Origin of the sequence: Phycicoccus sp. Root101, from assembly GCF_001426245.1 — a bacterium.
Lineage (GTDB): Bacteria > Actinomycetota > Actinomycetes > Actinomycetales > Dermatophilaceae > Pedococcus.
In genome coordinates, this window is record NZ_LMCM01000005.1 from 340,409 (window position 1) to 455,751 (window position 115,343).

Consider the following 115,343-nt stretch of genomic DNA (forward strand, 5'->3'; position numbering starts at 1 on the left):
CGACGACGCATCACCCACGCTGGTGACCCAGTTCGTGCCCTACGTCGGGTTCCTGCTCCTCGGCCACGCCCTCGGGCCGGTGGTGCTGCGCGGTCGGGCCCTCGTCCTCACCGCGCTCGGGACGGCCGCCCTCTGCGCAGAGCTGGTCCTGCAGGCTGCCGTGGTCGGTGACCCGGGGTCCGACGTGGGGACGCCGACCGGTGCCGGGGCGGTCCTCGCCGCCGTCTCACCGCTCACCTACCAGGGCGCCGTCCTGGCCCTCGCTGCCGTCGGGGTGTTCGTCGTCGTCCGCAGCGTGGCCCACCCGTCGTCGGCCCTCGCTGCCCCCGCGCTCGCGCGGCGGATGCGGCGGCTGGGCGACCTCACGTTCGGGGTGTTCGCGTGCCACCTGCTCGTCCTCGCCGCCGTGGTCCGGCTGCCGGGCGTCGACCTCGTCGACGGCGCCGAGTCGGTGCCGGGTGTCGTGGCGCTGGTCGGCGTGGTCGTCGTCCTGGCGTTCGCGGTGACCGCGGTCCTCGCCCGGCTCCCCGGGCTGCGCCGCGTCGTCTGACGGCCGTTCCGAGACCGTGGGGTGGGGCGTCGGCGGGACGGGCCCCGTGGGCACTAGCGTGGTGCGGTGTGAGCAGCCGCGCGCCCCGCAGCTACCCGTACACCCCTGATGTCGGCGACCTCCCGCTGCTGCGCGGTGAGGCGTGGAGCGGCTGGGTCGTCACCCGGACCGTCGTGGGGGCCGCGCTGTGGCTCGTCCTCGGCGCCCTCGCGTCGGCGGTCCTGGCCCTCGTCGGCCTGTGGCAGCCGTGGGTCGCCCTGCCGGTCCTGGCCGTCCTGGGCGCAGTGGCCTCCCGGCTCGCCGGTCGGGTGCCGGTCCGCCCGCTCCCCGTGTGGTCGGCGATCGCCCTGGTCCTGCTCGCGGTCGGGTCGACCGTGTGGGCGGGCACCACGCACTCCGAACAGGTCCTGCCCCGCCGGGACTCCGGCTCCTACCTGCAGTCGGCCATCGAGCTCGCGAGCGGCCACACCCGGCCGATCAGCATCTCGGCCGACTCCGTGGGTGGTCCGGACGTGCTGGCCATCGACGGGGTCACCCTCGCCAGCCCGGCCTTCTTCGCCACCGGGACGCCCCAGGACCCCACGATCCAGCCGCAGTTCCCGCCCGGCACCGCGGCCTGGTACTCGGTGGCCTGGTGGGTCGGGGGAGCCGCGGCGACGTTCTGGGCCCCTGCCGTCCTGTGGGGCCTGGCGGTCCTGTCGATCGGCCTGCTCGGGTCGCTGCTCACCGGGCCCCGGTGGGGTCCGCTCGCCGCGCTCGGCACCGCCCTGGTCTTCCCGCTCGTCCACGTCGCCCGCTCGACCTACTCCGAACCCGTCGCGCTGCCGGTCCTCGCCGCCGGGCTGGTCGCCCTCGTCATGGCCGCCCGCCACGCGACCGTGGCCCAGGAGGTCGGAGCCAGGGCCGGAGCGCTCGCGGCCGGCATCCTGCTCGGTGGTGCCATCGTCATCCGGGTCGACGCGCTGCGTGAGGTGATCCTCGTCGTCCCGGTGGTGGCGCTGGCCCTCGTGCAACGGCGGGCCCACGCCAAGATCCTCGGTGTCACCACCGGTGTCTCGGCGGCCGTGGCGCTCGGCCTGACCTGGCTCACGTCGAGCGAGTACCTCGGCAGCATCGCCGGCTCGCTCCTTCCGCTCGCGGCCCTCGGGGTCGTGGTCCTCGTCGCCTCCGCGGTCGTCGTCGCCGGTGCCCGCCGGGGCTGGTCGCTCGGGACGCTGGTCCGGGCGTGGCTGCCCCGACTGCTGGCCAGCGGCTTCGTCCTCCTCGGGGTGTTCCTCGCCTCCCGGCCGCTCTGGCAGGTCGTGCGGCAGTCCGCGGCGGACTCCGGCGCCCGCGTCGTCGCCGGGCTGCAGTCCCGCCAGGGCCTACCTGTCGACGGCGGCCGCACGTACGACGAGCAGTCCCTCGTGTGGATGGCCTGGTGGGTCGGGCCCGTGGCCCTCGTCCTGGCCCTGGTCGCGGTCGCGGTGCTCGCCCACCGCGCGGCGTCGGCGTGGGTCGACGGCCGTGACCTCCCGGCGTGGGTGGGGCCGGGCGTCGTCGCGGTCGGCTCGACCCTCCTCACCCTCTACCGGCCGGGCATCACGCCTGACCACCCGTGGGCCGACCGCCGCCTCGTCATCGCGCTGCCCACCGTCGTGATCCTCGTCGCCGCCTGTGCGGCCGTGGCCTCCCGGTGGTCGACGAGGCGCCTGCCGTATGCCGTGAACGTCGCCGTGAGCATCGCGGCCGCCGCAGCGCTCCTCGTCCCCACGGCCCTGGCGACCAGGCCGCACCTCGACGAGCGCGTCGAGCGCGGCGAGCTCGCTGCCGTCGACTCGGTCTGCGGACAGCTGCGTGCCGGCGACGTGGTGCTCATGGCCGATGCGCGGGCGGCGAACGAGTGGCCGCAGGTGGTGCGCGGCTACTGCGGGGTCGCCGCGCTGTCGACCACGACGGCCCTGCGCCAGGACCCGGCGCGCATGGCACGGGCGGTCACGCAGATCACCAAGGCGGTGGACGCCCGAGGCGGCAGGCTCGTGCTGCTCGCCGCCGACTCGACCAAGGCCCTGACCGACCTCGGGCTGGACACGGCCGTGGTGGGGGCGGACACGACGGTGCAGGAGGACGCGCGCCTGCTCGAACGACGACCCGACGGGCTCGTCCCCCTGCCGGTCCAGGTCTGGCTCGGCACGCCGAAACCGTAGCTCTCGCAACGGGGGCCGCGCTCACGACATACGAAGGGGCCCGGTGGTCGATGCCACCGGGCCCCTTCGTGGTGCACGGTCGTCAGCGCTGGTCGGCGCTCCGGAAGGTGGGCGCGGTGTGGCCCGGACGGGCCTCGGTGGCCCGGGCGACCTGGTCGGCGCGGCTGGCGGCCTTCGCGCCGGCGACGGCGGCCGGGACGGCGGCGAGCGGGTTGTCGACGGACGGCACGTCCAGGCCCCACAGGACGGTCTGCGCGCCCGCGTTGGCGCCGACCTGCGTCCGGACGGCGTCGCTGACCACACCGGCGCCGCCGAAGACCGCGACGTCGTCGGTGGCCGGGCGCAGGGCCAGGCTGACCGTGTTGACCGTCGCCGGGACGGCCTTCGGGCTCACCAGCAGCAGGGGCTGGTGGTAGGCGCTCATCGAGGCGCCGCCGGTGACGGCGTCGGGGAACGACATCCCGTTGGCGTAGCCGACACGCGTCGCGGCGGGGAACCACCGCTGGGCGACGAGGGCGCTCGTGGCGAACCGGTCCGTGCCGCTGATCTTCTCGCCGGCCCGCGAACCGAAGGTGCCGACGGCCTTGGCGGCAGCGCCGCCGATGGCGTGGGCCTTCTTGATCGCCGCGCGGCCGTTGACGTAGGTCTTGACGGACGCGGGGGTGGTGCCGCCGTTGGTGAGCAGGACCGGGGCGAAGAACAGGGAGGCCGCCGGACCCGCGGACAGCGCGTCGGGGAAGTTCATGCCGTCGGCGAGGAAGACCGCGTCGCGGGTGAGGAAGCCCTCCGACCCGGCGAAGCCGAGGTCGAGCTCCTTGGCCACCCGCACGCTCGTGGTGAACCGGTCGGTGCCGGAGAGCCGGGAGACGGTGAACCCGTTGGACGCCAGGGTCGTCTGCACGGCCTTCGAGATCACCCCGGTGCCACCGACGATGTAGACGAACCGGTCGGCCTTGGCCGGCATCAGGCGCTTGAGCTCCGCGAGGACGCGCGGGTCGAGCTTGGCCGCGGGGTTGATCAGCAGCGGCGAGTCCGAGGCGCCCGCGAGGGGGCCCGCGACGAGCGCGTCGGGGAACGACTCCGAGCTGGCGATGATGGCGCCGCTCGACCCCTCGGGCCAGCCGTCCTTGCTCACGGCGATGCCGGTGGCGACGCGGTCGGCGCCGCCGAGGCGGGTGGTGCTGGCCGGGACGGTCAGGGGGCGCCACGAGGGGCTCTCGAAGTGCGCGGCGACCGCGGTCCCGGGCAGGTTCGCGCTGTCGACCACGACCGACTCGGCGCCACCGGCGAACGTGTTGCCGGTCTTGTCGACGATCTTCAGGGTGCTCGAGGCGCAGTCCGTGGAGGAGGCGACGAAGGCGAGCGAGCGGCCGCTGGGGGAGAAGGACGGACGGTGTCCGGCGCAGGTCGCGCCGAGCGAGGCCACCTGCACCGGGCCGGCAGCGCCCTCGACGACGTACAGGGCGTCGCCGTCGGCACCGGTGCCGATGAAGGCCAGGGTGCCGTCGTTGCTGACGACCGGGTCGTGGGCGTCGAGGTCGCTGAAGCCGAGCGGGGCCGGGTCGTTCAGCGGGGAGTTCCACATCGCGTTGCCGCTGCGCGGGAAGTCGGCGTCGACGGTGGCGAGGTCGCGCTTGCCCGTGCCGGCGTCCCGCACCGTGACGACGAGGGACAGGCCGTCCGGGGTGGGCGCGCTCACGCCGGGGTCCTCGGTGAGCGACTTGGTGAGGGCCTCGGTGCGGGTGCTGACCAGCCAGGCCGCGCGGTTGGTGAACGTGCTGCCGTTCTGGGTCGTGCTGGTCAGCGAGTCACCGAACGGCGACCACTGCCCGGACGTGGGGCGGCTGACCGCCCGCACGTTCTCGAGGGTGGGGTCGGACAGGTTGCTGATGTCGAACCCACCGGACGGCACGCGGGCGAGCAGGTCGCCACCGGGCGCCCAGGCCAGGTCCTTGGCTGCGTACATCGTGGAGTACTGCACCGGGCTCCCGTCGCGCTTGAAGCTCATCGCCTGCGTCGAGGACGGGTCGTCGTTGTTGATCCGCGCGACGGTGATCTCGCCGTCGGCGTCGGTCGTCGGGATCCACTCCACGTTGTAGAGGGACGGGTCCCAGCCCTGGCCGGGTGCTGCCGAGGCCGGCGCCGCGGCACCCAGGGCGGCGGCGGTGGCGAGCAGGGCGGTGCCGACGCCGAAGGCCACCGTGCGGCGGGCGGAGGCGGGCGAGGAGGTGGGTGTCTTCATGCGCTGGATCTTTTCCCCTGGGAGCGAAGTGGCCGATCGACCGGAGCGAGGGTAACTCGCGGAATTACGACATTTCGGCCCGTTGCGCGAACACGCAGGGCCGTTCGCGCAGACGTGCCCGAACGGCTGAGGTGACCGGGTGCGGGACGCCCGTCGCGGCGCCGGCTCAGTCGAGGAGCTGCCAGGTCGACCCGACGCCGTCCGGCCCGGTCAGGCGACCGGTAGAGAGGCCCTCGCGGATCCGTCGTCGCACGAGCGGGACCTCGGCGGGCGAGGCGTCGAACGCCACCGTGACGACGTGCTCGTCCCCGTCGGGCTCGACCGAGGAGTGGTGCGGCCAGCGGCAGTCGCCGTCGTGCTCCCAGTGGCCGCAGAGCGCGACGGTCACGGCGCCACCGAGGGCGGCGGGGTCCCCCGTGAGGTCGCGCACGCGCCATACCTGCTCGTGCGCGAAGCCGACCACGGTCTCGACCTAGCGCTTCGCGAAGGCGTCGCTCGCGTGGCGCCGCACCGCGGCATACGTGCCCCTGTCGGCGGCCACGATGATCCCTGGCGTGAGCACCGTCGGTGCGTATGGCGTCCCGTCGGCGTGCCCGACGTAGCCGCCGGCCTCGGTGACCATCAGCCCGCCGGGGGCGTGGTCCCAGGGGCTGTTGCGGGCGTACAGGATGTAGTCGGCGGCACCTTCCATGAGGCGCGGGTAGTCGACCCCGCAGCAGACCCACGAACCGACCAGCGCGGGCAGGGCGCCGAGCGAGTGCCCGCGCAGCGGCCAGATCGAGGTGACGCCGCGCGGGGGCACGCCGTCGGCGACGGGTTCGCGGGTGACGCGCTCGCCGTTGCGGAAGACGCCGGCACCCTTCTCGGCGACCCAGGCGACCTCGTGCTCGGGCTGCCAGATCCAGGCACGGACGGTCTCGCCGTGCCGGACCTCGCTCACCATGACGGCGTGGTCGGGGGAGCCGTGGACGAAGTTCTTGGTGCCGTCGACCGGGTCCACCGTGAAGGCGTGCTCGGCCTGCACGTAGCGGTCGAGGGTGCTCGGGTCGGTCGAGGTGCGTTCCTCGCCGAGGATGAACGCCCCCGGGAAGGCCGCCTCGAGCTCGCGCGTGAGGATCGCCTCGGACTCCTGGTCGGCGATCGTGACGAGGTCGCCGGGGTTCTTCTCCATGACCTCGCCCTCGGCGAGCGACCTGAACCGCGGCGTGATGACCTCCGCCGCGACGGACTTCATGAGGTCCAGCACCTGTCCTGTGTCCACGACCCCACCGTTCCACACGTCAGCCCCCAGCGGTGCACCCGGTCCAGCCCCGCCCCCGCCCGCCTACCTGTCCCGCCCCCACCAGCCCCGCCCCCACCAGCCCCGCCCCCACCAGCCCCGCCCCCCATCCGCGAGTTTGAAGCGTCACCGACGCCCTGGCGTCACCCGCGCTTCAAACTCGCCGGGAGGGGGGCGATCACGCCGCCACTGAACCGGGCCTGTGGACAAACCTCCGGAGCCGGGGACGAGCCCGCGCATCATGGGCCGGTGGCGGTCGACTGGGCAGGGCTGCGGCGGTGCGCGAACCGCCAGCACGACCTCCTCACCCTCGCCCAGTGCCGGGCCGCCGGGCTCGGTGACCGCGCGGTGCAGTGGCGGGTGCGCTCGGGACGCTGGGTGCGCCTGCACCCCCGCGTCTACCTCACCAGGCCGGGCCGTTCGGAGTGGATCGTGACCGCTTCGGCCCGCCTGCTGTCCCTGCAGCGGGACCCGGTCGTCGGTGACGTCGCCTTCTGCGGTCGATCGGCGGCCCACCTCTGGGGCGTGCGACCCCAGCCGCCACCGCGACTCGACCTCGTGGTGCCGTACACCCGATGTCCCCGACCGATCGCAGACGTGGCCGTGCGCCGGTCGATGAGATGGGCTGACCTCATCGACGACCGGGCCTGGCCGTGGCGGACGACCCTCCCGGCGACCGTTCTCGACGTCGCTGCCGACGGTTCGCCGACCGACTGCCTGGCGACCGTGGCACGCGCCGTCCAGCAGCAGCGAGTCTCTGTCGCCGAGCTCCGCCAGGAGCTGGCTCGACGACCCGGGCACAGGCACGGTGCCGTTCTGAGGCCCGCCCTGGCGGATGTCGCGGACGGCGCGCAGAGCGGGGCCGAGGTGCTCTACCTGCGGGATGTCGAGCGGGCCCACGGACTGCCTCGGTCGGTGTCGCAGTCACCGTCGGACGCTGGGCGGCGACGGTGGCACGACCACGAGTACACGGCATACCGGCTCATCGTCGAGGTGGACGGCCGCCTCGGGCACGAGCAGTGGGCCGACCGGGTGCGGGACGGGAGGCGCGACCGGCTCCTACTCGGGTCGGACCGGGCCACCACGCGGGTGTTCTGGGCGGACGTGGCCGTGACACCGTGCCGGACCGCGCACGACATCGCGGCGATCCTCACCGCACGAGGGTGGGCGGGTCGGGTCCGGCCATGCCGCCGCCCCGGGTGCGGGCTCGGACACGGCCGAGTTTGAAGCGGCGGCCCCGCCATGACGGCGGTGACGCTTCAAACTCGCGCAGGGGAGTGGGACGGAGCGGGACGGAGCCGGGCGAGGGGTATGGCGCGGCGCGAGGTGGCGTCGCGGCGCACCTGGGCGTGCGGGCGGCGACCGGCGGGTAGGCTCGGCGCCGAGATGAGCGAGCACACCAGCACCGGTCCAGCAGTCCCCGTCGCAGCCCCCGAGACCGAGATGATCCCGACCTCCCAGCCGGCCGCGACGCCGGCCGCGCAGGCACCGGCCCAGCCGGCCGCGGTCCCGGCCCAGCCGGCGCCCCACGTGGCGGGACCCGTGACCACGACGGACGGGCAGCTGTCGGTGCACCCGGCCGACGCGGCCTACCTGCCGAGCACGGCTGGCACGCCGCAGAGCGCCCGCGACGCGGACAAGCCGTACGTCACGATCGTGCTGCCGTGCTTCAACGAGGCCGCGCACGTGCTGCAGGAGATCGACCGGATCACGGTGGCGATGAACTCCAGCGAGTTCACCTACGAGCTGCTCTGCATCGACGACGCCTCCACCGACGACACCCTCGAGGTGCTGCACCAGGCGGCGCGCGACTACGCCAACATCCGGGTCATGCCGTTCCGCCGCAACGGTGGCAGCGGCACGGCCCGCCGGATCGGCACGCAGCAGGCCCACGGCGAGATCGTCGTGTGGACCGATGCCGACATGACCTACGAGAACGAGCGCATCCCCGAGCTGGTCCGGATCCTGCGCGACGACCCGTCCTACGACCAGGTCGTCGGCGCCCGCACCACCGAGGAGGGCACCCACAAGTGGGCGCGCGTCCCGGCGAAGTGGCTGATCCGCAAGATCGCCGAGAAGCTCTCCAACCAGACCATCCCCGACCTCAACTCGGGTCTGCGGGCCTTCCGCCGCGAGGTCTCCCTGCCGTACCTGCGCCTGCTGCCGCCCGGCTTCAGCTGCGTCACGACGATCACGCTGGCGTTCCTGTCCAACCAGCACGACATCAAGTACGTCCCGACGAGCTACGCCAAGCGCGCCGGCGTCAGCAAGTTCCACTTCGTCCGCGACGCCTACCGCTACATCCTCCAGGTGCTGCGCATGGTCATGTACTTCGACCCGCTCAAGGTGCTCATGCCCCCGGCCCTGTGGCTGGTCGTCATCGGCGTCGTCAAGGCCCTGGTCGACATGGTCCGCCACCCGTTCTACTTCCCGGCCAGCACGGTGCTGCTCATCGTCAGCGGGATCATGATCGGTTCGCTGGCGCTGCTGTCCGACCTCGTCGTGCGCTCGCGCACGGGCGTGTGAGCGCGCTGCGGTATGCCGCGTGGCCGGCTCGGGTGAGCCGGTCGACCGTCGCGGGGGGACCGCTCCGGTGACGCCGATCGCCGCTCTCAAGGTCGCCGTCGTCGGGCCCACGCACCCCTACAAGGGTGGCGTCGCCGCCCACACGACGAGCCTCGCGCACGAGCTCGCCGAGGCCGGCCACGACGTCACGCTGGTGTCGTGGTCGCACCTGTACCCCTCGAAGCTGTACCCCGGTGAGCAGGCCGTCCCGGGTGGGGCGCCCGACGTCGAGCCGTTCCCGCGGACGGTCCGTGCCCTGAGCTGGGCCCGGCCGGACACCTGGGTGCGGACCGGCCGCCGGCTGCGCGGGTTCGACGTGGTCGTCGTGGTGCACGTCATCCCCGCGGTCGTCCCCGCCCACCTGGCCCTGCTGCGTGCGGCAGGGGCCGGACGTCGTGGCGTCGGCGCCGCCCTGACGGCCGGGCGGGGGTCCGGAAGCCCGCGCACCGTGGTCATCGCCCACAACGTGCTGCCGCACGAGTCGCACCTCGGCGACCGCGAGCTCATGCAGCAGCTGTTCGAGCGCGTCGACGCGGTCCTCGTGCACAGCGACGAGCAGGCCCGGCTCGCGTACGAGCTGCACGCCCCCCGCGTCTCGGTGACCGACCTTCCCCCGCACCTCCCGGGCGGCGCCCCGGTCGAGCGGCCCGCCCACGAGGGCGCGCCCCGCCTGCTGGCCCTGGGGATGGTCCGCGACTACAAGGGTGTCGACCTGCTCATGGAGGCCTTGGCCAAGGTGCCCGGCCCGACGCTCACCGTGGCCGGTGAGATGTGGGGCAGCAGCGGCGAACGCGTCAGGGAGCTCGCCCGCGACCCGCGGCTGCGCGGCCGGGTCGAGGTCCACGGCGGCTACGTGCCGGCCGACCGGCTGGCCCCCCTGCTCGCGTCCCACGACGTCCTCGCGCTGACCTACCGCAGCGCCACCGCCTCCCAGAACGCCCTGCTCGGCCGCCACCACGGCCTCGCCGTGCTCGCCTCCGACGTGGGGACGTTCGGGTCGCAGGTGCGCGACGGCGTCGACGGGCTGCTCGTGCCGCCCGGGGACGAGGACGCCCTCGTCAAGGCCCTCGAGCGGCTGTCCGAACCCGGGTACGCCGACGAGCTCCGCGCCCGGGTCCGCCCGCCGGACCTCTCCGGGCCGTGGGCCAACTACCTCGGCACGCTCGAGGCGCTCGCCGCCGTCGAGCCGGCCACGCTGCCCGACGAACCCGACGAGGTCGTCCCCGACGTGGGCACCGCCCCGAACCCGCCGGCGGGCAGCGGCCCGGCTGCGGTCGTCGGCCACCTACGGCACCGCGTCACCTCGGCGGTCCGGGGCCTGGTGGCGGCCTCCCGCCCCGAGGTCGAGCTGGGCCGCGGTGACCTGCCGGAGTGGATCCGGGCGTCCGACATCCTCGCCGACGGCCACGACGCCGACGAGGCCAAGGCCTTCGCCAAGCGGCTGGGCCTGCCGCGGTGCGGTGACTCCATCGCCGCCTGGGCCGCGCTCGGCGCCCTCGCCGCGATCGTGCGGGTGCGTGACGACGGTCGTCGCAGCGCGGTGATCGTCGACGAGTCGGGCACCCGGTCGCCGCTGTCGCGCTGGGCCCGGTCCATCGGGTTCGCGCCCGTCGAGCTCGAGCTCACCGGCCACCGGTCGAGCGTCGAGGTGCTCGACGTCGACACCGCCTCGCTCGACGTCATCGTGCGCCTGCACCCCGGCGGCTGCGACGCCGACGACATCGACGAGGCGATGAGCCAGGCGAGCTGGGCGCTGAAGTCCGGCGGCCTGCTCTGCGTCACGCTGCCCATCGGGCCGTCCAGCGCGGAGGGCGCGCTCGGCCCGGCCGACGTGCGCGGCGTGCTGGCGCGGTCGCACGACCTCGGGTTCGTGCTCGTCGGTGACCTCGACGGCGACATCACCGGCCGGATGCGCGAGGCGTCCGGCACGTCGACGCGCACCGACACGGCATACGGGCTGCTGCGCCTGACGTTGCGGCGGCGCTGATGACGCGCGCCAAGGTCTTCACCGGGCTGCGCATCGCGCTGGCCCTGCTCGTCCTCGTCGCGGTCGGTGTCGCCGTCGCGCGCAACTGGGCCGAGGTGTCCGAGGACATCGACAACATCGACGCCGGCTCCTTCGCGCTGGCCGCGTTCCTCGTCTGCCTGCCACCGGTGCTGACCATGCTGGGCTGGCGGGTGCTGCTGGCCGACCTCGGGACGAAGCTGCACGTCGCCCCGTCCGGTGGCGTGTTCTTCGTCGGTCAGCTCGGCAAGTACCTGCCGGGCGCCGTCTGGAGCATCGTCGTGCAGGCCGAGATGGGCGTGAGGCTGCACATCCCGCGCCGCCGCTCGGCGGTCGTCGCCTTCGTCACGGTCGCGCTGGCTGCCATCTGCGGGCTCATCGTCGGGATGCCCGCGGTGCCGCTGCTCATCACGGGTGGCAACGCCTCGACCACGGGCTGGGTGGCCCTGCTCATGGTGCCGCTGCTCAGCCTCGTGCTGTGGCCCCGCCTGCTCAACTGGCTCATCGCGACCGTCCTGCGGGTCCTGCGCCGCGAACCCCTCGAACACGAGCTCTCGGGTCGCGCGGTCCTGGTCTCGAGCGGCTTGTTCATCCTTGCGTGGCTCTGCTCGGGACTGCACGCCTTCGTCCTGGCGCGGGCGACGGGCGTGACGTACGACGGCTCGCTGCTGGCGCTCGCGACCATCTCGGGCTTCGCCCTCGCGTCCTCGCTGGCGATGTTCAGCGTGGTCCTGCCCGCAGGCGTCGGCGTGCGCGAAGGGCTGCTCGTCCTGATGCTCGCGCCGATCACCTCGACCTCGGCCGCTACGGCCGTGGTGGTGCTGTCGCGGTTCCTCACCGTCATGGCCGACGTGCTGTTCGCCCTGGGTGGTTGGCTCTACGCCCGCTCCCACCACCTCATCACCACCCGCGACGAGCGCGAGCCGGACCACGCCACCGTCGACGGTCCGACCGGAGGATAGATTGCCGCAATGACGACTCCAGACGAGGCGAGCCCGGGACAGGTTGCCGCTCCGCCCGGGGGACCGTTGCTCGCCGTCGCCAAGCGCGGCGCGGAGCGCGTGCTCTGGGGGCGGGTCGCCCTCCAGCGCCGGGCCGAGGCACGCCGCGGGTATGCCGCGAACCGGCCCGTCCCCACCTCGGTCGCCCCCACGGCCGTCCTGCGCACCCGGGCGGACTGGGAGCGCGCGGTGGCCGAGGGGCGCCGCCTGCGCCTGCCGCTGCACCGCGACCAGCCGAAGAACTGGGATGGGCTCGGCGCCGTCGGTGCCGTGCTGTCACTGGCTGATGACGGCAGCCGCACGGCCCGCGTCATGGATGCCGGGAGCGCGCGCTACTCGCCCGTCCTGCCGTGGCTACGGCTCTACGGCCTGGGGTCCGCCGAGGGGTCGCTCATCGGCATCAACCTCGAGTTCGGCGACGAGGTCCGGCGCGACGGCGTGGTCTTCCGGCACGGTGACGTGACCGCGACCGGCCTGGGTGACGGCTCGCTCGACGCCATCACCTGCATGTCGGTCATCGAGCACGGGGTCCCGCTCGAGGGGTTCCTGCGCGAGAGCGCCCGGGTGCTGCGCCCGGGCGGGGTCCTCTGCGTCTCCACCGACTACGACCAGGAGCCGCCGGACACCACGGGGCGGATCGCCTACGGCAGCGAGGTGAAGATCTTCTCGCCGGAGGACATCCGTGAGCTGGTCGCCGCGGCCGACCAGGTCGGCCTCGAGCTCGTCGGCGACCTGTCGACGTCGGACGCCCTGTCGCACGAGGAGCGCCCGGTGCACTGGGACCGCGTCGGCCTCGACTACACGTTCATCCTGCTCACCTTCCGCCGCCGCTGACCGGCGCGAGCCCGGACGACAGACAGGTGTGCCGCCCGCGGGGAGCGGGCGGCACACCTGTCGTCGCGTGGGGGAGGGGCGGTCCTACTGGGCGCCCGGCTCCTGGGTGTCGCTGGCCGGGTACTTCTTGACGAAGTCGACCACGGCCTGGCCGGAGAGGTCGCCGCACAGCTGGCGGTGACCCGCGTCCTTGGCCCAGTGCACGAGGGCGTACGGCTTGCCCGCGGGGAACGCGCCACGGCTGGCGTCCCACTCGACGACCTTGAACTTCCCGGAGGAGTCGCTGAGCTTGTTGCCCTGGTCGGCGACGTCCTTGAGCAGGGTGGTGTCCTTCACCTTGCTGCCGTCGTACCAGAGCACGGTGTAGCCGTGCTCGAGGTTGTGGACCAGGGTCTCGAGCGCGGGACGGTCGGCGGCGGTGTAGAAGTCGCGGCCGCTGACGTCCGGGGCCACGAAGTGCGGGCCGTGGCTCGGGGGGATCGTGTCGTACTTCACCGAGGTCTCGTCCGGCTTGTTCGTGCCGGGCCCGACGTGCTCGCCGGTGCCACCACCGGAGTCGGTCGTGGGCGCGTCACAGCTGGCCGCGGCGACGCTGACGCCGAGGTTGGGGAGCTGCTTGGACTTGGCGTCGTTGATCGCGTAGAAGACCACGCCGCCCAGGCCCACGAGCAGCACCACGAGGCCGGCCCCGATGCCTGCCTTGACCTTGCGCTCCTTGGCCTTCTGCTGGTTCTGGATCTCGGCCAGTCGGGCCTTGCGGTCCTGGCTCGCACGCTTGTTGCTCACGGGTTCCTCGGTGGCTCGGGGTCGGGTCGCGCAGAGTCTACGTGGCCCACCTGCGGTCGTTGTCACCCCAACGCGCGACACTTGCCGCATGTCCCCGACGGTCGAACGCACCCGTGTGTGGCGTCCCGACCGTCCGGTCTCCGTGGGCCTGGTCATCTCGATCCTGCGCCGCGGCGGGGGCGACCCGACGTTCCAGCCCGACCGCGGGCAGGGCTGGTGGCTGGGCCTGCCCACGCCCCAGGGGGCCGCGACGCTGCGGCTGGTGCAGCGTTCCGACGACGGTGAGGTCACGGCGTCGGCCTGGGGCCCGGGCGCCGACTGGGCGCTGGCCCAGGTGCCGGCGCTGCTCGGCGCGGGGGACGACGAGACCGGCTTCGTGGCCCACCACCCGCAGGTGGCCCGGGCGCACCGCCGGTATGCCGCGTGGCACGTCCCGCGGTCGGGCCTGGTCCTGCACGCGCTCGTCCCCGCGGTGATCGAGCAGAAGGTCACCGGGCAGGAGGCGTTCGGCGGGTACCGCGCCCTCGTGCACCGCTTCGGGTCGCGCGCGCCCGGGCCGGGTGAGGCCCGCAAGCTGTGGGTCGCCCCGGACGCCGCGACGTGGGCGGCGGTGCCCTCGTGGGAGTGGTTGCGGGCCTCGGTCGACGGGGCCAGGTCCGGGACGGCGGTCCGGGCGGCGAAGGCCGCCGGGCGGCTCGAGGAGTGCGCGTCGATGACGACGGCGGACGCGCGGGCACGGCTGCGCGCCATACCCGGCATCGGGGTCTGGACGTCCTCGGAGGTGGCCCAGCGCGCCCTCGGTGACGCCGATGCGGTGAGCTTCGGCGACTACCACGTGGCCAAGAACATCACCTGGGCGCTGCTCGGCGAGGCCAGGGACGACGACGTCCTGGCCGAGCTGCTCGAGCCCTACCGCGGCCACCGCTACCGCGTGCAGCGGCTGCTCGAGCTCGACGGCCACTTCCGTCCCCGGCGCGGCCCACGGATGTCGCCCCGCACCCACCTGCCCACCGGCCGCGGCTGAGGGCGGTCAGGTGCGGGCAGCCAGCGACATCGGTTCGTTGACGACCCGGGCGAGGAGGTGGGCGAGGTCGTCGGGCGACACCGCCTCGACCGGCACCGCCAGGACGAGGTGGTGTCGCGGCTTGACGACCAGGACGTCACCGACCTGCACCACGCGGCTGAGTGCCTCGTACGTGTAGGAGTAGGCCGCCTCGCCCACGGCGAAGGTCACGGTGTCGGCGGTGATCCGCGACCCGATGACGGTGCCGGGCGGGCTCTGCGTCGCAACCGTGTGGCGCACCTTGCGACGCAACGTCAGGTACCACGACACCCACGTCGTCGGCGCAGCCATGACGATGACGAGTCCCGTCGCGGCCAGCGTCGAGTGCTGCTGCACCGGGGTGAGGCCCGGGACGGACACGACGAGCGCCACCCCGAGTGCCGCCACGACGGTCAGCCAGGTGAGGGCGATGTTGCGCCAGACCCGGGGGTCGCGCGAGGCGTACTCGACCAGGGCGCGGGCCTCGCGGTGGGGCAGGTCCGGGCCGGCGACCACGCTCACGGTGCGACCCGACGGTGGGGGGACGACGGACCCGGTGCCGACGGGCCCGGGGGCTGCGACGCCGGGCGGGGGAGGGAGCTCGCCGCCGGGGCGGCGCTCGCGCCTCACCCGCGTGCGGGAGGGCGGTCCCGGGCGGTCAGCACCACGCTGTCGCCCGTCGCCTCCGGTGGGACCACCACGTCGACGCCTTCGCCCCACAGGGCGACCTGGAGCCGCGAGGTGACGACCCCGAGCTCGTACGGCGTCGCGGCCGAGACGCGCAGCTCGATCGTCTGCGTGCCACCGCCGCCCTCGTGCGCACCACCCACATCCACCCCCGCAGTCTCGCACTCCCGCAGGGCGACGGCCACTGCGCGGGTGACCCTGTCGGTGACGGGTTCCGGTGCGACAGAGGGGATCCCGACGTCCTGCGCGGACTGACCACCGGGAGGGACGCCGAGGGCCGAGCGCACGGACTCCGCCTGCCCCAGCCCGAACCAGTCGCCGGCACCGGTGCGGACGAGCGTCCGGGCGCCGGGCCCGGCGTCGGCGGTCGCCCAGGGGGTCCCGCGCACGACTGCTGCGGGGACGGCGTCGGCCTTTCCCTTGACGAGGTCGGCGGCGGCCGCCAGCTCGTCGGCGACGGCGCGGGCGGTCACGGACAGCGGGCGGCCGTCGGCGTCGACCCCGCCGCGGAGGTCGTCGAGCACCGCGACGCCGCTCGCGCCGAGGGCGAAGTCGGTCTGGCCGCTGCGCCACGGACGGCCGGCGGTGTCACTGAGGACCACGCCGAGCCGGGTGAGGCCGGTCGCCGCCAGCAGGGCCTCGCGCAGCCGGAACGCCTCGGCGTCGGGGTCCGCGGGCAGGAGCAGCACGTCCTCACGGTCGCCGGTGTTGGAGGCGTCGACGCCGGCCGCTGCCATGACCGGGCCCGCCACCGCCTCGACCACCGAGGTGAGGCGGTCGCCCGAGCGCCGCTCCGCCACCGTGCGCACGGTCTGGGCGGCGATCGCCACGGACCGGTCGCGGCCGTCGGCCCAGAGGCCCAGGGCCTTCGACACGATCTTGCTCGAGACGACCAGGACGTCACCGTCGACCAGGTCGCTGCCGTTCGCCCGCGCCGCACCGAGCAGGAGGGCGGCGAGGTCGTCGTCGGCCACGACCTCGGGGAGGCCGGTCAGCGGCAGGATGACCAGGGCCGTCACGGTCACGCCTTCGCGAGCTCGAGCGCGAGGTCGAGGGCCGCGCCCGCGAGGTCGGCGGCGGCGTCCTGGTCGGTCATGAGCAACGGCCGTCCTCGGACCGCGGCCCGGCCAAGTCGCACCTCGGCCTCGTCCTCGGAGGCGACGAGCCACCCGTCGAGGAAGTCCTCGTACAGGCCTGCCACGGCCGAGGGAGTGCACTCCACCCCGATGGCTGCGAGGCAGGCGTCCGCGTGGCCGCGTACCGGCACACCGCCGACCAGCGGCGACACCCCGACGACGGGAGCGGCGCTGCCACGCAACGCATCCCGCACCCCCGGCACACCGAGGATGATGCCGATCGACACCACCGGGTTGCTCGGGGGCAGGAGCACGACGTCCGCCTGGCGGATCGCGTCGAGGACACCGGGAGCAGCCGTGGCGCGGTCCATGCCGACGGCCACGAAGCGTTCCGCCGGGATCGACGCCTGGTGCCGCACCCACCACTCCTGGAAGTGGATCGCCCGCTGCCCCTCCTCGTCCTCCACGACGACGTGGGTCTCGACGGGCGAGTCGGTCATGGGCAGCAGTCGGATCCGCTGGTCGGGAAGGCCCCACCGCTCGGCCAGCCGGGTGGTGACCTCCGAGAGGGACACGCCCTGTCCCAGCCACTGCGAGCGCGCGACGTGGGTGCCGAAGTCCAGGTCCCCGAGGGCGAACCACTGGGGCTCCACCCCGTAGGCCGCGAGCTCGCCCTGGAGACGGTGGCTCTCGTCCGCGCGTCCCCATCCCTGGCCCTCGTGGATGCCGCCGCCGAGGGTGTAGAGCAACGTGTCGAGGTCGGGGCAGACCCGCAGGCCGAACAGCGTGATGTCGTCGCCGGTGTTGCCGATGACGGTCAGCTCCGTGTCGGCGAGGTCGGGGGTCCGGTCAAGGTGGGTCCGGAGGCCGCGCAGGAAACGGGCACCTCCGACGCCACCGGCGAGTGCCGTGATGCGCATGCCCGGCAGTCTTCCAGCAGGTCGTCCGCGCCCGCGCGGCAGGCCGTCCGGTCGCCGGTGGGGTGGACCGGACGACATGCAGGCCTTCACCCCGGTGGCGCCGGTGCAAAGAGGTACCGGTTCCGCCCAGTCCGGGAGCAGCGGCTCCTGACCTCCAGGCGACGCACACGGGGCCCACAGGAACTGCACATCTGCACCGGACCACTCCCGTAGGCGGCGCACAGCAACGGCACAGCGAGCGCCACCACGGTGGAACCACCACCCACCAGAAGGGACCCACCCCATGAGCGAGCCCCGCAGCCCCCTGAGCCTGGCCCGTCGCTGGACGGCCGGCGCCCTCCTCGCCACGACGCTCGGTGCCGGCGCGGTCGGGGTGCACCTCGCGACCGACCGGGGGACGACCACCGCCAGCTCGGCCGGCACGAGCACCGACTCGACCGGTGCGAGCACCGACTCGGGAAGCTCGTCCAGCTCGTCCAGCTCGACCAGCACCGACTCCGGCTCGTCGAGCTTCGGCTCCGTCGCCGGGGTCGCCTCGGGTTCGGGTTCGTCGCAGACCAGCACGAGCGGGTCCTGATGAACACCCACAGCGGCCGCGTCGCGCAGAACGTGTTCACCGCCTCCGCGTCCTTCGACGCGATCGGCACCCACCACCACCTCATCGTGACCCGGCCCGAGACGCTCGGTGCCGCCATCGCGATCGCCCGCGACCACCTGGGCGACCTCGACGCGGCGGTCTCCCGCTTCCGGCCGGACTCGGAGGTCAGCAGCCTGGCCCGTCGCCGCGACGGGGCGCACGCCCACGTGTCGCCCGTCTTCGCGGCCAGCCTGGCCGCTGCCCTGCGCACCGCGCGGCTCACCGACGGGCTGGTCGACCCGACCGTGGGGGCGGCCGTGATCGCGTCCGGGTACGACGCCGACCTCGCCGAGGTGCGCGCCCGCTCCTCGCGTCCGCCCCGCCTCGGTGGGGCGCGGTCCCGCACGCGCGACGCCCGCGCGGCCGTCGCCGTCCCGGGGTGGCGCAGCGTGGAGCTCGACCAGGGGATGCGCCGGGTGCGCGTTCCCGCCGGCACCGTCCTCGACCTCGGGGCGAGCGCCAAGGCGCAGGCCGCCGACACCATCGCCACGCTGCTGGCCGCGCGACTCGAGGGAGGGTTCCTCGTCAACCTCGGGGGTGACCTCGCCGTCTCCGGTGAGCTGCCGCAGGACGGCTGGCAGGTCGGCGTCGAGGGCACCGGGGGCGAGGTGCGCCAGGTCGTCGCCAGCCACGGGCAGGCGCTGGCCACCTCGTCGACCGGTCGACGCACCTGGACCCAGGACGGCGAACCGCGCCACCACATCGTCGACCCCAGGACCGGGTTCACCGCACCGGTCGTGTGGGAGCAGGTCACCTGCGCCGGGGCCAGTGCCCTCGAGGCCAACGCCGCCTCCACCGCGGCGATCGTCCTCGGGGCCGAGGCGCCCGCGTGGCTGGCGGCCCGCGGCATACCGGCGCGGCTGGACCCCGCCGACGGCGGACCGGTCGTCACCACCCCCGGCTGGCCCGAGCCGGGCACCCGCCACCGGAGCGCGGCATGAACGAGCTCCTGTGGTTCGTCTCCCGGGCGACCGGCACCGCGAGCATCGTCCTGCTCACCGCGGTCCTCGTCCTGGGTGCCCTCACCGCCGGTCGGCGCAGCCGGGCGGTCAGCCAGACCGTCGTCGTCGGCCTGCACCGGTCGCTGGCCCTGGGCACCTCGGCGTTCCTGCTGGCCCACATCGCGACCGCGATCGTCGAGACCTACGTCAGCATCGACTGGATCTCCGCGGTGGTGCCGTTCACGTCGGGGTACGAACCCCTGTGGGTCGGGCTCGGGACGCTCGCGTTCGACATCGTCCTCGCGGTGGTCGCGACCTCCCTGCCGCGTCACCGGCTGTCCAGGCGGGTGTGGAGGGCCGTGCACCTCACGGCGTTCGCGCTCTGGCCGATGGCCCTCGTCCACGGCTACGCCATGGGCACCGCCAACGAGCCCCTGCTGCGCCTCGTCCCCGTCGCATGCGCCCTCGTCGGAGGTGCCGCCCTCGTCTGGCGGGCCCTGGCCGGCCACGCCGACCAGACCCGCCGCCGAGCCGTCCTCACCCAGGAGTGGTCATGAACCTCGTCGACGTCCTCGAGCAGTCCGGCCTCACCGGCCGCGGTGGCGCAGCCTTCAGCACCGCCACCAAGGTGCGCGCCGCCCACGAGCACGGAGCCGGCCTCCTCGTCAACGCCTGCGACGGTGAGATCGGTGCCGTCAAGGACGCCTTCGTCGTCGAGCACCACCTCCCCGAGCTCGTCCGCGGTGCGACGCTCGTGGCCGGCACCAGGGTGCGGTACGCCGCCCACCGCGGCTCCGCGACGGAGGCACGGCTGCGTGCCGCCGGGCTCGACGTGCTGGCTGCACCAGCGCGGTACGTGTCCTCGGAGGAAACGTCGTTGATCTCGCTGGCCCAAGGTGGGCTGGCGCGACCGATGACCAAGCGCCAGCCGTTCGTCCGCGGGGGGTCCGACAGCGCGGGCCGACGGATCACCCCGACGGTCGTGCTCAACGCCGAGACCGTGTGGCGGATCGCCCAGGTCGTCGAGCGGCCGGACGGGGCGCAGTGGTTCCGCGGTCACGGGTTGCCCGACGAGCCCGGCCCGCGCCTGGTCGCGATCGGCGGCGCGGTCCCGCGACCGGGCGTCGTCGAGACCGCCGCCGGGGTGCCGCTGGCCGCGTTGCTCGGCGCGGCCGGTGCCGATCCGGGCCGAACCGGTCCCGTCATCGTCGGCGGCCTCGGCGGCACCGTGCTGCGACCCGACGAGGCAGCAAGGGTGACGTGGTCACGGGCCGGGCTCGCGCCCCTGGGCGGCGCGCCGGGCCCGGGTGTCGTCCACGTGCTGGACGCGCAGGCCTGCCCCGTGGACGCGCTCGCCGCGTGGTTCGACCACGCCGCGGGTGAGAGCGCGGGTCAGTGCGGGCCCTGCATGTTCGGCCTCCCTGCCATCGCCTCGGACTGGCACGACCTGGCCGACGGAGTCCGGGCGGGCGGCAGCGGCAGCGTCAGCAGCCGTGGAGCCCGCGCCAGGTTGGCCCGCCGCGCCGAGTCGGTGCGGGGGAGGGGGGCCTGCCGGTTCCCCGACGGGGTGGCCGGGTTGGCCTCCTCCGCCCTGCGAGCCCTGTCCGACCACCTCGACGACCATGCCCGGGGCCAGTGCGTCCCGGGCCGCACCCCCAGGAGCAGCCATGAGCACGCGCTCGCGCACTGACCGCCCGACCCTGCGCGTGGACCGGGTCGCCTGCACCGGCCACGGGGTCTGCGCCACCCTCTTGCCCGGCAGCATCCGGCTCGACGAGTGGGGGTACCCGGTGGTTCTCACCGCCGCCGAGGACGGGGTGGACGACGGGGACGAGGCGAGGGCTGCCGCGGTGCGGTGGTGCCCGGCCCTGGCGCTCTACGCCGACCGGTCGAGCTGACCTACGTCACGTGGTGGAGAGTGGACCCAGGCTCGTGCTGGGCCGGGCGTCGGTCACGATCCGTCGGCGAATCCGGGACGACCACGCCCTATCAAGGTTCACCAGTTCGGGCAAATATCAGACTTCCGCTTGACGAACCACGTATGACACGCGTGTAATTCCATTGTTGTCATCGGGTCGGTGGCAGCAACGGCACCGGGTCGAGGAGGAAGCCGTGCACGAACTTCAGTTGGTCGCCCTGGACGGCGGCGACGACACAGAGATGTCCTGGCAGGAGCGGTCGCTCTGCGCCCAGACGGATCCCGAGGCGTTCTTCCCCGAGAAGGGCGGCTCCACCCGCGAGGCCAAGAAGGTCTGCGTCGGGTGCGAGGTGCGTTCGGAGTGCCTCGAGTACGCCCTGTCCAACGACGAGCGCTTCGGCATCTGGGGCGGACTGTCGGAGCGTGAGCGTCGCAAGCTCAAGAAGCGTGCGGTCTAGTCGCCCCGGTGGCGACATCCCCGTGACGCACTCATGACGCTTGCCCCGCCGCACCGCATGACCGAGGTCGACGCCGGTCAGGCGGTGGCGGTGTCGACCGTCACCGCGGTGCTCGTCCTCCGAGGCCCGGCCTCGGCCCTGCCGCAGACCCTCGACTCCCTCGCCCGCCAGTCCCGCCGGCCGGACCGGTTGGTCGTGGTCGACCCCGGCGTGGACGGTGGCATCGTCGAGGCGGTCCGCAGCCACGCCGAGCTGGCGGCGGCGATCCCCGACACGTCCTTCGTCACGGTCCCGGCGAGCTCTTCGGTCGCCCGGGCCGTCCACGTCGCCCTGGCTGCGCAGGCCACGCCCGAGGCCACGCCCGACGCCGAGTCCCACGCCGAGTCCCACATCGGGTCCCACATCGGGTCCGGCACCGGGTCGGAGGCTGATTCCCCTGCGGTGCAGGAGAGCTCGTCGACCGAGCACCTGTGGGTGCTGACCTGCGACAGCGCTGCCGCGCCGATGACGCTGGCCCGGCTGCTCGACGCCGTGCGCCGCTCCCCGTCCGTGGGCATCGCCGGCCCCAAGCTCCTCGACTGGACCCTGCCCGGCGCCCTGCGGTCGGTCGGGCTCCAGCTGACCCGTAGCGGGCGCATCATCCCGTCGCCCGTCGTGGGCGAGCCCGACCAGGGCCAGTACGACCGGCGCACCGACGTCCTGGCCGTCCCGGCCACCGGGATGCTCGTCGAGCGTGGGCTGTACGAGCGCCTCGCCGGCCCCGACCGGGCCTTCGGCGGCTTCGGCGCCGACATCGACTTCTCCTGGCGCGCGCACCAGAGCGGCCGGCGCGTGGTCGTCGTGCCCCGGGCCACCCTGCGCACCGGTGCTCCCGACCGGGTCGCTGCCGACGACGGTGTTGGCGCCGGCGCCGACGCCCACGGCCTGACGGAGGGCATCTTCGGGGCCCCGCTGCTGCTCGGTGACGAGTCGGTCGCCGCTACGGACGCCGATGCCCAGCGAGGGACGCCAGGCCCTGCCTCCGCTGCGGACAGCCCGAACCGGCAGCGCCGCCAGGCCCGCCGCGTCGCCCTGGCCCGCTGCGCCTGGTGGGCGCTGCCGCTGCTGACGGTGTGGATCGCCGTGTCGAGCCTGGTCGCGGCCCTGGCGCTCCTGGTCGCCAAGCGGCCCCGAGCGGCCTGGGCCGAGCTGTCCGACCTCGGCGCGGTGCTCACGCCGTGGCGCGTCCTGGGCGCCCGCTGGCGCTCGCGCGGCACCCGGACCGTGCGCCGTCGCGACCTCAAGGGCCTGTTCGTCACCCAGTCGACCGTGCTGCGGCACACCGGTGACCTCGTGCACGACCAGGTCGCCTTCGACGACGGCCGCCTCGTCCCGACCGCCTCCGAGCTCGTCGAGCCCGGCCCGGTCGCCGACGAGGTGCAGGACCTCAACATCCTCGGCTCGACGTGGGCGTCCCGGTTCGCCCGCAACCCCGGCCTGCTCGCGGTCCTCCTCGTCACCGTCACCTCGCTCGCGGCGACCCGCAGCATGGGTGGGAGCGTCGTCGACCGCCTGTCCCAGGGCGTCGTCGGCGGTGAGCTGCTCGGCGGCAGGGCCACGGCCGGCGCCACCTGGCACGCGTGGCTCGACGGCTGGCACGGCGCCGGGCTCGGCTCGTCGGGCGAGCAGGGCCCCCACCTCGTGGTCCTGGCCGGCCTGGCCTGGCTGGTCACCCACGTCCCCGTCCTGGGCGCCCCCGACAGCCCCCTCGGCTCTGCCGTCGCCGTCCTGGTGACGCTGGCCATGCCGCTGGCCACCTTCACGGCCTACCTCGCCGGCCGCGTCGTCACCCGGTCGGCCTGGCCGCGGGGACTGGCCGCGCTGGCCTGGGGCAGCACCGCGGTCCTCACCACGGCCGTGGCGGCGGGGCGACTGGGTGCGGTCGTGGCCGCCGTGCTCCTCCCGCTCGTGGTCGCCGGGTTCGTGCTGGCTGCCCGCCGAGGTGGGTCGGCCACGGTGACGGCCGCCACCGTGCTCGCCACCGCAGTCCTCGGTGCCTTCGTGCCGGCCTACCTGCCGCTCGCCGCCCTCGTCGCCGTCCTCGTCGTGGTGCTCGGCCACGGACTGGCCCGACTCCGGGGCCTGGCGCTGCTGGTCGGCCCCGTCGTGCTGCTCGGCCCGTGGGTCCAGACCCTCGTCGACCAGCCCCACCTCTTCCTCACCGGTCCCGGACTCTCGGTCTGGGGCGCGGGTCAGGCGCTGCCCTGGCAGCTGGCGTTGCTGCACCCGGGTGGCCCCGCCTCCTACCCCGTCCTCGTCTCGGCTCCCATCGTCCTGGCCGGTGTCCTCGGGCTGGTGCGCGGTGGCGCCGGCCGCGGCTGGGCCGCGACGGCCCTCGCCGCCCTGGGCCTGGTGGGCCTCGCGTATGCCGTCCTCGCACCGCGGTTGGTCCTCGGCACCGTCCCGGCCGGTGACCCCGGTGCCGGGAGGGTGGTGACCGCCTGGTCTGGCACCGGGCTGTCGCTGCTCGCCCTGGCCCTCCTCGCGGCCGCGCTGCTCGGCACCCAGGGACTGGCGGTGCGCCACTCGACCGGTGGCTGGGTCGCCCTCCTGCGCTGGCCGATCGCCGCCTCGGTCATCGTGGCCGTCGTCTCCGCGGTGGGCTGGACCACGTGGCACACCCTCGGCGACACCCTGGGCACCTGGACCGACCCACGACCGGCTGTGGCCATTGACCAGGCGGAGAGCGGCATCGGCAACCGCATGCTGCTGCTCGAGCCGGAGACGTCCGGACTCGCCTACTCCCTCCTCGGGCGCGAACCCGGTGCCGTCGCCCGGGTGCTGCCCGCCACGTCGCAGGGACGGCCCGACCCGGCAGCCCTGACCGGGGCCGTGAGCCACCTCTTCGAGACCGGTGCCGGCCCGGACGAGCTCGACCCGTCGCGGGACCTGTCCGACCTGGCCGTCGGCTTCGTGGGACTGCGCACCGACGGCGACGACCCCAGGGTCCGGGTGCTCGACGGCACCGCCGGCCTCAGCCGCCTCGGCGAGCACGACGGTGTGCTGTTCTGGCGCGTCCTGCCCGGTGGCGGCGACGCACGCGATGACGCCGTGGCACCGTCCCGGGTCCGGATCGTGACGGCGGGTGCCCAGCAGGCGCTGCCGCTCGACGGCGACCACGGCCGCCTCGTGGCCCGGGCGGTCGTGCCGCCGAAGGCCACCCTCGTCCTCGCCGAGCCCGCCGAGTGGCTCCGCCACGCCCGGGTGAGCGTGGACGGTGCCGCCGTGGCACCCGAGGGCGACACGGCGGCATACCGGCTCCCGGCTGGCTCGCACACGATCACGGTGCAGGTGCTGCCCGCCTCCCCGCTCTGGCGCTGGGTGCAGGGCGCGGCCCTGCTGCTCGTCGTGTTCCTCGCCATCCCGTTCGGCACGCGCGCCTCGAGGAGGCGGAAGTGAACCCCCTCGTCGGCGGCGTCGCCCGCGCCACCCTCGCCGCGGCGGCAGGGGTGGGCATCGTCCTCGGCGCCGTGCACGTCCAGGGGGCCCTGGCCGTCGGACCGGCGCCGGGCACCCCCGCCGCCGCCCGCACGGCGACCGATGCCGTCCGGGGCTCCGCGCTGGTGTGCCCCGGCCCCGAGCTCGAGGGGGTTCCCGGTCTCGACGACGTGCCCGTGACGCCGCGGGTCGCCGCGGCCTCGGCACCGTTGCGGACGCTGACGGGGACGACCCCCTCCGCCACCCCCGGCGCGGTCGGCCTCACCCGGCTGCCCGGTGCCGGACTGGGCGGTCCCGTCACGGAACGCGCCACGAACGCCACGGCAGACCTCCCCCCCACGACCGGCGCCCTCGTCTCGGGCAGCCAGTCGCTGGCGCCGGGGCTGGCCGCAGCCCAGTCCTGGCTGCTGCCGACCGGCGACCACCGGGCCCTCGTCTCGGCAGCGTGCACCCCGGCCACCGCCGAGGCGTGGCTGCTGGCGGGAGGCGCCGCCCCCGGCCGCCAGGAACGCCTCGTGCTCACCAACCCCGGCGGCAACCCCGTCACGGTCGACGTGACCCTGCACGGTCCCGACGGCGTCGTCGCGGCCTCACAGGGCAAGGGCATCGTCGTCCCGGCCCGAGGTCGCACCGCGTTCCTGCTCGACTCCATCTCCGGTGACGTCACGACCCCCGTGGTGCACGTCGTCGCCGACGGCGGCGTGGTCTCGGCCGTGGTCAACGACCTCTGGCTCGACGGAACGCGCTCCGCTGGCTCCGACGACGCGCTCCCCGCCGCGGAACCCTCGCGCGACCAGGTCGTTCCGGCCGTCTCCATCGACGGGTCGGCGGTGCTGCGGGTGGCGGTGCCCGGTGACTCCGAGGCCGTCGTCCAGGCGCGGGTCCTCACGCCGCAGGGTCCCCGTGCCCTGCCGACCGGGGGTGTCACCCGGATCGACGGGGGACAGGTCCGGGACATCGACCTCAGCAAGCTGCCCAAGGGTGCCGTCGCCCTCCAGGTCCGTGCCGACGTCCCGGTGGTCGCGGGGGCGATGGTCACCCGTGGCACGGCCCCGGCACCCACCGACCTCGCGTGGTCGACCTCGACACCGCCCCTGACCGGCGTGGCGGGGATGCCGCTGGTCGACCCGGCAGGCAGCACCAAGCCCCTGGCCCGCCTGCTGGCCCTCACCGCCACCGGTGCCTCGGCCGGCGTCGAGGTCGTCACGGTGGACCCGCAGGGCGTCCAGAAGTCGGTGCGCCTCGACGTCCCCGAGGACGCCACCACGGCCGTCGCCGTCACCGGCGCGCGTTCGGTGTGGGTGCACCGCACCTCGGGCACCGGCGAGCTGCGCGCCGGGGTCGTGTCCACCCTGACCGACGCCGTCGGCACCCTGGTGACGACGACGCCGTTGCGCGACACCGCTTTGCGCACGACCACGGTCGGGCTGCGCGAGGTCCTGCGCTAGACCCGGTGACGGATCCCGACGGCAGGCCAACCCGCACTGCCGGAACCGCCTAGTCGGACTCGCCGTCGCCGTAGCGGGGGTCGAGGTCACCGGGCTGCAGGCCGAAGAGGGCGGCCACCTGCTCCACCACGACGTCGCCGATGATCGCGGTGAGCTCGCGCTGGTCCTGCGCCCTGGCCTCGACCGGTCGGCGGTAGATCACGATGCGGGCCGGTTGACGTCCGTGTGCCGGGAAGACCCGGCCGAGGGCGACGCCATCGCGCTCCCACGGTGCCGGCTCGGTGGTGGGGACGTCCTCGACGGCGAACTCGACCTCGTGGAACCGCGGACCGAGCCGCGCCTCGAGCCGGGCCGCGCTGTCCAGGACCAGGTCGTCGAACCGCTCACGCCGCGACACCATCGACGGCACCGACGGCCAAGCGAGCGGCCCACGCACGCCCCGGCCGTGGCGGTCCCGTCGAGGACCCCCGGGACGGGCCGCGGGGGAGCCGGACGAAGTCACGTGCCCACCCTACGGCGTGCCGGGCAGGCACCCGTCGGGCGCTGACATAGAGTCCCCCCGTGAGTCTGTCCAGAAGGTGTTCCCGCACCGCGTGCCCGAAGGCCGCCATCGCGACACTCACCTACGTCTATGCCGACCAGACCGCCGTGGTCGGCCCCCTGGCGACGTATGCCGAGCCGCACACCTACGACCTGTGCCGGGACCACGCCGAGGGGCTCACCGCGCCCCGTGGCTGGGAGATCGTGCGGCTGTCGGGGGAGTACGTCGAGCCGGAGCCGTCCCACGACGACCTGCTGGCCCTGGCCAACGCCGTGCGCGAGGCGGGCCGACCGCGCCTCGGGGAGCAGCCGCAGGCGCGCGCTGCCGGTCACGGCGCGGCCCACCCCACCGTCCGTGCCTCCGACGAGGACGCCTCCGGCGCCGTCGAGACCGGTCGGCGAGGGCACCTGCGCGTCCTGCGCGACCTCTGACGACTCGGGGCGACCCCTGAACGATCCCTAGCCGAAGCGGGAGGCTGCGTACAGGCCTCGGTCAATGGCTCGGGACCAGTCTGCACCGAGCCGCAGTGGTGAGCCCACTTAGCTCGGCGATGGCTGGACAGACGGTCGGGTCGTTCGTGACGACGAGGCGGTTGGGTGCCTCGAGCGCCGCGACTGCGACGCGAGCCAGCCCGGGGGAATCGTCTCCCCTCACGGTGCCTAGCTGCCCGTCGTCGACGTCCGCGGAACCGGAACGCGACGAGGTGAGGGTGTGGAACCACTGGCTGCTCAGAGCCGGTTGCCGGGTTGCGTCGAACCAGACGACGGACGTGTTCTGGGCATCTGCGGGGGAGGTAGCGAGCGCGGCACGCAACAACGGTGTGGTCGCGGGTGATCCATCCGCAGCCTGTGTCAGAGCCTTGTACGTCTGGCCGGCCAGGGTGAGGGACGGTGTTCCCGCCCAGAAGCCGAGCCCGAGGGCGTTGACGACGAGGAGGAGCGTTGCGGTGAGCAGGAGCCGAGGACGGTTGAGGGTCCCGCCCGGCGTGACAAGTCCCTGCAGTGACGCGCAGACCGACGGGAGGGCGACGACGAGGACCACCAGAGCGCTGCCAAGTCCGAGCTTCCAGAAGTAGTAGGAGAGCACGCCGGATGTGGCCACCTGGTACGAGCCGAGGGCGAACGCGCTGGCGAGCGCCGTGACACCTGCCGCAACGAGCTCACGGCAGTAGGGGTCATGCCTGTTCGAGGACGCGGACCACCAGCAGAACAGCACCACCATCAGAGGCGCCCCCAGGATGGCGATGATGGACAGGTTGACCACCTCGCCGGTCGCCACGAGCTGTCCCGGGACAGACGCGGCGGTGGGACCCACGAGGGCCAGTCCGGTCCGGACCACTAGGGCTGTAGTGACCAGGACGACGGCCAGCTGGATGAGGGGCCACCTGATGGATCTCCGCGCGATCCTCCAGAGCAGCCTCGCCGAACCGACGAAGGCGAGCGGGAGCAGCAGAGGCCACTGGGATACGAGCAGGATGGTTGCCCCCCACAGGAAGACCAGCGAGGGGGATCGTTCGACGTCTTCGACACGACAGAGGAGGAAGACCGCAGCCGTGGCCGCGCAGGCGAGGAGAAAGCTCAGGTGGCCCTGAGCCAAGTTCGTGGACCCGGGGAAGCCGATGACGAAACCGGCGACTCCGAGGGCGGCGAACGTCTTCACGAACCCTTTCCCGGAGCCGAGTGGATGCAGACAGGCAGCCGTGAGGCCCCCCGACAGCAGCACGAGGACCAGCGACTGCAGCTGCACGTAGTGGATGAGCTCCGCGCCCACGGAGTCTGAGCCTTCTCCCCAGATGTACCCGGCAAGGGTGGCCAGCATCCCGTGGAACAGCTGGGGATAGTGAGCGGCGTACTGGGCGCTTTCGTGCCCCAACAGCTGGGCCACGGGCGGCGCGACGCCATTTTGCCGCTGCGTGAGGAACATCGAGAGGTGGGCGGCGTGGTCCCACCCTGAGACGCCCCGGACGTTGTTCAGCATGGCGAAGGCGCGGTCTGCGGAGCCCGGGTGCGCCATGGGCAGCGTGATCGCCCCGCCCAGCACTGCGGCGAGACCGATGAGGAGGTCGCCGCGAGACGCTGTCGGAACGAGGTGCCGCCAGCCTTCGCGTGCGGCGGCCCAAGCAGCCAGTCCAACCGTCAGTGCGACGAGGATGGCAACGCGGCTGATCGGCCGCCCCGGCGCCGGTACCCATGACAGCAGTGCGCATGCTCCGGCGGTGGCGAAGATGTTGATGGCCAGCCGCCGATCGAGGTGGGGCGCCGTCGGGAGCACCAGCCAAGCGAGCAAGAGCGGCAGCAACGACACGAACCCGTGGCCGGACAGGAGCTGCATGAGCGCGAAAGCCCCGAGGGCAGACAGTGCAGCCATGAGGAAGGAGGTGCGCCTCGGACGTCTCGTGCCGGGCTGCGCCTCAGTCGCCACGCCTGCCGGGCGCTTCACCGCAGTCGTCATCGACGAGGGTGGGTGTGAGGGTCCCGACGGGTCATGCGCAGCGCTCCTGGGTTGTGCGACGTCACGACGAGGGTACGAGCCCAGGGCGCGGCACCGAGTGATTTGAGTGGAATCAGGACGGTGACCTTCGAAGAAGTATCCGAATGGGTGATCGCGTCGAGCAGGACGGGCGCGTCCTGCGCGACCTCTGACCCCGCTAGGGTTTCGGGCGTGCCCACCCCGCAGCTCGCCGACTTCGTCAAGGCCTACGACGTCCGGGGTCTGGTCCCCGACCAGCTCAACGTCGACGTCGCTTGGGCCCTCGGTGCGGCCTTCGCCCGGGTGGTCGTCCAGGCGGAGGGAGCGACAGGGGTCGTCATCGGCCACGACATGCGGCCGTCGTCACCGGAGCTGTCGCGCGCCTTCGCCGCCGGGGTGACCGCGCACGGCCTCGACGCCACCCTGATCGGGCTGTGCAGCACCGACGGCCTCTACTACGCCAGCGGCGCGCTCGACCTGCCCGGGGCGATGTTCACCGCGAGCCACAACCCGGCCCAGTACAACGGCATCAAGCTCTGCCGCTCCGGGGCCCGCCCCGTCGGGCAGGACTCGGGTCTGGCCGACGTCCGTGACCTCGCGCAGGAGCTGCTCGACACGGGCATGAGCGCGGGGCCGTCCGGCTCGACCCCCGGCACGGTCGTCGAGCGCGACCTGCTCGGCGACTACGCCGTGTTCCTGCGCGGGCTGGTCGACCTGTCCGGCGGACGTCCCCTCAAGGTCGTCGTCGACGCGGGGAACGGCATGGGCGGCCACACGGTCCCGGCCGTCCTCGGCACCGGCGCCGGTCTGCCCGAGCTGCCCCTCGAGGTCGTCCCGCTCTACTTCGAGCTCGACGGCACCTTCCCCAACCACGAGGCGAACCCCCTCGAGCCGGAGAACCTGCGCGACCTGCAGGCCGCGGTCGTCGAGCACGGCGCCGACATCGGGCTGGCCTTCGACGGTGACGCCGACCGCTGCTTCGTCATCGACGAGCGCGGCGAACCCGTCAGCCCCAGCGCCGTCACCGCCCTCGTCGCCACCCGGGAGATCGCCCGCGAGGTGGCCGCCGGGTCGAAGGCCGGCGACGTCGCCGTCGTCTACAACGTCATCTCGTCGGCCGGGGTCCCCGAGATCATCTCCGAGCAGGGAGCCCGCGGCGTCCGTACCCGTGTCGGCCACTCCTTCATCAAGGGCGAGATGGCGCGCGCGGACGCGGTCTTCGGCGGAGAGCACAGCGCGCACTACTACTTCCGCGACTTCTGGTTCGCCGACACCGGCATGCTCGCGGCGATGCACGTGCTGGCCGCCCTCGGCGAGCAGGACGAGCCGCTGAGCCGGCTCACCGCGGCCTACAGCCGGTATGCCGCCTCGGGCGAGATCAACTCGACCGTCACCGACGCGGCGGCCGCGACCGAGGTCGTCCGCGCGTGGGCGGCCAGGCAGGGCGTGGAGGTGGACGAGCTCGACGGGCTGACCGTGACGCACGCCGGGACCGGGGACGCCGACGACCGCATGTGGTGGTTGAACCTGCGCGCGTCCAACACCGAACCGCTGCTGCGGCTCAACGTCGAGGCGGCTGATGTGGCCACCATGGAACGGGTGCGGGACGATGTCCTCGCCCTGGTGAGAGGAGAAGGCTGATGGCCGAGCAGACCACTGGAGCCCAGATCGAGCCGTGGCTGCGCGAGATCCTGCGCTGCCCCGCCTGTCGTTCGGAGCTGGCGGACGCCACCGGGGAGACGGGCCAGGAGCTGCACTGCACCAACGCCGAGTGCGGCCTGCAGTACCGCATCGACGACGGCGTGCCGGTGCTGCTGGTCGACGAAGCCCGCAAGCCGGCCTGAGCCGAAGGCGGCGTCCGATGGCTCCCTACCTCGACGAGGCCCGCATCGACGACGAGGGTGCCATCGCGGCCCTCGACAGCCACCAGACGCTGCGTGGCCTCGCGACGGCGGGCGCGCAGGTGCGCGAGGCCATCGACCTGTCCACCGAGGGCGGCATCGACCGGGTCGCCGGTGGCGAGCGGCCACGATCGGTGCTGGTCGCGTCGCTCGGGGGTTCGGCGGTGGTCTGCGACGTCCTCGACCTGCTGGCCGAGCCCGGTTCGCCGGTGCCGGTGAGCGTGCGGCGCAACGTGCCACTGCCCGGTTGGGTCGGGCCGCTGGACCTCGTCATCGCGGTGTCGCAGTCGGGGCGGGCCGCGGGACCGCTGGCCCTCGCCGCCGAGGCCGCACGCCGCGGTGCGTCCCTGCTCACCGTGGGCTCCTCGGACTCGCCGCTCGCGGACGTGGCCGCGCAGGCACGCGGGGTGCACATCGACATCGGCCGCGGGCGCGCGACGTCGCGGACCGCCCTCTGGTCGCTGCTGGCCCCGGTCCTCCTCGCTGCGGGCCGGCTCGGGATCGTCGACGCGGGGGAGCGGGTGCTGCTCGAGGTGGCCGACCGGCTCGACGAGGTGGCCGAGGCGTGCCGCCCGTCGTCCGAGTCGTTCGTCAACCCCGCCAAGGTGCTCGCCACCGACCTCGCCGAGGGCGTACCCGTCGTCCTGGGCGACGGTCCCCTCAACGGCGTCGCCGCCAAGCGCGCCGCCTCGATGCTGGCCCGCACGGCGCGGATCCCTGCCATCCACGGCGAGCTCCCCGACGATGCCGCGCAGATCGTGGCGTGCTTCGACGGACCGTTCACCACCGCGTATGGCGCGTCCGCGGCGGCGCGCAGCGGGTCGGGGTTCGCCTCCGACGGCGGTTCGAACATCTTCACCGACCCGTTCCTCGACGGGCCCGCCTCCCCGCGGCTCGGACTGCTCATGCTGCGTGACGCCGACCCCGACCCCATGACCCGGGAGGCAGCTGAGTCGGCAGCCCTGGCCGACGCGGTCACGGAGGCGGCCCGTGAGGCCGGCGCCCGTGTCAGCGAGGTCGCCGCCCAGCCGGGGCACCCGCTCACCCGGCTCGCCGGGCAGCTGGCGACGACCGACTTCGCCGCGACCTACCTGGCCCTCGGCCTCGGCCTGGACCCGGCTGTCTCGCCCCACGTCACCGACCTGCGCCGCCGCACCGGCCACTGAACGCGTGGGGGCGGCCCGAGCACCTAGGGTCGTGCCCGTGCGCCCCTCACCTGTTCGCGTGACCGCCCTCGCGGCGGGTGGGGCCCTGCTGCTCGTGCTGCTCTGGATCCGCTGGGTGGACCCGGCGACGTGGACCCTGGCGGACGTCGCGGTGTACGTGCGCGGCGGCCACGCGCTGCTCGACGGCGCGGACCTGTATGCCGTGCGCGACCAGGTGCTGCCGTTCACGTACCCCCCGTTCGCGGCGGTCCTGTTCGTCCCCCTGGCGGTCCTCGGGACCGGCGGGGCCGGAGTGGTCGTGTCCGTGCTGTCGCTGCTCGCCCTCCTCGTCGTGGTCGCCGTGAGCGTCGGCGCGGTCGGCCCCGGTCCGCAGCCCCGGCTGTCGTCGCCGCCCGTGCTCGTGGGGGGTCTGCTCCTCCTAGCCGCCCTGACCACGGAAGCCGTGCAGCGGACCCTCATCCTCGGGCAGGTCAACCTGGTGCTGGCGGCCCTCGTCGCGGTGGACCTGCTCGTCGTCCCCCGACGCCGGCGAGGGGTGCTGCTGGGCCTGGCCATCGCCGTGAAGCTCACCCCGGCCGTCTTCCTCGGCTACCTCCTCCTGCGGCGCGAGTGGTCCGCCCTGGCCCGGGTCGCGGCGACGGTGGTCGCGACCGTCGTCGTCGGGTTCATCGTCGCACCCTCGGCGTCCGCGACCTTCTGGTCCGGTGGGGCGAGCGACCTCGGGCGGTTCGGTGACGAGGCGGCCGGCTACGGCAACCAGTCGCTCGGTGCCGCGCTCGACCGGTTCGCCCTAGGCGTGCCGGATGTCGTCTGGCTGGCGCTCGTGGTGCTGGTGGTCGTCCTGGCCGCGGCCGCCACCTGGCGGACCCTCGGCCGCCACGACCACCTCGCCGCCGTCACGGCGCTGGCCGTCGGGGGCCTGCTCGTCTCGCCGATCTCCTGGACGCACCACTGGGTGTGGGTGGTTCCGGTGATGGTCGTCCTGCTGGTGCGGCGCTGGTGGCTGGGACTGGCCGTGACCTTCGCCGTGATGTACCTGCCCCCGATGGTGCTCGTCGCGCAGGCGCACCTCGACGTGGGTGCGGCCCAGCCCGTCGTCGACGCGACCTGGACCATCCTGGGGATCGGCTACCTGGCCGCCCTGGCCCGGTGGCCGGGATCAGGCGTCGCGCGCCGGGACCGCGAGGTCCAGGACCGTGGCACCGGGGAGGGACGCGAGGTCCCGGGCGTCGAGCAGGATCTTGCTGCCGCGGATCCCGCTGCCGATGACCACCTCGCCCGCGGCGACCACCGCTGAGTCGACCAGGACCGGCCAGTCCGACGGCAGGCCGATCGGGGTGATGCCCCCGAACTCCATCCCGGTCAGCTCCACGGCGTCGTCGTGCGGCGCGAAGCTGATCTTGCGCACGTCAAGGTGGCGCCGCACGGCGCCGTTGACATCGGCCCGCGCCGACGCGAGCACCATCACCGCGGCATACCGGATCTCCCCGGCGCGCTTGCCGGCCACGACGACGCAGTTGGCGGAGTGCTCCAGCCCCACGTCGTAGGCCTCGCAGAACGCGGCTGTGTCGGCCAGCGTCGCGTCGATCGGCGCGACCTTCGCACTGGGCGCGTGCCCGAGCGCGTCGACGACCGCGGGCGCCAACAGCTCGGTATGGCGCGCGGCCGGCTCCCACGTCAGGTTTCCACTCGCTGAGGTCACCGTCGCAGGCTACCGGCGGTTACAAGCGCGCCGCCGGAGAGCTCACCGCGCGTTCTGGTTGTCCTGGATGTCGAGCACCATGGCGTGGATCAGCATGTGGAACCCGCTGAGCAGGGGAGCGATGGCCAGGACGACGGTGCCCGCGCTCGCCGTCGCCGGGCCGAGCGTGTGCACGACCGTCCAGGCGCTCACTGCCAGGCCGAACCCGGTCAGGGCGAGTCCACCGAAGAGCATGAGGGCGACCGCCGAGAACGACTGCAGGACGTACTTCCACCAGATCCGGGTCCAGAAGCCCCTCGCGAGGTGGGAGAGGGCTCGAGGCGCCTGCTTGCGCAGGTTGATGCCCGAGACCTCGGTGCCGTACTTCGCGGGGATCGCGACGTCGACCGCGGGCACCCGCAGGATGTTGAGGTGGATCAGGAGGTCGTTCTCGAACTCGTAGCGCCGCGACACGTGCCGCATGTCGAGGCGCTGCAACGCCTCGCGGCTGATGGCGGTGTAGCCGTTGAGGGGGTCGAAGAGGTTCCAGTAGCCGGAAGCGGCCTTGGTGAGGAACGACAGGGCGAGGTTCCCCACGACGCGGTGACGCGGCATGCCGTCGAAGGAGCCGCGGCCGTAGAACCGGTTGCCCTTGGTGAACTGCGCCTGCCGGGAGGCGATGGGGTCCAGCAGTGCGGGGAGGTAGTCGGGGTCCATCTGCGCGTCGCCGGCCATCACCACCGAGACGTCGGCGTCGAGGGCGAGGGCCGTCTCGTGCCCGGTGAGGACGGCGCCGCCGACGCCCTGGTTCTCGAGGAGCCGGATGACCTGGCAGCGGGAGTCGCCGACGGCCTTGGCGGCCTCGGCGGTGTCGTCGCTGCTCGCGTCGTCGACGACGATGATGTGGTCGACGAGCTCCGGCATCGTGCGGACCGTCTGGCCGATGAGGAGGTGCTCGTTGTGCGCCGGTACGACCACGGCGACGGTGAGTCCTCGGTACATGGGTCCTCCAGATTGGCAGTACTGCGAATCTAGGGTCCGGGTCGACGGGGTGGAACAGCCGCGGACCACATGCAGACGTTCACCCTGCTCGGCCCTGACCGAACGGACGATGGTGCGCGGTCGTGCTGCTCGGTACCCCTAGCCGCGCAGCAGCAGGACGTAGCCGGCGTCCCGACCGGAGACGCTCCAGCCACGTGAGTGCAGAGCCGTCGCGAGCCCGGAGCGCTCCTCCACGAGGGCTGCTGCCGGGTGGACGGAGTCGAACGGGTCCTCCCACCCCGGGCGCGCGTCGATCACGGTGAGGTAGTCGCGCGCCTTGACCGGTCCGTAGAGCTCGGCTCGGGTGTCGGAGGTGTGGGCGAGGTCGGGGTGGCTCCACATCAGCCAACCCCCGAGCAGGTCGCTGTTCCACACGACGGTGCCGGCCGGCAGCGACGAGAGCGTCGTGTCGAGTGCGGCCGGAACCTTCTGGGGGTCGGACGGACCGCCGACGGCGAGGATCGCGGCGAGCGCGATGCTGAGCACGGCGGCGCCGGCCACCACCGCGGCCTCCGACCGCGTCGTCGCGGTGCGTGGACGGCGCATGGCGGTGTCGAGGGCCTGCGCGGCGAGCGGGGCGAGGATGATCGCGCCGATGGCCACGGTGCGCATCGAGCTGGCACCCCAGCCGACCCCGACCAGCCACAGCAGCAGCTGGACCCGGTCGGGGCGCCGGCGGGCGACCCACCACAGGAGGGGCACGGCGAGGGCCAGCCCGAGGGTGACCACGACCGACGGGCTGGTGAGCGTGGGCAGCCGCCACTCGAGGATGTACGGGCTGACCGCCCGCACCGTCGCAAAGCTCTCGTACAACCTCGGACCGAGCGGAGTGATCGCGGTGACGAGAGCTCCGGCGGCGACGACGGACCCCAAGCGGATCAGGTGTCGGCGCGACACCCTGCGGTCCAGGGCCAGTCCGACGACCACCGCCGCACCGACGGTGACCCCGGCCACCCAGGTGCCGTGGCAGCACGCCCACAGCCACATGACCGCCACCAGCCACCAGCGGGTCCGTCCGTCCCCTGCGGTGCGCAGCCAGGCGAGCAGGACGACACCGAGCAGGAGGAAGCCGACGAGCTGCGGCCTGGGGCTCAGGCTGTCGGCCGTGCCGAGCACTGCGGCGCTGGCCACGAAGGCGGCGGCCAGCGGCCCGGCGACGGAGCGGCACGCGACGAAGATGACGAGGCAGACCCCGACGCGGGCCACGTGGGTGACCCAGCTGACGGCGGCGAGGCCGCCGAGGTGGTTCGCCAGCGCCATACCGAGCTCGGGGAGCCACTGGTTGAGCACCCAGGGTTCGACCGTGAAGCGGGAGAGCGGGTCCGGGCCCGCGAACTGGTGGGAGTCCCACAGGTGGTCGCCGGCGAGGACGTGCCACAGGGTGTCGGGGTCGGAGATGCCCGAACCGGCATGGCGGGCCAGGCCCAGCAGGAGGAGGCCGAACGCCACCAAGGGAGCCCACCGCACCACCCAGGAGGGTCGCTGGACGTCGAGCCCGGTGTCATGAATTGCCGTCTGCGGGCCGGCGCCGCTCACGGTCGGTTCGCCGCGCCCTGCACGCGATCCCGCACGCGCGCGGCCAGGGGAGCGGGCTGGTCTCGCTGGAGCCGGTCCCGCTGGATGCGTGGGATGGCGGCCAGGACGACCCAGCAGGCGATGCTCGTCACCGGTGTGGCCACGACCATCGCGACGGGCAGCAGCCACCGGCGCTCAGTCAGCGCTCCTGCGACGACGAGCGCGAGGGCCAGGGGGAGGCGGACGACGAGGGGCAGGGAGAACGCCGACCCCAGGCCGTGGCCTGCCCCGCCGGCGTTGTCGGTCAGGAAGGTCAGCCACTGCGACCAGAGCTCGGGGGAGATGGCGTACGACACCGCCACCACGAGCGCCGTGGCGCCGACGCTCACGCCCAGCTGGCGCCACTCACGACGAACCGCGAACCACACGGGGCCCAGCGCCGGAGTCACCTTCGTCAGGGCCGGGATCGCCCACAACCACGGGTGCCTCAGGCCCCAGAGGGTGCAGAGGGCCAGGAGCCAGAAGATGTTGCCCGACAACGTCTCCGCCAGGCCGATCAGCCAGAGGGGGATGGCCCAGAAGGCCCCGAGTGGACGCAGGAGCCAGGCCAGGGCAGCAGCGGGAGCCGCGACCGTGACGGCGCAGGCCACCGGCCACGGCAGCTGGGCCAGGGGCCAGAAGGCTTGGGCGAACGCCGGGCTGTACAGGTAGGCGTCGACGGTGTTGGGGGCCGCGTCATACATCGGTCCGTGCCAGGCCAGCCAGTAGGCGTGGGAGTCCCAACCCAGACCGAGGCGGCGCACCAGCTCGACGCAGAGGTTCACGGTGAGGGCGGCGACGAGCCAGACGGGGACGGCAACCAGGCACCTCACGAGCAAGGCGCGCAGTCGGGTGCTGTCCGAGGTCACCGCAGGATTATCGCGGTACAGGCGTGGCAGGAGGGATCCACGGCCCCACATCTGTCCGAAGGGACCACCGGGTCCGGGTCGGCGGGTCCGGGTTGGCGGGTCGCCTCGCGGTCGCGCTCAGTGCCCGGCGGCCGACCCGCCCCGACTCCGGTGGACGGCCTGGACGACCGCGACGACGACCGCTCCGACGACCAGGCCCAGGATCGCCGACCCCACCGTGTTGGTGAGCCAGCCCAGGACGCCCCCGAGGGCGCCGGTGGCGTCGTGCACCGCTTCCTCCGCATGGTGCACCCACCCGTATGGCGCGTGGAGACCGAGCTCGTCGAGGCCGACCAGGAGGATGTGGCCACCGACCCAGATCATGGCGGCGACACCAACCACCGACAGGGTCGACAGCAACGGTGGCATGGCGCGGACGAGACCGTTCCCGAAGCTCCGACCGGCGCTTGACCCCGACCGGGACAGGTGCAGCCCGACGTCGTCCATCTTCACGATCAGGGCCACGACGCCGTACACGAGCACGGTGATGGCTAGGGCGACCACGACGAGGATGACCGCGCGACTGACGAACGGCTCCGACTTCACCTCGTTGAGCGAGATCACCATGATCTCGCCGGACAGGATGAAGTCGGTGCGGATCGCGCTGCTGGTGATCTGCTTCTCGTCCGCGACCCGCTCCTCACCGGAGTGGACGCCGGCCTCGTCGTGGTGGGCGAGGCGTTCCCAGATCTTCTCGACGCCCTCGAAGCAGAGGTAGGTGCCACCGACCATGAGGAGCGGGGTGAGAGCCCAGGGAAGGAACTGGCTGAGCAGCAACGCCGCGGGGAGGATGAAGAGGAGCTTGTTCCGCAGGGAGCCGATCGCGATCGTCCTGATGACGGGCAGCTCCCGCTTCGGGTCGATGCCCTCGACGTAGCGAGGAGTGACCGCCGTGTCGTCGACGATCACGCCCGCCGCCTTGGCGCTGGCACGACCAGCGGCGGCACCGACGTCGTCGATCGACGCGGCAGCGGCCTTGGCCAGGACGGCGACGTCGTCGAGGAGGGCGAAGAGTCCGCCGGCCATCAGCGACTCACGGTCAGGAGGGATGCGGACAGGAGCATGGGTGCGGCCATGGATCAAGCCTAGGTGAGCGCCGGCTGACCTCCTGGCCCCGTCATCGAGTGGTCCCTCGCCGTCCGGCTGATGTCCGCTGGAGCGAGGCCGCGTCGGCATAGGATGCGCCGGTGAAGCGGGGGGCAGGCCAAGGAGCCGCGCGTCCCGCCCTGATCGAGTGAGGAGCTCATGAGCCACCCGGAGCAACTGGCGTTCTTCAGGCTGTGCGCCGATGCCAACAGGGACCTGACGGCATCAGCGAACGTGCTGGAGATCGGCTCCTACGACGTGAACGGGTCAGTGCGCGCCATGTTCTCCACGGCGGGTCAGTACTGCGGGGTCGACCTCGTCGACGGCCCGGGGGTGGACAGGATCGGTTACGGGCACGAGGTGGATGATCTCGATGGCAGCTGGGACATCGCGTTGTCCGCAGAGTGCTTCGAGCACGATCCTCACTGGCGGGCGACGCTGGCCAACATGGTTCGCCTGACCCGCCCCGGGGGGCTGGTGGTCGTGTCCTGCGCCTCGACAGGTCGAGTCGAGCACGGGACCCGACGCACTACCGTCATCGACTCTCCCGGCACCCAGTTCGAGGGGCTCGACTACTACTGCAACGTGACGGCTGCGCAGGTGTCCGCCCTTCCCGTCGACGAGTGGTTCTCGGCGCACCAGCTCGTCTACAACGCCACGTCGTTCGATCTCTATCTGGTGGGTGTTCGCGCCGGGACGAGCCACGCTGACCAGGCCCAAGCCTCCCTGCCCGCACTCTCGAGCCTCCACGGTCTCACCAGGATCATGACCCCCCAGCAGCGGTTGGTTCGACTGCCGTTGCGGATCCTCAGTCGAGTCCTACGACGACAGTCCGCCTACCAGAGGGTCGCAATTCCCTACTGGCTGACCGTCATCGGAACGTTTCGGAGCATCGACCGCGTCACTGCGGCGGTGCGTCGTCTGACGTCTGCTTCCCACCCACGATGAGCCGCCCCTCCACACGCGCGTTGCGGAGTGTGGCCGGATACGGGTGGGTCGTCGTCCTTGTCGCCGGCACAGGCCTCGTCCAGGTCGTGACCCTGGTCAGGGTGCTGGGAGCAGCGACGTGGGGAGGTGTCGCGTTCGCCCAGTCCGCATCTGCCCTGGCTTCGGCACTGGTGTCCCTGGGCTGGGTGACGGTGGGCCCATCACTCATCGCCATGGGGGACCCGCCGACTCGCTCCGTGCTCTTCGCCCAGAGCCTGGTGACGCGCACATACGCCTTCGTGATCGTCGCGCCGGTCCTGATCGCCATCGTCCTGCTGTGGGCGCCCGACAACGGCAGGGAGCTCGCCCTGCTCGCCGTGGCGAGCCTCGTTCCCGTGATGGGTGCGTCTTGGTACTTCGTCGGGCAGTCCGCTCCGAACCGGCTCTTCCTCCTGGACGCGGTACCCCAGGTGGCGGGCGTCCTCGCCGGACTGCTCGTGGTGGCTCACGCAGGAGTCGTGGGGTACGCGCTGTGCGTCCTGGGGGGCAATGTGGTCGCGGTGCTGTTGGGGATCGGTGCCGTTGGCCGGGACGGACCGATCAGTCTCGGCCCCCGCGCGTGGGGTTGGCGGGCAGCAGCGTCATACGTGGGTCGGAACAGGAACGGACTGGCCGCGTCGTGGGCTGGGAGCGCCAACAGCTACCTGCCGATGTTGATGGTCGGCAGGTGGGCGGCGTCGGGCCTGCCGCCCTTCGCCATGTCGGACCGGTTGTTCCGGTATGCCCTCACTGCCTTCGGCCCTGTGGTCCAGTTCCTTCAGGGATGGGTGCCCAGGGAGGCCGTGCTCGTGTACCGGCGGTCGCGCCAGGCGCTGATCGGTGCCATGGCAGTGGGAACCATCGCGGGCGGCGTCATCGTGTTCCTCGGCGCGCGTCTTGCCGATGTCCTGTCGGGAGGGCGGGTGGCCCTGGACAGCACACTGCTCGTGCCGTTCGGGGTGGCTGCGGGGGTGCTCGTCGTGGGACAGGTGACGGCCTTGGTGGTCCTGATGCCACTCGGGATGTCCCGGGTCCTTGCCGGCAGCACCTTGACCGGGACTGCCGTGTTGGTCGCCGTGGCGGTCGTGTTCGGGCGAAACCACGGTGCCGTGGGCATCGCGTGGTCGATGGCGGCGGCCGAGATCGTTGCGGTCTCGTGGCAGGTCGTCGCTGTCCTTCAGAGGGTCAACCGTCAGGCGGTGCAGGTCAGATGAGACACCACGCCGCTGGCGCCATCGCGATGGCGGCCTACAAGCCCGACCCCGAGCTCTTCACGGTGCAGCTCCGGTCGATCCAGGCACAGGAGTGGAGCGACTTCCAGTGCGTGATCTCCTGCGACTCGGACGCGGACGCCATCGAGTCGCTGAAGCACTCCGCAGTGGGAGGCGATTCACGGTTCTCGGTCCACGGCGACGGCCGTCGTCGGGGCTTCTACCTGAACTTCGAGCGGGCACTGGAGTTGGTCCCACGGGAAGCGGCTTGGGTTGCTCTCGCTGACCAGGACGATCGCTGGTACCCGCACAAGCTCTCGCGGCTCGTGCCCGAGCTCGGCGTGGCGAATCTTGCCGCCGGTCAGGCCCGGGTCGTGCGTCACCCCGATGGTGCCGTTCTCCTGGACAAGACCCCTCGACGAGAGGTGGCCTTCGATGACCTCATCGTGCAGAACCAGGTGACCGGCGCACAATCGGTGTTTCGTCGGGACTTGCTGGACCTGGCCCTGCCGTTTCCCCGAGTCGATGCAGTCACTGCGGTGCACGACCACTGGCTGGCCATCTGCGCCTCGGTGGTCGGGAGCATCAGGATCGTGGACGAGGTGGTGCAGGACTACGTCCAGCACGGGCGGAACGTCATCGGCGAGGTGTCGGCGCAGCCCATGGACATTCCTGGTGCATTCAGACGTATCCGCGAACTGGCCCTCGAGTACGAAGGTGGTGCATCACCTCTCGACATGGCGAGGGTGTGCAATCGGCTTGCCTTCGGTTGGCGTCGGGCCATGCTGACCACCGTCAGCGAACGGCTGGGTGAGGTTCCCACCAGCGCCCAGGGCGCCTGGCTCGCCCTCGGCCCTGACCATGCCAACGCAGACGCCGCCCGATTCCTCACCGCACGACTGAGGTCGCCGAACGTCGATCGTGGGACGGTGTTCACCTTCCTGCCGGGGGTGCCGTTGGAAGTCCGTCGGCGTACCCGGTCGGAGCGTTGATCAGACCCGCTGCAATCCGGTCAGGCGCCAATAGCCTGCGAGCAGCGAGTTCAGGAATGCCATGGCGGCGGGGGCGGAGGTGACTTCCTGGTGGATGCGTGAGTCCAGGTGGCTCGCCACCAGCTCCCACGAACCTCCCTGCGCCTGGATCCGCTGGCGACGGGCCCGGATCGCTGTGGCGTTGCGCACCAACCAGACCCATGACCGCAGCTTCGGTCCAGCCCACCCCTGCGCGACCGCCATGACGAGCAACAGCGGCTCGGTGACCAGGAGCGCCGGTAGCACCCGCCGCAGAAGGGGCGTGGGGTAGGAGGTGAGAACGGTGACCAGCCGGTTTCGCTCCAGCAGGAACATCTTGTCCGGGTTCTTGGCAAAGGTGTAGGCGTGCTCGGCAACCGCCGTGGGGGTGAAGACGACGCGGAGCCCCGCGAGCCAGCACCGCAGGCTGAGGTCCGCGTCCTCGTGGTAGAGGAAGTAGGACCGGTCGAGCCCGCCGAGCTGCTCCCAGACCGTGCGACGGACCGCGAAGAACGCGCCGCTGATCGAGGCCACGTCGCGGGGCGCCTGGTGGCGCGACGAGGGCTCCCCGAAACCTCCGGCCCAGCTGATACCCAGGAAGTGCACCGGGTTCCCGGCGGCGTTGACGACGGCGGGGTCGTCGGCCATCACGACCAGGCCGGTCGCGAGGCCGACCCCCGGGTCATGGACCGCGGACCTAATCGCGTCGAGCGCTCCGGGACCGATGACGGCGTCCGAGTTGACGAAGACCAGCACGTCACCGGCGGTGGCGTCCGCGCCGAGGTGACACCCGTCCGCGAAGCCGCCGTTGCCCGGGGCGGTCACGAGCCGGACGCCGGTGAGGTCGGGGAGGGCGGTGACGCCGTTGTCCACGAGGACCACGTCATCGCCTTCGGCCAGCTCCCCGCGGATGGCGGCCAGGCAGGCGGGCAGGTCCGGTTCGTCGCCGTAACCGACGACGACGACACTGAGGGTGCTCACGTCGCGCGGACCGACTCCGCCCTCGGCGAGTCAGACGCAGCGGCCGAGGCGTCGCGCCGGGACAGCTGGTCGACAGCCGTCTTGAGCAGGGCCACCTCCTCGGCGAGGACGCGGGTGCGCTCCTGCAGCCGCCCCGCCTCGGAGCTCAGCTGCATGATCATCACGAGCATCACCAGCACGCCGAGGAACAGCAGCAGGTTGAACGGGACGGTGACGCCCAGAGCCGTTGCGGCGCGACCGAGGAGGTTCGGGAAGAGCGCCAGGGTTGCAGCGCCGGTGCCGAGGACGACCCACACGAGGGCGTACCTGCCGCGCAGGTACCGGCGGCGCACCATCTCGACGATGACGAGGACGATGAGGAGGCCGCCGGCGACTCCCAGCCAGTAGGCGTCGTGGGTCACTGAGCGCCGTCCGGGGCGAGGGACCAGTCGCGGACGAGACCGAGGACCACGACGACGCAGGCGCGCGCGAGGTCGATCGTCGACCCGAGGATGCCGCGGCTCGGGTGGCCGCCGAGGCGGGGGAGCATGGCCACGGGCACCTGCGAGACCGTGAGCCCCGCCTTGTGCGCGATGACGAGGGTCTCGAGCGTGTCGCCGAGGTACTCCGCCGGGTAGTGCTGGGCGTACACGCGGATGGCGGCCGGCCCCGCAGCGCGGAACCCGGAGGTCGAGTCGTTGAGGCGCACGCCGAGGATCCACGTCATGACCTGCGCGAGCACCTGCATGGCCCACTGGCGAGGACCCCGGACGACGTAGTCGCCACTGCCGGCGAAGCGCGCGCCGATGACGACGTCGGACGTCGCCAGCCCGTTCAGCAGGACCGGGATGTAGGCGGCGTCGTGCTGTCCGTCGCCATCCACCTGGACGACCGCGTCGTAACCGTTGCGGGCGGCATACCGGAAGCCGGTCCTCATCGCCCCGCCGACGCCCAGGTTGAAGGGGAGCTTCGCGACCATCGCGCCCGCAGCCCGTGCCGTCGCCGCAGTCTCGTCCCTGGACCCGTCGTCGACGACGAGGAGGTCGGCGAAGGGGGCGTTCCGGCGGACATCGGCCACGACACCGGCGATGGCGGCGGCCTCGTTGTACGCGGGGACGACGACGAGCACTCGTGTGCCTCGAGGTGTCCCCGTGTGCATCGCCGGTCCCATCGCCGTGGCTGACTTCCGCGCCCGCGTATGAGGCGTGCTTGACACAGTGCCAGCAGGGGCCGTGCAGGGGGAGAGGTGGACGGTGGTTCTGGCCGAACGGCTGAGGTACTGCGGCCGAACGGCACCAACCGTGACAAGTCGGACACGGCGAGCGAACGGATCACGCCTCGGTCGTGGGTCTGCCCGAGCGGCAGGACGAGGCGAGCGGGACCGCGGGCCCACGGATACGCTGACGGCCATGTCAGCCGAGGGTGGAACCACAGCGATCCTTGCGGCCCTGGCCGCCAACGTGGGGATCGCCGTCACGAAGTTCGTCGCGTTCCTGCTCTCGGGTTCGAGCTCGATGCTCGCCGAGTCCGTGCACTCCCTCGCCGACTCCGGCAACCAGGGCCTGCTGCTGTTCGGCGGGAAGAAGTCCAAGCGGGATGCGACCCCCGAGCACCCGTTCGGGTTCGGGCGCGAGCGCTACGTCTACGGTTTCATCGTCAGCATCGTGCTCTTCAGCCTCGGCGGGTTGTTCGCGCTGTACGAGGCGTACCACAAGTACCACGAGAGCCGGCTGCACGGCGGGGCGATCACCAGCTGGCAGTGGCTGCCCATCGCGGTGCTCCTGGCCTCGATCGTCATGGAGGGCTTCTCGTTCCGCACCGCGGTCGGGGAGAGCAACCAGTCGCGCGGCAGCCGGTCGTGGAGGGAGTTCATCCGGTCGGCCAAGGCTCCCGAGCTCCCAGTGGTGCTGCTCGAGGACTTCGCGGCCCTCATCGGTCTGGTCTTCGCCCTCATCGGCGTCTCGCTCACGCTCATCACGGGCAGCGGCATCTGGGACGCCTTCGGCACCGGTGCCATCGGCCTGCTGCTGGTGACCGTGGCCATCGTGCTGGCGATCGAGATGAAGTCGCTGCTCATCGGGGAGTCAGCGAGCCCCCGGGCCCGCCGACGCATCGAGGACGCGCTCGCGTCCACCGACGGCATCGAGCGGGTCATCCACGCCAAGACCCTGCACCTCGGGCCCGAGGAGCTGCTCGTCGCCGCGAAGCTGGCGGTCTCTCCCGGGTCGGACGCGGCGGCCATCGCGGACGCCATCAACCGCGCCGAGGCAGCCGTCCGGGCCACCGAGCCCGACATGACCCTGGTGATCTACCTCGAGCCGGACATCGACCTCGGTGAGTCAGCGGTGCCGCCCGAGGGCGCCACCGCGGTGCCGCCCGAAGGCGCCACCCCTGCCACCCCGGCCGCCGCCGGCTGATCCGCGAAGGGTTCTCAGCCCGGGGCGTTGCCCTCAGGCATGCCGTCCTCGTCGGTGCCGGCCGGCACGTCCTCGGCGTCGGGGTCGACCTGGTAGTCGCTCTTGATCGCGTCCCAGGCCTCGAGCTTGTCCTCGTCGAGGTCGAGCTCGACCTTCTCCTCGGTGGCGGACGTCGAGGTGGGGGAACCGGTCTCGGCTGCGTCGGTCGTCGTCCCATCCGTGGCGGTCTCGTCCACCTGGGCGTCGGCGACCTCTCCGGGGACGTGGGTGCTCGGCTCGGTCATGGTGTGCCTCTCGCCTGGGTCGGGTGTGGGTCCTTCCTACTGCACGCCATACGGACTCGCACCCGCACGACCTGCCGGGAGGGGCTCCACGCCCCGGACAGGGGGCAGCGCCGGCCACGAAGCCATGGCCGCCCCAGCTCGTGCGGCGGCGCTCGCGGGGGAGTGGTGCGGGCGCAGCGCGTCGGGGACGTCGATGCTCAGCTCGGCACCGCCCTCCCTGGAGGTGCCGGCCACGAGCCACCCGCTGCGGACGCGGGCCAGGGCGTGCACCATGGCCAGGCCCAGACCGGTCTGGGAGTACTCGTCGCGGAACTCGTCGTCGAGCAGGGCCGCCCCGACGGCGGTGGCGGGTCGTTCGCGCCAGCCGTTGATGGTCTCGATCTGCGCCGGGCTCAGGCCCGGGCCCGAGTCGGCCACCCCGAACTGCACCCGCCCGGCGGAGCGGCGGGCGAAGAGGCGGATCGTGGCCTCGGGCCCGGTGTAGCGCAACGCGTTCTCGACCATGGTGTCCAGCACGGCGCGCAGCCGTTCGGGGGCGAGCACCAGCTGGCCGACGTCGCTGTCGAGCTGCCAGTTGCGGTCGGCGATGGTCGACCACCGGACGAGGACCTCCCTCATCGCGTCGTCGAGGTCCACCACCTCGCGGGTGGTCCCGCCCTCGAGCGAGATCGCCCGGACCAGCCGGTCGCACACCCGCTCCAAGCGACGCAGCTCGTCGTCGACGACGACGAGGTCGGCCAGGCGGTCGGAGCGGTACTCGCTGGCGTTGAGCAGGCCGAGGTAGCCCCGGGCGATGGTCAAGGGGGTCCGCAGCTCGTGCGAGGTGATCCGCGTCAGGCGCTCGCGGCTCGCGCTGAGGGCGCGCTCCTTCTCGGCCATCTCCCACACCTGCACCAGGGCCCGCTGCCTGCGCTGGATGTTGTGCATGACCATCCACATGAGGATCGCCAGCAACGGCAGCTCGGTGGTCTCGATCCAGTTGATCTCGCTGCGCATCGCGCTGAGGATGAACTGCACGGTGCTGATCAGCCAGAACAGTCCCAGCGTCGGCAGCGTCAGGCGCTGCTCACCTAGCCCCAGCCCGTACAGGGTCACGAACACGACGAGTGCGATGTGGAACGGGAGCGTCTCGAAGCCGAGGTAGAGCGGCATCGCGCAGATGCTGGCGACCGCGGTCGCCAGCCAGGTGCCCATTAGCAGACGCGGGTGGGCAGGCTCAAACGTTGGGGATGCAGTATCCGACACCACGCACCGTCTCTATCGGGGGATGGGGGGACAGCTTGGAACGAAGCCGGCCGATGCAGACCTCGACGAGGTTGCTGCCGGGATCGAAGTCGAGCCCCCACACGTCGTTGAGGAGCTCCTCGCGGGTGCAGACGTCGCCGGCCCGCCGCATGAGGTGGGCGAGCAGCGCGGACTCCCGCTCGCTGAGGACGACCCGGCGGTCGTCGCGCTCGACGATGCGCCGGTTGGTGTCCAGGCGCAGGCCCGGGGTGCCCAGGAACCGGTGGTCGCTGCCGGTCCGGACGTCGGAGGCACCCAGGTGCCGGTTGATCCGGGCGAGCAGCTCGATGAGGACGAACGGCTTCCCGACCACGTCGACCGCACCCTTGTTGAGCGCCTGCACCCGCGCCGACACGTCGTGCATCCCGGTGAGGACGATCACCGGCGGCGGCGAGGGGAGGTCGGGGAGCCGGTCGAGGACCCCCAGCCCGTTCGTGCGCGGCAGGACGAGGTCGAGCAGCATGAGGTCGAAGTCCTGGGCCCGCAGCTGCGTCAACGCCGAGTCGCCGTCAGGCACGCCCACGACCCGGTGACCGACGTCGGACAGGGCGCGCGACAGCAGGACGCGGATCCTCTCCTCGTCGTCCACCACCAGGATCGTGCTCACCCAGGTCCCCTGCTTCCTCGTCGTGCCCTGCCGTGCAATGCACCCCTGCCTGAGGATGACGCACGTCGGGGCATTGGAAATCATGCGTGTGGATGAGATCCGAACGTCTCCTGAGGGAGCAGATGCCGCTCTCTGACGGGTTCCTGACGACTTCATGACAGGTCGATGACGGCGATGTGTCGGGTCCTTGATGCCCTGATGACGACATCCTGAGGCGGATGTGACTCACGGCTGAAACTCCAGTGACCGCAATCTGTTTCGGTCGTGACGAAGTCGTGAGGGTTCGCCGGTCGTCGGGTGCAAACGGTCAGCGGCGGCGGAGTCTGTCCCTCGGGGGCGGTGTTCCCCACCGGTGGGGCGACCAGCTCGACCGGCTCGCTCGTTGGAGGTCCTCATGCGCACACGCACCCGCACCGTCGTGGTCGCCCTGCTGGCGATGGTGGCCGGCATCCCGGCAGCCGCACTGCCCGTCGTCGCGCACGCGGCGCCGGCTGCAGTTCCTGCCGCGGCGACGCCCGGAAGCATCACGCTCGCGGTGGCGAGCGCGCGGACCGTCCGGCCGCAGGCCGGCTTCGTCCACGAGGGTGATGCCGTCACGGCATACAAGTGGATCGTCAACGAGGACGCGACGGGCAATCCCGGCACCGCCACCGCCCCGCTCACCGACCAGTGCCTGCCCAGCAGGGCGACCGGCGGGTCGACCAACCCGAACTACGCCGACACCTGCCCCTGGCCGAGCACGCGCAGGACGAGCGGGTTCGCGCCGATCGTGGCCCAGGGCGACGAGAGCGACCTGAACCGCACCAAGGCCCTCGAGGGGCTGCCGCCCGGCAAGTACCTCATCTCGGTGACCGCCAAGGACTTCAAGATCGACGGTGCGCACTTCACCGTCACGCCGGGCGGGACCCAGCAGGTCTCGGTGGCCATGAACCCGACCCCGCTGCCGCTCAGCACCATCAAGATCCAGGTCTTCGAGGACAACGCCCCCGTCGACGGCACCTACGAGGTCGGCGCCGAGCAGGGCCGGGCCGGCTTCACCGCCAACCTCACCGACGTCTTCGGTCCCGTCTCCGTCGACTACTACGGCAACGCCCTCTGCACGGTCTACAAGCACCGCACCGCGAACGTCGCCAGCCCGATCCTCTTCGACGCGGACGACCGCCCGATCGTCGACACCACCCGCAGCACGGGCAAGTGCGTGAGCGACGCCTCCGGCGTCATCACCATCCCCAACCTCGGACCCAACCGGTATGCCGCGCTGGTCACCCCGCCGGCGCCGGTCGCCGGACAGACGTACCAGTGGGTGCAGACGACCACGCTCGAGGGCGCGCACGACCACGACATCTGGATCCAGGAGGGCTCCACCGGTCTGGACACCGAGATCGTCAAGGGCGCCGAGCCCGTGCCGGCGGTGCAGTTCGGCTTCGTCCGGACCAAGGCGCTCCCCTCCGGGACCAGGGCACCCAAGGGCGAGGTCAAGGGCAGCGTCGTCGCCGGTCTGCCCTACGTCGGCGGCCAGGGAGGGCAGGTCATCCCCGAGACCGGGTTCGCCGGGGCGAAGGTGGGCGGCCCGATCAAGAGCCCGTGGGTGGCCCTGTCCGACCTCGGTGCGGGCGACGCCGCGGTCTACGTCGGCCGTGGCGCGACGAACGGTTCCTTCGACATCAAGAACGTGCCCGACGGCGCCTACCAGCTGACCCTCTGGGACGACGACCAGGACTACATCCTGTGGAGCTTCAACGTCACGGTCGTGGGCGGCAACGTCGTCGACGTCGGGCAGAAGATGCTCGTGGGCTGGTTCACCCACATCTACGGCTCGGTCTTCATCGACAGCAACGGCGACGGGGTCCGTGACCCGGGGGAGCGTGGCGTCCCGGGCTTCGGCCTCACCCTGCGCGAGCGCGACAACTCCCTGATGGACCAGTACACCAACACGGTCTCGACCAACACCGAGGGCAGCTACGACATCCGCGAGGGCTACCCCCTGAGCAAGTGGCTGGTCCTCGAGGCGTTCAACACGCGGTACCGCACCACCGGCGTGACCTGGCAGGCCGAGAACGAGACCGAGCCGACCACCCAGCTCGGTGGCCTGGTCGACCTCAGCGTCCTGCCCGTCATCGGCCTCGGTGGCCGCGTCGACTGGGGTGTGGAGCCGGTCCCCGGCGCGGAGAACGGCGGCATCGCCGGCACGGTCACCTACGACGTCACCCGCAACGAGCTCGACCCCGCGGACGCCGCCACCGAGGGCTACCAGCCCGGCATCCCCGGCATCGACGTGCACCTCTACGCGAGCAAGCCCTGCACGGCGACCACCGACGAGGACAAGGCCAACACCTGCCGCCAGGGCAAGGAGATCGTCCCCCTCAAGGTGACCGGTCCCGACGGCACCCTGGTGGACAACCCCGACCCGCAGCGCGGGGCCCTCGCCCGCGGGCCGGAGCTCGCGGACTCGACCACCACGGAGGAGTACGCCCCGCCGCGCGGCTGCACGGCGCGCAAGTACAACGGCGCCGAGCTGACCGACCAGCAGGCCCTGCCGGAGTCGGGTGCCGCCCCGAACCGGATGTGCGTCGAGGCCCCGATGATGGGTTTCACGGCCGGTCCGAGCGACTCGACCGAGGGCGACGGGGCCCAGACCGTCAACGGCAACTACGGCTTCTCCGAGTCCAACCTCAACCTCTTCCCGGTGGGTGACGACCGCAACCCGGCGCCCGACCACGACCTTCCGCTGTACGCGAACCTCAAGGACGCCGGGTACGACCCGCAGCCCCTGACGGCCAGCGACTACATCGTCGGCGTCGACATCCCCGACAACCCGGTCGGCGGCAAGCCGATGTACAAGGTCACGTCCGAGGAGGACATCAACGTCTTCACCGGCGACACCTACCTGCCGCAGGAGAACTACCCCCCGGCCACCCCGGCCATCGCCGCGGACCCCGGCGACCCGCCGGCACCCGAGGTCACCCCTCCCAGCCAGGACCCGTCCCAGACCGGCGGCATCGTGTCCGGCTGCGCCGGACCCCTGCACAAGGTGAACGTGACCGACGAGGACTTCCTCGCCGGGGGCGGCAGCCCGTTCCAGGGACAGGACCGGCCCTCCTGCCAGGACAAGCTCGTCACGGTCCGGGCCGGCCAGACCACGGCACCGACGTTCAGCCTCTTCACCGACGTGCCGATCCCGACCCACTTCTGGGGCCTGACGATCAACGACCTGGGGCTGTCCCTCGACAAGCGCAGCGCGAACTACGGTGAGGCGCAGGGGCTTCCGTACGTGCCCGTCGGCCTCTACGACTACGCGGGACGGCTGGCCTACACGGCCCACACCGACTTCAACGGCATGTACGAGGCGCTCATGCCCTCGACGGGCACCTACAACTGCCCCGTCCCGGCCGGTCCGTGCCCGAACATGTACCGGTTCACCGGCAACGACCCGGGTGTGCCCGGCGCGCTCAACACGGACTACAACCCGCGGTTCAGGACGATCTCCGCCACCTTCCAGGGCTGGCCCGGCCTCTACACGGTCACCGACACGGCGCCGACCCAGGTGGCGGCGACGGTGCTGACCCCCGACACGACGGTGGCCAACAACACCGTGTGCGACGTGGACCCCGTGACCCCCCAGCTGTTCGCGGTCGACAAGGTGTACGTCCGGCTCACCGACAGCAACGCCCAGCGGCTGGTCACCATCCGTGGACGCGGGTTCGGTGCCAGCCAGGGTGCAGGCTCGGTGCGCCTCGGGTCCGCCAACGCGAACGTCATCTCGTGGTCCGACGAGGTGATCACGATCCGCGTCGGGGCCAACGCCGCCGCGGGCGCGCAGCAGCTCGACATCACCGCGTCCAACGGCCAGCACGCGACCAACAGCCTGACCCTGCACGTCCTCGACGCCGTCGGCGCCGCGGGGACGACGCAGAACAACCCCCGCATCGCAGAGGTCGCACCCAGCGGTGCCAACACCTACCGCACGATCCAGGCCGCGCTCGAGGCCGCCCGCCCGACGAACGCGACGCCCTACTGGCTCGTCGTCGTCCGACCCGGAGCCGCGACCGCGGTCAACCCCCGCGGCGAGTACTCCGAGAACCTCATCGTGCACAACCGGGTCCAGGTCCAGGGCTTCGGTCCCGGTGGCTTCGCCGCCAACGGCAGCTGGGTGCCCGGCACCATCGTCGACGGCTCGAGCTTCAGCGCGGACCAGGACAGCGGTACGGCCTGGATCGCCCTGCTCAACAGCCTGTCGTACGCAGGCGCCCGAGCGGTTCCTGACGGCGCGGTGTTCACGGTGCTCTCGCCGAGCAGCAACGCGGTGCCCACCGCCTACCCGCTCATGATCGACGGGTTCCAGGTCACCGGGGGCATCCAGGTGGACCAGCCCACGAACGTCAACGTCATCACGGGCGGGGTCAGCACCCCGTACGGCGCCACCGGGGCGCTCATCGCCCAGGGCGGTGGCATCTACGCCCACAACGCCGTGATGGGCCTGAGGGTGACGAACAACGTCATCGTCGGCAACGGCGGTTCGTACGGCGGCGGCATCCGGATCGGGACGCCCTACGCGGGCAACAGCCGGAACTACGGACCGGTCATCTCGCACAACCAGATCCGGGACAACGGCGGCACCAATCTCGCCGGCGGCATCGGCCTCTTCGAGGGCAGCGACGGCTACTCGGTCGACCACAACGCCATCTGCGGCAACCACTCGTCGGAGTACGGCGGTGGGGTCTCGGCCTACGGCTACCAGGCGCACCCCGCGGCGACCAGCGCGGGCTACGGCCCGGGCGGATCGGTGGACCACAACACCATCTGGTTCAACAGCTCCTACGACGAGGGCGGCGGCGTGATGATCGCCGGCGAGCTCCCTGCGGACCCGAACACGCTGTCCGAGGGCACGGGGCCGGTGAAGATCGACTCGAACCAGATCCGGGCCAACCTCGCCAACGACGACGGCGGCGGGATCAGGCTGCTGCAGACCTCGGGGTCGCACATCTCGCAGTCCTCCCCGGAGACCATCTCCATCACCAACAACACCATCGCCAACAACGTCTCGGCCCACGAGGGTGGGGGCATCGCCCTCGACGACGCGGCCTTCGTCGAGGTGGTCGACAACACGGTGGTGAAGAACCTGACGACCGCCACGGCCATCACGAGCGACGGGACCCCGGCCGCGGCCGGTCTGTCGACGGCGAGCTTCAGCGACCCGCTCCTCAAGCGGCTGCGGAACACGAACCAGTTCCCCAGTGCACCGGGAGTGGCTGCAGCCGGGTTCGCCAAGCCGACCCTCCTCGACGACCTGTTCTGGGACAACCGGGCCGGGAGCTACGTGGGCGGCTGGGTCCGAGGCATCGGGGGCACGCTCCCCGACGGCACGACGAACGACACCAACAACTGGGACATGGGCGTCATGGACCTGCCGGGAGCGCAGCTCCACCCGGTCAACTCGGTCCTGCAGACCACCACGGGCACCGACGGCGGGGCCAGCACCAGGGTGAGTGCCAACCCGCAGCTGCGGTCGCCGTACGACCTCACGGTGGACGTGCTCGCCGCACGGGCCTACCCCGCCTTCCGGCAGGCAGCCATCGTCACGACGAAGCTCCCGCTGACGCTGCTGGGTGACTACCACCTGGCGAACGGCTCGGTGGCGATCGGTGCCGGGGTCGCCAGCACCGCCGGCCCGCTGCCCGGCACCACCGTCGTGGCTCCGGGCACGGACATCGACGGTCGCAACCGGCCGACGAACCCCGGCAGAAGGTACGACGCCGGTTCGGCGCAGTTCGCCCCCTGAGACACCGGTGCGGGCCTCACCCCCTCACTTGGGGCCCGCACCGGCCACCACCCGAAGCACCACTCACCCGCACCACCACTCACCACCGCAGGACACGGACCAGAGGAGACCACCGTGAGCGACACAACGGCACCGGGCGCGAGCCGCCGGTCCTTCCTGCTCGGCGCAGCCGGCGTCGGAGCGAGTCTCGTCGTGGGGGCACGCGTCATCGCCCCCAGCCCCGCCCGGGGAGCAGGCCTGCCGGCAGCAGCACCGGCGGCCTCGCCGGCGCGGGTCACCCGCAAGCTCCACCTCGTCGGCACCGACGGCTGGGCGGCCATGCCGGCCAGCGCCCCGGCCGACCTCCCGTTCTTCCCGGACCCGTTGGCCCCACCCGGGTTCAACACCTACACGTTCGGGTTCAGGGACGTGACCGGGATGACCCCCACCCAGGTGGCAGCCCAGCGCGGCAAGGCGCAGATCAGTGCCCCGACCCTGGTGTTCAACGAGGAGGAGGACATCACCATCACGTTGTCCAACCTCGGTCTGGTCCTGCGCCCCGACCTCTTCGACGGGCACACCCTGCACTGGCACGGGTTCGTCAACGCGATCCCGTTGTTCGACGGCGTGCCCGAGCTGTCGTTGGCGGTCCCGATCGGGCGCGACCTCGACTACTTCTACCGTCCGCACGACGCGGGCACGTACATGTACCACTGCCACTTCGAGGACGTGGAGCACGTGCAGATGGGCATGACCGGGATGCTGTGGGTCAAGCCCAAGCAGAACTCGCTCCCGATCGGCAACGACCCGTTGGGCACGAAGTACGCATACAACGACGGCGACGGGTCGACGAAGTACGACCGCGAGTTCGGCTTCCTGCTCACCGAGCTGTGGTCGGCCGCCCACTACCGCGACGCCCACATCCAGGTCAGCGACTGGACCGACTACGACCCGTCCTTCTGGTTGATGAACGGCCGCGCCTACCCGGACACCCTCGCCCCGAACGGTGACCCGAACAGCACGGCAGCGGGTCGGCTCCAGTACCAACCGAACTCGTCACTGGTCACCTGCAACGCGGGGGAGCGCGTCCTGCTCCGGATGTCGAACCTCGGGTACCAGAGCCACACCATGACCGCCGACAACATCGACATGACGGTGGTCGCCAAGGACGGGAGCCTCCTGCGCGGCAGGGACGGCACCGCCAACTACCTGTCGACCACGTCGGTCGACGTCGGTCCGGGTGAGAGCCGGGACGTGATCTTCCAGGCGCCCGGGCCCGGCGAGTACCTGCTGTACGACCGGCGCTACAGCTACCTCAACAACGGGGGCGGTGGCGGCTACGGCGGCATCATGACGCGGATCCGCGTCGGCGCCCCCGGCACCTACCCCGCCCAGACCAGCCCGAACGCGTGACGAGGGGAACCGTGATGACACCCACCCGCATCCCGAGGCCGCGGCGGTCCGCCCGCTGGGCCGTCGGCGCCACGGCCCTGGCGGCCGCGGTCGCGACCGCCCTCCTCGGCGGTCCCGCCCCTGCGCAGGCCGCCGCAGACAACGGCCTGCTCTGCGACACCTCGCCCACGAACACGTTCACGCTCAAGGCCGACGACGACTACATCGCCACCCCCGACGGCAACAGCATCTACATGTGGTCCTACGCGAACGAGGTCCGAGGGCACTTCCAGTTCCCCGGGCCGACGCTGTGCGTGACCAGCGGCCAGAAGGTCACCGTCGTCCTGCACAACACCCTCCCCGAGGCCACGTCGATCGTGTTCCCGGGCCAGAAGGGGGTGGTGGCCAACGGGGCCCCCGCCCAGCCGCAGTTCGACGGCGGCGGGTCGCTGACCTCCCTCGTCCAGGCGGCCCCCGCCAGGACCGGCACGGTCACCTACACGTTCACGGCCGGGTCGCCCGGCACCTACCTCTACAAGAGCGGCACAGACGTCTCCAAGCAGGTCCAGATGGGGATGTACGGCGCGCTCGTGGTCCGGCCCGACGGCCACCCGGACCGGGTCAACTCCCGCGCCGACTCGGCCTTCAGCCCCACGCACGAGTACCTGTTCCTCCTGTCCGAGCTCGACCCCGAGGCGCACCTCGCCGTGGAGCGCGGCGGCCCGATCGACTGGACGACGTTCAAGGCGCGCTACTTCCTCATCAACGGCCGGAGCATGCCGGACACGTTGGCACCCAACAACGCCTCGTGGCTGCCCAACCAGCCGTATGGCGCGTTCGTGCACATCCGCGCCTACGACGCGACCACCAACCCGCTGCCCGCGACGATCCGCTACCTCAACGCAGGAACGGTCGACTACCCGTTCCACCCGCACGGCAGTGACGAACGGGTCGTCAACCAGGACGGCCAGCCGGTGCAGGGCGACGGTGGGCAGGACCTGTCGTACCTCAAGTACGACATCGACGTGCAGCCCGGACAGAGCATCGACGTGCTCATGGACTGGCGGGACGTCGAGCACTGGAACGAGCTGACCAACCCGGTCCCGACGAACCTGCCGGCCATCACCGACCAGCTGCTGGTCGGGACGGACACCTGGTTCAGCGAGAGCCCCTACCTCGGTGTGAAGAACCCGCTCCCGGCGAACATCACCGACAACAACGTCTGCGGCGAGTACTACCACGTGGCCCACAGCCACGCGCTCCAGCAGGCCACCAACTACGGCGCCGCCTTCGGCGGGATGATGACGGTCTTCCGCATCGACCCCGTCGCCGGCTGCACGACGAACTGAGGTCGGCGATGAGCACCTACGGTCGAAGCACGAACGTCCCGTGGTCCGCACGCGGCGGGCGCTGGTTGGTCGGCCCCGTCGTGGTCGCCCTGGCCGTGTTCGGGACGGCGGGAGCCGCGGTGGCCCACGCCCCCGCGCACAACCCGGCGCCGAAGCCGGCCGGCTCGACGGTCCAGCGCAGCGGCGTCTCGCCGACGGCGCCGACCCGTCGCACCGCGCCGGTCGCGCCGACCCTCGACGCCGCCGACAGGGCTGCCGTCGTCGGGTCGACCACCACCCAGCTGCTGCCCGCCACGGGGCGGGCCGCAGCGGCGGGCACCCTGAGCCCCAGCGGCTGCACGACCACCGGCACCTCCGTCGCGTGCGACCTGTGGTCGCTGCCCGGCACGACGAGCATCCTGGGCCGCTCCCTCCCGATCTGGGGCTTCTCGCTGACCGGTGACGCGGGCTCGGCCACCGCCCCCGGTCCACGGCTCGTCGTCCGCACCGGCGACACGGTGACGGTCACCCTCCACAACGGGATCAGCACCGCGATGTCCCTGGCGTTCCCCGGCATCCCCAGCAGCTCGTTCACCTCCGGGTTGTCCGCGTCCGCCCAGGAGGACGGCGTCGCCACCGGCGGTACCGCCAGCTACACGTTCCAGGCGACGCGTCCCGGCACCTTCATCTACGAGGCCGGCCACACGGCCAACGGTTCGCGCCAGGTGGCCATGGGCCTCGCCGGTGCCCTGGTGGTGCTGCCCGGGGACGGGACGGCCTACGGCACCCCGGCCACGGCCTACGACGACGAAGCCGTCCTGGTGCTGTCGGAGATCGACCCGGGACTCAACGCCAACCCGCTCGGCTACGACCTGCGCTCGTTCCACCCGCAGTACCGGCTGATCAACGGCAAGGCCTTCCCGGAGACCGACGCCGTCCCCACCGACCAGGGCCACAAGGTGCTCCTGCGCATGGTCAACGCCGGATCGCGGACCCACGCCATGGGACTGCTCGGCGGCGACCAGGTGGTCGTCGGCTCCGAAGGGCACCGGGCGCCATACCCGCAGCGGCTCACGGTCGCCGCGGTGCCACCGGGGGAGACCCTCGACACCATCACGACCATGCCCACCGGCCCTGAGGCCAAGGTGGCCCTGGCCGAGACCGGCGACGTGCTCGCCAACGCCAACCAGACCGCGGCCGACCCCACCCAGACGGCCACGGGCGGCATGCTCACGTTCCTCGACACGGCTGCGCCCCCACCGGCGACCGACGTCGTCGGGCCGGTCACGACCCGTGTGGTCGCCAGCCCGAACCCGTCCAACGGACTCACCCCCGTCACGGTGTCCGCTGACCTGAGCGACGTCGCCCAGGGTGGCTCGAACATCGTCCAGGCGGAGTACGTCATCGACGACGCGGCCACCACCGGACCGGGCTTCGGCGTGCCGCTGACCGGCACGTGGGGCACCTCCACGGTCGTCGGCGCCACGGGCACCATCGACACCACGGTGCTCGCCTCCCTCGATGCCGGTCGGCACCAGGTCTTCGTCCGCGCCCTCGACGCTGCAGGCAACTGGGGCGCGGTCGGTTCGGTCGTCCTCAACCTCCCCAAGACCGGCCCGTCGACGACCAACGGCTCGGCCAGGCCCAACCCTGCAGGAGCTGCCCTCGTCAAGGTCACGGCCACGGGCGACGACACCCTGGCGGGAGGCACCATCAACGGCGCCGAGTACTTCCTCGACACCGCCGGCGCTGCCGGAACGGGCACGGCGCTGACGAGGAACCGCACCGCCACCGTGGTCTCGCTGAGCGCGTCGCTGACCGCCACCAGCGTGCAGGCCCTCACCGAGGGCACCCACCACGTCCTGGTCCGCAGCCACGACTCGCTCGGCCTCTGGGGTCCACTGCTCGACATCCCGCTCGTGGTGGACCACACCGGTCCCACCGTCGACGGGGCCGCGGTCGGGCCGAACCCGACCAACGGCGTCCTCAGCGACCCGGCCAACCCCGGTTACCTGGTGGTCTCGGCCACCCTCACCGACCGCGACGCGGCACAGGGCCTGCAGAGCACCATCGTCGACGCCGAGGCGTTCCTCGACCCGACGTCGACGAACCCACCCGGTGACAGCGGCCTGCAGATGGTCGCCTCCGACGGGGCGCTCGACTCGGTGACGGAGACGGTCTACGGACTCATCCCGATCTCGCAGGTCACCTCCCTGGCCAACGGCCCGCACATCGTGTCGGTCCGCGGCAAGGACGCGGCCGGCAACTGGGGCACGCTGTTCCCGGCCACCCTCACGGTGGACAGGACCGCACCGCAGCTCAGCGCGCTGACGGCCTCGCCCAACCCCACCAACAGCGCCTCGACGCTCACCCTCACCGCGCCGACGAACGAGACGGCCTTCCGGTCCGCCGAGTACTGGCGCGGCACGGACCCGGGCGTCGGTCGCGGGACCACCGTCCCCGTGAGCTACGTCAACGGCAAGATCGTGGTCATGGTGCCGCTCGCCGGGGTGCCCGTGGGCCCCCAGAGCTTCGGGATCCGGGTCCAGGACGCCGCGGGCAACTGGAGCAACGCCCAGTCGACCACGGTCTCGGTGACCAGGGTGATGGCGATCTTCTCGGACAACTTCAACTCGGGCGGCCTCACGGCCTGGTCGGGGAGCACGGGTGGGGTCGCGGTCACGGCCTCGGCCGGGATCCCCAACGACGGGGTCAACCGTGGTCTCGCGGTGACGCTCGCGGGCCGGACCAACAACCGTCCCGGGTACGTCGTCGACTCCACCCCCGCCGGCGAGACGCTCTACGACGCACAGTTCGCGTTCTCCGCAGGCTCGTTGACGACCGGCACCGGCACCAACTCGATCGTCAACCTGTTCGAGGCCAGGACCGCGGCGGGCGGCCAGGTCTACGCCCTGCAGTACCGCGGGTCCGGCGCCACGGCCCAGGTGCGGGTCGTGCTCGACCGCACCGGTGGTCTGGCGGTGGTCAACGGTGGCTGGGTGACCCTCGGCGCCGGTTCGCACGTCCTGAAGACGGCGTGGCGGGCAGGTCCCGCGACAGGGGGCTCGCGCGGCACCCTCGTCCTGAGCCGTGACGGCACCGTGGTCACCACGGTGAACGGCCTCACCACAGGGCTCGCCGTCGACGACGCCTGGCTGGGCATCACCGGTGGGGTCGCGGCAGGCAACAACTCCCCGATGGCGGGGACCGCCGCCTTCGACTCCTTCGCCTCCACCCGGGTCGGGCCATGAACCCGGGAACGACGCGGGCGGCCCGTTCAGGGGAGTGGGTCGCCCGCCCGGGCCGGGCAGTCGCCCGGCTCGGGCGCAGGGGCTGGGTCGTGGTGGCGGTCGTCCTCGCCCTCGTGGTCGGGGGTGCGGTGACCTCCCGGATGCTGTGGCACGACCCCGCACAGGCCGGTATGCCGCTCAACGTGGACCTCGAGCAGTCGGCCGGGATCCGCTTCACCCGGGTCGCCGTCGTCGCCGACGGCGGCCTCCTCGAGGCGAGCTACGTCGTCCTCGACCCGGAGAAGGCGACGCGGTTCCAGTCCGACCGCGAGCACCCGCCGGCGATCGAGAGCGAGGAACGTGCCGAGAGCACCAAGCGGGTCGCGCTGATGAAGCAGGGCCACCAGATGCGCGCCGGGCAGTCCTACTACCTCGTGTACAACAACAGCGGTGGCGTGGTCCGCTCCGGCGAGACGGCCCGGATCGTCTACAACGGGTTCGTCCTCGAGCACGTGCCGGTGATCGGATGATCCCGCTGCTGCGCCGCGCAGTCGTCCCGGCTGTGGTCGTCGCGTTGGCGATGGCGGTGTTCGCCGGGGCCGGACCGGCGTCCGCCCACGCGTTCCTGGTCTCGAGCAACCCGGCCGACGGACAGGTCCTCGACTCCTCGCCGACGGTCCTGCGGATGCGGCTGAGCGAGTCGGTGCTGCTCGGCTCCACGTCGGTGACCGTGGTCGGCGGGTCGGTCCGCCACGAGCTGACCGGCCTGCGCCTCGTGGAGACCGCCGACGGCGGCGCGGCGGCGAAGGACGGGGCCGACCCGCTCACGCGCCCTCGGGCGGCTGCCTCCTCGGACGAGGCCCCGGTCGAGCTGGTCGCCCCGTTGCCGGCACTCGGGCGCGGCTCCTACCGCGTCTCCCTGGAGACCGTCTCGGCCGACGACCTGCACCGCACCGCGGCCGTCCTGGTGTTCGGCATCCAGCAGCAGGTCTCGGCCGCGGGTCGGCAGGAGGCCGCCCCACGCGTCGACGAGGCCCTGCTGCGCTGGGTCGTGCTCGCCGGCCTGTGCCTCGGCCTCGGGGCCGCACTCGTGCGCCGGCTCGCGACGCCGGCGCGGCACGGCAGCGTGGTCCGGGTCGCCCGCGCCTGCGACCAGGTCGCAGCCGCGGCGTGCGCGGTGGCCGCCCTGACCGCCGTCGGGCTGCTCGCCGTGCAGCTGTCAGGGGAGGGGTCTGCCGGCCTCGACACCCTGTTTGGTGCCTACGGTGCCCGCTGGCTGACCCGGGAGACCGGCCTCCTGCTCATCGGCGCCGCCGCGGTCCTGCGCTGGCGGCGGCTCGCACCCAGAACGGCCCGCCTGGCCTTGGCCTCCGGGGCGGTGCTGGCGACGGCGGGGGAGGCCCTGCTCGGCCACGCGGGTGCGGGGGTGACCACCTCGTGGGTCAGGGTCGCCGCCACCGCGCTCCACGTCGGGGCAGCCGCGACGTGGGCGGGTGCCGCGGTCCTCCTCGCGGGGTGCGCGCTGGTCCTGCGTCGCGAGGGGGTGCCCGGTCGGGCGCTCGCGCGGGCCCTGCTCCGACGCTTCGGTGTGCCGGCCGCCGCCTGCGTCTCGGTCATGGTCGTCACCGGGGTGGTCCTGGCCAGCAGCGTGGTCGCCTCCGTCGATGCCCTGCTGGTCACCGACTACGGGCGGGTGCTGCTCCTCAAGGTGGCGGCCGCCGCGGTCGCCCTGGCGCTCGGGCTGGCCCACACCCGCAGCCTGCACCCGAGGCTGCTGGTCGGCCGTCGTCGCGCGGCCACCGCGGCCGTCACTCCGGGCCGCTCCCTGGTCGTCGAGGGCGTCGCCGCGGGGGCAGCCCTCGCGCTGGCGGCGCTGCTCGCGGCCGGACAGCCCGCGGTCGGACCCGCACTCGTCGCCGACCCGGCCGCGCCCTTCGACCCCACGGTGTCCGCGTTCGCCGACGACCTGCAGGAACAGCTCTCGATCCAGCCGAACCGTCCGGGACCCAACGTCGCCGTCATCACGGTCTCCAGCACCCGTCGGCCGGACCCTGCACCGGTGACCGGGGTGACGGTGGCGGTGTACTCCAAGAACGGTGGCCTGCGGTCCGCCGGCACCGGTGAACGCTCGGCCCTCGGGCAGTGGAGCGTGCCGGTGACCATGACGGAGGCCGGCGCCGCCGACGCCGTCGTCACCGTGACCCGCGTCGGCGTGCCGCCCACCGAGCTCGCGGTGGACTGGGTGGTCGCCCAAGCCGTCCCACCGCGTGCGGTGCTCTCGCTGGCCCCGCTCCGCGGATGGCTGCTCGCTGTCGCCTGCGTGCTCGCTGCGCTCCTCGCCTCTGCGTGGTCCGTCGCAGGACTGCGCCGCTGGCGCGGTCGCTCTCGGCGGCGCACGGGCCCTGCGGTGGAGTGGTCCGAGGTGCCCGCTGGAGCCCGCGCCACGCGCACGTGGGCTGCGGCGACGGCGCTCGCGCCCGACCAGGACCCGGGGGCCCAGCCCGACCGAAGTGGACTCCCGGTACCCAGCCGGTAGACTTGGGGACTGCCGGCGTGGGTGATAACCCGCTCCTTCGATGTTCGCCCAGATGGGCTGCGCCGGGTCCGCAAACCAGCAAGTCAACTTCAGGAGTACTTCCATGTCCTTTGACTACAAGGTTGCCGACCTGAGCCTCGCCGAGGCCGGCCGTCACCAGATCCGCCTTGCCGAGCACGAGATGCCCGGCCTGATGTCCCTGCGCGAGGAGTTCGGGGCGGCCCAGCCGCTCAAGGGCGCCCGCGTCGCCGGCTCGCTGCACATGACCGTGCAGACCGCCGTGCTCATCGAGACGCTGACCGCGCTCGGTGCCGAGGTCCGTTGGGCCTCCTGCAACATCTACTCCACCCAGGACGAGGCGGCCGCTGCGGTCGTCGTTGGCAAGGGCACGCCCGAGGACCCCCAGGGTGTCCCGGTCTTCGCCTGGAAGGGCGAGACGCTCGAGGAGTACTGGGAGTGCACCGAGCAGATCCTCACCTGGCCCGGCGAGGGCGCCAACATGATCCTCGACGACGGTGGCGACGCGACGATGCTCGTCCACAAGGGTCGCGACTGGGAGGCCGCGGGCGCGGTCCCCGCGACCGACGAGCAGGACTCCGAGGAGGTCGGCGTCTTCAAGGAGCTCGTCCGCAAGACCCTCAAGGCCGACCCCACCAAGTGGACCAAGGTCGCCGAGCAGATCAAGGGCGTCACCGAGGAGACCACCACCGGTGTCCTGCGCCTCTACGAGCTCGCCGCCTCCGGTGACCTGCTCTTCCCGGCGATCAACGTCAACGACTCGGTCACCAAGTCCAAGTTCGACAACAAGTACGGCGTGCGCCACTCGGTCATCGACGGCCTCAACCGTGCGACCGACGTCCTCATCGGCGGCAAGGTCGCCGTCGTCGCCGGCTTCGGCGACGTGGGCAAGGGCTGCGCCGCGGCCCTCGCCGGCCAGGGCGCCCGCGTCATCGTCACCGAGATCGACCCGATCTGCGCGCTCCAGGCCGCGATGGAGGGCTACCAGGTCGCCCGCCTCGAGGACGTCCTCGAGACCGCCGACATCTTCGTCACCACGACCGGCAACTTCAACATCATCACCGCCGAGCACATGACGCAGATGAAGAACAAGGCGATCGTGTCCAACATCGGCCACTTCGACAACGAGATCGACATGGCCGGCCTGGCCAAGGTCCCCGGTGTCACCAAGACCCAGATCAAGCCGCAGGTCCACGAGTGGACGTTCGACAACGGGAACTCGATCATCGTGCTCTCCGAGGGTCGCCTGATGAACCTCGGCAACGCGACGGGTCACCCCAGCTTCGTCATGTCGAACTCCTTCGCGAACCAGACGATCGCCCAGATCGAGCTGTTCACGAAGAACGACGAGTACGACAAGCAGGTCTACGTGCTGCCCAAGCACCTCGACGAGAAGGTCGCCCGTCTGCACCTCGACGCCCTCGGGGCCAAGCTCACCGAGCTGACCAAGGAGCAGGCCGCCTACATCGGTGTCGACGTCGCCGGCCCCTACAAGTCGGAGCACTACCGCTACTGAGGCACCGCCTCACGGCACCAGCACCACCCGGTATGCCGCCCGCTCACCCGAGCGGGCGGCATACCTGTGCCGGGTAGGACGGTCCGTTCGAACGATTGCAGCGAGTGGGCGGCCGTGGAAGGGTGCCTGAATGCCGCATTCGGGGGAGACCGTGGCGATCGCGAGACGCAGCGCAGCCCTGGACGGACTACGCGGGCTCGCTGCGATCGCAGTCGTGACGAGCCACCTGACCGCCAACGTCGGGGTCGTGCCCTACAGCAGCGGGGGGTTCGTCGGGGTGCTGGTCTTCTTCGCCCTGTCTGGCTACCTCATCACCGGAATCCTCTGGCGAGGCCCCGCGACCTCAGCGCACTACCGATCCTTCCTCTGGCGCAGGGTTAAACGTCTTGCTCCCGTCGTCACCGTCCTGGCCGCGACAGGCATACCGCTGTTGCTTCTCGTAGGGGGCGAGAGCGCTGCCTTCACCCTTGGGCAGGCAGCCTTGACGCTCTCGCAGACCACCGGTTTTGCGTTCGGATCGGGCGTCGCCATCCACCCGCTCTGGAGCCCGACCTGGAGTCTCACTGTCGAGTGGGTGTTCTACCTTGTTTTCCCCCTCGTGCTGAGTGCGTTGCGCGCCCGGGGACTGACCCCACGTGCCATCCGGGGTGTCCTCGCGGTCCTTGTCGTAGCCCTGTACATCGCTGGTCTCCTCTTGTCTCCCCGAGCGTTCTATCTGCTGCCCGTGGCCAACGTGTCGGTGATGCTGGCCGGAGCGGTCCTGGCCATTACCCATGCCACCCAGTCGGCGCCAGGAGGGCGCCCGGACCCCGCACGTGCTGCGGCAGCGCTGGTTCTGTTGGTGCTTCTAGTCCTCGTACCGCTGGCACCCCTCAGCCCGGCGTACCGCTTCATCGTGTTCCCTGCCGCTACGATTGCCGCACTCCTGGTGATCAACGAAGTCCGCCACACCGGTTGGCTCGGAGCTGCCTTAGGTCACCGGTCCCTGACTCTTGTCGGCAGGAGCGCGTACAGCCTCTACCTCTGGCACGTGCCGGTGATGTGGCTGACATACATGGCCGTGCCGCAACTGCCCAGACCCCTCATCGGACTCTTGTCCCTGATCGCGCTGGTTCCCGTCGTGATGATCAGTTACTGGTTGTTGGAGCGCCCAGTGCTGAACCGAGGTGGATCGGCAAAACCGACGGTCACCGCGGCCTCGGAGACCGTAACCGCCACCGTCACCACGAGCCGGGCCGTTTCATAGTCGACTCCCTTCCTCGTGCTACGTCACGCTCCACTCGTCGGCTTCGCCCGGGTCCCGGGCGTCCCTGCGGTGCGGGTGGCTCGCTACCAGGTCTGTCCGCGAGGTGGCGACCCAGTTCACGGTCCGCTCGCCCAGCGTCAACCAGTGGGACCCGCTCAGCTACCCGACCATCACGGGGTGCCAGACGACCTACGCGGGTTTCAACGCAACCTCGGCAACGCCCTCGACAAGACGAGCGGGTCGTTCAACGCGACCGTCGCCGACAACTTCCGACAGTGGAAGCAGCTGTGCAAGATCACCGGGGGAGTGAGCCCGGGGACCTACCTCATCCAGGTCAAGACCAACGGTGTCGGCAACGAGGCGGCCAGCGGCCATAACCGCTTCAGCCTGCGTGCCTACACCGAGAGCAGCAGTGGGGATGACGGGGTCGCGGTCGCGGCTACGCCAAGATGGCGATGTACGGCAACACCCCGGCCGGCACCTCGAAGTTCTACCTCGCCGAGGTCCCGAGCGGGGCGCGCGGCCAGCTCTTCACCGTCCGCCTGTTCGACATCGGTGACGGTGCGACGCTCGGCAGCACGGTCAAGGTCCTGCCGCCCTCCGAGGTCGGCTCGTCCTTCAGCGGCTGCACCGGTTCGGGAGTGCAGACCGGCGCCCTCACCGACTGCACGATCAACGTCAGCTCGGCCTACAACGGCCAGTGGCAGGAGGTGTCCGTGCCCATCCCGACGGACTACTCCTGCACCGACTCCTCAGCCGTCGGGTGATGGCTGCGCCTCGAGTTCTACTACGGCGCCGGGTCCAGTCCCGCGGACACCACGTCGTGGACGGCCAACGTGGCCGGCGACCCGGTTCGCCTGGTCGAGTAGAGGCACCGGCCAAGGGTGCACGCGCCCAGCGGGCACGCCGGCCACATGATTGCGAGCCCACGTCATGCCGCCCATCAACCGGCGCGCGAGGTGTTGAGCCCTTCAAGCACTCCTTGTCAGGGGAAGCGGGTGTGTCTCGATGCCCATGTGCTTGGTCTTCTGACACATGGCGAGACCACCCCGGGCGTCTGGCCCGGGGTGGTCTCGGTGAGCGTGTCGGCTGCGGCGACGAGTCGCGGACTGCTGCGTGCTCAGCTCACCATGCCGATGGCATATGCGTTGTAGACCGTGCACTGGATATTGCCGAGTCCGCAGAGATCGTTGATGTCGCCGACGGAGCTGTAGTTCACGTACTGGACCGTGATGTTGCCGTCCCCGTCGTAGTCGATCAGCTTGAGCTCGATGAAGGCCGTGATCTTGAACGTGGTGTTGGCGCCGTTGCCGCCGATGTCCGTGTACACCGGAAAGGCGTAGGTCTTGCCCAGGTTCGCGGTGAGCGGGCTGGTGACGTTGTTGGAGTTGATCTTGTTTCCGGGTGAGCCCTCGATGGTCGTCGAGGGCGGCGACCCTCCCAGCGTGAGGTCTGCGAGGCAGCCGTTCGCGATGTACGAGCCGATGTCGACAGCGCTGACACCACCGCCGCAGTTGAGCCATCCCCAGTTGCCAGAGCCGTTGTTGCCGGCGTTGCAGTCAGTGCCTCCGCCCCAGACCTTGTTCACGTCGATCACGTAGTTGGGGTACGGGGCGCCGACTGCCTGTGCCTTGGCAGCGAGATCGTCGGCGACGTCCTTGCATATAGCGAGCGGGAAGACACCATTGATCTGCCGTGCCACGCCAAGGGCGGCGCTTCCGTCCTTGGTGGCGTTGATCGTCGCCACCCCGACCATCTGACCCAGCTGCGTCGGGACGGCCCGGCTGACGGTGACCGTCGCCTTGAGGATCCCGTTGTCGTTCGGTGTGCCGTTCTTGTCCACGCACGCGAGCTGAACGTTGACCGTGATGTTGCCCGAAGCAAGGGTCATGCCATTCGGGGCGTTCCTCTGGACCTGAGCCTTCGCGACGGTCAGAGCTGACCCGCCGTCGTTGTCGACCACGGACTTGCAGTTCGTGGGGGTAGCCGGCGATGCGTTGATGAGCGTGCGCTTCGCGTTGACGACGGCCAGTGCCGCGCTGTCGGCGCCGGTGCTGAACGCGCGCGCCTGGGCGAAGGCATTGCCGTAGTCCAAGGTGAACCCGGCGAGGATCAGCAGGACCGGCGCGAGGAGAGCGACGGTTACCGCGACGGCGCCTCGTTCGAAAGGCGTCGGCTGCCTCAGGTGTATTCGCACTGGAAGATCCCCTGACCTCTGACCTGGATGCCGTTGAGGTACGGCAGTGGGAATGGCGGCGAGGAGTTGAAGGTCGCCACGACGGTGAGCTGGTCCCCAGCCGATGACTTGGTGCATGGCTTGTTCGCCGTATTGGCCGTGCACGACGCCGACGGATCCGTCGCGCTCGAGGACACCGTGACGTTGACCGCCGCGCTGCTCAAACCAACGGCGCTGCTGGTGAGGCTGTTCGTCAGCTTGGTGCTGATCTGCGCACATGTCAGCCCAGCTCCGGCAAGGTTGCTTACGACTCCCGCTCGTGCCGCGTCGCGCGCCGCGTTGTTCAGCGCGATCTGCTGGGAGAAGATGAACCCGAAGTCGAGGATGCCCCCCAGGATGAGGACAAGGAATGGCACGACCAGCGCGAACTCGACGGCCGATGCCCCTGACTCCGACGTCTTGCGACTTCGAGTCGTCGGCCTGATCATCACGTGTGCTCCTGCGGTTCGCGTCGTGGGCGACCCAAGCGGCTCCCAGCACCTCAGTCTCAGGTCCCAACGGCGGTTCTGTAATCGGCCAAACGGCCGAAAGTCGATGCCCGGGATCATGCGTTTGCCTCCATGGTCTGCGGCCGGTCCGGCAGACCACGGGGTGGCCCGTGTGTGATGATTCGGGAGGGAATCTTTACTCGATGTAGGGAGAGGGTTGACGCAGTGAAGGGTCGCGTGCTCATCGTCGATGACGATCTTGCGCTGGCGGAGATGCTCGGCATCGTCCTGCGCAACGAGGGGCTCGATGTGTCGCACGTCGCCGACGGCGGCAACGCCGTGGCGGCCTTCCGCGACAGCAAGCCCGACCTCGTCCTCCTCGACGTCATGCTGCCCGGGCTTGACGGCATGGAGGTCTGCCGCCGCATCCGTGCCGAGTCCGGCGTCCCGATCGTCATGCTGACCGCGCGCACCGACACCGTCGACGTCGTGGTGGGCCTGGAGTCCGGCGCCGACGACTACGTCGTGAAGCCCTTCAAGCCCCAGGAGCTCATCGCCCGCGTCCGGGCGCGGCTGCGCCGTGGTGACGAGCCGGAGCCCGAGAGCCTGGAGATCGGCGACCTCGTCATCGACGTCGCGGGTCACTCGGTCAAGCGGGCCAGCGAGCCGCTGTCGTTGACGCCGCTGGAGTTCGACCTGCTCGTCGCCCTGGCCCGCAAGCCGTGGCAGGTGTTCACCCGTGAGGTCCTGCTCGAGCAGGTCTGGGGCTACCGCCACGCCGGTGACACCCGCCTGGTCAACGTCCACGTGCAGCGGCTGCGCTCCAAGATCGAGCACGACCCCGAGCACCCCGAGATCGTCGTCACCGTCCGCGGCGTCGGCTACAAGGCCGGTCCGAGCTGACGATGTCGGACTCGGCCGGACCCGACCCCGACCGGACGCCGCCGGAGCGGCCCACGGCCCACGGGGCGCAGGGTCCGCCTGCCCTGCGCACCTTCGCGGTGCGCGCCCGCCGGGGGATCGGTACGGCGCTGAGCTGGCTCGTCCACGCCTGGCGCCGTTCGCTGCAGTTCCGCGTGGTCAGCACGACCATGCTGCTCGGCCTGCTCGTCGTCCTCGGCCTCGGCTCCTACCTCTACTCCTCGATCTCCGACGGCCTGGAGCAGGACCGGATGAAGACGGCCCAGCTCGAGACGTCGCGGCTGACCAAGGTGGTGCAGGACAACTTCGACGGCAGCGGCCGCGCCAGCTCGGGTGACATCAACCTCCAGTCGCAGGACATCATCAAGGCCGCCGCCGCACCGGGTGGCGACAACGAGCGCTACCTCGTCTTCGCGCGCAGCCTCGGGAACACCTCCGACACCACGGTCCAGACCGTCCTCAGCGGACGGATCGGCCTGTCGAGCATCCCGCGCGACCTGCGCGAGGCCATCCGGCTGGACCCGACCCACCAGCAGGTGACGCTGGTCGGCATCGACGACCCGCAGACCGGCCAGGCCGTCCCGGCCGTCCTCGTCGGGTCCCAGGTCCAGGTGCCCGTCGCCGGCAAGTACGACCTGTACGTCATCTTCCCCATGCAGCGCGAGCAGGCCACCCTCGACCTGATCACCCGCACCTTCGCAATCGGCGGGTTCGCGCTCGTGGCCCTCGTCGGCGCCATCGCGTGGGTCGTGACACGGCAGGTCGTCAACCCGGTGCGCCGGGCGGCCATGGTCGCCGAACGGCTCTCCTCGGGCCGGCTCAACGAGCGGATGCGCGCCCGGGGCGAGGACGACCTGGCGCGGCTTGCCGCCTCCTTCAACGAGATGGCCGACAGCCTCCAGACGCAGATCCGCCAGCTCGAGGGGCTGTCGCGGGTCCAGCAGCGCTTCGTGTCCGACGTCTCGCACGAGCTGCGCACACCGCTGACCACGATCCGCATGGCCGGTGACCTGATCCACGACTCGCGCCGCGACTTCGACCCGACGGTCGCCCGGTCGGCCGAGCTGCTGCACAACGAGCTCGACAGGTTCGAGGAGCTGCTCGCCGACCTGCTCGAGATCAGCAGGTTCGACGCGGGCGCCGCGGCCCTCGACGTCGACCTGGTCGACCTGCGCGACACCGTCGCCCGGGCCGTGCAGTCCGCCCTGCCCCTCGCCGAGCGGTGGGGGAGCACGATCACCGTCACCGCGGAGGGGTCCTGCCAGGCCGAGGTCGACCCGCGCCGGGTGGAGCGGATCCTGCGCAACCTCGTCGTCAACGCCGTCGAGCACGGTGAGGGCCGCCCGGTCGAGATCGCGATCGGTGGCAACGACAGCGCCGTCGCCGTGGCCGTGCGCGACCACGGGGTCGGGCTGCGCCCGGGTGAGGCCGCCCTGGTCTTCAACCGCTTCTGGCGCGCCGACCCCGCCCGCGCCCGCACCACCGGCGGCACCGGCCTGGGACTGGCCATCTCCCTCGAGGACGCCCGGCTGCACGACGGGTGGCTGCAGGCCTGGGGTGAGCCGGGCGAGGGCTCCTGCTTCCGCCTCACCCTGCCCCGGACGTACGGCGAGTCGATCACCGAGGCGCCCCTGTCGCTGCGGCCGGACGACGTCCCCACGTCACGCCGTCGCACCGCCCGCGAGGCCAGCGACGCCCAGGCGCAGACGCCCTCGACGACCGGGCCGGGCGCGAACGCGGCGGTGACCCTGCGCCATACGCCGACGGCACCGGGTGCACCACGGTGAGGCGCCGCGCGGCCGTCGCGCTGGCAGCGGTGGCGGTGACCTTGCTGTCGGCCTGCGGGGGAGGCCTGTCGACGAAGTCCGCGGTCCAGCCCGGCCTCGAGGTGGGGTCGGTGCAGGAGAACGAGATCCGGGTCGAAGCCAACCCCATCCGCCCCGGAGCCTCGCCCGAGGAGGTCGTCGAGGGGTTCATCCGGGCCGCGGCAGCGAGCGATGACCAGTACCAGGTGGCGCGGTCGTACCTCACGCCCGATGCAGCCGGGAGCTGGCGCCCCGACACCTCGGTCGTGGTGTTCGGCAACGAGTCGGTCCTCGACACCAAGGCGTCCGGCGCGGGCCAGGTCGTGGCCAAGGCGACCGCAACAGCACGGGTCGACGGCACGGGTCGCTACGAGGAGCTGCCGACCACGAGCACGGTGGAGGCAGACTTCCGCGTCGTCCAGCGGTCGGGGGAGTGGCGGATCTCGTCGCTGCCCCAGAACTTCGGCACCTGGCTGAGCAACTCCGACTTCCTGCGCCTCTACGACCCCTTCCGCATCTACTTCCTGTCGGCCAGCCAGCGGCGCCTCGTCCCCGACGTCCGGTGGCTCCCGCTCGGCACGGGCCTGGCCACGCGGCTCGCGAGGTCGCTGCTCGCCGGGGCTCCCGACTACCTGCGTGGGGCGGTGCGCAGCGACGTCCCGCCCGGCACCCGCCTGGCGGTCGACGCGGTGACCATCGACTCGGGCACCGCCACGATCGACCTGACCGCGACCCGCTTGGCGGCCGACCCCGCTCAGCGACAGAACCTCGGCGCCCAGTTCCTCGCCACGGTGAGCCAGGCGCCCGGCGTCGACCGGGTCGCCCTCCAGCTGGAGGGGGCCGACCTGCGGGTCCCCGGGTTCGACGGAGCGCTCGACTCGCTCGCGGCCCTCGGGCTGGGCACGCCGGCCGACCCCGAGATCAAGCCCCTGCTGCGGATCGGCACCACGCTGGTACCGGTCAGCCCCGACCAGGTCGGTGATCCGGTGGCGCGGCCGAGCCCCCCGCCGACCGCCGCCCTGCCCGCGCTCCAGCCCGGGTGGGCCTACCCCGCGGTGTCGCGCTCCGGCGGTGAGGTCGCGGCCGTCGGCGGCGACCGGGCCCAGCTGGCCCGGTGGCGCGGGAAGACCCAGGTCCAGCTGCTGACGTTCGGGTCGAACCTCACCCGGCCGACGTACGACAACCAGGACATGCTCTGGCTCGCCGGGCGGGACGACGACGAGGCCAGGGTCTGGGTCATCGACACCACGACGGACCCGGCGGACGCCGCGAAGGCCGCACCGCACGTGGTCACCGCCGCCTGGCTCGCGCAGCGTCGGGTCGTCAGCCTGCGGCTGTCACCGGACGGCCAGCGGGTCGCGGTGGTGAGCACCGACGCGTCCGGCAAGGTTCCGCGCCTCGACGTCGCCGGAGTCGTCCGCGGCGCCGACCACGTGCCGACCTCGCTGGCGACCCCCTTGACCCTGGCCCCCACCCTGACCCTGATGCGGGACCTCGTCTGGGTCGACGACGCCACCGTCGTCGTCCTCGGGCGCAGGAACCCGGGGCAGGTGCTGCGCCCGTGGACCGTGCCGCTCGGCGGCCAGATCACGGCCGGCCCCGAGATCTCCGGCGCGCAGACCATCACCACCATCAACGGCGAGCGCGGCCTGGTCGTCACCACCGACGCCCGCCAGGTGCTGCTGCGGGCCGGCAGCCGGTGGCAGCGGGTCGGCGAGGGCACCGACCTGCTGGTCGCCGCTCGCTGAGGGGGACCCACGCCGAGGGGGACCCTCGCTGAGGAGGACCCTTGCCGACCGCGACCCCTCGCTGAGCCCGGGTGACCCCGCGCTGCTGGGGGGTCACCCGAACGGACCGAATTCCCGGGGTGCCGTGCCCGCCCCGTGCGTGCGGGCGTCCTGCCCGGTTCGCCCGGCCTTGTCTGCTGCGCCGCGGGGGTGGCAGCGTGACGCGCGCCTGTGCAGCGACCCACCGGAGAGGTGACATGACCACGGCCAGCACCGCGACCCCGGCGGCTCGTCTCGAGCCGGCGGCGCCCGTCGTGCGCTCCCGGTGGCGGCCGACCCGTGCCACCTGGGTGCCGGTGCTCGTCTTCCTCGTCTCCAGGATCGTCGACGGCATCGTCCTGGCCGTCGCCGGGCACCGCCAGATCGCCCTCCCCGACCCGGCGCTGCAGCGGCTCGCGGCCGTCGACCACGCCACCCCGGCGGACCCGGGCTACCTCGAGCTCGTCTCGAACTGGGACGGCCAGTGGTACCAGTTCCTCGCCACGCAGGGGTACCACCTGCCCGCGCCCGGGGCGACGAACACCGCGGACGTCCTGTGGTCGTGGGCGTTCCCGCCAGGGTTCCCGATGACCGTGCGCGTGCTCCTCGAGACCACCGGCGTGCCCTTCCCGGTCGCCGTCACCCTCGTCAACCTCGTCGCCGGAGCCGTGGGCATGACGTTGCTGTACCGCCTCGTGGACCGCACCGCCGGGGCGTTCGCTGCAACGAGCCTCGTCGCGCTCACCTGCTTCGCCCCGACCGCACTGCTCTTCCAGGTGGCCTACAGCGAGTCGCTCGCCCTGGCGCTCCTGTGCGCAGTGCTGCTGCTCGTCCACCGCCGCCGCTACTGGTGGGCCCTGGTCGCCGTCGTCGCCCTCGCCCTGACCAGGGTCATCACCGCGCCGCTCGCCGTGGTGGTGGCGGCCCATGCCTGGTCACGCTTCCGCGGACCCGCCGACTCCCGTCCGTCCCGACGGGAGTGGTCCGGTATGGCGGCCCTCGGCCTCGCGAGCGCGGCCGGCGCGTTCCTCTGGGCCTTCGTCGTGGGGCTGGCCGTCGGAGAGCAGACGGGAGCCACCACACGGCCGGGGATGCTGTCCAAGCTCGGCTGGTTCTCCCGGCTCGGCGCGGAGTTCGGGATCGGTGGCCCCGTGGTGCTGGCGGGGATCATCCTCGTGCTCGTGCTCGTGAGCCGCACCCCGCGGATCGCCGGCCTGGGGATCGAGCTGTCGACGTGGCTGTGGTGCTACCCGCTCTACATCTTCGGGGTGACCGAGATCCACACCGGCATCCTGCGCTACCTGCTCCTGTGCCTGCCCCTGCCGATGCTCTTCGTCCTGCGGCCGCTGACCGGCCGGGTCCGGCCGCACCACGTCGCGAGCCTGGCGGTGGTCTGCCTCGTCAGCCTCGGCCTCCAGGTCTGGTGGATCAGCCAGTCCTTCGTGGTGACGCGCGACTTCATCATGCCCTGAGCCGGGCGGTCAGGACCCGGGCGCCTTCAGCAGGACGAAGTCGCCCTCCCTGGTCACCACGGTCCAGCCGGCCCGCCCCTGCAGCGCGTCGCCGAGCGGCGACGTGGCCTGCACCAGGGCCATGCCGGCGCCCGTGCTGCGGACGTACTCCTCCCACCCAGGGCGGACCTTCTCGGCACGGATGTAGCGGTGCAGGTAGTCGGCCGAGTAGATCTCCACCCGGAGGTCGACGACCGGACGCAGGTCGGGGTGCGCCCAGAGCAGCCAGCCGCTGACCGCGAAGTCGTTGAGCACCACCGTGCCGGCGGGGAGGCCGTCGAGGCGTGCGGAGACCGCGTCGAGCCGCCCGGGGTAGGTCTGGGCGACCGAACCCTTGGGTCCGGCCGCGGTGCCGGCGGCGAACAGCACGGCCACGACACCGGCGGCCGCGACCGCGCGCCACTCCGTCCTGCCGCGACGCTCGGCAGGGCGCCCCAGGGCTCCTTGCAGGGCCTCGGCGAACAGGGGCGCCGCGAGGACGCATGCCAGCGGCACGAGCCGCCACATCCACAGGGCCATGGCCAGGGCGAGGACCAGGACCCCGTACTGCCACGGCGGCCGGGCCTGCGGTCGACGGATCCACAGGACCGCGGTGACCATGAGCATCCCGAGCGTGGCGTAGGCGAACACGTTGTTGAGGGGAGTGGCCCGCCACTCCTCGGCGATCCACGCCGCGTTGCCCGCCACGTCGAACGGCACGGTGAGCAGCCGTGGGCCCAGCGGGGTGACGGCCAGGACGGCGGCGCAGGCGAGGTTCAGCAGGAGCAGGCCACGACGCCCCGGTCGCTCCCCGGCCGGCCGGAGGGCGAGGAAGACGGACAGGACGACCCCGAGGAGGAGCCCGAACATCCACAGCGGGTGGCAGCACCCCCACAGCCAGAAGACCGGCACGAGCCACCACCGCAGCCGCCGGTCGTGCAGGGTGCGCCACCAGGCGAGGTAGACCACGGCGAAGAGGACGAAGCTCACGAGCTGGGGCCGGGGGTTGAGGCTGGCCCCGGCGCCGAGGAGCGCCACCACGGCGGCGAGGCTCGCGGGCAGCCGGCCGGCGACCTGCCGGCAGAGCACGTAGAGGGTGAGGTACAGGGCGATGACGGCCACGGCTCGCAGCCACACGACACCCCAGGCGCCCACGCCGTTCCCGGTCCAGGCCGCCACCGCCTCGGGCAGCCACTGGGTGGCGACGTAGGGGCGGTCGGCGAGGGACGCCCACGGGTCGGTGCCGACCAGCGACCAGGTCTTCAGGATGTGGTCGCCCTCGCGCAGGTGCCACCAGGTGTCGACCTCGCTGAACGGGGAGGTGCCCCAGGCGACGGCCACGAGGAGCCCGCCGACGAAGGCGACCTGGCCCAGCCTCGTCGAGATCCGGCTCACGACGCCTCCAGGAGCTGGTAGCCGTCGCCGCGGCCGACGACCGACCACCCGAGCTGCTCCACGAGCGCCAGGGCCAGGGGGGAGGACGCGGGAAGCAACGCGGCCCGGGTGCTGCCGTCGGCGACGAACTGCTCCCACCCGGGAGCGGCCTCCATGGCCGCGATGTAGCGCTTCACGTAGGCCGCGTCGTAGGACTCGATGCGCAGGTCGAACACCGGCTCGACCTGGGGTGCGGTGAAGAGCGCCCAGCCCGTGACGTCCCCGTCGGCCACGAGGCGGGTGTGCGGGGGCAGCACTCGCAGCTGCTGCTGGAGGGCGGTGGGGACCGCGTGGACCGTGCCGGCCCGGCTGTCCGCGAGGGGGATCGCGACCAGGCAGGCGAGCACCAGCCCAGCGGCCCAGCACCCGAGCTCGCGACGCCGCAGGGCGAAGGAGGTGCGGTCGGGCCTCGGTGCCGCGGGCGAGTCGTGGCCCGTGCCAGCCCGGACCTCCCGGGCGCGGGCGCGGACGGCGAGCAACCGCTCGACCTGGCCGGCCAGCAGGGGAGCGGCGAGGAACGCGCCGACGGCGACGGTGCGCTGCATCGTCAGGATGAACCCGATGGCAGCGAGAAAGGGCAGGAGCTGCCACGTGGCCGGACGTTCGCGCAGCCGCAGCCACGCGGCATACGCGAGGGCCAGCATGGCCAGGGCGAGCATGACGTCGGGGCTGCGCACGGAGGAGGGGAACCACTCGGACACGAACTCGCGCCCGTTCGAGCCCACCTGGAAGGGGGTCAGCAGCAGGCGCGGGCCGATCGGCGTGAGCCCCGCGGCCAGGAAGGACACGACGAGGACGGCGACGAGCCGGCCCCACGTGCGTGCCGGCACGGCACGGTCCACGCCCAGCCCCAGGACGACCAGGCCGCCGACGACGAGGCCCAGCACCCACACGCCGTGCGTGCAGGCGCTGACCCAGGTGAGGGGGACCAGCCACCAGCGGGCCCGGTGGTCGACCCCCGTGCGCCACCACGCGCCGATCGCCAGGACGAGCAGCACGAACCCCGCGAGCTGCGGGCGCTCGGCGAGCCCTCCCCACGCAGCGGCCACAGCGGCCACCGTCACGGGGACCGCGACCTCCGGGCGGCTCACCGTCCGGGTGAGCCACAGCAGGGCCACCACGAGGGCCACCACGGCCACCCCGCGGGCCCACAGGACGGCCGGCAGCCCGAACAGGTCGTACCCCTGGGCCACCACCACGGACGGCAGCCACTGGGTCGGTACGTAGCGGTGCGCGGCGAACGGAGCCCAGGGGTCCGGCGACCCGAACCGCCCACCGTCCCGGAGGAACTCGCCGACCTTCAGGTGGAGCCACGGGCTCGGGTCCGCGACCGAGCGCACCGTGAGCAGGGGGAGGAGTCCCAGCACCGCGCCCTGCGCCCACGGACCCCACCGCCGTCGCAGCGCGAAGGTGGCGGAGTCGGGCATGCCAGCCATTCTCGACGCACGCGTGCTGGTTCGGTGAAGTGACTCACCGCATCAACCGAACGGTTGATGCCCATTCCTCGAAGGGCCCACGGGGTAGTGACGTGACAGCCGATTACCGCTGTTCGTGTCTGCTGACAATCTTTTGCCTGCAGGGGCGCCCGCCCCGGCCCGTAGGTCTCGAAAGGACACAACCCATGCTCAAGTTCGTCGCCAAGATCCAGACCCGCTTCGCCAACCGCGAGGAGGGCGCCACCGCGGTGGAGTACGGCCTCATGGTCGCCCTCATCGCGATCGTCATCATCGCGGCCGTGGTCCTCCTCGGCAACAACCTCTCCGGCCTGTTCAACAAGGCTGCCACCAGCGTCTGACGAACTACCAGGACCGACGGGCGCACTCAGCCCGCGGACCAAGGAGGAATTGGTGAACGCTCGCTCCATGTCCCGGAATGCCGTGCGCGGCGCCGGTTGGACGATTCTCGCGCGCTCCACATCCTTCGTCGGCGAGCTGGTCCGTGGTCGCCCCGGTGCACACCGGGGCGACCACGGGGCCACCTCCGTGGAATACGCCCTGATGGTGTCGATGATCGCCGTGGTGATCATCGCCGCGGTCACCCTGTTCGGGCAGAACCTGGTCTCACTCTTCAACGTTCCGGCCAGCGCGCTCTGAAAGCGCATCTTCGCAATCCCGCACGACAACCACGAGGACAGAACTCACCATGGGACGCAGACTCGTCGCCATCTTCGCCGCCGCTCTTGTCGCCCTGGTGGGCGTCACGGCGGTCCTTCTCTATGCGCGCGGAGCGGATGCACGTGCGGTGGCTGCCCAGCAGCCCACGAGCGTCTACGTCGTGAAGTCGCTCGTCCCGTCGGGGACCACCCTCAAGGACGCGGTCCAGAACGGCCTCATCATCAAGACCTCCGTCGCCGCGGCCGGTGTGCCGGTCGGCGCGCTCGCCGGCGTCGACGGCAGCAACGGCGGCCTCTACGCCACCACCGACATCCAGCCCGGCGAGTACGTGCTGTCGGACCGCTTCGGGGTCAAGCCCGTGGGAGAGAAGGCCATTACGGTCCCCGCCGGCATGGTCGCCGTGTCGGTGCAGCTCTCCGACCCGGCCCGTGTGGGCACGTTCCTCACCCCCGGCTCCAAGGTCGTCCTCTACGACACCTACTCCCCGGTCGCCGCGGCGTCCGCCTCGGGTTCCCGCAACAGCGGGACCCAGGCAGCAGCGACGGGGCAGAGCACCCGCGTCCTCCTCGACGACGTGCTCATCATCGCCATGGGCCAGGCGTCACTCACCCCCGCCGCCGCTCCGGCCGACGGTCAGGAGGCCGCTCCGGCCCCGGTCCTCGGCGCTCTCATGACCGTCGCCGTCACCCCCGCCGACGCAACCCGGCTGGTGCACGGCATCCAGACCGGCACGCTCTACGCCGCCCTGCGCGGAACTGATGCGAAGATCGACCTCGGCAAGGTTGTTTCCGAAGCATCACTCTTCTCCAAGTAGGAGCACGCTATGACGCTGTTGTGGGATGCGGACCCCTCGGCCACGGATCGCTACGACTTCGCTGTCGGTCAGGTCACGCGGGTCGACACGCAAGCCGCCATGGTGCGAGCCCTCGAGGACGCACCCCAGGAGCAGCTCGTCCTGATCGGCCCCGAGGTCGACATGGAGAGTGCCTGCCAGTTCACGGAGTTCGCCCGGGTCGAGCGACCGGAGGTGGGTGTCCTGCTGCTGCGCCGGCGTCTCGACGTCAACGTCCTCGGCCAGGCGCTGCGCTCGGGCGTGCGCGAGGTCGTCACGGCTGACGACCTCACCGGGCTCGCCGACGCGGCCCGCCGCAGCCGCGAGCTGACCAGCCGCGTCTCCGGCCACACGGTCGACAGCAGCGCCGGGACGAGGTCGGCACGCGTAGTCACGGTGTTCTCCGCCAAGGGTGGCGTGGGCAAGACGACGTTCGCGACCAACCTGTCGACCTACCTCGCGTCCACCGGCTCCAAGGTCCTGCTCATCGACCTCGACCTCGCCTTCGGTGACGTCGGGATCAGCCTGCAGATGCTGCCCCAGAACTCGATCATCGACCTGGTGAGCATGGCCGGCCACATCGACGAGCAGGCCATCAAGTCCGTCGTCACCCGGCACGAGAGCGGACTCGACACCGTCAGCGCCCCCTCGGAGCCCAGCGACGCCGACCGGATCCCCGGTTCGATCGTCGCCGAGCTGATCCGTGTCGCGAAGCGGCACTACGACTACGTCCTGCTCGACACCCCGCCGGCCTTCACGTCCCACGTGCTGGCGGCGTTCGACGACAGCGACGTCCTCGTCCTGATCGCCACCCTCGACATCCCGGCCGTCAAGAACCTCCGGCTCACCCTGGACACGCTGGACCTGCTCGGCAACGACAAGGACACCCGCCTCATCGTCCTCAACCGTTCCGACGCCAAGGTGGGCCTGCGCGCCGAGGACGTGGTCGCGGCGCTCAAGCAGGACATCGCGGTCATGGTGCCCAACAGCGCGGCCGTGCCGGCCTCGGTCAACCGCGGCGTGCCGATCATCCTGGACGAGCCGAAGCACCCGGTGAGCGTCGCCCTGCGCGACCTCGCCGAGCGTTTCCTGCGCGCCCCCGAACCTGCTTCGTCGACCGACGCGAGCGGCAAGTCCACCGACGGCCAGGGTGGCCGTTCCGGCCGCTGGTCGTTCTCCCGCGGAGGTAAGTGATGAGCCTCGCCGAACGGCTCGAGAACGTCCGACGTGGCCAGCAGGCCGCGTCCGGCGAGACCGGCGCGACCGCCACGGCGGCCGCGCAGGAGCGCCAGCGTGTCGTCGACCCCTTCTCCACGGTCAAGGCCAGCGTCCACCAGGCGCTGCTGGACTCCCTCGGGCCGCAGCTGTACGACCCGCACCTCGACCAGTCCGAGCTCGAGGCCAAGGTGCGGCACACGCTGCAGGAGGTCATCGACCACGAGGAGACCCCGCTGTCCCTCGCGGACCGGACACGGATCTCCCAGGAGGTCGCGGACGAGATCCTCGGCCACGGCCCCCTCGAGCCGCTGCTGCGTGACTCGGAGATCTCCGAGATCATGGTCAACGGCCCGGACTCCATCTACGTCGAGCGCGCCGGCAAGCTCTACCCGGTCGAGGCGCGGTTCAGCTCCGACGCCCACCTGCGCCGCACCATCGACAAGATCGTGGGCCGCGTCGGCCGTCGCGTCGACGAGGCCAGCCCGCTCGTGGACGCCCGCCTCCCCGACGGCTCCCGCGTCAACGCGGTGATCCCGCCGATCGCCCTCGACGGCTCGCTGCTCACCATCCGAAAGTTCGCGACCGACCCGTTCACCGACAAGGACCTCATCGCCTTCGGCACGTTCACGCCGCAGGTGCGCGACTTCCTGTCCGCCTGTGTCCGCGGGCGCCGCAACATCGTCATCTCCGGTGGTACGGGTTCGGGCAAGACGACGCTGCTCAACGTGGTCTCGTCGTTCATCCCCGACGACGAGCGCATCGTCACCATCGAGGACGCCGCCGAGCTCCAGCTCCACCAGGACCATGTCCTGCGCCTGGAGTCCCGCCCGGCCAACATCGAGGGACGGGGCTCCATCCCGATCCGCGAGCTGGTCAAGAACTCGCTGCGTATGCGGCCCGACCGCATCGTCGTCGGTGAGTGCCGCGACGGCGCCGCCCTCGACATGCTCCAGGCCATGAACACCGGCCACGACGGCTCGCTCACCACGGTCCACGCCAACACCCCGCGTGACAGCCTCTCCCGTCTGGAGACCATGGTCCTCATGGCCGGTGTCGACCTGCCGGTGCGCGCCATCCGCGAGCAGGTCGCCGGTGCCGTGGACATGGTCATCCAGCAGGCCCGCCTCAAGGACGGTTCCCGTCGTGTGACGGCGATCAGCGAGGTCGTCGGCATGGAGAGCGACGTCATCACCATGCAGGACCTGTTCACCTTCGACTACAGCGCCGGGCGCGACGAGCAGGGCCGCTTCAAGGGCACCCTCAAGAGCACCGGACTGCGTCCCAAGTTCGCCGCCGAGCTCCAGGACCAGGGCATCGAGCTCGCTGCAGACATCTTCGTCCGGGGGATTTGATGCTCGCTCGTATGCCGCGCAGGTGGGGTGCCGTCCTGGCCCTCGCCTCTGCCGCCCTGCTCACGGGCGTCGCCTCCGCGGGGGCCGCCTCCGCGCCGGTGGTGAACATCACCGGCATCGAGGCGAAGAACGGCAACCTCATCGGCCTGATCTCCGCAGGCGGCGGTGCCTCCATCGACCCGGGCCTCAAGGTCACCGTGTCGGGCAAGGACTACCCCGTCGACGCGATCACCTCGGGCCAGGGCACGCCGGTCGCGCGCTCCACCGTGCTCGTGGTCGACACGAGCGGGTCGATGGGCGAGGCCGGCATGGCGACCGTGCGCTCGGCCGTCGCTGCCTTCCTCAAGAGCGTCCCGGACGACGTGCGGGTCGGGCTGGTCTCGTTCTCCGGCAAGGCCGTCGTCAAGCTGGCGCCGACCGCCGACCAGGGCAAGGTGCAGTCCGCCGTCAACGACCTCAAGTCCGACGGTGAGACCGCGCTCTACGACGGTGTCACGCTCGCCGTGAAGACCCTGGGCGCCAAGGGGGAGCGCAGCATCCTCGTGCTCTCCGACGGTGGTGACACCGCCAGCAAGGCCACCCAGGCGCAGGCGGTCGCCGCCCTGAAGGGCGCCAAGGTCCGCGCCGAGGCCGTCTCCTTCAAGTCCACCGAGGGCAACGTCTCGGTCCTCAAGGGCTTCGCCTCCGCCAGCGGTGGGTCGGTCGTCTCGGCCGCCAACGCGGGTGCGGTCGCCAGCGCCTTCACGACCGCGGCCAAGACCCTCGCGTCCCAGTTGACCTTCTCCATGCCGCTGCCGCCCGGGGTGACCGCGGTACAGGACATCAAGATCTCCGGTCTCGCGGCCGGCAAGGCCTTCAGCACCTCCGCGCTGGTCGACTTCGGTGACGGCGTCTCGGCGCCGACCACCCCGCCCGCGGCGTCCACCGACCCGATCGTCGGGCCCACCGAGGACGTCATCAAGGCCTCCGGGACCGAGAGCACGCTGCCGATCCTCGGGGTGTCCCCGATGCTGGGCATCGGCCTCGGTGCCGTGTTCCTCGGGATCATCGCCATCGGCGTGGCCCTGTCCAGCGGCACCATGAAGTCCGGCCGCCAGACCCGCGTCGACAGCATCGACCAGTACGTCGCCCACGGCGGCAGGCCCGCCAAGGCCCCGAAGAACCGCCAGGCGGCGGTGTCGGAGAGCCTGGTCTTCCTCGGCGACAAGATCATGGAGGGCCGCGACTCCACCAGCAAGACGATGGCCCTGATCGAGCGCGCCGACCTTCCGCTGCGCGCCGGTGAGTGGTGGGTGATGCGGATCGTCAGCCTGTTCGTCGGCATCGCCGTCTCCACCCTGCTGCTGCGCGGGGGGCTCGGGATGACCTTGGTCGCCATCCTCATCGGCTTCCTGCTGGGGTGGTTCGCCCCCGCGTTCGTGCTGCGCTTCCTGGCCAAGCGCCGGGCGAACAAGTTCGACCACCAGCTGCCCGACGTGCTCACGCTCATCGCCAGCAGCCTGTCGACCGGGTTCTCCCTGCCCCAGGCCCTCGACGCCGTGGCCAAGGACGCCGCGGAGCCGTCGGCCAAGGAGTTCTCCCGGGCCCTGGCCGAGACGCGGATCGGCGCCGACATCGCCGAGTCGCTCGAGCGGATGTCCGACCGGATGGACAGCGGCAACATGCGCTGGACCGCCATGGCCATCAGGATCCAGCGCGAGGTCGGTGGCAACCTGGCCGAGACGATGCGCACCACGGCGAAGACGCTGCGTGAGCGCGAGGAGCTCGGACGCCACGTCCGGGCCCTGTCCGCGGAAGGTCGGCTGTCGGCCTACATCCTCATCGCGCTGCCGATCGGCATCTTCCTCTACACGATGCAGACCAACCGGGAGTACGTCCAGCTCCTCTGGACCCGTCCCCTGGGCCTGGCCATGCTGGCCGCTGGCGTCGTGTCCCTCGGGATCGGGATGTTCTGGATGAACAAAGTCGTGGATGTGAAGGTCTGACATGGGAAGCATGCTGCTGATCGTCGGAGTCGTCGCCATCGCCGGCGCGCTCGTCACGCTGGTCGTCGCCCTGTCGGCGGGTGCCGGTCAGACGACCGGTGTCGCCCGGTCGCTCGAGCTGATCGAGAAGTCCGTCAACCACCAGGAGGTCAGCAAGTCCGACCTGCCGTTGATGGACCGCATCGTCCTGCCGGCCCTGGCCAGGACCAGGTCCCTCGCCGCGAAGCTCTCGCCCAACGGCACCCAGGACGGCCTGACCAAGCGCCTCGACCTCGCCGGCAACCCCGGCACCTGGACCGCCGAGCGCATCATGGGGGCCAAGGGCGCGGCCCTGATCGTGTTCGCCCTCATCGGGTTCGTCCTTGGTGGGCTGAGCGTGCGCGGGCTGCTCTTCGCGGTGATCGGCGCTGCCCTCGGGTTCTTCCTGCCGGACCTGCTCCTCATGAACGCCGGCCAGAAGCGCCAGGAGGAGCTGCGGCTCGGACTCGCGGACGCCCTCGACATGCTCACCGTCTGTGTCGAGGCCGGTCAGGGCTTCGACGCGGCGCTGATGCAGGTGGCCAAGTCCACCACCGGGCCGATCGCGGGGGAGTTCGCCCGCGTGCTCTCGGAGATCCAGATCGGCAAGTCGCGTGGTGAGGCGTTCAGCTCGCTCGCCAAGCGCACCAGCGTCACGGAAGCGAAGACCTTCGTCAGCGCCCTGGTCCAGGCGGACCGCCTCGGCCTGCCCATCGGTGCGGTGCTGCGCGAGCAGTCCAACCAGATGCGTCTCGTGCGGCGCCAGCGGGCCGAGGAGAAGGCCCAGAAGGTGCCGGTGAAGATCCTCTTCCCGATGCTCCTGTTCATCTTCCCGGCGCTGTTCATCGTCATCATCGGCCCCGGTGCCATCCGCATCGTCGACACCTTCAGCGGTGGCGGCCTCTGAGCCCAGTCGCTCAGTCCCAGCACAGTGAAACGGCCAGGACCCGAGGGGGCTGGCCGTTTCACTGTGTCCGGGGTCGATGTCGTCGAGCGGGCCGGACAGACCCCTCGACGACCGGCTCAGCGGCGGGTCTGTCCGACCGCCTCGGCGCGGACCAGGCCCAGTCGCAGGGCCGACATGACGGCCGACGCACGGTTGTGGGCGCCGAGCTTCTCGTAGACCTTCGAGACGTGCGTCTTGACGGTCGACTCGCTCATGTACAGGCGCTTGGCCACGGCGGCGATGGAGTCGCCGGCGACGAGCCGGTCGAGCACCTCCGCCTCGCGGGGCGTGAGCTTCGGCTTGTCGCTGGAGTCGCGGCGACGCAGCGCCTCGGCGAGACCGGTCGCCATGAAGGCGTCCGGCGCGACGGCGGCGCGACGCACGGCGGCGATGACCTCGTCGGACGGCGCCGACTTCAGGACCAGTGCCGAGGCACCGAGGTCGAGCGCCTCGAGCAGGGTCTCGTCGTCGTTGTGCATGGTGAGGACGACGATGCCCAGCCGGGGGGAGGCCTCCCGGGCTGCTCGCGCCAGCACCAGTCCCGAACCGTCGGGCATGGACACGTCGACGACGAGCACGTGGATGAGGCTCTGTGCCAGCACGTTCCGGCCCTCGGCGATGCCGCCGGCCTGGCCCACGACGGCGAGATCGGGCTCGCTGTCGATCATGCGGCACACGGCCTCACGGACAAGGGTGTGATCGTCGATCACGACGACGTTGATGGTCATGACGGCTGGGGGATCCTTTCGTTGGAAAGCGTGGCTGACGGCGAGGCGCCGCGGGCTCGCATGCGCATGCGGATGGCGACACCGTCACCGGCATACGGCTCGACGACGATCTCGCCCCCCAGGGAGGAGAGGGGGTGCTGGCTGAAGTCACGGATGCCCAGCGAGCTCGTGCCGTTGTGGGCGACCCACAGCTCCACCCGCGGCGCAGCGACGTTGAGGCGGACCTCGACGGTGTCGGCGTTGAGCGAGTGGCGCGCGTCGGCGAGGACCTGCAGGAACAGGCGGTAGATGAGCACCTCGGTGTGGGCGGGGAGGCGGAAGCCGTTCTCGCTGAGGTGCATGCGGGTGGTCACCCCGGAGGTGGAGCCGAAGTTCTGGAGCCGGGCGCCGATGAGGGCGCCGAGCCCGGTGTCGGGGCGCACGGCGATCCGCAGGTCGGCGATGTGCAGGCGCAGGTCGGCCAGCACGCGGGAGACCTCCACGCGCAGCCCGTCGAGGTCGTCGGCCAGCGGGGAGTCGGTGTTGCGGGCGGTGCGCCGCAGGGAGTCGATGCCGAACGCGAGCGCCACCATCTCCTGGGCGATGCCGTCGTGCATCTCGCGGGCGAGGCGCTCGCGCTCCTCCAGCCCGGCGCGTTCGCGCAGCCCGGCGAAGAGCACGGAGAGGTCGATGTTGGCCGCGTGACGTGACGCGACCTCGCCGGCTGCGGCGAGGTCGTCCTCGGTGAAAGGGGTGACCAGGGGGCGGTCGGCCACGAGCAGTCCGAGCCGGTCGCCGTTGTTGTCGTTCAGGGGCACGACGATCACCGAGCGGGCGACGAGGTCGTCGGCCCACTCCGACAGGGTCGGCACCCCGTCGCGCCAGGTGCGGGAGAGCACGGAGCTGGGCTCCATCGGGTCCGGCCACGGCGTGCGGTCGGCGCCGCGGATGGCCAGCGGCACCGCCGGGTCGTCGCCGTAGCCCACGAGGATCGCGCTGCGGGCTGCGCGCATCTGGGTGGCCAGGTCCTGCAGCGCCATCTCCGCCGAGGCGGGGGCGTCGAACCCGGTGTCGAGGGTCTCGGCGAGCTCGTGCAGGCGCCGCAGCAGCAGGCCGGCCTCCGCCGCGATGTTGGGGTCGACGACCGCCTCGTCCTCCTCCTCCTGCATCCGGTGCGACCAGGCACCGAGCAGGCCGAAGACGAGGGAGAAGACCGAGGCCAGCAGGATGCGCTGGGCCTCGCCCTCGGAGTAGCGGTCGAGCAGCAGCACCGTCCCGCCACCGGCGAAGAGGCCGACGAGGAAGACCATGAGGGCGCCGCGCCGCGAGAACCGTGCTCCGGCGTGGTACGCGGGGATGAGGATGAGCACCTTGGACCACGGCCCGGCATACCCCATCGCGATCCCGGCAGCCGCGGCGTTGACGCCGAACAGCACCATCAGCTGCACCCGGCCGATGGCCCGGCCGCTGGAGCTGAGGTACTCGAAGCCCGAGGCGGCGAGGTCCAGGGTGATGATGAGCAGGATCCACGGCAGGCCGGTCAGGATCGCGTCGTCGAGGGCGGCGAACAGCACGGCGAGCATCGCGAGGCCCAGACGCAACCGCGTGCTGACGGACAGGACCGACACCCAACGCATCCGCGGCCTCCCCTCTCGTACTGGATCCCGGCGATTTGTCCACAGGTTGTGCCTCAGACTAGACCGCTCCACAGCGTTACGTGGGGCGAACGAGCACGAACACACCGTGTCGAGACCATCGGGGGGTGTTCGCCGGGCTCTCCTCCCTCGCCGCGGTGGCGTCCCTGGCCCTCCCTCGGACCTGCGCGGTCTGCCGGGCCGCCGACACCGCGCTCTGCCTCGGCTGCCGGGCGCAGGTCGACGCGAGCCGCTGGCTGGACGGACCCCGTCGCTCGAGACCGGACCCCGAACCGGGCGGGTTGCCCCCGGTCCTGACCTCGGGCCGGTTCGAGGGTGCGCTCGCCGCGCTCGTGACGGCGTACAAGGACGACGGGCGGCGCGACGTGGCGCCCGTGCTGTCGGCGCTGCTGGCCGAGGTGGTCGATGCCGCCGTCCGGCAGGACCCGCACGTCCGCCGCGCTCTGGCCGCCGGGGACGGCCCCGTGCTCGTCGTGCCGGTCCCGTCGTCGGCCGCCTCGCGGCGCCGACGTGGTGACGCGCCCCTCGAGGCGCTCGCGCGCGCAGCGGTGGAGGGTTTCGGTCCGCACGAGGCCGTCGTCGCCGACGCGCTGCGCATGCGGCGACGGGTGGCCGACCAGGCCGGCTTGGGCGCCGTCGGCCGCCACCTCAACGTGGAGCACTCGATGGCCGTGAGGGAGCCGTGGCACGCCCCGCTGGACCGGGCCTCCTGCGTGGTCGTGGACGACGTCCTCACCACCGGTGCCACCCTCGTCGAGGCCGCACGTGCCCTGCGGGCAGCCGGTGCTGGGCCGGTGGTCGCAGCCGCCATCTGCGCCACGCAACGCCGCTCGCGACCTCCCAGCCGTTCCCCAGGAAGCTCACGGTGAACGTTCTGGCAGTCCCGCTGTCGCAACGGTCGGCGGTGGACTACCGTCGGTACATGGCCCCCCTGGCCCCCGTGCAGCACACGAGAACAGGGCGCCGCGGACACGGTCCGGCGGGCGCCCTGGCGCAGGGAGCGGAGCCGATCACACAGCCGACGGAGACCTTCGTCAGGCTTACCGGCGCGGTCGTCCGACCGCCCATCAGCGGTCCCCTCGGGACCCGCTCGTCCACGCACGCGCCCCCCTCGGGGACAGGGCGGTGGTGCCGCGGTTGATCGGGGCTGTCGCGCCCGACTCTCACCTTCCACCACACCTTTTGGAGGACACCGTGGAGATTGTCGTCACTGGACGCCACATGCAGGTCTCAGACCGATTTCGTGACCACCTCGACGAGAAGCTGACCAAGATCGCGCAGCTCGCCCCCCGCGTGCAACGCGTCGACGTCGTCGTCAGTCACGAGCCCAACAAGCGGCAGGCGAAGTCCTGCGAGCGGGTCGAGATCACCTGTCACGTGAAGGGCCCCGTCGTGCGGGCCGAAGCCTGCCTCGACGACAAGTACGCGGCCCTCGACGTGGCCATGGACAAGCTCATGGAGCGGTTGCGCCGCGCCCACGACCGCAAGCGCGTCCACCGGGGACGCCACGCCCCGGAGTCGGTGTCCGCCGCCACGGCGCGGATCCAGGAGCCGTCGGCCGGCTCCTCCGAGGACCACGCGCACCCGGAGGTGGAGGGTGACCGGTTCGGCACCCAGGGCAACAGCCCCGTGGAGATCCGCGAGAAGATCCACGCCACCGTGCCGATGCCCCTCGACCAGGCGGTGGCCGAGATGGAGCTCGTCGGGCACGACTTCTACCTCTACCACGACGAGGACACCGACCAGCCGAGCGTCGTCTACCGCCGCCGCGGCTGGTCCTACGGAGTGATCCACCTCGACGTCGCCGAGCCCGGCGCGAGCAACGGCAGCGACGCGCCGGTGCCCGTCCAGAAGGTCTCCTGACCACCCCGATCCCAGCGCTGCGGACGGCGCCGGACAATCTGGACTCCCAGGTTGCTCGGCGCCGTCCGTGCGTCGTGCAAGGATGTGGCTCGTGAGCAGCGGTTTCGACGACGTGACACCCGTGGTGCACGACCCCATCAGGGTCGTCATCGCGGACGACCACGTCCTCTACCGCCGCGGCCTGCAGATGGTCGTCTCGCAGGACGACGACATCGACATCGTGGGCGAGGCGGGCGACGGCAAGGAGGCGGTGGACCGCACCGTCGAGCTGCTGCCCGACGTCGTGCTCATGGACGTGCGGATGCCGCACACCTCGGGCATCGAGGCCTGCAAGACCATCAAGGCCCTGGTCCCGTCCACCAAGATCATCATGCTGACCATGTCCGACGAGGAGTCCGACCTCTACGAGGCGGTCAAGGCCGGCGCCAACGGCTACCTCCTCAAGGACGTGCCGGGCGAGGAGATCGCCGAGGGGGTCCGGGCGGTCCACCACGGTGACTCGCTCATCTCCCCGTCCATGGCGTCCAAGCTGCTGGCCGAGTTCGCCCAGATGAGCCGGCGCCAGGGTGAGCGTCCCAGCGCCGTCGGCGCCCCACGGCTGACCGACCGCGAGCTCGAGGTGCTGCGCCTCGTGGCCCGGGGACTGGCCAACAAGGAGATCGCGCACCAGCTGTTCATCTCCGAGAACACCGTGAAGAACCACGTCCGCAACATCCTCGAGAAGCTCCAGCTGCACTCGCGCATGGAAGCCGCGATGTATGCCGTGCGGGAGAACCTGCTCGAACCCGGCGAGTGAGCGCGGGTCCCTCCTCGGTGGTGGCGGCGTGACGCTGTCGGAGCCGGTGCGGCTCACCCGGCCCCAGGCCAGGCGGATCGCCCTGGCAGCCCAGGGGTTCCTCGACCCCCGGCCCGAACCGGGCACGGCCACGATGCGGCACGTGCAACGCGTGGTCGACCGCGTGCAGATCGTTCAGATCGACAGCGTCAACGTCGTCGCCCGCAGCCAGTACCTGCCGTTCTTCTCCCGGTTGGGCGACTACGACACGGGATTGCTCGATCGGGCCCGTGACCGTGCCCCGCGCCGGCTCGTCGAGTACTGGGCGCACGAGGCGAGCCTCATCCCACCGACGACGTGGCCCCTGCTCGACTTCCGCATGCAGCGGGCGCACGCCGATGCCTGGGGCGGGATGCAGCGGGTGGCCCAGGAGCACCCGGGGCTGGTGGCTGCGGTCAAGGCCGAGGTCGTCGCCGGCGGGCCGCTGACGTCGCGCGAGGTGGAGGCCGCCCTCGAGCACGACCTACCGCGCGACCGCGAGCACTGGGGCTGGAACTGGTCCCTGGTCAAGAACGCCCTCGAGCACCTGTTCTGGGCGGGCGAGATCACCTCTGCCGGACGGACGTCGCGGTTCGAGCGGCGCTACGCCTCGCTCGAACGCGTGCTGCCACGTGAGGTGGCGTCGGTCGCCGTCGACCCCGCCACCCGACCCAGCCACGAGCAGGCCTTCCGTGAGCTCATGATGATCGCGGCCCGCGCCCACGGGGTCGGCACCGAGCAGTGCCTGCGCGACTACTTCCGGCTCAAGCCGGAGCAGGCCCGCCCGGCCCTCGTGTCGCTCGTCGCCGAGGGACAGCTCGTGCCCGCGACCATCGAGGGGTGGAAGCGGCCGGCCTACCTCCACCCCGAGGCGCGGCGCCCACGGCGCGTGCAGGCCCGGGCGCTGCTCAGTCCCTTCGACTCCCTCATCTGGCAGCGTGACCGCACGGCGGCGATCTTCGGGTTCGACTACCGGCTCGAGATCTACGTCCCCGCCCCCGAGCGCGTGCACGGCTACTACGTCCTGCCGTTCCTGTTCGGCGACGAGCTGGTCGCCCGGTGCGACCTCAAGGCCGACCGGGCTGCCGGGGTCCTGAGGCTGCAGTCGGTGCACTGGGAGCCGGGTGCCCCCGCGGCCGCGAGGCCGGCGCTCTCCGAGGAGCTCGGGCTGATGGCGCGGTGGCTGGGCCTCGACACCGTCGTCGGGGTCGACGGCGTCGTCGGCGTCGTCGGCTGAGCTGGCGGGATCCCGGCGAGGGTTGACGAGATCATGCTGGTCGCCCGCCCCGCTGGCACATAGTCTGCGACGGTGACGATTCCTGCCACGGACCGGTCGCCGGCCCCCACCCGCACCCGACGCGTCCACCGGGCCTGGTGGGTCACCGCGGTCGTCCTGGCCGCCCTCGTGTCCGCCGCGGGCTTCCGCTCCTCCACCGGGGCGCTGCTCGAGCCGCTCGAGTCCGAGTTCGGCTGGTCGCGCGCGACGACCTCGGGCGCCGTCACCGCCAACCTCGTCATCTACGGCCTCACCGCGCCCTTCGCCGCCGCCCTGATGGACCGCTTCGGCATCCGCCGGGTGGTCACCCTCGCCCTCCTGCTCGTCGCCGTCGGCAGCGGCCTCACCGTCGTCATGACCGCGCCGTGGCAGCTGTGGCTGCTGTGGGGCGTCGCGGTCGGGGTGGGCACGGGGGCGATGGCGCTCGTCCTGGGCTCGGTCGTCGCGAACCGGTGGTTCGTCGAGTCCCGACGCGGCCTCGTCACCGGCGTGTTCTCCGCCGCCGGCGCAGCGGGACAGCTCGTCTTCCTCCCCGGCATAGCCGCGCTCGCGACCGGACCGGGGTGGAGGTGGGCTGCGCTGGTCGTCTCCGGCGCCGCGGTCCTGCTCGTGCCGCTGGTCCTGCTGGTCGTGCGCGACCGCCCAGCCGACCTCGGCCTGCGTCCGTATGGCGCGGCGCCGGGTGAGGCGCTCGACGAGGCGCCCACGCGCCATACCGGGACGCAGGTGGGGCCGGCGACGCAGGCGATCCGCACGCTGCGCGAGAGCGTGCGCTCGAGGACGTTCTGGATCCTGTTCGGGACGTTCTGGATCTGTGGCTGGTCCACCAACGGGCTGATCGGCACGCACTTCATCCCCGCGGCCCACGACCACGGGATGCCCGAGACCACGGCTGCCGGTCTGCTGGCCCTGGTCGGCGTCTTCGACCTCGTGGGCACCATCGCCTCCGGCTGGCTCACCGACCGGGTGGACCCGCGGTTCCTCCTGTTCGGCTACTACGGCCTGCGCGGGCTGTCGCTGCTGTTCGTGCCGGCCCTGCTCGGGCCCGACATCGCGCCCAGCCTGTTCGTGTTCATCGTGTTCTACGGCCTCGACTGGGTCGCCACGGTGCCGCCCACGATCGCGTTGTGCCGCAGGCACTTCGGCGTGCAACGGTCGAGCATGGTGTTCGGGTGGGTGTTCGCCTCACACATGGTCGGGGCCGGCGTCGCCGCCTCGTATGCCGGGTGGGTGCGGCAGAGCACCGGCGACTACTACACCGCGTGGCTCACGGCGGGCGGCCTGTGCCTCTTCGCCGCGATGGCGTGCCTGGCGATCTCGCGGTCCCCCGAGCGCGGGTCCTGGAACACCGAGGGCGAGCAGGCGGAGGTCGCCGCGGTGACCTGAGGCGTGCGACGTCCGGTACGGCGATCGGCTCGGCTCAGCCGTTGCGGGCGAGCAGGACGTACCCGGCGTCGGTGCCCAGGGCCGTCCACTCGCCGCTGCGGAGCAGCGCCGCCGACAGCGGCGCGGCGTCCGGGACCAGGGCGTAAGTGGCTCCGCTGTCGGCCACCGCCGTGTCCCACCCCGGCCCGGCCGCCAGCGTGGCGACGTGTCGCTGGACGTAGGCGAGGTCGAAGACCTCCACGCGCGGGTCGATGACCGGTGCCAGCTGCGGGTGCCGCCACAGCAGCCACCCGCCGACGCTGTACTCGTCGTACACGACGGTCCCGCGGGGGAGGCGGTCGAGCTGCTGGTCGAGGCCATGGGGCTGCAGGGGCTGGGCCGCGACGGACGGCAGGACCAGCCCGGCCAGGGTCAGGCTGGCCACGACGGCGGCACCGAGGCTGACCAGTTCGGCACGCCGTGACGGCTGCACGTCCTCGCGCAGCACGGGCCACAGCGTGGCGAGCAGGGGAGCCGCCGTGAGGGCCCCGAGCGCCACCGTCCGCGAGTAGAGGAGGGTCCAGCCGACGGCGGTCGCGAACAGGAGCACGTGCGTCCACGGGACCGGTCGGGTCCGTCGGGCCCACAGGACGACGACGGCCGCGACGAGGGCGAGGGTCACGGCGACCGGAGGCGACGTCAGGGACGGCGGGTTCCACTCGCTGATCAGGCTGGTCGACTCGCCCACCCGGAACGGTGCCAGCAGGAGCTCGGGGCCCACGGGGGTGACGGCGCCGGCAGCGAACGACAGGACCACGACGGCGACCAGTCGGGCGGCTCCGCGCACGGACACCCGCCGGTCGAGCAGCAGGCCCGCCGTGACGGCGGCTCCCGTGGCGAGCCCGGCCACCCACAGGCCGTGGGAGCAGGCCCACACCCAGCTGAGCGGCACCAGCCACCACCGCGCCCGGAGGTCCTGGGCGGTGCGCAGCCAGGCCCACACGACGACCGGGAGCAGGAGGAACGTGGCGAGCTGCGAGCGCGGCGTCAGGCTCGCGGCGGACCCGAAGACCGCCGCGGTGGCGAGGATCGCGGCCGGGAGCACCGGAACCCAGGTGCGGCACACGGCATACACGGTGACGAACAGGAGGGCGATCAGCGCACAGGCGAGCCAGGCGACCCCCGGGAGGCCGCCCACCGCAGCCGCGGCGGCGAGGGCCAGCTCGGGGAGCCACTCGTGGAGCACCCACGTCCGCGTGCTGAACCGGGAGAACGGGTCCGGGCCCGAGAACTGCCACGTGCCCCAGAGGTGGTCGCCGGCCCGCAGGTGCCAGAAGGTGTCGGGGTCCCCGACGGGGTGCAGGCCCAGGCGCAGCAGCACGAACGGGACCAGCGCGAGCAGGACGAGGGGCAGCCACCGGTCGCGGTTCGAACCCTTGGGCGGGTCACCGTCGTGGACCGTGCTCACGTCGCCCGCCTCCCGCCGTCCGGGGTGACCCCTGTGGCCACCGTGGTGGAAGGTACCTGCCGGACAGTGCCCGCGGCGCGATCCCGGGAGCATTCGAACCGTTCTCGTGAGGTGGCTGTGCTTGGCTGTCGGCCATGGCAGACGTCGTCGTGACCGACCACCCGGAGCTGAGCCGCTACGAGGCGCACGTGGATGGAGCACTCGCGGGCTTCGCGGCATACCGGATCGCCCGCGGCCACCAGGTCTTCACCCACACCGAGGTCGACGACGCGTTCGAGGGCCAGGGCGTCGGGGGAGCCCTCGCCCGGGGCGCCCTCGACGACGTCCGCGCGAAGGGTGAGCACGACGTGGTCGCGATGTGCCCGTTCATCGCCGCCTGGATCGACCGGCACCCCGACTACCAGGACCTCGTCGCCCCCTGACACGGGTGGCCGCCGTGCGCTGGAACCGCGGCGGCACCCGGCGCGTTCGGCGACCGGGGAGCATTCCCCGTGACGTGCGTCCACGGGCGCGGACCGACTCGACTAGCCTAGGTCGGGCCGTTGCCACCCGGAGGTCGGCGGCTGCGATCGTCCGGGCGTAGCGGGAGATCAGAAACCTCAGGAGATATTGCGTGTCCAAGATCGTCGAACGACTGCTCCGTGCCGGTGAAGGCCGCATCGTCAAGAAGCTGCACGGCATCGCTGCTCAGGTGAACTCCATCGAGGAGGACTTCACCAAGCTCAGCGACGCCGAGCTCCGCGCCGAGACCGACGTGTTCCGCAAGCGCCTCGCCGACGGCGAGACGCTGGACGACATCCTTCCCGAGGCGTTCGCCGCGGTGCGTGAGGCGTCCCGCCGCACCCTCGGCAAGCGCCACTTCGACGTGCAGCTCATGGGTGGCGCGGCTCTGCACCTCGGCAACGTCGCCGAGATGAAGACCGGTGAGGGCAAGACCCTCGTCGCGACCCTCCCGTCCTACCTCAACGCCCTCGAGGGCAAGGGCGTGCACGTCATCACGGTCAACGACTACCTCGCGGAGTACCAGTCCGAGCTGATGGGCCGCGTGCACCGCATGCTCGGCCTCGAGACCGGGGTCATCCTCGCGTCGATGACGCCGGCCGAGCGCCGCGTCGAGTACGCCAAGGACATCACCTACGGCACCAACAACGAGTTCGGCTTCGACTACCTGCGCGACAACATGGCCTGGTCCATGGACGAGCTCGTGCAGCGTGGCCACAACTTCGCCATCGTCGACGAGGTGGACTCCATCCTCATCGACGAGGCCCGCACCCCACTGATCATCAGCGGTCCGGCCGACGCCGCGACCAAGTGGTACACCGAGTTCTCGAAGATCGCGCAGCGCCTGACGCGCGGCGAGTTCGAGTCCGGTGAGGGCGACTACGAGGTCGACGAGAAGAAGAAGACCGTCGGCGTCCTCGAGGCCGGTATCGCGAAGGTCGAGGACTACCTCGGCATCGACAACCTCTACGAGTCCGTCAACACCCCGCTCATCGGCTACCTCAACAACGCCATCAAGGCGAAGGAGCTGTTCAAGCGGGACAAGGACTACGTCAACCTGAACGGCGAGATCCTCATCGTCGACGAGCACACCGGCCGCATGCTCGCCGGGCGTCGCTACAACGAGGGGATGCACCAGGCGATCGAGGCGAAGGAGGGCGTCGAGATCCAGAACGAGAACCAGACGCTCGCCACGATCACCCTGCAGAACTACTTCCGCATGTACGACAAGCTCTCCGGCATGACGGGTACGGCCCAGACCGAGGCCGCCGAGCTCAACTCGATCTACAAGCTCGGTGTGGTCCCGATCCCGACCAACCGCCCCATGGTCCGCAAGGACCAGGCCGACCTCGTCTACCGCACCGAGGAGGCCAAGTACAACGCCGTCGTCGACGACCTGGTCGAGCGGTACGAGCACGGCCAGCCCGTCCTCGTCGGCACGGTCTCGGTGGAGAAGAGCGAGTACCTCTCCGACCAGCTGCGCCGCCGCGGTGTGCCGCACGAGGTCCTCAACGCCAAGCAGCACGAGCGTGAGGCGGCCATCGTCGCCCAGGCCGGGCGCAAGGGCGCCGTGACCGTCGCCACCAACATGGCCGGTCGAGGCACCGACATCATGCTCGGTGGCAACCCCGAGTTCATGGCCGTCGCCACCCTCAAGCAGCAGGGCCTGGACCCGGAGGAGACGCCGGAGGAGTACGAGGCAGCCTGGGACGAGGCGCTGGCCAAGGCCGAGGCCGCCGTGCAGGCCGAGCACGACGAGGTCACCGAGCTCGGTGGGCTCTACGTGCTGGGCACCGAGCGCCACGAGTCGCGCCGCATCGACAACCAGCTGCGTGGCCGTTCCGGTCGTCAGGGCGACCCGGGCGAGTCCCGGTTCTACCTGTCCCTGCAGGACGACCTGATGCGCCTGTTCAACGCGGCCATGGTCGACAGGTTCATGACGACGGCCAAGATGGACGACGAGGTGCCGATCGAGTCGAAGATGGTCAGCCGCTCCATCCAGAGCGCGCAGGGCCAGGTCGAGGGTCGCAACTTCGAGATCCGCAAGAACGTCCTCAAGTACGACGACGTCCTCAACCGCCAGCGCACGGTCATCTACGACGAGCGCCGCCGCGTCCTCGAGGGGGAGGACCTGCAGGAGCAGATCCGCCACTTCATCAACGACGTCGTGGGTGGGTACGTCGACGCCGAGACGGCCGAGGGCTTCTCGGACGACTGGGACCTCGACCGCCTCTGGACCGCGCTCAAGACCCTCTACCCCGTGTCGGTCACGCCGGACGAGGTCGTCGAGGCCGCCGGTGGCCGGGGTGCGCTGAGCGCGGACTTCCTGCGCGAGCAGATCACGTCCGATGCGCACCACGCCTACGACTCGCGCGAGGAGCAGCTCGGCGAGGAGGTCATGCGCGAGGTGGAGCGCCGGGTCGTCCTCTCGGTGCTGGACCGCAAGTGGCGCGAACACCTCTACGAGATGGACTACCTCCAGGAGGGCATCGGTCTGCGGGCCATGGCCCAGCGCGACCCGCTCGTGGAGTACCAGCGCGAGGGCTTCCAGCTCTTCGAGGCGATGAACGAGTCCATCAAGGAGGAGTCCGTCGGCTACCTGTTCAACGTCCAGGTCGACGTCGACCAGCCCGGCGAGCAGGCCCCCGCCGTGCAGCCGATGAGCGTCTCCGACATGCTCGGCGGCGCGAACCTCGCCGGTGACGACCACGCCGGTCACGACCACAGCCACGACGGTCACGACCACGACGGTCACGACCACGACGGTCATGACCACGACGGCCACGACGACCACGACCACGAGGTCGTGCACGCCGAGGTGGGCGGCCCCGCCGCCGGAGACGACGAGTCCGGAGCCACGGAGCAGGCCGCCGAGCGCGCTGCCGTGTCCTTCCGGGCCAAGGGCCTCGAGCAGCCCGTCCGTCGCACCCAGGACCTGCAGTACTCCGCTCCCACGGAGACCGGTGAGGTCGAGCAGCGCGGTGGCTCGATCGACGACGAGCTCTCCGCCGAGCAGGTCGCCGGGGCGTCGCGCAACGGCCCCTGCCCGTGTGGCTCGGGCAAGAAGTTCAAGATGTGCCACGGCAAGGCCTGACCGAGCCGAACCGTCGAACGGCGCCGTCACCCCCGGGGTGGGCGGCGCCGTTCGCCTGTCCGACGGAGGATCCCGCCCAGCCGCGGTGCGGGACCGGGCTCTCAACCGACCTGCAGGGCCTCCACCCGCCAGCGACCGTCGAGCCCCACCAGCCGCATCGCCAGGGCGCGGACCCGGCCCCCGTCGACGACCACCGCACTCGCCTCGGCCACCCCGTCGGCGGGTTCGCACACGCGAAGGCTCCGCACGACCGTGCGACGCGTGGGCGGCATACCGCGACGGGCGGAGACCGCCGCGCGGCGGGCGACCACGGCGTAGACCTCGGGGGTGGTCCACCGCAGCAGCTGAGGGGCGGGGCGGACCCCGGCCATCACCTCGACGAGCGCCTGGGCGATGTGGGCCGCCCAGTCGCGCGGGTCGGGGAGGTCGTCGCGACGCGTGGGCTGCTCTCCGAAGACCTCCTCGTCGGTGCGCAGGGAGAAGTCGACCGCGAGGGCGTCCTGCACGTAGGGGGACTCCGCGGACCGCTCGGGGGTCCAGTCGTCCTCGGTCTCGGCGATGACCGGGGGGCGGATGCGGGGAGCCGGCACGATCGTGAGCGGCCGCAACGACGGCCGAGCCGCGTGCCGGGCCAGGGTCTGGGCGGCCCTCATCGCGTCGCCACCGCGCTCGTCGTGGGGACGGTCAGGACCTGTCCGGGCCGCAGCAGGTCGGGGTCGTCACCGATCACGGAGAGGTTGGCCCGGTGCCACCGCGGCCAGGCCGCGGCCACCTCGGCGTCCGTCGCGTCGGGGCCCAGGTGGGTGGCGGCGAGGCTCCAGAGCGTGTCGCCGCGCTGGACCACGACCTCGGGCGGGACCGGGGTGCTGCCTCCGGACGTGACGAGGTCAGGCGTGACGACGGGGCGCTGCACCGGTCTGCTCGGTACCCATCCGGCGGGCGGTACGTCGGGCGCGGGGTCTCCGACAGGGGAGGTGGCGCTGAATCCCGGGAAGGGTGTCGCTTCCTGGGACTGGTCCTGGGACTGGACTCGGGCCTCGACCCGGGCCTCGACCCGGGCCTGGATCCGGGCCGGGGACTGGGACGGGGACGGGACCTGGACCTGGGCCAGGGCCGTCGCGGGCCCGAACGCGCTCCCGACGGTGGCGCCGACGAGGACGGCGGCGACCCGACGCGTCAGGAGGGGAGTCCATCGGGCGGCGACGCGGTCCGCGCGGTGGCCGAGTCGACCCGGTGCATGGGCGAGGACCGCTGCGGAGCTCGTCACCAGGAGCCAGCCGCCGAGCGCCACGGCCAGGGAGGCGGCGAGGGCGCCCGTCACCTCGTCCACGGAGGCCGGTCCGGGCAGCAGCACCTGGTGGGCGCGGTCGCGCGCCGCGGCCACGAGCAGGAGCTCGAGGGCGGCGAGTGCTCCCACCGCGACCCCTGTCGTGACCCAGACCCTCAGCCGTCCGCCCATGGTGTGCTCCTCTCCTCAATGCATGCGTTTGCATGCGTTTGCCTTCGATCGAAGGTACTTGTCGTTTGCCCTCTGCGCAAGGGTGGCCGTGACTAGGCTCCCCCGCAGATGCCGCGACCGCGGTCCGGGGGAGGTAGGGATGCGTTGGGACAGCTTGTTCGACGACCTCGCGGCCCAGTGGGAGGCGGAGGAGCGCCGCGAGCTCGATGCAGAGGTGGCCGACCGCACCCGACGCGAACGAGGGGTGCTCGGTCTCTACGAGCGGCTCGCCGCCGCCGGCCCGTCGCCCGTCGGGCTGACCCTGCGGACCGGTCTCGTGGTCTCCGGGCAGGTGGCCGACGTCGGCGACGGCTGGGTGCTCGTGGGGGCGCCCGGCGGCGCCGTCTCACTTGTCCCGTTCGCAGGCGTGACTGCGGTGACCGGCCTGTCGTCCAGGGCGGCGGGGGAGTCGGTGGGACGGCGCTTCGGGCTGGGCTACGCCCTGCGCGGGCTGAGCCGGGACCGGGCGGTCGTCGCGCTGATCGACGCCGGCGGCGGTCAGGCGACCGGGACCATCGACGGGGTGGGGCGGGACGTGCTCGAGCTCACCGAGCACGCCCCCGACCTGCCTCGTCGCCCCGAGAACGTCACGGGGCGGCGGCTGGTCCCGTTCGACGCGCTCGTCCTCGTGCGACCGGCCTGACCGGGCTGCTCGGTCGGTGGTGTGCGAGGGGCTCGACGGGCCGGGTCGGCGACGGGGTCGTCGAGGCTCGCGTGGGCCGTGCCGGGGGCGGCCACCCCGACACCAGGAAGGACCCGGAGCGTGTGCTCCGGGCCCTTCCTCGGGAACGTCGCGGGACCCCCACGGCCCGCGACGACGTCCTACTCGGTGCCCTGCCCGAACGGGTGGGCGGCCACGAAGGTCTTGGTCTCGGAGTACATCCGCTGGATGTAGCTCTCGAGCTCGGCCACCTCGACGCGCCACTGCCCGCGGCCGCCGACCTTGATGGCGGGGAGCTCGCCGGAACGCACGAGGGCGTACGCCTGGGCCGAGGAGATGTCGAGGACCTCGGACACCTCCGACAACTGGATGAATCGCTTGGCCACGATGTGCCGTCCTTTCCCTGCGGTGGTCCCTTGACCCGATCTTGGTGTCTCTTGACTAAATTTTTACCATCTTCGTGCGGCTGCGTCCGGTGGATCGCGAAATTGTCTCATCGTCAACCGTTTGGAGGAGTTGGCCTGCGGCGGTTGTGGATGATTTGCGGCGCTTTGTGGATGTGGGGGGCGAGCCTGCGCCTCGGTGGGCCATGATGACTCCGCTGACGGGGAAACCAGCCAAACCATGCCAAGGGGGACAACGACGTGTCGGACCTTCCAGTGCCCAGGGCCGCCCGGTTGCAACGACCTGCGTGGCGAGACGCCCGCTTGCTGATCGGCCTGGTGCTCGTGCTGACCTCCGTCGTCGTGGGTTCGACGGTGGTGGCGGCTGCTGACGACCGCACGGCGATGTATGCCGCCCGCGAGGCCCTCGTCCCCGGACGCCCGCTCACCGAGGACGACCTGGTGCGTGTGGACGTCCAGCTGGGCTCGCAGCGGGACCGTTACCTGTCGGCCGGGTCCGGGCTGGCTCCCGACCACTACGTGCTGCGTGAAGTGGCTGCCGGCGAGCTGGTGCCGGCCGTGGCCGTCGGGAGCCTGGACCAGGTCGCCGTGCAGGCCCTGACGTTGTCCGTCGACGCCGGGAGCGTCGCCGCCCTCACGGTCGGCAGCCGGGTGGACGTCTACGTCAACCCGGCCGACCCGCGAGCCACGGGGAACGACGCCTTCACCGGACCGGTCCTCGCGCTGGAGGGGGTGTCGGTCGCCAGCCTGCCGAAGACGTCGGGCGGCCTGTCCGGGGGCGCCGGGGGAGATCGCCCCGTCCAGGTCATGGCGCCGAAGGACCGGATCAAGGACATCATCGGCAAGGTCGACGACGGGGCCAGGGTGACCCTCGTGCCGGCTCCCGGCAGCGGTGGGGGCGGCTCGTGAGCCGGACGGTCATCACCGCGCTGACGGGCGCGGGGGAGTCGGAGCTCGTCGCTTCACTCGGGGCCACGTCCGACTACGTCGTCGCCCGACGCTGTGCCGACCTCCCCGACCTGCTCGCCGCCGCGGCGGCGGGCCTGGGCCAGGTCGCCCTCGTCTCGCCCGACCTGAGGGCCCTTGACCGCAGCGCGCTGCACGAGCTCTCCACGCACGGACTGGTCGTCGCAGGCGTGACCGAACCGGGGGACGACCTCGGCGAGCGGAGGTTGCGCCAGCGGGGCCTCGCGGTGGTCGTCCGCACCGACGTCGCCGGCCACGAGCTGCAGGACCTGCTCGACGACCTCGTGGCGCAGGCCGGGGCCACGGGGGTGGAGCCCGGTGCGGAGGACGACCCCTACCGCGGGGCGCTGCCCGGCTCGCGCCGGGGCCTGCCACGCCCGGCTGACGACGACCTCCCGGGCCCGACGGATGTCCCGTGCCGAGTCATCGCGGTGTGGGGTCCGACCGGGGCGCCGGGCCGCAGCACGGTCGCCCTGAACCTCGCGGCCGAGCTCGCGGTCCACGCACCCACGCTCCTGGTCGACTGCGACACCTACGGCTCGTCGGTGGCCCAGGCGCTCGGGCTACTCGACGAGGCGCCGGGCATGGCGGCGGCCTGCCGGGCCTCCGACCAGGGCACCCTCGACCTGCCGGCGCTCGCCCGCCTGGCCCCCGAGGTCTCCCCGCAGCTGCGCGTCCTCACCGGTGTCCCGCGTGCGGACCGGTGGACCGAGCTGCGGGCCGCGTCGGTGGAGCACGTCCTCACCACGGCGCGCCGGCTCGCGACCTTCGTGGTGGTCGACTGCGGGTTCTGCGTCGAGGACGACGAGGAGCTGTCCTACGACACCCTCGCGCCGCGGCGCAACGCCCCGACCCTCGTCTCGCTGGAGTGCGCCGACGAGCTCGTCGTGGTCGGGGCCGGCGACCCGATCGGCCCGCAGCGGTTGGTCCGCGCCGTGCAGGACCTGGCCGGCCTGCCGAGCCCCACGCCGAGGGTGGTCGTCAACAAGGTCCGTGCTTCCGCGGTCGGCGCCCGGCCGGAGCGCCGGATCGCCGAGGCGCTCGGCAGGTTCGCCGGCATGGACGACCTCGCCTTCCTCCCGCACGACCAGGCCACCGTGGACGGCGCCATGTTCGCAGGGAAGTCGTTGGCCGAGTCCGCACCGGCCAGCGAGCTGCGCCGGGCCCTGGTGGGGCTCACCGAGCCGTATGTCGCGGTGGCGCCTCAGCACCGCCGTCGCCGCCGGCGCTAGCCCGCGTCAGGAGCTGAAGAGCAGGGTCAGGCCGCCGACGGTGTAGACGACCATCACGGCCAGCAGGGGCAGCTGGCCCACGACCGCCGCTCGTCGGGGGAACAGCGTGATGGCGCGTTCGTGGGCCAGGACCACGCCCAGCACGTGGCCGGTGATGATCGCGACGACCTGTACCCCGGCGACGAACCCCGGCGCGATGAGCGCCGCGGGCGGGTTGAGCCCGGCGGTGCCGAGCAGGTTGGCTCCGGTCCCGAGGGGGTCCGACATCTTCGCCAGGCCGTTCGTGCCCTCCCACACCCACAGCGACCAGTAGTGCGCGATGAGGTAGCCGGCTGCGATCGGCACGAGGGACGAGGCGAACGCCGTGGCCACTCCGCGCACCGAGACGCCGGCGAGCCGCGCGGACAGGGACGCGGCGGCATACAGGGACCCGGCGACCACGAGGGAGAAGGTGACCAGCGCGGCGGTGCCCCACACCTCGGAGGGCAGGTCGGAGGACTGGACGAAGGAGTACCACCGGGTCTCGCCGGAGAACCCGTCGTACGCGGTGCTGCCGAGCATCACGGAGGTGACGGCGAGCAGCCCCGGCCGGGCCTCGACCTGCAACGGCCCGTGCAGGGGGGTGCGCCACACCCACCGGCCGTCGGTGCGCCGCCCGAGCGGGCTGAGCGTGCCGTAGAGCGAGCACCAGGCGGTGAACGGGTCGCCCGTCCGCAGGTAGGCGGGCCCGAAGAGCAGGCTGAGGACGAGGCTCAGCACCAGGTACCCGAGGATCGCGACGCGCAGCGTGAACAGGTCGGCGTTGTCGGGCGCGACCAGCTCCAGCCAGGCGAAGGCGAGCAGCCCGACTGCGGCAGGCCAGTAGCCGAGCCGGTACTCGCTGAGGCTGAACTCCTCCTCGATCCGGCCGAGGGCCAGCAGGCCCCGCCGGATCCAGCGGACCGGGTTGACCAGCCGCCACACCCCGCCGAACAGCATCGACGTGAAGGCCAGGCCGACCCACAGCCAGACGTAGACGACGCTGGGGACCGGGTTGTTGGCGTCGTCCTTGCCGAACAGCAGGGCGACGAGGGTCCAGCCCGTGATGGCCAGGGACAGGGCGACGAACAGCCCACGCACCGGCGCCGAGTCCAGGGCCAGCGACAGGGTGATCGGCAGGAGCCTGCCGTCCTCCCCGCGCAGGCGCGGCTGCTTCCAGAGGGCCCCGAGGGCCACGAACGACACGACGAGGGCCAGGCCTGCGCCGATGAGCAGCAGGTGGAACGGCAGCGGCAGGTCCTCGCGTGAGCCGACGCCGTGGGCCGGCAGGGCCAGCGCCAAGGTCACCGGACGGCGATCTTGAGCAGTCGCAGCTCGGGCTCGTGCGTCTCGACCTCGTACACCCCGGGCTCCTTCCCGGTGAGGGTGACGCTGGTGGCCTGGCCGGCCTTGAGGGCCTTCTCCACCTCGAACCCGTGGATGTGCAGCTCGTCGTCGTGGTCACTCGTGACGACGAGGGTGAGCGTGGTGCCCACGGCCAGGTCGACGGTCGCCGGGGCCGGGGTGACCTTCTTGCCCTGGACGGTGATCGTCAGGGTGCGGCCCGCCGACGTGCTGCTCGAGGAGCTGGTCGAGCTGCCGGAGGTCGTGGTGGCCGCGCCGGGGGTCTGGCTGGCTGACACCGACGGGGAGGTGCTCGTCCCGGTGGTCGTCACCGTGGGCTCGTCACCCGAGCCGGTGCACCCCGCGAGGGCGCCGACGACCACGAAGGCCACGGCTCCTCCCACGAGGCGGGTGGAGTGGGGAGCGGCCACGCGCGGCGTCATCTTCGTCACGAATGGAAGTCTAGGCAATGGGTTCTGCCACGATGTGGGGGTGCCGGACCGCCTGAACTCCCTCGATGCGTCGTTCCTCTACCTCGAGGAGGCGACGACGCCGATGCACGTGGGGTCGGTCATGGTGTTCGACCCCCCGAGCGACGGCTTCGACTACGACCGCCTGGTGCAGCTCATCGCGACGCGGATCGCCTTCGTGCCGCGGTACCGCCAGCGGGTCCGGCAGATCCCGGGTCGCCTGGCCAACCCGGTCTGGGTCGACGACGAGAACTTCGACGTGACGTACCACGTGCGCCGCTCGGCCCTGCCGAAGCCGGGGACCGACGAGCAGCTCCAGGAGTTCGTGGCGCGGATCCAGCCGCGGGCCCTGGACCGCAAGCGCCCCCTGTGGGAGGTCTACCTCGTCGAAGGGCTGCAGGAGGGCCGCTTCGCGATCGTCACCAAGTCGCACCAGGCCCTCGTGGACGGCATCAACGCCGTCGACATCGCCCACGTGATCGTGGACGGCGACCCGGCGGCCGAGGGCCTGGTCACCGACACCTGGCGCCCCTCCCGCGAACCCAGCGACGTCGAGCTGCTGACCGGGGCGCTGGTCGACGCGGTCCGGCGGCCGAGCGAGGTCGTGGAGAACATCCGCGGCGGGATCGTGGACGTCAAGGCCGTCGGCACCCGCGCCCTGACCGCCGCGGGCGACGTGGTGTCGACCCTGGCGCGCACCGCGGCCCGCCCGGCCCCGCACTCGCCGCTCAACGCCCACGTCGGCGAAGCCCGGCGCTACGTCATGATCGGCACGGACCTCGAGGACTACCGCAAGGTCCGCAGCCGCCTGGCCCGCGGCAACTACGCGGACGACGTGAGCATCAACGACGTCGTCCTCGCCACGATCTCGGGGGCGTTCCGGACCTGGCTGCTGACCCGCGGCGAGTCCGTCCACTCCGGCACCACGGTGCGGGCGATGGTGCCGGTCAGCGTCTACGACGCCGACGCCCGGCACGTCGGCAGCCGGCTCACCGCCTGCTTCGTCGACCTCCCCGTGGGTGAGCCGGGCCCGTCGATGCGGCTGCACCAGATCGCCTTCGCGATGCGCCAGCAGATGGAAGGTGGCCAGGCGGTCGGGGCGGAGTCGCTCGCGGGGCTGGCCGGGTTCGCGCCGCCCACCCTGCACTCCCTCGGGGCCCGCCTCGGGTCCGCCGTCTCACGACGCCTGTTCAACGTCGTCATCACCAACGTCCCCGGCCCCCAGCACACCCTGTATGCCGGGGACGCCAGGATGCTGTCCACCTACCCCGTGATGCCGCTGGCCCGCGGCCAGGCACTGTCGATCGGGCTCACGTCCTACGACGGTGGCGTCTACTACGGCCTCAACGGCGACCGTGACTCGATGCCCGACATCGACGTCCTCGGGCAGAGCGTCGTCGACTCCCTCGCCGAGCTCCTCGACAGCCACCGGTCGCCGAAGCGATGAGCCCGGCGCGCCCTCCTGCTAGGCGTCGGGGCCTGGTCCTCGGCGGCGGTGGGGTGCTCGGCGCTGCCTGGATGGTGGGGGCGCTCAAGGCGCTGCAGGACGAGCTCGGCGTGGACGTGCGCGAGTTCGACGAGTTCGTCGGGACGTCGGCGGGCTCGGTGCTCGCAGGACTCCTCGCGGCGGGGGTGTCGGTCGAGGACCTGCTCACCCACCAGCTCGGGGGGTCGCTCGTGGACGGACCGCTCGCCGGGTACGTCTGGGACTACGACCGGGACACCGGGGGCGACCGCCCGGGGCTGCCCAAGGTCGGCTTCGGTTCACGAGAACTGTTGCGCCGCAACGCCCTCCACCTGCGTTCGCTGCCACCGACCGCGGTGCTCTCGGCGATCCTGCCCGAAGGCCGGGGCAGCATCGAGGCGGTGGGGGCGCTCGTGGGCCACGTCGTCCCCACGGGGTGGGTCCCGCGCAGTGGGCTGACCGTCGTCGCCCTGGACTACGACACGGGGGAGCGGGTGGCGTTCGGCCGTGACGGCGTCGACCCGGTCGACCTGCCGTCCGCGGTGATGGCTTCCTGCGCGATCCCCGGGTGGTACCAGCCGGTCCGCATCGGCGCCCACCGCTACATCGACGGCGGCGCGTGGTCCTCGACCAACCTCGACCTCATGGTGGGCCGCGGCCTCGACGAGGTCTTCGTCCTTGCCCCGCAGGTGAGCTTCGTCAAGGACGCACCCACCCAGTGGCGCACACGGGTGGAACGCCAGTGGCGCAACCGCGTCACCCTCCGGGTGCTGCGCGAGCTCGGGCGGGTGCACGGCGACGGCGCCGAGGTGACGGTCCTCGGCCCGGGCGAGGAGGACCTCGAGGCCTTCGGGTCCAACCTCATGGACGTCAGCCGACGCCCTAGGGTGATCGAGACGTCCCTGCGGACGTCGGCGGTCGCCCTGCACGACCCGGCGCCGCTGCCCGACCGCTCCGCCTTTGAAGATGTTGGATGACCCAGCGAGGACGTGGGATGACCCAGACCAGGATCTACGTGCCCCTGGACGCCGACGGCGTCCGCCGCCTTGCCGCCGACCGTGAGGTGGCGGGGACGCCGGTCGAGGCCTTCGCCGTCACCGAGCGCCTCGAGCGGATGCTCCCCTCCGGCGACGAGGAGGAGTGGGAGTACGCCGCGCTGACCGAGGCCTTCGAGGCCGCTGACGAACGCCGCGGCACCACGGTCGCCAAGCGGGTCGTCCTCGCCGCGGACGTCGACCCGACGTGGGTCACGTCGCGAGCCGGGACCGCGTTGTCCGCGGTGCAGCTGTCGCAGCCCCTGCCCCTGTCGAGGGTGGTGTCGCTGCACGTCGACGAGACGGCCGGCGACGAGGGCACCGACGACCTGCTGTGGTACGACGTCACCGAGCTCGACGAGGTCCTGCGCCTGCTCTGAGGTCCCGGGGCCGCGCCGGCGGGTCGGCACGCTCAGCCGCGGGTGAGGTGCCCTTCGAGGAAGGGGTCGACGAGGGCATGGAAGGCCTCGGCGTCGTCGCGGCGGATGCAGTGGCCCGCACCCTGGACGACCCGCAGGTCGACCGCGGGGTTGCCGATCTGTGCCGCCCTGGCCCTGGCTTCCGGCGTGACCGGGCCGCCCCGCCCCGCCAGCAGCACCAGGGTGGGCACACCGATCGCGGCGACCACGGCGTCCCACGGCTGGAGCAGGTTGGCGATGCCCAGCTCGAGGAAGTCGAGGTCGACCTGCGACTTCGACTCGACCCAGGGTGCGAGCTCGGCCTCGGGCCAGGTCGGGTTGTCGGCGCGGCCCTTCTCGAGCTGACCGGTGGGGTCGTCGGCGAACGCGCGGCACTCGGCGACCCGCTCGCGGACGATCTCGCGGGGCTGCACGCGGAACTCGGTGTCTCGCCACGCGGGGTCCTCGAGCACCGTGGCGGCAACCAGGTCGGGGCGGCGGGCCGCCAGCGCGCCGGCGATGCCTCCGCCCATCGAGTGGCCGACGACGGCGACCGGTCCGCCGTGGGCGGTGACGACCGTCACGAGCGTCCGCTCCGCGGCCGCATACATCGCCTTCATGGGGTCGACGGACCCGAGCTGCTCCGCCGTGAAGCGCGGTGAGCGGCCGTGCCCGAGGAGGTCGACCCCGATGACGCGGTAGGTGGGCGACCAGCGGCGGACGGCGTCGGGCCAGCAGTCGCCGGAGTCGCCCAGCCCGTGCAGGAGCACGACGGTGGGGGCTGCGGGGTCGACCGGTCCGGCCCAGCGGTGGGCGAGCTCGGTGTGGTGAGCGCTGCTCGGCATACGTGACACCATAGGTGGGCCCTTTCAGCCGAACGACCACAGTCGAAGCAACCAGAGGAGCCCCCACCGCCATGGATGCCGTCACCCAGGTGCCCGCCCCCGTCAACGAGACCGTCCTCGACTACGCGCCCGGCAGCCCCGAGCGCGCGAAGCTCGAGGTCGCGCTCGCCGAGCTGGGCAGCACCAGCATCGACCTCCCGCACACCATCGCGGGGCAGCGGGTCGCCGGCACCGGCCGCAAGATCGAGGTGCGCCAACCGCACGCGCGCCGCAAGGTGCTCGGCACGATGCGCAACGCCACGGTCGGTGACGCACAGGCGGCCGTCGACGCGGCCAAGGCCGCCGCGCCGGGCTGGCGCGAGCTGTCGTTCGACGACCGCGCCGCCATCCTCCTCAAGGCCGCAGAGCTGCTCTCCGGTCCCTGGCGTGCGCACCTCAACGCGGCGACCATGCTCGGCCAGAGCAAGACGGCCTACCAGGCCGAGATCGACGCGGCCTGCGAACTGATCGACTTCTGGCGGATCAACGTGCACTTCGCCCGGCAGATCCTCGAGCAGCAGCCGCCGCTCAACTCCAAGGGCATCTGGAACCGCACCGACCACCGTCCGCTCGAGGGCTTCGTCTACGCGATCACGCCGTTCAACTTCACCGCGATCGCCGGCAACCTCCCGACGGCTCCCGCGCTCATGGGCAACACCGTCGTCTGGAAGCCGAGCCCCACGCAGCAGTTCGCCGCGCACCTCACCATGGCGCTGCTCGAGGAGGCCGGCATGCCGCCGGGCGTCATCAACATGGTGACCGGTGACGGCCTCAACGTCTCGAAGGTCGCGCTCGCCGACCGCGACCTCGCCGGCATCCACTTCACCGGGTCCACCCCGACCTTCCAGCACCTGTGGCAGGAGGTCGGCGCCAACCTGCCGAAGTACCGCAGCTACCCGCGCCTGGTCGGCGAGACCGGCGGCAAGGACTTCATCCTCGCGCACCCGTCGGCCGACCCGGACGTGCTGCGCACGGCCATGATCCGCGGTGCGTTCGAGTTCCAGGGCCAGAAGTGCTCGGCCGCCTCGCGGGCGTACGTGCCGCGTTCGCTGTGGAAGAAGATCAAGGCCGACCTGGTCTCGATCACCGACAGCCTGACCCAGGGCGACGTCACCGACCTGTCCAACTTCATGGGCGCGGTCATCGACGACCGCGCGTTCGCGAAGCACAAGGACGCCATCGACCGGGCGCACGCCAAGGCCGGGGTCGACGTCGTCGCCGGTGGCACCTACGACGACAGCGAGGGCTGGTTCGTCCGCCCGACCGTCCTCGAGATCGACGACCCCGCCGACGAGTCGTTCCGGACCGAGTACTTCGGCCCGATCCTGTCGGTCCACGTCTACCCGGACCGTCAGTACGACAAGGTGCTCGACCAGATGGAGAGCTTCGCGCCGTTCGGGCTGACCGGCTCGATCATCGCCCAGGACCGGGTCGCCATCGCCGATGCCACGAAGCGCCTGCGGTTCGCCGCCGGCAACTTCTACGTCAACGACAAGCCCACCGGCGCCGTCGTGGGCCAGCAGCCGTTCGGTGGTGGCCGCGCATCGGGCACCAACGACAAGGCCGGTGCCGCGCAGAACCTCCTGCGCTGGACCAGCGCCCGCTCCATCAAGGAGACGTTCGACCCGCCGAAGTCGCACGGCTACCCGCACATGGGGTGACCACGCGCCATACGTCGGAAGGCCCAGAACCGTTGCGGTTCTGGGCCTTCCGCGTATGCCGCGTGGCCGGGCGGGGGCCGCGGGTCAGCGCGCGAGCCACTCCTTGACAGTGCTCGCCTCGATGGCGATGGCCTCCTCGATCGGCTTGGCCGCGGCCTTCTCGATCTTGCCGCCGATGAGCGGGATCTTGGCCTTGAGCTCGGAGTCGAGGTGCTCGATGCTGCCCGGGCCGCCGGGGGCGAGGGCGAGCTTGCCGTTGAGGGCGACCGGGACCCCGGAGACGGCCATCTCCACGGTGCCGGTGCGGCTGCCGTCGGCGGAGGCTGCACCCCAGGTCTGGGTCTCGACGACCTTGAGGGTCTCGCCCACCATGTTCTTGGCGAAGTCGGGCAGGTCGTCGGCGGGCAGGATGCGCTCGGTGGTGATGACCGCGCCGCCACCGGACTCCTTGATCGTCGCGGTGTACCTGATCGCTGCGGTGGCCGCGCACTTGGCCTCCTGGAAGGCCTGGTCGGTCAGGACCGCGAAGACCTCCTCGGGGGTGGCGGCGTACTCCATCGTCGTGGCGATCTTCATGCGGCTCTCCTCTGGGTGCGCGGGGGGACGGACGTCCCGTGCAGGCTCGCGCCAGCGTAGCGACGTCAGGTTCCACGCTGCGTGCTGCGCAGGCGCAGGCGCACGGGTTGTCCCGGGACGAGCTGGGCGGCGAGGTCGCAGGCGTGCTCGGTGAGGACGGCGACGACGGGGTAGCCGCCGGTGACGGGGTGGTCGGCGAGGAACACCACCGGGACCCCGGTGGGCGGCACCTGCACCGCCCCGCGGACCAGACCCTCGCTGGGCACCTCCGTGCCTCCCCGGGTGGACGAGCGCCCCAGCGCAGGACCGGAGAACCGCACGCCGACCCGGTCCGAGTCTGCTGCCACGGACCACCCGCCCGACGTGAGCCGGGCCTGGTCGGCGAGCCAGGCGAGGCGCGGCCCGGGCATCGCCTCGAGCTCGACCGCTCCGGTGAGGGGGGCGCGGACCGGGGCGACGTCGACCAGCAGCTCACCGCCGGGAGCACCGTCCGGGTGGCCGACGGGGACGACGTCGCCGACCCGGAGGGCCGGTGGACCGAGACCGGAGAGCGTGTCGCTGGAACGTGATCCGAGAACCGGCGCGACGGCGAACCCACCGCGGACGCCGAGGTACGAGCGCAGTCCGGCCGTGGCTCGCGTGAGCGTCAGGAGCTGGCCGTCGCGCACGAGGAAGGGCGCACCGTGCCCCACGGGTCGGCCGTCGACGGTGACCGTCCCTGCCGCGCCGGTGACGACGGCCGTGACGCTGCCGACGGCCCGCACCACGAGTCCACCGACCACCTCGACGGAGGCGAGCTCCGGCGCCTGGCCGAGGAGCCTCGCGCCGAGGGCATGCGCGCCGCGGTCGGCGGCGCCGGACGGGCTCACCCCGAGGGACGCCATCCCGGGTCGGCCCAGGTCCTCGACGAGCGCCGTCGCGCCGACCTCGAGGACCTCCAGCTCCGCGTACGGTGACGGGTCGCGCGTGCTCACCGGTCGGCGTCCGCATCGCGGAACCGCACCCGCAGCCCGGGGCGGAGCAGGGCCGGCGGATCCCGGTCGAGGTCCCACAGGGCGAGGTCGGTGTGGCCGAGCAGCTGCCACCCACCCGGCGACGACCTCGGGTAGATCCCGCTGAACTCGTCCGCGAGGCCGACCGCACCAGCGGGGACCCTGGTGCGGGGCGAGGAGCGACGGGGGACCCGCAGGCGCGGGTCGCCGTCCACCAGGTAGGCGAAGCCGGGGGCGAAGCCCGCAAAGGCCACCGACCACGGCGTGCCCGTGTGGGCGGCGACGACCTCGGGCACCGACAGTCCGGTCAGGCCTGCGACCTCGGTGAGGTCGGCTCCGTCGTAGTGCACGGGCACCTCGACCAGGGGATGGGGTGCCGATGCCCCGTCCGGTGTCGTCGGTCCCGGCTCACGGGTCCTGCCGGCGACCAGGGCCTCCCGGGCCGCCGCACGGACGGCAGGGAGTGAGCCCGGCGAGTCCGCCACGAGCAACACCGTCCGTGCCCCGACGACGACATCGGCGAGGCCGGCGACGCGCTGCGTGGCCGCCTCGAGCCTCGCGTGCACGGCCAGGGCGCCGCGCAGGTCGTCCAGCTCGACGAGGACCGCCCGGTCGCCGTAGGGGAGCAGCCGACCGGTGTCCTGCTCCGGTCCCGGTCGGACCGGTCCGTCGGGGTCGGGCCTCACCCGCCGGGCGCCCTGACGAAGGGGCTCAGGCGCACCCCGGCCGCCTCGAGGCCGTGCCGCACCGCGCCGGCCAGGGCGACGGCGCCCGGGGTGTCGCCGTGCACGCAGACCGAGTCGGCGCGGACCTCCAGCAGGCTCCCGTCGAGGGCCTCGACCACGCCGTCGACCACCAGGCGCACGACCCGTGCCGCCACCGCGTCGGGGTCGTCGAGCACTGCCCCGGGACGACCGCGGGGCACCAGGGTGCCGTCCGCGGCATACGCGCGGTCGGCGAAGGCCTCGAGGACGGTGGGCATGCCGGCCTCCTCCGCCCGGGCGAGCGAAGCCGACCCCGGCAGGCCCACGAGCGGGAGGTGGCCACCGAGGAGACCGAGCGCCTCGACCAGTGCCGCGGCCTGGGCCTCGTGGTGCACGACGGCGTTGTAGAGGGCGCCGTGCGGCTTGACGTAGGTGACGCGGGTCCCTGCGGCCCGGGCGAGCGCGTCGAGGGCACCCACCTGGTAGGCGACGTCCGCGGTGAGGTCGGCGGCGGACACGTCGACGAAGCGTCGGCCGAACCCCGCGAGGTCGCGGTAGCCGACCTGCGCCCCGACGGCCACCCCGGCGGCTGCCGCGGCGCGGCACACCTCGAGCAGGGTCGTGGGGTCACCGGCGTGGAAGCCGCACGCGACGTTCGCACTCGTGACGACCCCGAGCATCGCCGTGTCGTCACCCAGGGTCCACCGGCCGAACGACTCGCCGAGGTCGGCGTTGAGGTCGATGGTGCTCACCGGCGCAGCGCCCGGGCGTGGTCGGCGAGCACGCTGCCGGAGGCGGCCATCCCCGCGGCGAGCCGACGACGGCGCGCGGCCAGGACGGCGAGGAGGCGGTCGAGCTCGGCCTGGAGGGACTCGCGCCGCTCGTCGCGGCCGGCGTCCGCGGGGGCGTCGGCGAGGCCGGTGACCCCCCAGGCCGGTGCGAGCCGACCGTCGGTCTCCCGCAGGCCGGCCGCCTCGGCGCGCGCGACGAGGGCACGGACGTCGGCCAGGGCCTCCGCGAGGTCCGCGGCGTGGTCCTGCAGCGCGGCACCGACCCGGTCGAGCTCGTCCGAGGCAGCGGCCGCCGCCTCGTCGAGGCCGGTGAGCCGGCGGCGCGCGCGGGCGACGACGGTGCCGGGGCGCTGGAGGTCGGGGTCGGCCATCGCGCCGTGGACGGCTCGACCGCTGCTGCGCAACGCCGTCGCGAGCTGTCGCAGGGACCCTCCGACGCGTGAGCAGGAGGCCGGGTCGCCGGCGACGAGCGTCACCGGGCCTCCTCGATCGAGGACGTCGAGGACTCTCGGGGTGGGGGGACGCTGCCGGCGAGGTCGTCAGCGGCAGCGGTGGCGCTGCGGCTGCGCCGGGCGGCGGCGACCCGCAACCGCCCGGCGACGTCAGCGGCCGACGCATCCACCTCACGCAGCAGGTCGGCGACCTGGTCGAGGTAGTCGTCGAGGCCCGCCTGCAGCTCGCGGTCGCCGACCTCCGGCAGGTGGTCGAGCACCTCGTCGGCCCCGCTGCGGGCGCAGTCACGCAGCGTTCCGAGGGTGGCACCGAGGGCGAGGAGGGCCTCGGGGCGAACCGGGGCGGGCGGCATACCGGTCACTCTAGTGAGGGAACGGGAACGACCCCCGGCGATACCCACATGCCGGAGCAGGGGTGTCGTCGGGGGCCGTCACGTCGTGCAGAGACCCGGTGGGGATCAGTACCAGTGCTTCCGACCGCCGATGGCGTTGCCGGCGCGGCCGAGAAGAGCCAGGACGACTCCGACCACGATGAGGATGACCCCGATCGTGGTGAGGATCGGGATGCTGGCCACCAGGCCGATGATCAGCAGGATCAGTCCGAGGATGATCACGGGGACTCCTTCTGTATGGGTGATGTGACGCAGCGCGCAGGGGAGCGCTGCAACCACACACTCTGACCTGCGCAAACGCAAAGCGCCACTCGGGGAGCGTGGAGCCCGGGAGTGTCGCGGCCCCATCGGCCCCCCGGCGGCCCATCCTCGGCGCCGAAACGCGTCGGAGGCCCGTGAGTCCCGCGGCCGACGAGCGATAGTCTCGTCCCGACGCACAACGAGGTGCGCCCACGCATGCACGACGACCCCGTGAGGATGAAGACCACAAGCATGTCTGCGTCGCTGGAGCAGTCCCGTCAGCAACTCCTGCGTTCCGCTGCGGAGCGCGCTGAGCACGACGGGGGTGAGGTCGAGGAGTTCCTCCGCGCCTACTACCGCCACGTGGCGACCGAGGACCTGCTCGCCCGAGCCCCCGAGGACCTTCTCGGAGCCGCGCTCGCGCACCGCGACCTCGCCAGGAGCCGCCCGGTCGGGACGGCCAAGGTCGACGTGTTCAACCCCGACGTCGCCGAGCAGGGCTGGACGAGCGGTCACACCGTCGTCCAGGTCGTCACCGACGACATGCCGTTCCTCGTCGACTCCGTCACCGCCGAGCTGCAGCGGATGGACCGTGCGGTCCACCTGGTCGTGCACCCGACCATGCGGGTGCGGCGCGACGCCACGGGCGAGCTGGAGCAGGTGCTGCTCGACGGCACGGCCGCCGGGGACGGCGCCGACGCCGGCAGCTTCGGCGAGGTCCGCGAGTCGTGGATGCACCTCGAGGTCGACCGCGACAGCAACGCCGAGGACCTGCAGGCGATCGCCGAGGGCCTGCGCGGCGTGCTGGCCAACGTCCGTGAGGCCGTCGAGGACTGGCCGAAGATGAAGGAGACCTGCTCCGCGCTCGCGGTAGAGCTCGGTGTCAGGCCGCCGCACGGCATACCGGCTGCGGAGGTCGAGCAGGCTCGCGGTCTGCTCGAGTGGCTGGCCGGCAACCACTTCACCTTCCTCGGCTACCGCGAGTACGCCCTGGTGCGGGGCGCCGACGCCGACACCCTCCAGGCGGTCCACGGCACCGGTCTCGGCCTGCTGCGCTACGACCCCACGGGGGAGGGGGTGCTGCTGTCGGAGCAGGCGCGCACCGTCGCGCGGGCGCCGGAGCTGCTCATCATCACCAAGGCCAACTCGCGGGCGACGGTGCACCGCAACACCTACCTCGACTACGTCAGCGTCAAGCAGTTCGACGACGCGGGTGTCGTGACGGGGGAGAAGCGCTTCCTCGGACTGTTCACCTCGAGCGCCTACACCGAGTCGGTGACGCGGGTTCCGGTGCTGCGCGACAAGGTGGCGGCGATCTTCGAGCGCACCGGGTTCCTGCCCGACTCGCACTCGGGCAAGGACCTGCTCGAGGTCCTCGAGAACTACCCGCGCGACGAGCTGTTCCAGGCCGACGAGGAGTCGCTGTACGACAACGCGACCGCCGTCCTGCACCTGCAGGAGCGCCGCAAGACCAAGCTGTTCCTGCGGCGTGACCGGTTCGGCCGGTTCGTCTCGGCGCTGGTCTACATCCCGCGCGACCGCTACAACACCGCGGTCCGCCTGAAGATGGAATCCATTCTCCACCAAGCTTTTCCGGGCGCCACGGTCGACTACACGACTCGGGTCTCGGAGTCCGTCCTGGCCCGTCTCCACTTCGTCGTGCGCGTGCCCTCGGGCGAGTCCATCCCGGCGGTCGACGAGGCCGTCCTCGAGCGCCAGCTCGTCGACGCCACGCGCACGTGGGAGGAGGACCTGTCCGAGGCGGCCCGCGCCGAGCACGGCGAGGAGGCGGCCGCGCGGCTCTCCGGGCTCTACGGCAGGGCCTTCCCCGAGGCCTACAAGGAGGACTTCACCTCCCGGGTCGGTGTCGTCGACATCCGTCACATGGACGCGCTCGAGAACGCCGACTCCACCGGCCTCAACATGTACCAGGAGCCGGGTGCCCCGGCCGGCGAGCGGCGGTTCAAGCTCTACCGCCGCAGCCCCCTGTCGCTGACCCAGGTGCTGCCGATGTTCACCCACATGGGTGTCGAGGTCGTCGACGAGCGCCCCTACGAGGTGTCGCGCGGCGATGGCGTCGACCTGTGGGTCTACGACTTCGGCCTGCGCGTCCGCAACCACAAGGTGTGGTCCGGCGAGGGTGGTCGCGACCGGCTGCGCGAGCTGTTCCAGGACGCGGTCGGGGCAGTGTGGAACGGTCGCGCGGAGTCCGACGGTTTCAACGCACTCGTCCTCGGTGCCGGGCTCACCTGGCGTCAGGTCGTCATCCTGCGCACGGTCGCGAAGTACCTGCGGCAGACCGGGTCGACCTTCTCCCAGGACTACGTCGAGTCGGCGCTCGTGCAGAACCTGCGGCTCGCCGGGCGGCTCGTCGCCCTGTTCGAGGCGCGGTTCGACCCCAGCCGGTATGGCGCCGCGGCCGGAGGGGAGCGCGAAGCTGCCGAGGCCGCGCTGGTCGAGGAGATCACGACCGGGCTCGACGAGGTCAAGTCCCTCGACCACGACCGCATCATCCGCGCGTTCCTCGGCGTCATCCAGGCGACGCTGCGGACGAACTTCTACCAGCGGGACGAGTCCGGGGCCGACAAAACCTACGTCTCGATCAAGCTCAACCCGAAGAAGGTGCCCGACCTGCCCGCCCCGCGGCCGCAGTTCGAGATCTTCGTCTACTCACCGCGCGTCGAGGGCGTGCACCTGCGGTTCGGGCCGGTGGCCCGTGGCGGGTTGCGCTGGTCCGACCGACGTGAGGACTTCCGCACGGAGGTGCTGGGACTCGTCAAGGCGCAGATGGTCAAGAACGCCGTCATCGTCCCCACCGGGTCCAAGGGCGGCTTCTACGCCAAGCAGCTGCCCGACCCGTCGGTCGACCGCGACGCCTGGCTGGCCGAGGGCATCGGCTCCTACAAGGTCTTCATCTCCGGTCTGCTCGACCTCACCGACAACCGCGTCGGCGGCGACATCGTCCCCCCGGCGTCGGTGGTGCGGCACGACGAGGACGACTCCTACCTCGTCGTCGCGGCTGACAAGGGCACGGCCACCTTCTCCGACATCGCCAACGGCGTCGCGCAGTCCTACGGATTCTGGCTCGACGACGCGTTCGCCTCCGGCGGTTCGGCCGGCTACGACCACAAGGCCATGGGCATCACCGCCCGCGGTGCCTGGGAGTCGGTGAAGCGCCACTTCCGCGAGATGGGTGTCGACACCCAGACCCAGGACTTCACGGCCGTCGGCATCGGCGACATGAGTGGTGACGTCTTCGGCAACGGCATGCTGCTGTCGGAGCACATCCGCCTCGTGGCCGCGTTCGACCACCGCCACATCTTCGTCGACCCCACCCCCGTGGCGGCGACGAGCTTCCCCGAGCGCAAGCGGCTGTTCGACCTGCCGCGGTCGTCGTGGGCCGACTACGACGCCTCGCTCATCAGCACCGGTGGCGGCATCTTCGACCGGTCGCTCAAGTCGATCCGGATCACCCCGGAGATGACCGAGGCGCTCGGGCTGGCCAAGGGCACGACCAGCCTGACCCCGGCCGAGCTGATGAAGGCGATCCTCCAGGCACCGGTCGACCTGCTCTGGAACGGCGGCATCGGCACCTATGTCAAGGCGGGCTCCGAGTCGAGCTCCGACATCGGCGACCGGGCCAACGACGCCATCCGCGTCGACGGGAACGCGTTGCGCTGCAAGGTCATCGGCGAGGGCGGCAACCTCGGC

The 115,343-nt window shown here is 72.0% G+C and carries 99 protein-coding genes and 1 pseudogene (2 of these 100 running past the window's edge); 60 read left to right on the forward strand and 40 right to left on the reverse strand.

The features are described 5' to 3' along the window. Window positions 1-550, forward strand: partial view of an acyltransferase gene (locus tag ASC58_RS06345; protein ID WP_056918707.1) — the 3' portion only. 593 nt of this gene lie to the left of the window's left edge; the window shows 550 of its 1,143 coding nt (coding positions 594-1,143); the start codon falls outside the window, past its left edge; the stop codon is at window positions 548-550. 68 nt (window positions 551-618) lie between these two features. Next, complete coding sequence (locus tag ASC58_RS06350) at window positions 619-2,736, forward strand: hypothetical protein (RefSeq protein ID WP_056918708.1); 2,118 nt, start codon at window positions 619-621, stop codon at window positions 2,734-2,736. Between the two features lie 82 nt (window positions 2,737-2,818). Here the strand turns inward: ASC58_RS06350 and ASC58_RS06355 are convergent, their stop codons facing one another. The 3 genes from ASC58_RS06355 to ASC58_RS06365 form a co-directional block, all read right to left on the reverse strand. Further along, on the reverse strand, window positions 2,819-4,978 hold the full coding sequence (locus ASC58_RS06355) for a cell wall-binding repeat-containing protein (RefSeq protein WP_056918709.1): 2,160 nt from the start codon (window positions 4,976-4,978) through the stop codon (window positions 2,819-2,821). A 166-nt stretch (window positions 4,979-5,144) separates the two neighbouring features. Further along, window positions 5,145-5,441 carry a hypothetical protein gene (locus ASC58_RS06360; protein WP_056918710.1) on the reverse strand — a complete coding sequence of 99 codons (297 nt, stop codon included), beginning with the start codon at window positions 5,439-5,441 and terminating at the stop codon, window positions 5,145-5,147. A 9-nt stretch (window positions 5,442-5,450) separates the two neighbouring features. After that, window positions 5,451-6,239: an inositol monophosphatase gene (locus ASC58_RS06365; RefSeq protein WP_056918865.1), complete on the reverse strand. Its 789-nt coding sequence runs from the start codon at window positions 6,237-6,239 to the stop codon at window positions 5,451-5,453. A 267-nt stretch (window positions 6,240-6,506) separates the two neighbouring features. Between ASC58_RS06365 and ASC58_RS20910 the strand changes: the two genes are divergently transcribed. The 5 genes from ASC58_RS20910 to ASC58_RS06390 all read left to right on the forward strand — a co-directional run bounded on the left by ASC58_RS20910 (window position 6,507) and on the right by ASC58_RS06390 (window position 12,662). Then, complete coding sequence (locus tag ASC58_RS20910; RefSeq protein ID WP_056918711.1) at window positions 6,507-7,484, forward strand: type IV toxin-antitoxin system AbiEi family antitoxin domain-containing protein; 978 nt, start codon at window positions 6,507-6,509, stop codon at window positions 7,482-7,484. Between the two features lie 159 nt (window positions 7,485-7,643). Then, window positions 7,644-8,783, forward strand: a complete 1,140-nt coding sequence (locus ASC58_RS06375; RefSeq protein ID WP_235529121.1) for a glycosyltransferase family 2 protein — start codon at window positions 7,644-7,646, stop codon at window positions 8,781-8,783. Between the two features lie 67 nt (window positions 8,784-8,850). Next, a complete protein-coding gene (locus tag ASC58_RS06380) occupies window positions 8,851-10,809 on the forward strand; it encodes a glycosyltransferase family 4 protein (protein WP_056918866.1) in 1,959 nt (652 codons plus the stop codon). Then, window positions 10,809-11,789, forward strand: a complete 981-nt coding sequence (locus ASC58_RS06385) for a lysylphosphatidylglycerol synthase transmembrane domain-containing protein (RefSeq protein WP_056916854.1) — start codon at window positions 10,809-10,811, stop codon at window positions 11,787-11,789. The genes ASC58_RS06380 and ASC58_RS06385 overlap by 1 nt, the downstream gene beginning before the upstream one ends. A gap of 9 nt (window positions 11,790-11,798) precedes the next feature. Continuing rightward, window positions 11,799-12,662, forward strand: coding sequence for a class I SAM-dependent methyltransferase (locus ASC58_RS06390; protein WP_082553016.1), 864 nt, complete (start codon window positions 11,799-11,801; stop codon window positions 12,660-12,662). Window positions 12,663-12,746: 84 nt separating this feature from the next. Here the strand turns inward: ASC58_RS06390 and ASC58_RS06395 are convergent, their stop codons facing one another. After that, window positions 12,747-13,448, reverse strand: coding sequence for a DUF3105 domain-containing protein (locus ASC58_RS06395; RefSeq protein WP_056916856.1), 702 nt, complete (start codon window positions 13,446-13,448; stop codon window positions 12,747-12,749). An 88-nt stretch (window positions 13,449-13,536) separates the two neighbouring features. Between ASC58_RS06395 and ASC58_RS06400 the strand changes: the two genes are divergently transcribed. Further along, on the forward strand, window positions 13,537-14,472 hold the full coding sequence (locus ASC58_RS06400) for a DNA-3-methyladenine glycosylase (RefSeq protein ID WP_056918713.1): 936 nt from the start codon (window positions 13,537-13,539) through the stop codon (window positions 14,470-14,472). A 6-nt stretch (window positions 14,473-14,478) separates the two neighbouring features. On the opposite strand, the gene ASC58_RS06405 is transcribed toward ASC58_RS06400, so the two are convergent. The 3 genes from ASC58_RS06405 to cofD form a co-directional block, all read right to left on the reverse strand. Continuing rightward, window positions 14,479-15,012: a hypothetical protein gene (locus tag ASC58_RS06405; RefSeq protein ID WP_157598384.1), complete on the reverse strand. Its 534-nt coding sequence runs from the start codon at window positions 15,010-15,012 to the stop codon at window positions 14,479-14,481. A 104-nt stretch (window positions 15,013-15,116) separates the two neighbouring features. Beyond that, the gene (gene cofE, locus ASC58_RS06410) at window positions 15,117-16,196 is read right to left on the reverse strand and encodes a coenzyme F420-0:L-glutamate ligase (RefSeq protein WP_056918867.1); all 1,080 of its coding nucleotides are present in this window, start codon (window positions 16,194-16,196) and stop codon (window positions 15,117-15,119) included. A 2-nt stretch (window positions 16,197-16,198) separates the two neighbouring features. Further along, entirely contained in the window at window positions 16,199-17,173 is a 975-nt protein-coding gene (gene cofD, locus ASC58_RS06415) for a 2-phospho-L-lactate transferase (RefSeq protein ID WP_056918715.1), read from the reverse strand. A gap of 283 nt (window positions 17,174-17,456) precedes the next feature. On the opposite strand from cofD, the gene ASC58_RS06420 reads away from it, so the two are divergent. The 8 genes from ASC58_RS06420 (at window position 17,457) to ASC58_RS20915 (ending at window position 26,052) form a co-directional block, all read left to right on the forward strand. Continuing rightward, a complete protein-coding gene (locus tag ASC58_RS06420; protein WP_056918716.1) occupies window positions 17,457-17,750 on the forward strand; it encodes a hypothetical protein in 294 nt (97 codons plus the stop codon). Beyond that, window positions 17,750-18,751 (forward strand): FAD:protein FMN transferase, encoded by a 1,002-nt coding sequence (locus tag ASC58_RS06425; RefSeq protein ID WP_056918717.1) that lies wholly within the window; start codon window positions 17,750-17,752, stop codon window positions 18,749-18,751. The genes ASC58_RS06420 and ASC58_RS06425 overlap by 1 nt, the downstream gene beginning before the upstream one ends. Next, complete coding sequence (locus ASC58_RS06430) at window positions 18,748-19,308, forward strand: ferric reductase-like transmembrane domain-containing protein (protein WP_056918718.1); 561 nt, start codon at window positions 18,748-18,750, stop codon at window positions 19,306-19,308. Before ASC58_RS06425 ends, ASC58_RS06430 begins: the two co-directional genes overlap by 4 nt. Next, window positions 19,305-20,441: an NADH-ubiquinone oxidoreductase-F iron-sulfur binding region domain-containing protein gene (locus ASC58_RS06435; protein ID WP_056918719.1), complete on the forward strand. Its 1,137-nt coding sequence runs from the start codon at window positions 19,305-19,307 to the stop codon at window positions 20,439-20,441. The genes ASC58_RS06430 and ASC58_RS06435 overlap by 4 nt, the downstream gene beginning before the upstream one ends. Then, the gene (locus tag ASC58_RS06440) at window positions 20,419-20,649 is read left to right on the forward strand and encodes a ferredoxin (protein ID WP_056918720.1); all 231 of its coding nucleotides are present in this window, start codon (window positions 20,419-20,421) and stop codon (window positions 20,647-20,649) included. The genes ASC58_RS06435 and ASC58_RS06440 overlap by 23 nt, the downstream gene beginning before the upstream one ends. A 262-nt stretch (window positions 20,650-20,911) precedes the next feature. Continuing rightward, window positions 20,912-21,127 carry a WhiB family transcriptional regulator gene (locus tag ASC58_RS06445; RefSeq protein ID WP_200947759.1) on the forward strand — a complete coding sequence of 72 codons (216 nt, stop codon included), beginning with the start codon at window positions 20,912-20,914 and terminating at the stop codon, window positions 21,125-21,127. Between the two features lie 33 nt (window positions 21,128-21,160). Then, window positions 21,161-24,565 carry a glycosyltransferase gene (locus tag ASC58_RS21795; RefSeq protein ID WP_082553018.1) on the forward strand — a complete coding sequence of 1,135 codons (3,405 nt, stop codon included), beginning with the start codon at window positions 21,161-21,163 and terminating at the stop codon, window positions 24,563-24,565. Further along, on the forward strand, window positions 24,562-26,052 hold the full coding sequence (locus ASC58_RS20915; RefSeq protein WP_056918722.1) for a DUF5719 family protein: 1,491 nt from the start codon (window positions 24,562-24,564) through the stop codon (window positions 26,050-26,052). Before ASC58_RS21795 ends, ASC58_RS20915 begins: the two co-directional genes overlap by 4 nt. 49 nt (window positions 26,053-26,101) lie before the next feature. On the opposite strand, the gene ASC58_RS06460 is transcribed toward ASC58_RS20915, so the two are convergent. Further along, window positions 26,102-26,554, reverse strand: a complete 453-nt coding sequence (locus tag ASC58_RS06460; protein ID WP_235529122.1) for a metallopeptidase family protein — start codon at window positions 26,552-26,554, stop codon at window positions 26,102-26,104. Between the two features lie 59 nt (window positions 26,555-26,613). Between ASC58_RS06460 and ASC58_RS06465 the strand changes: the two genes are divergently transcribed. Beyond that, window positions 26,614-27,024: a DUF3499 domain-containing protein gene (locus ASC58_RS06465; protein ID WP_056916869.1), complete on the forward strand. Its 411-nt coding sequence runs from the start codon at window positions 26,614-26,616 to the stop codon at window positions 27,022-27,024. Window positions 27,025-27,085: 61 nt separating this feature from the next. Here ASC58_RS06465 and ASC58_RS06470 read toward each other — a convergent pair whose 3' ends face one another. Further along, window positions 27,086-28,960, reverse strand: coding sequence for a hypothetical protein (locus tag ASC58_RS06470; RefSeq protein ID WP_157598385.1), 1,875 nt, complete (start codon window positions 28,958-28,960; stop codon window positions 27,086-27,088). Window positions 28,961-29,254: 294 nt separating this feature from the next. On the opposite strand from ASC58_RS06470, the gene ASC58_RS06475 reads away from it, so the two are divergent. The 4 genes and pseudogenes from ASC58_RS06475 to ASC58_RS21560 form a co-directional block, all read left to right on the forward strand. Next, window positions 29,255-30,703, forward strand: coding sequence for a phosphomannomutase/phosphoglucomutase (locus ASC58_RS06475; RefSeq protein WP_056918724.1), 1,449 nt, complete (start codon window positions 29,255-29,257; stop codon window positions 30,701-30,703). After that, on the forward strand, window positions 30,703-30,906 hold the full coding sequence (locus ASC58_RS06480) for a Trm112 family protein (protein WP_056916871.1): 204 nt from the start codon (window positions 30,703-30,705) through the stop codon (window positions 30,904-30,906). The genes ASC58_RS06475 and ASC58_RS06480 overlap by 1 nt, the downstream gene beginning before the upstream one ends. A gap of 17 nt (window positions 30,907-30,923) precedes the next feature. Beyond that, a complete protein-coding gene (locus ASC58_RS06485; RefSeq protein ID WP_056918725.1) occupies window positions 30,924-32,129 on the forward strand; it encodes an SIS domain-containing protein in 1,206 nt (401 codons plus the stop codon). A 214-nt stretch (window positions 32,130-32,343) separates the two neighbouring features. After that, window positions 32,344-33,051, forward strand: a pseudogene (locus tag ASC58_RS21560) (glycosyltransferase family 87 protein); the annotation flags it as partial. 237 nt (window positions 33,052-33,288) lie between these two features. Here the strand turns inward: ASC58_RS21560 and ASC58_RS20505 are convergent. The 5 genes from ASC58_RS20505 to ASC58_RS06515 form a co-directional block, all read right to left on the reverse strand. Beyond that, window positions 33,289-33,831 carry a YbaK/EbsC family protein gene (locus ASC58_RS20505; protein ID WP_082553023.1) on the reverse strand — a complete coding sequence of 181 codons (543 nt, stop codon included), beginning with the start codon at window positions 33,829-33,831 and terminating at the stop codon, window positions 33,289-33,291. A gap of 42 nt (window positions 33,832-33,873) precedes the next feature. Then, window positions 33,874-34,812 carry a glycosyltransferase family 2 protein gene (locus ASC58_RS06500; RefSeq protein ID WP_056918728.1) on the reverse strand — a complete coding sequence of 313 codons (939 nt, stop codon included), beginning with the start codon at window positions 34,810-34,812 and terminating at the stop codon, window positions 33,874-33,876. A 138-nt stretch (window positions 34,813-34,950) separates the two neighbouring features. Continuing rightward, window positions 34,951-36,300, reverse strand: a complete 1,350-nt coding sequence (locus ASC58_RS06505) for a hypothetical protein (protein WP_056918729.1) — start codon at window positions 36,298-36,300, stop codon at window positions 34,951-34,953. 83 nt (window positions 36,301-36,383) lie between these two features. Continuing rightward, on the reverse strand, window positions 36,384-37,274 hold the full coding sequence (locus tag ASC58_RS06510) for a glycosyltransferase family 87 protein (protein WP_056918730.1): 891 nt from the start codon (window positions 37,272-37,274) through the stop codon (window positions 36,384-36,386). A gap of 117 nt (window positions 37,275-37,391) precedes the next feature. Next, window positions 37,392-38,339 carry a DUF808 domain-containing protein gene (locus tag ASC58_RS06515; protein WP_056916882.1) on the reverse strand — a complete coding sequence of 316 codons (948 nt, stop codon included), beginning with the start codon at window positions 38,337-38,339 and terminating at the stop codon, window positions 37,392-37,394. A 219-nt stretch (window positions 38,340-38,558) separates the two neighbouring features. On the opposite strand from ASC58_RS06515, the gene ASC58_RS06520 reads away from it, so the two are divergent. From ASC58_RS06520 to ASC58_RS06530, 3 genes are all read left to right on the forward strand, one after another. After that, complete coding sequence (locus tag ASC58_RS06520; RefSeq protein WP_056918731.1) at window positions 38,559-39,347, forward strand: bifunctional 2-polyprenyl-6-hydroxyphenol methylase/3-demethylubiquinol 3-O-methyltransferase UbiG; 789 nt, start codon at window positions 38,559-38,561, stop codon at window positions 39,345-39,347. An 86-nt stretch (window positions 39,348-39,433) separates the two neighbouring features. After that, the gene (locus ASC58_RS06525) at window positions 39,434-40,579 is read left to right on the forward strand and encodes a hypothetical protein (RefSeq protein ID WP_157598386.1); all 1,146 of its coding nucleotides are present in this window, start codon (window positions 39,434-39,436) and stop codon (window positions 40,577-40,579) included. Further along, a complete protein-coding gene (locus tag ASC58_RS06530) occupies window positions 40,576-41,568 on the forward strand; it encodes a glycosyltransferase (RefSeq protein WP_056918733.1) in 993 nt (330 codons plus the stop codon). Before ASC58_RS06525 ends, ASC58_RS06530 begins: the two co-directional genes overlap by 4 nt. Here the strand turns inward: ASC58_RS06530 and ASC58_RS06535 are convergent, their stop codons facing one another. Genes ASC58_RS06535 through ASC58_RS06545 form a run of 3 tightly spaced genes read right to left on the reverse strand, consistent with a single transcriptional unit; the run spans window position 41,569 to window position 43,675 of the window. Continuing rightward, complete coding sequence (locus tag ASC58_RS06535) at window positions 41,569-42,567, reverse strand: glycosyltransferase family 2 protein (protein WP_056918734.1); 999 nt, start codon at window positions 42,565-42,567, stop codon at window positions 41,569-41,571. Beyond that, complete coding sequence (locus ASC58_RS06540) at window positions 42,564-42,968, reverse strand: DUF2304 domain-containing protein (RefSeq protein ID WP_056918735.1); 405 nt, start codon at window positions 42,966-42,968, stop codon at window positions 42,564-42,566. The genes ASC58_RS06535 and ASC58_RS06540 overlap by 4 nt, the downstream gene beginning before the upstream one ends. After that, window positions 42,965-43,675, reverse strand: a complete 711-nt coding sequence (locus ASC58_RS06545; RefSeq protein ID WP_235529123.1) for a glycosyltransferase family 2 protein — start codon at window positions 43,673-43,675, stop codon at window positions 42,965-42,967. The genes ASC58_RS06540 and ASC58_RS06545 overlap by 4 nt, the downstream gene beginning before the upstream one ends. A 280-nt stretch (window positions 43,676-43,955) precedes the next feature. Between ASC58_RS06545 and ASC58_RS06550 the strand changes: the two genes are divergently transcribed. Next, complete coding sequence (locus ASC58_RS06550; RefSeq protein ID WP_056918736.1) at window positions 43,956-44,963, forward strand: cation diffusion facilitator family transporter; 1,008 nt, start codon at window positions 43,956-43,958, stop codon at window positions 44,961-44,963. Window positions 44,964-44,977: 14 nt separating this feature from the next. Here ASC58_RS06550 and ASC58_RS06555 read toward each other — a convergent pair whose 3' ends face one another. The 3 genes from ASC58_RS06555 to ASC58_RS06565 are packed head-to-tail and all read right to left on the reverse strand — an operon-like array spanning window position 44,978 to window position 47,138. Beyond that, window positions 44,978-45,247 carry a hypothetical protein gene (locus tag ASC58_RS06555; RefSeq protein WP_056916893.1) on the reverse strand — a complete coding sequence of 90 codons (270 nt, stop codon included), beginning with the start codon at window positions 45,245-45,247 and terminating at the stop codon, window positions 44,978-44,980. Between the two features lie 36 nt (window positions 45,248-45,283). Next, the gene (locus tag ASC58_RS06560) at window positions 45,284-46,441 is read right to left on the reverse strand and encodes a sensor histidine kinase KdpD (protein ID WP_056918737.1); all 1,158 of its coding nucleotides are present in this window, start codon (window positions 46,439-46,441) and stop codon (window positions 45,284-45,286) included. Between the two features lie 22 nt (window positions 46,442-46,463). After that, the gene (locus ASC58_RS06565; RefSeq protein ID WP_056918738.1) at window positions 46,464-47,138 is read right to left on the reverse strand and encodes a response regulator transcription factor; all 675 of its coding nucleotides are present in this window, start codon (window positions 47,136-47,138) and stop codon (window positions 46,464-46,466) included. A gap of 394 nt (window positions 47,139-47,532) precedes the next feature. On the opposite strand from ASC58_RS06565, the gene ASC58_RS06570 reads away from it, so the two are divergent. From ASC58_RS06570 to ASC58_RS06610, 9 genes are all read left to right on the forward strand, one after another. Next, entirely contained in the window at window positions 47,533-52,917 is a 5,385-nt protein-coding gene (locus ASC58_RS06570) for an IPT/TIG domain-containing protein (protein ID WP_056918739.1), read from the forward strand. Between the two features lie 114 nt (window positions 52,918-53,031). Then, a complete protein-coding gene (locus tag ASC58_RS06575) occupies window positions 53,032-54,309 on the forward strand; it encodes a multicopper oxidase domain-containing protein (RefSeq protein WP_056916897.1) in 1,278 nt (425 codons plus the stop codon). Window positions 54,310-54,323: 14 nt separating this feature from the next. Continuing rightward, window positions 54,324-55,637: a multicopper oxidase domain-containing protein gene (locus ASC58_RS06580; protein ID WP_056918740.1), complete on the forward strand. Its 1,314-nt coding sequence runs from the start codon at window positions 54,324-54,326 to the stop codon at window positions 55,635-55,637. An 8-nt stretch (window positions 55,638-55,645) separates the two neighbouring features. Beyond that, window positions 55,646-58,867, forward strand: coding sequence for a multicopper oxidase domain-containing protein (locus tag ASC58_RS06585; protein ID WP_056918741.1), 3,222 nt, complete (start codon window positions 55,646-55,648; stop codon window positions 58,865-58,867). Continuing rightward, window positions 58,864-59,376 (forward strand): hypothetical protein, encoded by a 513-nt coding sequence (locus ASC58_RS06590; RefSeq protein WP_056918742.1) that lies wholly within the window; start codon window positions 58,864-58,866, stop codon window positions 59,374-59,376. The genes ASC58_RS06585 and ASC58_RS06590 overlap by 4 nt, the downstream gene beginning before the upstream one ends. Continuing rightward, window positions 59,373-61,382 (forward strand): copper resistance CopC family protein, encoded by a 2,010-nt coding sequence (locus ASC58_RS06595; protein ID WP_056918743.1) that lies wholly within the window; start codon window positions 59,373-59,375, stop codon window positions 61,380-61,382. Before ASC58_RS06590 ends, ASC58_RS06595 begins: the two co-directional genes overlap by 4 nt. A 103-nt stretch (window positions 61,383-61,485) precedes the next feature. Beyond that, complete coding sequence (ahcY, locus tag ASC58_RS06600; protein WP_056918744.1) at window positions 61,486-62,916, forward strand: adenosylhomocysteinase; 1,431 nt, start codon at window positions 61,486-61,488, stop codon at window positions 62,914-62,916. A gap of 130 nt (window positions 62,917-63,046) precedes the next feature. Continuing rightward, window positions 63,047-64,162 (forward strand): acyltransferase, encoded by a 1,116-nt coding sequence (locus ASC58_RS06605; RefSeq protein ID WP_056918745.1) that lies wholly within the window; start codon window positions 63,047-63,049, stop codon window positions 64,160-64,162. Window positions 64,163-64,611: 449 nt separating this feature from the next. Beyond that, window positions 64,612-64,929, forward strand: a complete 318-nt coding sequence (locus tag ASC58_RS06610) for a hypothetical protein (RefSeq protein WP_157598387.1) — start codon at window positions 64,612-64,614, stop codon at window positions 64,927-64,929. A 353-nt stretch (window positions 64,930-65,282) separates the two neighbouring features. Here ASC58_RS06610 and ASC58_RS06615 read toward each other — a convergent pair whose 3' ends face one another. Together ASC58_RS06615 and ASC58_RS06620 are read right to left on the reverse strand one after the other, a co-directional pair. Further along, window positions 65,283-66,359 carry a TadE/TadG family type IV pilus assembly protein gene (locus ASC58_RS06615; RefSeq protein ID WP_162246825.1) on the reverse strand — a complete coding sequence of 359 codons (1,077 nt, stop codon included), beginning with the start codon at window positions 66,357-66,359 and terminating at the stop codon, window positions 65,283-65,285. Beyond that, window positions 66,344-66,826 (reverse strand): TadE/TadG family type IV pilus assembly protein, encoded by a 483-nt coding sequence (locus ASC58_RS06620; RefSeq protein ID WP_082553066.1) that lies wholly within the window; start codon window positions 66,824-66,826, stop codon window positions 66,344-66,346. The genes ASC58_RS06615 and ASC58_RS06620 overlap by 16 nt, the downstream gene beginning before the upstream one ends. A gap of 225 nt (window positions 66,827-67,051) precedes the next feature. On the opposite strand from ASC58_RS06620, the gene mtrA reads away from it, so the two are divergent. The 4 genes from mtrA (at window position 67,052) to ASC58_RS06640 (ending at window position 72,790) form a co-directional block, all read left to right on the forward strand. Next, window positions 67,052-67,729 (forward strand): MtrAB system response regulator MtrA, encoded by a 678-nt coding sequence (gene mtrA, locus ASC58_RS06625; RefSeq protein ID WP_056916911.1) that lies wholly within the window; start codon window positions 67,052-67,054, stop codon window positions 67,727-67,729. Window positions 67,730-67,731: 2 nt separating this feature from the next. Continuing rightward, window positions 67,732-69,534, forward strand: coding sequence for an MtrAB system histidine kinase MtrB (gene mtrB / locus ASC58_RS06630; RefSeq protein ID WP_082553027.1), 1,803 nt, complete (start codon window positions 67,732-67,734; stop codon window positions 69,532-69,534). Continuing rightward, window positions 69,531-71,300 carry an LpqB family beta-propeller domain-containing protein gene (locus tag ASC58_RS06635; RefSeq protein ID WP_056918749.1) on the forward strand — a complete coding sequence of 590 codons (1,770 nt, stop codon included), beginning with the start codon at window positions 69,531-69,533 and terminating at the stop codon, window positions 71,298-71,300. The genes mtrB and ASC58_RS06635 overlap by 4 nt, the downstream gene beginning before the upstream one ends. A 236-nt stretch (window positions 71,301-71,536) precedes the next feature. Further along, on the forward strand, window positions 71,537-72,790 hold the full coding sequence (locus ASC58_RS06640) for a hypothetical protein (RefSeq protein ID WP_056918750.1): 1,254 nt from the start codon (window positions 71,537-71,539) through the stop codon (window positions 72,788-72,790). Between the two features lie 9 nt (window positions 72,791-72,799). Here the strand turns inward: ASC58_RS06640 and ASC58_RS06645 are convergent, their stop codons facing one another. Together ASC58_RS06645 and ASC58_RS06650 are read right to left on the reverse strand one after the other, a co-directional pair. Beyond that, entirely contained in the window at window positions 72,800-74,203 is a 1,404-nt protein-coding gene (locus ASC58_RS06645) for a hypothetical protein (RefSeq protein WP_056918751.1), read from the reverse strand. Next, the gene (locus tag ASC58_RS06650) at window positions 74,200-75,669 is read right to left on the reverse strand and encodes a hypothetical protein (protein ID WP_157598388.1); all 1,470 of its coding nucleotides are present in this window, start codon (window positions 75,667-75,669) and stop codon (window positions 74,200-74,202) included. The genes ASC58_RS06645 and ASC58_RS06650 overlap by 4 nt, the downstream gene beginning before the upstream one ends. Before the next feature lie 194 nt (window positions 75,670-75,863). Here ASC58_RS06650 and ASC58_RS06655 point away from each other — a divergent pair, with 194 nt between their 5' ends. The 7 genes from ASC58_RS06655 to ASC58_RS06685 are packed head-to-tail and all read left to right on the forward strand — an operon-like array spanning window position 75,864 to window position 82,668. Next, window positions 75,864-76,037 carry a Flp family type IVb pilin gene (locus ASC58_RS06655; RefSeq protein ID WP_056918753.1) on the forward strand — a complete coding sequence of 58 codons (174 nt, stop codon included), beginning with the start codon at window positions 75,864-75,866 and terminating at the stop codon, window positions 76,035-76,037. Between the two features lie 52 nt (window positions 76,038-76,089). Further along, a complete protein-coding gene (locus ASC58_RS06660) occupies window positions 76,090-76,335 on the forward strand; it encodes a Flp family type IVb pilin (RefSeq protein ID WP_056918754.1) in 246 nt (81 codons plus the stop codon). Between the two features lie 49 nt (window positions 76,336-76,384). Further along, window positions 76,385-77,170, forward strand: coding sequence for a Flp pilus assembly protein CpaB (locus ASC58_RS06665; RefSeq protein WP_056918755.1), 786 nt, complete (start codon window positions 76,385-76,387; stop codon window positions 77,168-77,170). A 9-nt stretch (window positions 77,171-77,179) separates the two neighbouring features. After that, complete coding sequence (locus tag ASC58_RS06670; RefSeq protein ID WP_056916919.1) at window positions 77,180-78,382, forward strand: AAA family ATPase; 1,203 nt, start codon at window positions 77,180-77,182, stop codon at window positions 78,380-78,382. After that, window positions 78,382-79,758, forward strand: coding sequence for a CpaF family protein (locus ASC58_RS06675; RefSeq protein WP_056918756.1), 1,377 nt, complete (start codon window positions 78,382-78,384; stop codon window positions 79,756-79,758). Before ASC58_RS06670 ends, ASC58_RS06675 begins: the two co-directional genes overlap by 1 nt. An 11-nt stretch (window positions 79,759-79,769) precedes the next feature. Continuing rightward, window positions 79,770-81,743, forward strand: coding sequence for a VWA domain-containing protein (locus ASC58_RS06680; RefSeq protein WP_056918757.1), 1,974 nt, complete (start codon window positions 79,770-79,772; stop codon window positions 81,741-81,743). Window positions 81,744-81,753: 10 nt separating this feature from the next. Then, window positions 81,754-82,668 (forward strand): type II secretion system F family protein, encoded by a 915-nt coding sequence (locus tag ASC58_RS06685; RefSeq protein ID WP_235529125.1) that lies wholly within the window; start codon window positions 81,754-81,756, stop codon window positions 82,666-82,668. 116 nt (window positions 82,669-82,784) lie between these two features. Here ASC58_RS06685 and ASC58_RS06690 read toward each other — a convergent pair whose 3' ends face one another. Both ASC58_RS06690 and ASC58_RS06695 read right to left on the reverse strand, forming a co-directional pair. Further along, window positions 82,785-83,435, reverse strand: a complete 651-nt coding sequence (locus tag ASC58_RS06690) for a response regulator transcription factor (RefSeq protein ID WP_056916923.1) — start codon at window positions 83,433-83,435, stop codon at window positions 82,785-82,787. Then, a complete protein-coding gene (locus ASC58_RS06695) occupies window positions 83,432-85,051 on the reverse strand; it encodes a sensor histidine kinase (RefSeq protein WP_056916924.1) in 1,620 nt (539 codons plus the stop codon). Before ASC58_RS06695 ends, ASC58_RS06690 begins: the two co-directional genes overlap by 4 nt. A 125-nt stretch (window positions 85,052-85,176) precedes the next feature. On the opposite strand from ASC58_RS06695, the gene ASC58_RS06700 reads away from it, so the two are divergent. The 5 genes from ASC58_RS06700 to ASC58_RS06720 all read left to right on the forward strand — a co-directional run bounded on the left by ASC58_RS06700 (window position 85,177) and on the right by ASC58_RS06720 (window position 90,408). Next, window positions 85,177-85,938 (forward strand): ComF family protein, encoded by a 762-nt coding sequence (locus ASC58_RS06700; RefSeq protein WP_056918759.1) that lies wholly within the window; start codon window positions 85,177-85,179, stop codon window positions 85,936-85,938. Window positions 85,939-86,263: 325 nt separating this feature from the next. After that, window positions 86,264-86,932 carry a ribosome hibernation-promoting factor, HPF/YfiA family gene (gene hpf / locus ASC58_RS06705; protein WP_056918760.1) on the forward strand — a complete coding sequence of 223 codons (669 nt, stop codon included), beginning with the start codon at window positions 86,264-86,266 and terminating at the stop codon, window positions 86,930-86,932. Window positions 86,933-87,014: 82 nt separating this feature from the next. Continuing rightward, window positions 87,015-87,728 carry a response regulator transcription factor gene (locus tag ASC58_RS06710; protein WP_056916927.1) on the forward strand — a complete coding sequence of 238 codons (714 nt, stop codon included), beginning with the start codon at window positions 87,015-87,017 and terminating at the stop codon, window positions 87,726-87,728. A gap of 28 nt (window positions 87,729-87,756) precedes the next feature. Further along, window positions 87,757-88,983 (forward strand): winged helix-turn-helix domain-containing protein, encoded by a 1,227-nt coding sequence (locus ASC58_RS06715; protein WP_056918761.1) that lies wholly within the window; start codon window positions 87,757-87,759, stop codon window positions 88,981-88,983. Between the two features lie 72 nt (window positions 88,984-89,055). Continuing rightward, on the forward strand, window positions 89,056-90,408 hold the full coding sequence (locus ASC58_RS06720; RefSeq protein ID WP_157598389.1) for an MFS transporter: 1,353 nt from the start codon (window positions 89,056-89,058) through the stop codon (window positions 90,406-90,408). Window positions 90,409-90,442: 34 nt separating this feature from the next. Here ASC58_RS06720 and ASC58_RS06725 read toward each other — a convergent pair whose 3' ends face one another. Continuing rightward, window positions 90,443-91,855 (reverse strand): hypothetical protein, encoded by a 1,413-nt coding sequence (locus tag ASC58_RS06725; RefSeq protein WP_056918762.1) that lies wholly within the window; start codon window positions 91,853-91,855, stop codon window positions 90,443-90,445. A 134-nt stretch (window positions 91,856-91,989) separates the two neighbouring features. Between ASC58_RS06725 and ASC58_RS06730 the strand changes: the two genes are divergently transcribed. Both ASC58_RS06730 and secA read left to right on the forward strand, forming a co-directional pair. Further along, window positions 91,990-92,277, forward strand: a complete 288-nt coding sequence (locus ASC58_RS06730; RefSeq protein WP_056916931.1) for a GNAT family N-acetyltransferase — start codon at window positions 91,990-91,992, stop codon at window positions 92,275-92,277. Between the two features lie 191 nt (window positions 92,278-92,468). Beyond that, a complete protein-coding gene (gene secA / locus ASC58_RS06735) occupies window positions 92,469-95,450 on the forward strand; it encodes a preprotein translocase subunit SecA (RefSeq protein WP_056918763.1) in 2,982 nt (993 codons plus the stop codon). A 101-nt stretch (window positions 95,451-95,551) separates the two neighbouring features. Here secA and ASC58_RS06740 read toward each other — a convergent pair whose 3' ends face one another. Both ASC58_RS06740 and ASC58_RS21345 read right to left on the reverse strand, forming a co-directional pair. Continuing rightward, complete coding sequence (locus ASC58_RS06740) at window positions 95,552-96,103, reverse strand: Rv3235 family protein (protein ID WP_056916933.1); 552 nt, start codon at window positions 96,101-96,103, stop codon at window positions 95,552-95,554. Next, the gene (locus tag ASC58_RS21345) at window positions 96,100-96,909 is read right to left on the reverse strand and encodes a LysM peptidoglycan-binding domain-containing protein (RefSeq protein ID WP_056918764.1); all 810 of its coding nucleotides are present in this window, start codon (window positions 96,907-96,909) and stop codon (window positions 96,100-96,102) included. Before ASC58_RS21345 ends, ASC58_RS06740 begins: the two co-directional genes overlap by 4 nt. Window positions 96,910-97,048: 139 nt before the next feature. On the opposite strand from ASC58_RS21345, the gene ASC58_RS06750 reads away from it, so the two are divergent. Continuing rightward, window positions 97,049-97,591, forward strand: coding sequence for a hypothetical protein (locus tag ASC58_RS06750; protein ID WP_056916935.1), 543 nt, complete (start codon window positions 97,049-97,051; stop codon window positions 97,589-97,591). 179 nt (window positions 97,592-97,770) lie between these two features. On the opposite strand, the gene ASC58_RS06755 is transcribed toward ASC58_RS06750, so the two are convergent. Further along, window positions 97,771-97,995, reverse strand: a complete 225-nt coding sequence (locus tag ASC58_RS06755; protein WP_056916936.1) for a helix-turn-helix domain-containing protein — start codon at window positions 97,993-97,995, stop codon at window positions 97,771-97,773. 321 nt (window positions 97,996-98,316) lie between these two features. On the opposite strand from ASC58_RS06755, the gene ASC58_RS06760 reads away from it, so the two are divergent. Together ASC58_RS06760 and ASC58_RS06765 are read left to right on the forward strand one after the other, a co-directional pair. Beyond that, window positions 98,317-98,922 carry a hypothetical protein gene (locus ASC58_RS06760; RefSeq protein WP_056918765.1) on the forward strand — a complete coding sequence of 202 codons (606 nt, stop codon included), beginning with the start codon at window positions 98,317-98,319 and terminating at the stop codon, window positions 98,920-98,922. Continuing rightward, window positions 98,919-100,211, forward strand: coding sequence for a hypothetical protein (locus tag ASC58_RS06765; protein WP_056918766.1), 1,293 nt, complete (start codon window positions 98,919-98,921; stop codon window positions 100,209-100,211). Before ASC58_RS06760 ends, ASC58_RS06765 begins: the two co-directional genes overlap by 4 nt. A 6-nt stretch (window positions 100,212-100,217) precedes the next feature. Here the strand turns inward: ASC58_RS06765 and ASC58_RS06770 are convergent, their stop codons facing one another. Together ASC58_RS06770 and ASC58_RS06775 are read right to left on the reverse strand one after the other, a co-directional pair. Beyond that, window positions 100,218-101,537 (reverse strand): hypothetical protein, encoded by a 1,320-nt coding sequence (locus tag ASC58_RS06770; RefSeq protein WP_056918767.1) that lies wholly within the window; start codon window positions 101,535-101,537, stop codon window positions 100,218-100,220. Next, window positions 101,534-102,016 (reverse strand): cupredoxin domain-containing protein, encoded by a 483-nt coding sequence (locus ASC58_RS06775; protein WP_082553067.1) that lies wholly within the window; start codon window positions 102,014-102,016, stop codon window positions 101,534-101,536. Before ASC58_RS06775 ends, ASC58_RS06770 begins: the two co-directional genes overlap by 4 nt. A gap of 49 nt (window positions 102,017-102,065) precedes the next feature. Between ASC58_RS06775 and ASC58_RS06780 the strand changes: the two genes are divergently transcribed. Genes ASC58_RS06780 through ASC58_RS06790 form a run of 3 tightly spaced genes read left to right on the forward strand, consistent with a single transcriptional unit; the run spans window position 102,066 to window position 104,922 of the window. After that, entirely contained in the window at window positions 102,066-103,490 is a 1,425-nt protein-coding gene (locus tag ASC58_RS06780) for a wax ester/triacylglycerol synthase family O-acyltransferase (RefSeq protein WP_056918768.1), read from the forward strand. Continuing rightward, the gene (locus tag ASC58_RS06785; protein ID WP_082553030.1) at window positions 103,487-104,485 is read left to right on the forward strand and encodes a patatin-like phospholipase family protein; all 999 of its coding nucleotides are present in this window, start codon (window positions 103,487-103,489) and stop codon (window positions 104,483-104,485) included. The genes ASC58_RS06780 and ASC58_RS06785 overlap by 4 nt, the downstream gene beginning before the upstream one ends. Before the next feature lie 17 nt (window positions 104,486-104,502). Further along, window positions 104,503-104,922: a hypothetical protein gene (locus tag ASC58_RS06790; RefSeq protein WP_056916943.1), complete on the forward strand. Its 420-nt coding sequence runs from the start codon at window positions 104,503-104,505 to the stop codon at window positions 104,920-104,922. A 32-nt stretch (window positions 104,923-104,954) separates the two neighbouring features. On the opposite strand, the gene ASC58_RS06795 is transcribed toward ASC58_RS06790, so the two are convergent. After that, entirely contained in the window at window positions 104,955-105,785 is an 831-nt protein-coding gene (locus ASC58_RS06795; protein WP_056918770.1) for an alpha/beta fold hydrolase, read from the reverse strand. Window positions 105,786-105,856: 71 nt separating this feature from the next. Between ASC58_RS06795 and pruA the strand changes: the two genes are divergently transcribed. Further along, window positions 105,857-107,485 (forward strand): L-glutamate gamma-semialdehyde dehydrogenase, encoded by a 1,629-nt coding sequence (gene pruA / locus ASC58_RS06800; RefSeq protein ID WP_056916945.1) that lies wholly within the window; start codon window positions 105,857-105,859, stop codon window positions 107,483-107,485. Between the two features lie 84 nt (window positions 107,486-107,569). On the opposite strand, the gene ASC58_RS06805 is transcribed toward pruA, so the two are convergent. The 7 genes from ASC58_RS06805 to ASC58_RS21355 all read right to left on the reverse strand — a co-directional run bounded on the left by ASC58_RS06805 (window position 107,570) and on the right by ASC58_RS21355 (window position 111,614). Next, a complete protein-coding gene (locus ASC58_RS06805) occupies window positions 107,570-108,061 on the reverse strand; it encodes a DUF2505 domain-containing protein (RefSeq protein ID WP_056918771.1) in 492 nt (163 codons plus the stop codon). 65 nt (window positions 108,062-108,126) lie between these two features. Beyond that, window positions 108,127-109,035, reverse strand: a complete 909-nt coding sequence (locus tag ASC58_RS06810; RefSeq protein ID WP_056918772.1) for a biotin-dependent carboxyltransferase family protein — start codon at window positions 109,033-109,035, stop codon at window positions 108,127-108,129. Beyond that, the gene (locus tag ASC58_RS06815) at window positions 109,032-109,739 is read right to left on the reverse strand and encodes an allophanate hydrolase subunit 1 (protein ID WP_056916948.1); all 708 of its coding nucleotides are present in this window, start codon (window positions 109,737-109,739) and stop codon (window positions 109,032-109,034) included. The genes ASC58_RS06810 and ASC58_RS06815 overlap by 4 nt, the downstream gene beginning before the upstream one ends. After that, window positions 109,736-110,509, reverse strand: a complete 774-nt coding sequence (locus ASC58_RS21565; protein ID WP_056918773.1) for a LamB/YcsF family protein — start codon at window positions 110,507-110,509, stop codon at window positions 109,736-109,738. The genes ASC58_RS06815 and ASC58_RS21565 overlap by 4 nt, the downstream gene beginning before the upstream one ends. Next, window positions 110,506-111,024: a hypothetical protein gene (locus ASC58_RS21570; RefSeq protein ID WP_056918774.1), complete on the reverse strand. Its 519-nt coding sequence runs from the start codon at window positions 111,022-111,024 to the stop codon at window positions 110,506-110,508. The genes ASC58_RS21565 and ASC58_RS21570 overlap by 4 nt, the downstream gene beginning before the upstream one ends. Continuing rightward, a complete protein-coding gene (locus ASC58_RS21575; protein ID WP_056918775.1) occupies window positions 111,021-111,353 on the reverse strand; it encodes a hypothetical protein in 333 nt (110 codons plus the stop codon). The genes ASC58_RS21570 and ASC58_RS21575 overlap by 4 nt, the downstream gene beginning before the upstream one ends. Before the next feature lie 105 nt (window positions 111,354-111,458). Then, window positions 111,459-111,614, reverse strand: coding sequence for a DUF6131 family protein (locus ASC58_RS21355; RefSeq protein WP_164488421.1), 156 nt, complete (start codon window positions 111,612-111,614; stop codon window positions 111,459-111,461). Window positions 111,615-111,884: 270 nt separating this feature from the next. On the opposite strand from ASC58_RS21355, the gene ASC58_RS06835 reads away from it, so the two are divergent. After that, window positions 111,885-115,343: the 5' portion of an NAD-glutamate dehydrogenase gene (locus ASC58_RS06835; protein ID WP_056918871.1), read on the forward strand. The gene runs 1,425 nt beyond the window's last position; only the first 3,459 of its 4,884 coding nucleotides appear in the window; its start codon is at window positions 111,885-111,887; its stop codon lies beyond the right edge, outside the window.

Excerpts from the sequence above, each read along its gene's own strand:
- ASC58_RS06355 (WP_056918709.1), bottom strand. The coding sequence starts at position 4,978 with ATGAAGACACCCACCTCCTCGCCCGCCTCCGCCCGCCGCACGGTGGCC.
- ASC58_RS06375 (WP_235529121.1), top strand. The coding sequence starts at position 7,644 with ATGAGCGAGCACACCAGCACCGGTCCAGCAGTCCCCGTCGCAGCCCCC.
- ASC58_RS06385 (WP_056916854.1), top strand. The coding sequence starts at position 10,809 with ATGACGCGCGCCAAGGTCTTCACCGGGCTGCGCATCGCGCTGGCCCTG.
- ASC58_RS06390 (WP_082553016.1), top strand. The coding sequence starts at position 11,799 with ATGACGACTCCAGACGAGGCGAGCCCGGGACAGGTTGCCGCTCCGCCC.
- ASC58_RS06400 (WP_056918713.1), top strand. The coding sequence starts at position 13,537 with ATGTCCCCGACGGTCGAACGCACCCGTGTGTGGCGTCCCGACCGTCCG.
- cofD (WP_056918715.1), bottom strand. The coding sequence starts at position 17,173 with ATGCGCATCACGGCACTCGCCGGTGGCGTCGGAGGTGCCCGTTTCCTG.
- ASC58_RS06420 (WP_056918716.1), top strand. The coding sequence starts at position 17,457 with ATGAGCGAGCCCCGCAGCCCCCTGAGCCTGGCCCGTCGCTGGACGGCC.
- ASC58_RS06425 (WP_056918717.1), top strand. The coding sequence starts at position 17,750 with ATGAACACCCACAGCGGCCGCGTCGCGCAGAACGTGTTCACCGCCTCC.
- ASC58_RS06430 (WP_056918718.1), top strand. The coding sequence starts at position 18,748 with ATGAACGAGCTCCTGTGGTTCGTCTCCCGGGCGACCGGCACCGCGAGC.
- ASC58_RS06435 (WP_056918719.1), top strand. The coding sequence starts at position 19,305 with ATGAACCTCGTCGACGTCCTCGAGCAGTCCGGCCTCACCGGCCGCGGT.
- ASC58_RS06440 (WP_056918720.1), top strand. The coding sequence starts at position 20,419 with ATGAGCACGCGCTCGCGCACTGACCGCCCGACCCTGCGCGTGGACCGG.
- ASC58_RS06445 (WP_200947759.1), top strand. The coding sequence starts at position 20,912 with ATGTCCTGGCAGGAGCGGTCGCTCTGCGCCCAGACGGATCCCGAGGCG.
- ASC58_RS21795 (WP_082553018.1), top strand. The coding sequence starts at position 21,161 with ATGACGCTTGCCCCGCCGCACCGCATGACCGAGGTCGACGCCGGTCAG.
- ASC58_RS06470 (WP_157598385.1), bottom strand. The coding sequence starts at position 28,960 with ATGGCTGCACTGTCTGCCCTCGGGGCTTTCGCGCTCATGCAGCTCCTG.
- ASC58_RS06480 (WP_056916871.1), top strand. The coding sequence starts at position 30,703 with ATGGCCGAGCAGACCACTGGAGCCCAGATCGAGCCGTGGCTGCGCGAG.
- ASC58_RS06485 (WP_056918725.1), top strand. The coding sequence starts at position 30,924 with ATGGCTCCCTACCTCGACGAGGCCCGCATCGACGACGAGGGTGCCATC.
- ASC58_RS06500 (WP_056918728.1), bottom strand. The coding sequence starts at position 34,812 with ATGTACCGAGGACTCACCGTCGCCGTGGTCGTACCGGCGCACAACGAG.
- ASC58_RS06515 (WP_056916882.1), bottom strand. The coding sequence starts at position 38,339 with ATGGCCGGCGGACTCTTCGCCCTCCTCGACGACGTCGCCGTCCTGGCC.
- ASC58_RS06520 (WP_056918731.1), top strand. The coding sequence starts at position 38,559 with ATGAGCCACCCGGAGCAACTGGCGTTCTTCAGGCTGTGCGCCGATGCC.
- ASC58_RS06530 (WP_056918733.1), top strand. The coding sequence starts at position 40,576 with ATGAGACACCACGCCGCTGGCGCCATCGCGATGGCGGCCTACAAGCCC.
- ASC58_RS06550 (WP_056918736.1), top strand. The coding sequence starts at position 43,956 with ATGTCAGCCGAGGGTGGAACCACAGCGATCCTTGCGGCCCTGGCCGCC.
- ASC58_RS06555 (WP_056916893.1), bottom strand. The coding sequence starts at position 45,247 with ATGACCGAGCCGAGCACCCACGTCCCCGGAGAGGTCGCCGACGCCCAG.
- ASC58_RS06560 (WP_056918737.1), bottom strand. The coding sequence starts at position 46,441 with ATGGGCACCTGGCTGGCGACCGCGGTCGCCAGCATCTGCGCGATGCCG.
- ASC58_RS06570 (WP_056918739.1), top strand. The coding sequence starts at position 47,533 with ATGCGCACACGCACCCGCACCGTCGTGGTCGCCCTGCTGGCGATGGTG.
- ASC58_RS06580 (WP_056918740.1), top strand. The coding sequence starts at position 54,324 with ATGACACCCACCCGCATCCCGAGGCCGCGGCGGTCCGCCCGCTGGGCC.
- ASC58_RS06585 (WP_056918741.1), top strand. The coding sequence starts at position 55,646 with ATGAGCACCTACGGTCGAAGCACGAACGTCCCGTGGTCCGCACGCGGC.
- ASC58_RS06590 (WP_056918742.1), top strand. The coding sequence starts at position 58,864 with ATGAACCCGGGAACGACGCGGGCGGCCCGTTCAGGGGAGTGGGTCGCC.
- ASC58_RS06595 (WP_056918743.1), top strand. The coding sequence starts at position 59,373 with ATGATCCCGCTGCTGCGCCGCGCAGTCGTCCCGGCTGTGGTCGTCGCG.
- ahcY (WP_056918744.1), top strand. The coding sequence starts at position 61,486 with ATGTCCTTTGACTACAAGGTTGCCGACCTGAGCCTCGCCGAGGCCGGC.
- ASC58_RS06605 (WP_056918745.1), top strand. The coding sequence starts at position 63,047 with ATGCCGCATTCGGGGGAGACCGTGGCGATCGCGAGACGCAGCGCAGCC.
- ASC58_RS06610 (WP_157598387.1), top strand. The coding sequence starts at position 64,612 with ATGGCGATGTACGGCAACACCCCGGCCGGCACCTCGAAGTTCTACCTC.
- ASC58_RS06620 (WP_082553066.1), bottom strand. The coding sequence starts at position 66,826 with ATGATCAGGCCGACGACTCGAAGTCGCAAGACGTCGGAGTCAGGGGCA.
- mtrB (WP_082553027.1), top strand. The coding sequence starts at position 67,732 with ATGTCGGACTCGGCCGGACCCGACCCCGACCGGACGCCGCCGGAGCGG.
- ASC58_RS06640 (WP_056918750.1), top strand. The coding sequence starts at position 71,537 with ATGACCACGGCCAGCACCGCGACCCCGGCGGCTCGTCTCGAGCCGGCG.
- ASC58_RS06650 (WP_157598388.1), bottom strand. The coding sequence starts at position 75,669 with ATGCCCGACTCCGCCACCTTCGCGCTGCGACGGCGGTGGGGTCCGTGG.
- ASC58_RS06655 (WP_056918753.1), top strand. The coding sequence starts at position 75,864 with ATGCTCAAGTTCGTCGCCAAGATCCAGACCCGCTTCGCCAACCGCGAG.
- ASC58_RS06665 (WP_056918755.1), top strand. The coding sequence starts at position 76,385 with ATGGGACGCAGACTCGTCGCCATCTTCGCCGCCGCTCTTGTCGCCCTG.
- ASC58_RS06670 (WP_056916919.1), top strand. The coding sequence starts at position 77,180 with ATGACGCTGTTGTGGGATGCGGACCCCTCGGCCACGGATCGCTACGAC.
- ASC58_RS06675 (WP_056918756.1), top strand. The coding sequence starts at position 78,382 with ATGAGCCTCGCCGAACGGCTCGAGAACGTCCGACGTGGCCAGCAGGCC.
- ASC58_RS06680 (WP_056918757.1), top strand. The coding sequence starts at position 79,770 with ATGCCGCGCAGGTGGGGTGCCGTCCTGGCCCTCGCCTCTGCCGCCCTG.
- ASC58_RS06685 (WP_235529125.1), top strand. The coding sequence starts at position 81,754 with ATGCTGCTGATCGTCGGAGTCGTCGCCATCGCCGGCGCGCTCGTCACG.
- ASC58_RS06690 (WP_056916923.1), bottom strand. The coding sequence starts at position 83,435 with ATGACCATCAACGTCGTCGTGATCGACGATCACACCCTTGTCCGTGAG.
- ASC58_RS06695 (WP_056916924.1), bottom strand. The coding sequence starts at position 85,051 with ATGCGTTGGGTGTCGGTCCTGTCCGTCAGCACGCGGTTGCGTCTGGGC.
- ASC58_RS06710 (WP_056916927.1), top strand. The coding sequence starts at position 87,015 with ATGTGGCTCGTGAGCAGCGGTTTCGACGACGTGACACCCGTGGTGCAC.
- ASC58_RS06730 (WP_056916931.1), top strand. The coding sequence starts at position 91,990 with ATGGCAGACGTCGTCGTGACCGACCACCCGGAGCTGAGCCGCTACGAG.
- ASC58_RS06740 (WP_056916933.1), bottom strand. The coding sequence starts at position 96,103 with ATGAGGGCCGCCCAGACCCTGGCCCGGCACGCGGCTCGGCCGTCGTTG.
- ASC58_RS21345 (WP_056918764.1), bottom strand. The coding sequence starts at position 96,909 with ATGGGCGGACGGCTGAGGGTCTGGGTCACGACAGGGGTCGCGGTGGGA.
- ASC58_RS06750 (WP_056916935.1), top strand. The coding sequence starts at position 97,049 with ATGCGTTGGGACAGCTTGTTCGACGACCTCGCGGCCCAGTGGGAGGCG.
- ASC58_RS06775 (WP_082553067.1), bottom strand. The coding sequence starts at position 102,016 with ATGACGCCGCGCGTGGCCGCTCCCCACTCCACCCGCCTCGTGGGAGGA.
- ASC58_RS06785 (WP_082553030.1), top strand. The coding sequence starts at position 103,487 with ATGAGCCCGGCGCGCCCTCCTGCTAGGCGTCGGGGCCTGGTCCTCGGC.
- ASC58_RS06790 (WP_056916943.1), top strand. The coding sequence starts at position 104,503 with ATGACCCAGACCAGGATCTACGTGCCCCTGGACGCCGACGGCGTCCGC.
- ASC58_RS06795 (WP_056918770.1), bottom strand. The coding sequence starts at position 105,785 with ATGCCGAGCAGCGCTCACCACACCGAGCTCGCCCACCGCTGGGCCGGA.
- pruA (WP_056916945.1), top strand. The coding sequence starts at position 105,857 with ATGGATGCCGTCACCCAGGTGCCCGCCCCCGTCAACGAGACCGTCCTC.
- ASC58_RS06805 (WP_056918771.1), bottom strand. The coding sequence starts at position 108,061 with ATGAAGATCGCCACGACGATGGAGTACGCCGCCACCCCCGAGGAGGTC.
- ASC58_RS21575 (WP_056918775.1), bottom strand. The coding sequence starts at position 111,353 with ATGCCGCCCGCCCCGGTTCGCCCCGAGGCCCTCCTCGCCCTCGGTGCC.